The sequence below is a fragment of the Bradyrhizobium sp. AUGA SZCCT0176 genome (genome assembly GCF_018130145.1).
Taxonomy (GTDB): Bacteria; Pseudomonadota; Alphaproteobacteria; order Rhizobiales; family Xanthobacteraceae; genus Bradyrhizobium.
In genome coordinates this window covers 1-92,078 of record NZ_JAFCMB010000021.1, presented here as the reverse complement: position 1 = coordinate 92,078, position 92,078 = coordinate 1, and the positions used below count along the sequence as shown (strand labels likewise).

Sequence of the window (92,078 nt, the reverse complement as noted above, 5' to 3'; positions counted from 1 at the left end):
TGGCTTTACGGCTTATGCCGTGCTCTCCCCGGAGACGAGTTCTTGGTTGACTCCGTCGCTGCCGTTCCCGCTTGCGCTTCTCCAACAGCTTGACGCCAGCAACGGGCGCCAGGACCACACGGTTTTGCCGTACGCTTAGTCCGCGCCGTCGTCGAGGCGTAAACCAGCGTCCACCGCAACCCGTCCAACGTCCGTGACGACGGCCGACGCCCTTCTGAGTAGGACGGGATGGGCGAATATATGCTCCTGATTTGTGTTCTGGTAAACAGAAATATTTTTTATTTCAGGACTTGACACGATTTCCGTAAACCAGAAGCGATTTGCCCGTCGGGCTGATATGTCGCACTTAACCGTCATTGCGAGCCACCGGGTCGCAATGACGCGGAGAGGACGACATCCAAATTAAGCTGTCATTCCGCGGCTCGCCAAGCGAGAGCCCGGAATGACGGGCGGAGAGAGTCGTGATAAGAGTGACAGGCCAATTCGCACGGGAGCAGGTTGTGAAAGCATTTGGTCTGGCTGTCACGCTGGGCGTCATGGCGACGCTGTCGCCGGCGCGCGCGCTTGAGGTGAGCGGCACTTCCGGCTTTCTCGGGGAATGGGAAGTGACTGCCACCGTCACGGAAACGGCATCCGGCCGCATCAGGGACTACCGTGGCCCGCTCGTACTGAAGCATATCGGCCTGTGCACGCAGGACGGCCCGGTGGAGAAAAAGGGCGAAATGCGCCTGCAGATCTCGGCCTCGTCCCAGTTGAACGCGACATTGTCGATGCCGGGCACCGAATGCACGGCCAGCGGACCCTTGTCCGATGGCTACAACGGCACCATGACCTGCTCCGATAAGGAGGTCATTCCGCTCCGGCTGCGCGTGAAATAGCCGCTCCTAAAGCGTGATGAGATTAGGTCGAGTAGCTGCGGCGAAGGGGGCTGCGCTCCCTCTCCCGCTTGCGGGGGAGGCGTAGGCGGCCTGCGGCCGCCGTCCTTGGTTTAAGAACGCCGATGCGCAGCATCGGCTATGGGTGGGGGTCTATCCACACGATGCACTCTCCCAGAGGATAGACCCCTACCCGCCGCGCTTCGCGCGTCGACCTAAGAGCGAGCTTCGCTCGTCTCGACCCCCGCAGGCGGGAGAGGTGAAACGAGTTCGTGGCCAGACCGATTCAACCTAAACTCATCCCGCTCCTAGCCGCCGGTTATGCCGGCGACACGCAGGCCCGCGACGAACCGGTCGATGAAGCCCTGATCATTGCAGAAGAAGAGCTCCTGCCGCGCGGTATCCGTTTTGTAACCCGGCTTGCGTTGCAGCAGTTCGGTGGCCACCGCTTCGGCCTGAGCCTTTTCGCCGAGACGGCCGAGCGAGGCTGCCAGTGTCGCAAACGCCCGATACGGGACATTGGGTTGCCGGGTTGCCCTGCGGGCAAACTCGACGGCGATGTCGTACTCACCGAGCGAGAAATGCGCCCAGGAGCGCACGTGGTGGAAACTCCAAAGATGGCTGTCGCGCGGACTGAGCATGGTCGCTCGATCGAGCAGCGTTTCCGCTTCGATCTCCCGCCCGTACCAGAGTAAATTGAATCCTTGCGCAAAATACCCTTGCGCAAAGCTTGGATTGAGTTCCAGCGACAGGTCGATCGCCGCCAGCGCTTCGTCATTCTGACGGGTCAGGCACAGCGCACGGCCGAGGGCGCAGTGACAAAAACAATCGAGGTCGTCGAGCGCCACGGAGACACGCGCCTGGCGCAACGCCGTCTCCAGCCGAGCCGGACGATCCCTGGGCTCGTCATACAGCGAGCGCTGAACATTGACGTAGGCGAGCGCGCCATGGCCGCGGGCAAAATCCGGATCGGCTTCGATCGCGCGCCTAAAATAGGCCTCCGCCTGGTCAAACCCCGGTGTGGTAAATCGCCATAGATTCCATAGGCCGCGCTGGTAGCAATCCCAGGCATCCAGGCTTTCCGGCGCCTTGCGGGCAGCCAGTTGCTGCTCCACCTTCGACAGCTCCGGTTCGATCGTGGCCGCGATCTGCCGTGCCATCTCCTCCTGGATATCGAAAATATTCTCAAGCTGAAGATCGTATTTGTCGGACCAAAGCTGTTTTCCGTCCGCAGCCCGGGCCAGTTCCGCCGTGATCCTGACCGCGTCGCGACTCTTGCGAACGCTGCCGGACATCACATAACTCACGCCGAGCTGGGCACCGACCTCACGCGCATCGACCACGCGCCCCCCGAATCCGACCGTGGAGTGGCGCGAGATCACGGAAAGCCAGCGATTGCGCGCCAAGAGGCGGATGATGTCTTCGGTCAGGCCGTAGCTGAAATAGTCGTTCTCCGGGTCATTCGACATGTTCTCAAACGGCAGCACCGCGATCGACGATCGCGCGATGGCTTCCGCCTTCACGACTTCCGAGACGACATCGTCGAGATGAGACACGTCGGTGGCAATCGAGACCCGCGCGGGAGCGACACCCGCCGCAGCGCTATCGTCAGGCGCAAGCCGAACCGCATCGGCATCCGATGCTGCGACCGCCTGAACATCGCCGACGAACCGGAAGCCGCGCCGGTGCAACGTCCTGATAAAAAGCTGATCCGTTCCGTTGTCGCCAAGCACGCGTCTGGCGCCATTGATGCGGCTGGAGAACGCGGCTTCCGAGATCGCCCGGCCATTCCAGACCGTGTCGATCAACTCATCCTTGCTGACGACCCGGTCATGGTTGCGCACGAGATGAACAATGACATCGAAGACCTGAGGCTCGATGTGGACGGATACGCCCTCGCGGCGCAGCTCGTGTTGGCCAAGGTCGATCTCGAAATTGGAAAATCGGTATCTCATTACCACCTCGGCGGAGGCCACGCCACAATCCCCGGCGTTACAGATCGAAATCAACCTCTGGCGGAGGAAAAACCAACGTCTCCTGAAGGAGTCCGCCAAGCGTGAGGGCGCATCTCAATTTACAGACGGGTCAAGGATCATACAACCGGAGACGTCACATGATCGGCTCGTCTGATTTCCACGCTTACGGATATTCCGCCAGACGGCCCGTTGCCGCACGGCAACGTGGCCAGCATCATGCAGTGCGGGCGCTTGCGCCGTTCCAGTCCACGACGGTGCCAACCCTGCTGAGGAAGATCGTCGTCCTGGCCGCGCGCCTGAGGCGATTCCTCAATGGCCAGGTGGCGGCCGCGATCGCCCACCATGAGCGAGAGGCCGCGTCAATCGCGCAGCGAAAGCTCGATCAGCGCCGGCTGGACAAGACGCGCATCTACTGCGGCCCGATCGACCAGGTCCTGGCAGCAGCGAGGCAGCGCAAGCGCGCCGCCTGAACCGGCTTGAACGAAGAGATTTCCGAGCAACTGCATATTTCAAAGGAGACTGAAGATGTCGATTACGATGCAAACGGGTACGCCTGCCGCAATCCCTTCCTTTGCGATGCGAGTGCTCGCCCTCTGTTACGGCGGCCTCGCCTATCTGATTTTCCTCGGCACTTTCCTGTACGCGGTCGGCTTCGTCTCGCAACTGGTCGTACCCAAGACCATCAACACCGGCCCGGCCGCTTCGCTGCCGACGGCCTTGCTGATCAACCTGGTCCTGATGTCGATCTTCGCCGTGCAGCACAGCGGGATGGCGCGGCAGGGCTTCAAGAGACTGTTCGCGCGCTTCGCCTCACCGGCGATCGAGCGCTCTACCTACGTCCTGCTCGCCAGCCTCAGCCTGATCCTGCTGTTCTGGCAATGGCAGCCGATGCCGGCGGTGGTCTGGAACATCGAAGGGCCGGTCTTCGCCGGCGTCGTGACCGCGATTGGCTTTATGGGCTGGCTTATCGTGCTCTACAGCACCTTCCTGATCAGCCATTTCGAGCTGTTCGGATTGACGCAGGTGGTGGCGCATTTCGCCGGACGCCTGACCGCGCCCATCGCGTTCAGGACGCCGGGGCTGTATCGCCTGATCCGGCATCCGATCTATCTCGGCTTTATCATCGCCTTCTGGTCAACGCCTGTCATGACGCTGGGGCATTTGCTGTTCGCGTCCGTGACGACCGCCTACATCTTCGTCGGCATCTGGCTGGAAGAGCGCGACCTGGTCGCATTCTTCGGCGACGAATATCGAAAGTATCGCGAACGGGTCGCCATGTTGCTGCCCGGTCTGTTCTGAGCGAGACGAGCGAACGCGCCATGCATCAGTCGGAACGGCCTGCCGATGACCCGGCGGGCCGTTCGCGTTGTCAGAGAGAAACGACGATGCTCAAAGCGTCTCTTGCTTGTGGCCGCATTGCTTGCAGGCGAATTTGACGCGGGTGGCGCCCTTTTCGGCCTGCAGACGGTTTGGCGCGCCACATTTGCCGCAAGTTGTCTCGATCCGCGTATTGCCCTGCTTGATGGTCAGGTTTCTCTTTTCCATGGTCTCGCGGATCAGGCGCTCGGCCTCCTCGCGCATCGCTTGCTTGTCCATCAGCCGCACCTGTCATGAAGAACGCTTGCCGCGTAAGATGTCAGGCACCTAACACATTTTGATGTCGGCCGTCACGCCGCTTCCGGTGTCAATGCGAGGATGCGCCGCACCAGCGCGAGCGCGGTTTCGGTGGCGGGATCGGCGGAAATGACGGGAACGGCCAGCACCAGCAGATCGACCGGTTGATGCGACAAAATAATCACATGCGTGGCATTGCCGGCCTTCATCAACGACATCAACCGTTCGACCGCGGGATCCGTCGCGGCAAGGCCCCATGGCGCTTCGGGACGGCGCAACACCCGGCGCGTCGACAGCGCCTTCCGCAACAATGGCGGATCGTAGGAGGCAAGATCGCTTTCGCGGTAGCGCCGGGCACTTTCGAACATCGGATGGCGTGCCAGTTCCGCGATCAATTCGTCGCGGGTACGGGCCGCGGACGCCGCGACGGAATTCAAAACACCCGGCACCTGGGCTTCGAACAGCGCGCACAGCGTGTCGGTCATCAGGCCGATGGTCAGCACGCCCGCAATCGCGATCGCGCAGAAGCGCATGATTTGCGCGGCATCGACATCCGGCGACACGCAGGCGGCAGCGGCGCCGAGGGTAGCGGAACTCACCAGCCGCAGCGCCGTCATCAGGATACCCTGCCGCCGCGTTTCACTGCCGCCACCTGCGATCAGCACGGCGGTGACGACCAATAGCGCACCGAGCGCGCCAAGCCGGACCGGCATATAAGGCGCCAGCGCCTGGTAATCCGTGACGATGAAGGGGATCAGGATCAGTGTGCCGGCCGCAAGGCGGCCAATGCTGCGGTTTTCGGAAGCCAGCAGCGAACTGCGATCCCGCATCGCCAATAGCCACGCACAAATGGCAAATCCCGCGAGCTGGAATAACGCCAGCACGATCGCATAAGGCGTGGTGTAGCTCTCCAACCCGAACGCGCCGCCGAGGCCAATCACGACCGCGCCCGCCAATGCCGCGATCTTGGCCGCGCGCGGCGCATGACGCCGCAAAATACCTTCGGTGACAATGAGCGCGCCGAGCGGCAGCAGCGCTGCCGGAATCAGCGACAGCCGATCGAGCAAGGCGCTGCCGGACCACCACGCCACGCCGCGCGCGAAGAACAACAGCGCGACGACGCCAAGCAGCAAGAGCAGGCGCTGGGTCAATGGGCTCTTGGGATCGCGCCGGTACAGCGCGAACATCGCGACGCAAAGCCCGAGCGCGCCGCAGAGATTGACGATGGAATCGGCGATCACGCCTGATGACATCGGGCTCATCGGCTGCTCCCTGACCGGGGGCGCAAGGTGCCGAATGCGCGCGTATCGTCCAGCCAATGCAAAAGCGGAAGCACCAGCCGCTGCAGCGCCAGCACGGCGGAGGCGGCCAGCAGCGCCGGCATCGAGCCGGCCGGCACCTCGCGCTGCAGATAACGCCGCGCGCCGGCGAGATCGACGCGGCCGAGCTGCAGCAAATCGTCGCCCCTGGCGTAGTCGAGTTCGCGCAGGCAGAACGCGTTGTATTGCTCGTCGCGATGTTTTGGCGCGACGTCCCAGGTTTTCTTGAGCGCGTCCGATCCACCGGTATAGGCGTCGGTGATCACGAAACGCGTCTCGTCGAACCCGGCCTCATCACCGACGCCGAACACCGCGCGATGCTCGCGCATGATGCCGCGCGCCAGTTGCAGATGGGCGAAGCTCTGCCGCGCATTGGCATCAGCCGAGGGAAACACATCCGAAAACGTGTCGCAGACCATTCCGAACACGGAAGGCACCTGCGTCACGTTCGAGATCCATTTGGGACGAAAACCGTCGCGGGCGAACAGCACCAGCGTGGTCAGGCCGTAGAGCACCCAGGACAGCCCCTGCCCCTGCACGTCAGGGTCGACCATCACGAGGCCGAGATGGGTGACCTCCTGCGGCTCGCCGTCGAGCTCTACGGACATCACCGACAGCGCGTTGAAGGCGATCGGGCGGCCGGTGGCTTCTTCACGGATCAGCGTGACGATGGCGCGCGACAGGCGTTCGCGCTCGCCGGAGAAGATCCCGTAGGTGAGGCTGCCGGCCGGCAGGGTCTTGCCGGCGATGGTGCGCAGATCCGCAACGAACTGGTCGAGATCTTGCTGCGACAGCGACAGGCCCGGGCTTTCGACGATCCGCGTCTGCAGGCCGGTATGGGTGCGCAAGGTGAGATCGATGGTTTCCTGCGAGAACGCCTTCAGCCAGAACGCCGCGTAGCCGGGCAGACGCCCGGCTGCAGCGCGGACCTGCCCGAAACCATGACGGATCGCCGAATTGCCGCTCCAGAAAGACGCCATGCCACCTGTCCGCACCCGATCCGGATTTGTGCGCCGGGCCCGTTAAGGAGCCATGAGTGCGGCACGTTGCGGTGGCGAGAGGGTAAACGATGTGTTGGCGGCGTCAAACAATCCGCAAGGAAGACATCAAGGAAGACATCAAGGCAGACATCGTGCCAGGCAGACAAACGGCGGATGCCGAAGCACCCGCCGTCTGCCCTCGCCAGCCACGGCGCTCACGTTACGTGGACCGATTACGTGGATTTGGAAACTTCCATCAGCAGCCGCTCGGCCTTGGCGTCTTCCAGACGGTTCACCATCCGGTCGCTTTCGTGCATGTCGCGCACGGTCTTCGTCAAGGTGACGCAGCACTGCACGAGCATCAGGATGCCCATCGTGAGATAGCCCTTGATCCAGAGATCGACGGGCAGGAAGTAGACGCCGACGGCGACCATGAAGGCCGAGGCCGCGAACGAGACATAGGTGAAGGTGACCCACGCGTTGCTGTGGTGTTGGACATTCTGGTTCATGGCGCCATCCTGCTGATGCGGCTGAAACGAAGGACCGGTCCCGGCCCGGTGACGTGAATCCCGTTGCGGAACCTCCGCCACCGACTCCTGCGCCCGCGCCAGTTAAGGAGATATGATCAAAGCACCCTCAGGTTGCGCAAGGGTAAACGAACATTGAGCGGCCACGTCAAATAATTCACGACCGGGAACCGCTGACGTCGCCGGGCCGGGTTTTCGAGGCGTTATAGTCGTGCGCAAGCAACGAACACAGGCCCATGCAAAATGCGCCGCCGAGGCCGAACTGCACCGACATGTCCTGCGGCAGCGATCCAAGCAAGGCGCGCGGCAGCACCATGGCCGCCGTCGCGCCGACCAGCGCCGTCAGGGGCGCCCTCAGCAGAAGCGGAATCGCGCGGGCCAGCTGTCCGTCAAGGATGCCCACGATCGCCGAAACCGGAAAGGTGACAAGAAACAACAGCACCGCGAAGAAGAGGACAAAGCTTTCAAAGGGCATTCCAACCGCGACCCAGGTCGTGAGAACGACCGATAACGGACCCAGCAGCAGGAACACCAGCGTTCGATTCATTGAAATCAGTTCCTCATAACGGACGGCTGCGGCCATAATCATGCGACAGCAGCGAGCACACGGCCATATTGAGTGCGCCGACAACCCCAATTGCTATCGAAGAATCCAGCGGCATCGGCCCAAGCAAGACAGCCGGCGGGCCAATGGCGAGCAGCGCGCCCGACAGCGCCGCCAGGGGCGCCCGCCAGGCGATCGGCAAAATGCCGGACAGCCTGCCGTCAATGATCCCGGTGACGACGGAGGCAAGCAGGCCGAAGACAAACACCACTCCCATGATGACGGAAAGCAGGTAACCTAATCCGCCGCGCACGGCCTCGTATGCCAACAGCTCGAAAACGCCGAGCAGCGGACCCAGCAACCCGAACACGAGCGTGCGTCGCAGCCAGGGCAGATCGGTAAAGAGCGATCCGCGGTCGGCATCATTTTCGGGAGGGTTTTCAGTAGACACGTGCATTGCCCTTAATCCTGTTTTCGCCTTGTAACATGACTTCGCCGATTGGCGCGTGGTGGACGCTTGACGCGACCGTTGATGAAGCGGCGCGTCCCGCAGAAGCGGACGGCGGATGCCGGCTTTCAAGTGTTCGTACGGCCATATTCGTGCGACAGCACTGAGCACACGCCCATGCAGAATGCGCCGCCGATCGCAAGCGCCATCGACATCTCCTGCGGCAGCGGTCCGAGCAAAGCGGCCGGCAGGCCAATGGCCGATATCGCGCCGACGGTCGCGATCAGGGGCGCCCGCAAGAAGATCGACAAGGTGCGGGACAGGATGCCGTCGACGAGCCCGGTGATTGCCGAGACCAGCAGCCCGACGACAAACACCTGCTTGGCGATGAGCACGAGCCAGGCGTTAAGTCCCCCGCTCGCAACGTCGGGTGACAAGGCGACGAGAACTCCGAGGATCGGGCCCAGCAACAGGAACACCAGCGCCCGTCGCAGCGAGGGCGGACCCCATGCCGGTACGCCGCCAAATTCATCATCGAGAGGATTTTCGGAAGACATATGCATCGTCCTCACCTTTCTCTTGCCAGGTAAATTGGAGTTCGCGCGGGATGGCGCATTAACGCGATCGTTGATTGGCCGGCGTGCTCCCGGAGAAACGGACGGCGGATGCCGAAGCAGCCGCCGCCCGCCTTCGCCAGCACGCGCCACAGGTTTACGCGGCCTTCGAAACTTCCATCAGCAGGCGCTCGGCTTTCGCATCTTCGATGCGGTTCACCAGCTTGCCGCTTTCGTGCATGTCACGGACGGTTTTGGTCAGGGTGACGCAGCACTGGACCATCATGATGATGCCCATCGTGAGATAGCCCTTCATCCAGAGATCGATCGGCAGATAGAACAGGCCGACGGCGACCATGAAGACGGAGGCGGCGAACGAAACATAGGTGAAGGTAACCCAGGCATTGCTGTGGGGTTGGACATTCTGGTTCATGATAGTCTCCTGTGTGTGGACGTTTGAGGTTGGGTATCAATCGAAGGCTCGGTTCACAAAGTAAGTTCAGGTCGTTTGCGTGCGCTTGGCGTTCAGCCGCGCGAGCACGTCGTCGGCGGTGGTTTTCAGTCGCGGGCCGAAGCCCTGTTCGGCGAGCTTCTCCGCGGTCGCCAGCGGGCCCGAGGCGGCGTCGAGTTCGATCAGGGCTTCGTCGGCGGCCTGGGCTTCCATCTGCCTTTCGCGCAGACGCTTCAGTGTCCGCTCGGCTTCGGGCAGCGTGGATTCGTAAGGGCGCGTCGCCTCCACCCCGCCGCGGCGCATGGCGCGAACCGCTTCCGAAGCACGGGCGATGCGGCGGCCACGATCGAGCTCGGTGATCCGGGACTCCGCACCGGCGACCTGGCGCTTCATCCGCGTGATTTCAGACGCGAACAGCGTGCGCGCGGTCATCGCGGCGTCGCGGTCGGCTTCGAGATTGGCGATGGCCTGCGCGGCCTCGCGGGCGAGATCTTCCCGGCCGGCATCGAGCGCCGCGGTGGTGCGCACTTCGAGATCGGCGATCCGGGCGTTGGTGGCGTCGAGCCGGCGGCCCTCCTGCTGATCGCCGGCGATCGCCAGTGCCAGCGTCCGCTTGGAACGTTCCACGGCCGCGGCCGCGTCGCGCATCTGCTGGTCGAGGATCAGAAGCGCCGAGCGGTCTTCCAGTTCTTCTCCCGCGGCAGCCACGCTGCCCCGGAAAAGCGTCAAAACAGTTTTGAACATTTGCAGCTCCCTGTGTTATGAGCGTTGCTCATGAACCTGTTGTAACACATCTTGAGCATTGCTCAAGAACTATTTTGAGCATTGCTCAAGAAAACGGTAGAAAATGTCTAAAGCATTGGAAAGACGGGCTAAATTACGCGAAGATTTGATCCTGGCGGCGGAACGGAGCATTTCCACGGGCGGTTTGGGGGCGCTGAAGACGCGGGAACTGGCGCGGGAAATCGGCTGCGCCAATGGCGCGGTCTATAATCTGGTCGACGATATGGACGAACTCGTCCTGCTGGTGGGATCGCGCACGCTGCGACGGCTCGATGCCGCGCTGAGCGAAGCCGAAAGCGCGGGTCCCCCCTCGCCGACCGAGACGCTGGTGCGCATTGCGGTCGCCTATTGCGATTTCGCCGCCGAAAATCTCCAACTCTGGCGCGCGCTGTTCGAACACCGCATGACGCCGGGCAAGCCTATTCCGGAGTGGGCGGTCAGCGAGCAGATGGATCTGTTTCGCCACATCTTCCAGCCGCTCGCTGCATTGCTGGCGTCACGATCGCCAGGCGAACTCGGCGTCACGGCGCGCAGTCTTTTCTCCGCCGTGCACGGCATGGTGCTGCTCGGCCTCGAACAGAAGCTGATCGCGGTGCCGGTCGAGGCGCTGCGCGCGGAGATCGCGGTTATCGTGCGGGCGATGGTGAAGGGGCTGACCTAGTCCGCGTGCTCATCAATCAGGGCGCTTGGATGAACCTCGCTCGTCCCGCGCGCTGTTTGGCGGCCTAGACGGCGCAATGGCGGATCAGCTGGCCTCCATCAAACAGGCCTTTCGCGATCCGGTCGCGCGGGCACCAGATGGAGAGTCCGTACTCGTGCTCCGATTTTGTCTGGAGCAGCGCATCGGCGGCGATGCTGATGACGCAATCCTGCCCGCGCAAATCTTCCCAGTTGTTTTCAAACGCCGGCTCGATGCCGAACAGCCGATGGCCGCGCCAGCCGGTCTCACGCATGTCGACGAAGGGGCGGTAGCACGATGGCAGTTCGGCATAGCCTGCGCCGTGGTCGATGCGCGGGTATTGCAGGCGGATCGCGTCCCAGACTGCCTCGGCCCTGCCCGCGAGCATGTGCTTCGACATGTGCGGCTGCATCTCGTCGTGCAGATCGAGGCGCAGGCGCATAATGGCGGTCAATGAATCCTTGTCGATGGCCTCGTCCTTGGACTTTGAGAGCGCAAGGTCGCGCCAGGCTTCGAGCGCTGCGATCACGCTCGGCGCCTTACGCTCGAGGACACCGTAATGCGCAACCTTGTTGCGGATGACCTCCTTGAGATCCTGTTCGCGGGCCTGGTCCTGAGGCAAGCGTTCCCGCCAGGCGAAGAACTGCAACCCGTCGTTCAGATCGAATGTGAGACTACGGATGACGCTCTCGGCTTCGAGCGCGGCGATGCCCCAATTGACGATCCAGTCGAGCGGCGACTTGAAGCGATCCGGTAATGACGCCGGCCGGTCGTCGCCGGTGTCGAGAAAGGCGGTCGGGGTGACGGGCCGGCGGAGAAACGTTCGCCCTTCGCCAAAAAAGCCGTGCTTGCTGACCGGCGCGAGGTCTTCGGGCGGCGGAAGGATCTTTGCCTGGGACATCTGGGCAGCGCTGAGGATCCGGCAGGCCCAGGATTTTCCGATGAAGACCAGCAGGGCACCTTCCGCCGGCAAGCCCGGCGGCCGCAATCCGGTCTGCGGTTCAGGCTTCAACGACGCGAGGTCAATCTGGGCAATGAAGTGGAGCGGCGTTCCGTCCCTGTCTTTCGCCCATTCGAAGTTGCCCGGCGCTTTCGGCGCGCCGCCGATCCACGACGTGGCGTCGCCAGAACGGTCGAAGGGCGAGTGGAACAGCAGGGCCCAGGCCGGCAGCTGTTTTGCGCGGTCCGCGTCGCCTCCGCGCTCAAACAGTTCGGCAAGCCAAGCATCATCATCATCCATTGGCTTAAGACCTCGATTGAAAGCGAAATGGTTTGGAAGCGGCGGCTGTCGTCCAGCTTGCTTCAATGCGTCTATGGCTGCGCGTTAATGCGTCCATGTCCTAGTTGTGCAACGATGCCGGCCGCGCCAGCTGCGGCGCCCATACCCGGCCGAGCGAAGCCAGCGCGTGGAACAAGCCGCACACGAACCAGCCCAGCGTCAGCGCGAGGAAGGACAGCGGCCTGAACATCGCGAGGATGTCAGCCAGCGACAAATAATGTCCCGCGATCGCGCTGTTGTAGATCTGCGCTGAAATTGCCAGCAGAAGCGCGCCGATCAGGACAAAGAAAGTGATGCGCTGCGATCTGGTGAGCCAGCGCATGACGAGGAAATACAGCGGCGACACGAACGCCCCTGCCATCAAGCCACCGACTATCCAGAAATCCGTCATCTCAGCCCCCTGAGTTCTCGCAACCGGAGATACACAGGAGGCGTTGAAGGGCGGTGCGGAGGTAGAGTCGGATTTTAGTAAAATTTTATCGATGAGGCAGGATCGTTGGCCAGCAAGGCATTAGCGTGCAGGCGCTTAACAAGGAACGCCGTCATGCCCGGCCTTGTGCCGGGCATCCACGTCTTTGCAGCGTTGCAGCAAGAAAGACGTGGATGGCCGGGTCAAGCCCGGCCATGACGGAGAACGGGGGCCTCACACCGTCAACACCGTCGACCCCGTGGTCTTGCGCGCGGCGAGATCGGCATGGGCCTTGGCCGCGTCTTTCAGCGGATAGGTCTGGTGCACCTCGATCTTGACCGCGCCTGATTTCACGACTTCGAACAATTCGTTTGCCATCGCCACGAGATTCTCGCGCTTGGCGGCGTAGGTGAACAGCGTCGGGCGGGTGACGTAGAGCGATCCCTTCGCAGCCAGCAGGCCGAGGTTGAGCGGCTCGACGGCGCCGGAGGACGCGCCGAACAGCGCGGCGACGCCGAGCGGCGCGAGGCAATCGAGCGATTTCAGGAACGTGTCCTTGCCGACGGAATCATAGACCACGGGCACCTTGGCGCCGCCGGTGATTTCGTCGACGCGTTTTACGAAATCCTCCTTGGTGTAAATAATCGTGTGGGCGCAACCATGGGCTTGCGCGAGCTTCGCCTTCTCCTCGCTGCCCACGGTGCCGATCACGGTGGCGCCGAGATGTTTGGCCCACTGGCCGAGGATCAGGCCGACGCCGCCGGCCGCGGCATGCAGCAGAATGGTGTCGCCGGATTTGACGCGATAGGTCTGGCGGATCAAGTATTGCGTGGTCAGGCCCTTCAGCATCATCGCGGCCGCGGTCTTGTCATCGATCCCATCGGGCAGCTTCAGCAGGCGATCGGCCGGGATCAGCCGCGCTTCGGAATAGGCGCCAAGCGGCGAGGCGCCGTAGGCGACGCGGTCACCGGGCTTCAGATCGGTGACACCGCTGCCGACTTCCTCGACCACGCCGGCGCCCTCGCTGCCCAGCCCGCTCGGCAGTTGCACGGGATAGACCCCCGAGCGGTTGTAGATGTCGACGAAGTTCAAACCGACCGCGGTGTGGCGGATGCGCGCCTCGCCCGGCCCGGGCTTGCCGACCTGGACTTCTTCCCAAGTCAGAACTTCGGGACCGCCGGTCTTGTGAAAACGGATGGCGTGCGTCATGGGATGCTTCTTCCTTCGGGTGGGATGAAAAGAGAAAAATGTTGCGGCGGTTCAAGTCTCGATGATGACGTAGCTGTCCTCGACATGGACCGCAAAGGTCTCGGCCACATAGGGGCCCTTCTCGAGGTCTTCAAGACCTTTGGCAAGTTCTTGAGTAAGCTCTTCGCCGCGTTCGATCGCAACCGGATAAGAACGGATCTTGACGCGCTTCGGATCGAAATAGGATTGCCCGTTGCGCATGTCGAATTCCCAGCCGTGCCAGGCGCAACGCAGCAGCTCGCCGACGCGCGAGCGCTGATAGACACCGGGCTCCGGCGAGGTCAATCGCGCCACGCACGCCGCCTTCTCCAGCGGCGCACCAGCGTGCGGACAACGATTGAGCAACGCAAAGAATTCGCCATTGACGTGGAACACGACGATGTCGCGGCCCTCGACGCCAAAGACCTTGTTGCCGCCGGGCGGGATGTCTGAGGTGCGGGCGACGATGTGCCGGGCCATGCTTGGTTAAACTATCATAGCTTGTAGACCGAGCGCGCGTTGCTGCTGAAAATCTTCTGGCGCTCGATCTCTGACAGCGGCGTCCTGAACGCGAAGCGCGGATCGTCGAAGTCCCAATGCGGGTAATCCGACGAGAACAGCAGGCGATCGACACCGACCCATTCGATCAGCGAGCGCAAATGTTTTGCCTCATCCGGCTCGTCGATCGGCTGCGTCGTGAACCAGAAATGCTCCTTCACATATTCCGACGGCTTGCGCTTCAGATGCGGCACCTCGCTGCGGAAGGTCTCAAAATGCCGGTCCATCCGCCACATGGCAGGCGGGATCCAGCCGAAGCCGCCCTCGATGAACACGATCTTCAGGTTCGGGAAACGTTCAGGGATTCCTTCGAGCACGAGGCTGCAGAGCATCGACGCCATGGTATGCGCGTTGCTCTGGTGTTCTTCAGCATAATAAGACGGCCAGCCGCCGCCGGTCGGCGCGTGCCCGCCATAGCCGCCGACGTGAATGCCGAGTGGCAGGCCGAGTTCCTGCGCGCGCTCGTAGATCGGCCAGTAGCGGCGGCGGCCCAAGGGTTCATTGGCACGCGGGCAGACGTTGATCTGCACATAGCGGCCGGTCTTGGCGCAGCGTTCGATCTCGGCGATCGCGAGCGCCGTGTCGTCCTGGCCGGCGAGGATCGAGGCTTTCAACCGCGGATCGCGATCGGACCAGAAGGCGAGCTGCCAGTCGTTGATGGCGCGCTGGATCGCGGCGCCGAATTCGAGATTCTGCTGCGAGAAGATGAAGAGGTCGAGCACCTGCAAAATGCCGTACTCGACATCGAGGGGATCGAGGTGCTGCTTCTGCATGAAGGAGAGATCGGAACCCGGAGGCCCGCCGGTCGGCGGCCACGCATCACGCCGCGCGATCAGCGGCGAAGAGCGCGGATAGGGCGTGGTGCCGATATAGGGCGTGCGCAAATGGCTGCCATATTCCCTGAAATGCTGTTGCCAGCGCTTCGTCATGAACTGGTCGAGGTCGCTATGGGCATGGATGCTCGGATGCACGTCGCAGTCGATGATGCGCAGCCGGCTCTTGGCGGCGGCTTCCTGTTCCAGAATCGGGCGGTCGATGACGTCGCTCATGCGATCCTCCTCATAAGGTAGTTCAAGCCGCAAGCTTCAGCCGCGGAAAGGTTTCCAGCGGATTGTCGGCGCACATGCGCGAAACGATACTGGCCGGCAGATGCGGCGGCATCGCGTCATTGCCATCGAACTGCCAGTGCGGATAGTCGGACGCAAACAGGAACATCTTGTCGGAACCGATCTGCTCGATGATATCTGCGACGCCAGCCGCATCCGGCGGGCCATCGAACGGCTGCATCGTGACGCGAAAATGGTCGCGGATGATCGAGGCCGGCTCGCGTTCGACCCAGGGCACCTCGACGCGCACGCCGCGCCAGGTCTTGTTGGCGCGCCACATGAAGGCCGGCAGCCAGCTGACGCCTGATTCCATCAGCACCACCTTCAAGCCCGGGAATTTGCCGAACACGCCCTCATAGACCAGACTCAGTATCTGGGCCTGAAACGCCTGCGCCTCCATCAAATAAAATTCGTAGCGGTAGGACGGCCAGCCGATCGAACTCGGCGCGCCCCGGTACTGGCTGCCGGCATGGATCGCGATCGGCAGCTTGTGTTTCTCGGCGGCCTGATACACCGGCCAGAAGTGACGCTTGCCGAGCAGCTGATCGCCCTGCGCCAGCACCAGCACGGAGACAAAGCGCTGATCACCCGCAAGCCGCTCGATTTCCTCGACCGCGAGATCCGGCGCCTGCATCGGCACCACGATCGAGGCGCGCAGCCGCTTGTCCTTCGAGAGCCATTCGGCCGCGATCCAGTCGTTGATCGCCTTGCAGAACGCGGCCGCCATATATGGATCGAATACCGCTTGCGCACCGTACAACACATTGCAGATCGCGTGGCTGGCGCCGAGCTGGTCGAACGCACCGCGCTGCACCATCGCGAGGTCGCTGCCGGGCTTGCCCGTCGCAGGGCGCCAGTCGGCGCGGCCGGACAACGGCATGCTCGGCGGATAGGAATTGAGATCGAGGCCGTCGATGGCGCGGCTGACGACCTGCTCTTTCCAGTGATCGTCGAGATAGGGCAGCAGCGTGGTGCGGGTTCCGCCCACCGCGGGATGGATGTCGCAGTCGATCCGCGTGGCCGCCATGGCGTTTCCTTGAGTGTCTTTATTGGCAACGAGTGCGTCGCCCCGCAAATGTGCCGCCGATGTGCTGGCTGCGCAAGGGTCGAACGTGGAAACCGACCGGGTGGCAGACCTTGGATGGACGCATACCGAGCGATATTCGCGGCCTTGCGGCACGGCAGCAAAGCGCAAATACTCGTCTCAAGCGGGCCGGGAAAGATTCCGGCTGAACCCGCAAGAAACAGAGACCGGGGGAGAAACGTTATGACGCATACGGAGCGGAAGGCCGCCAGTAGCGAGAACAGCATGCAGATCGACCGGCGCAGATTCCTGGCAACGACGGGTCTTGCTGCCTTCGGAGTCACCCTCGGGATTTCCGGCAGCGGCGCCGACATTTCCGCCGCCTATGCACAAGGCGCCGCGCCCGCGGCCGCCGCGCCGAAAGGGCCGCAATATCTGAAATTCCCCGGCAAGAATGAAAAGCTCGTCCTGCTCGGCGACAAGCCGCTGGTGGCGGAGACGCCGGAGAGCCTGCTCGACGACGACACCACGCCGATCGAGAAGTTCTTCATCCGCAACAACGGACAGCTGCCCGAAGAGACGAAGAATCCCGACGCCTGGAAAATTACCATCGACGGCGAGGTCAACAACAAGATCGAGATCACGCTCGGCGAGTTGAAATCGAAATACAAGACGGTGACGCGGCGCATCGTGCTGGAGTGCGGCGGCAACGGTCGCGGGGCATTCTCGCCACCGGCGCGCGGCAACCAGTGGAGCAATGGCGGGGTCGGCTGTGCCGAATGGACCGGCGTGCCGCTTGCCGATGTGCTCAAGAGCGCGGGGCTCAAACCCAGCGCCAAATACACCGCGCACTATGCCGCCGATTTGCATCTGTCGGGCGACGCAACCAAGCCTACGATCTCGCGCGGCGTGCGGATCGAAAAGGCGATGGATCCCAACACGCTGATCGTGTGGGCTATGAACGGCCAGCCGCTGCCGAACATTCATGGCGGGCCGGTGCGCCTGATCGTGCCGGGATGGCCGGGCTCGGCGTCGCAGAAATGGCTGACCAAGATCACCATCCGCGACAAGGAGCATGACGGCCCGGGGATGACCGAGTTTTCGTATCGCACCCCGATCAAGCCGATGATCCCGGGCGACAAGGGCGATCCGTCAAACTTCCGGATCCTGGAGTCGATGCCGGTTCGCTCGATCATTACCAGCCCGGCGAATGGCGCCAAGTTCGCGGCCGGAACGAAGGAGCTGAAGCTGCGAGGCGCGTCGTGGGCCGGCGACCTCACGGTGAAGCAGATCGACGTCTCGACCGACTTCGGTGCGAGCTGGCAGCGCGCGAGGCTGGAAAAGCCGAAGAACAAATATGACTGGCAGCGCTGGACCGCGAGCGTGAAGCTGGCTTCCGACGGCTATTTTGAAATCTGGACGCGCGCGACCGATTCAAAGGGAGCGATGCAGCCGCACCAGGCCGGTTTCTGGAATCCGCAGGGCTATGGCGGCAACGCCATGCACCGGATCGCGGTGCTGGTGGGCTGATGCTGCGAGCTTTGGGAATGGCTGTCGCCGTACTGCTGTGGATGACGCCGGCGATCGCCCAGACCGCCTTCACGCCGCGTGACGAGAGCCCGGAGGAATTTGCCGCCGGGCCCGGCCGCGACGAGACGTTCTATGCCTGCACCGCCTGCCATGGTTTCAAACTCATCGCCCAGCAGGGTTTGACGCGCGCGCAGTGGGACGATTCGATCAACCTGATGATCAGGCGCCACAACATGCCCGCACTCGACGACAAGGATCGCGCCGTGGTGCTGGGCTATCTCGAAGCTGCCTATCCGCCGCGAACCCCCGCAGCGCGCGGCGGCTGGCAGAACCCGTTTGCCAAGTAACCTGTTTGCTGCCAAGCGAACACGAGCCAGTCAGATCCGGTACAGCCGGCTCGCGGTGTCATGCAGGATGGCGGCCTGTTCGGCATCACTGAGATGCGCGATGGCGCTGCGGAAGGTGCGGTACAGCGTGCCGTAATCGGTCCAGAGCTTTTCGATCGGAAAATTGCTGCCGTAGAAACAACGGTCCGCGCCGAACATCGCGACCGTTTCCTTGACGATCGGACCGATCACGTCGGCGCGGCAGGCGTGAACGAAGGTGCCGAGCCCGGAGAGCTTGACGTTGACATTCGGGCATTGCGCCAACGCGGCCATGCCGTCGCGCCAAAGCTGCCAGCCCGACGCCGACATGTCTTCCAGCATGCCGGCATGTTCGAGCACGAACACGATGTCCGGGAACGACCGCGCCAGCTTCGCGCCGTCCGCCATCTGGGAAGCGAAGATCTGCAGTTCGAACAGCAGACCGTGATCGGCCAGCATCGCGAGACCACGCCGCCAGTCCGCATCGTTCATCACGTCCGCGCGCGGCGCGAAGCGGTATTGCGCGTTCTCATGCCAATGCAATTGCTGCCTGATGCCCCGTGTCGCCGGCAATGCCGCCAGACGCTTGAGCAAACTGCCGGCGTCGGGATCGGCGAGATCCGCATGGGCGACATTGGCGTGCGGCCAGCCCGTCGTATCCGCAATCGACTGAACCCACCGCGCCTCGTCGTAGCTCCGCCCCGCCGGCCAATTGGTCTGGATATAGATCGATTTGACGATATCGCAGTCCATGATGTCGCTGCGGTATTCGTAGATCGAGTAGTCGCGGCAGATCGGCTGGTAGGGTCCAAAAATGCGCGGCACAGGCGGCCCGGACAGCCAGGGCAGATCATTCAGGCGCCAGACATGATGGTGCGCGTCGACGGTTGGAACGGATTTCATTGCAGAATCTAACTTACGGCTTCATCTACCTACGGCTTCGTGGCGGGATCGGCTTCGCCGAAAATATCGGCGGCGATGCGCGTCGGCTCGATCGCGGCGGGCACGCCGCAATACATCGCCACCAGCAGCAGGACGTCCTGCACCTGCGCCGGCGTGCAGCCGTTCGCCAGCGCCCCCTTGGCATGGACGCGGAACTCGGCGGGCTTGTTGCTCGCCGCCATCATGCCGAGCATCACCAGGCTGCGGACGTCGTCGGAGAGCGCCGGCCGCTCCCAGACGTCGCCATAGACATAGGCATTGATGATGTCCTGCAGCGGCGCGCCGAACTCGCCTGCTGCAGACATGCGCTCGGCGACATCGGCCTCGCCGAACAGCTTTTTGCGCCGGCGCAGGCCCCGGGCGTACAGTTCACTGGTGTCCAATTCGAACTCCCCACGCGGCGTTGCCAATCTGACCTAGATTATACGGTCATTTCGCGAACGGCTAAATCCGCCAAAATAGCCATTTCAGGCCACGATCTCTTGCACCATATCTATTTGTCCGTATAAATCCAGACCAGAAATCCGTAAAGAGACTTCGCCGATGATGGCTGGAGGAAACAGGATGAAGCTGCGATTTCGCATTCTCGCCGGTCTGGTCCTGCTCGGACTGTCGGGACCGCAGGCCAACGCCGCCGACGAATATCCGATGAGGCAGATCAAGATCATCGTGCCGTTTCCCGCCGGCGCCGGACCCGACCAGGTCGCGCGCCTGATCGGCCAGCGCCTGCAGGAGGATCTTGGGCAGACGGTCGTGATCGAGAACCGCAGCGGCGCGCTCGGCAGTCTCGGCGCGCAGGAAGTCGCGCGCAGCGCGCCTGACGGTTACACCCTGCTGATGGGAACCAACACCACCCAGGCCAGCAACGTCGCGATGTTCAAAACCCTGCCCTACGATCCGGCAAAAGATTTTGCACCTGTCATCCGCACCATCACGACAGCGATGGTGCTGCTGGTGAAGCCGGACTTCCCGGCCAGGGATCTCAAGCAATTCATGGAATACGCCAGGAGCCGTCCGAACCTGACCGCCGGCTATGGCTCCGGCGCCTCGCAGATATCGAACGCGCAACTGCAGAGCCGGGGCGGCATGACGATCCTCTCGGCGTCGTATCGCGGCGTGCCGCTGGCGGTCACCGACGTGATCTCGGGCGTGATCGATCTGGCCTTTGCGGATTTCTCGGTCGCGATCCCGCAAATGCAGGGCGGCACGCTGCGCGGCATCGGCGTGACGTCGCCGAAGCGCAACGAACTGACGCCGGACCTGCCTCCGCTCGCCGATGCCATGCCGGGCTTCGAGGCGACGATCTGGTACGGGCTGCTGGCGCCTGCGAAGACGCCGGAACCGGTCGTCAACCGGCTCTACACCGCAACCCAGAAAATCCTGTCGACGCCGGCGGTGCGCGAAAGGCTTGCGAGCCTCGGCATGGTCGTTGCCCCGATGCCGCCGGCGGAATTTGGCGCCTTCATCGCTAGCGAAATCACGCGATGGACGGCGGATGCCAAGGCCGCCGGCATCGAAGCCAAATAGGCGTGGATGATGACAACGGACGCGCCGGTCGGGATCGTTGGCCTCGGCCTGATGGGCATCGCGCTGTCGGCGCGGCTGATCGACGCAAAGATCCCGCTGGTCGGGTTCGATATCGACCCGGTCAGATGCGGGATGTTCAAGGCCAGTGGCGGCATGGTCGCGAATTCGGTGCGTGAACTCGCCGGGCGTTGCCGAACAATCATCGTCGCCGTCTATAGCGGCGAACAGGTCGAGGCATTGTTCGATGAAATCGACGATGGCGCCGGCGCCGCGCGGCCGGTCGTGATCTGCACCACGACCTGCGGTCCTGGCGAGATCGTCCGTATTGCCGGGTGCGCATCAGGCGCCGGGCTGCTGCTGGTGGAGGCGCCGATATCCGGCACCAGCACCGAGGTGCTCGACGGCACCGCCACGGCGCTGCTGGCCGGCGACGACGGCGTCATCGACCACGCCGGCGGACTCCTAAATATTCTCTGCCCGCGCAGCCTCCGCGTCGGCGTGATCGGCGACGCCAGCCGGGCCAAGCTCGCGATCAATCTCATCCTGCAGAACAACCGCGCCGCCCTGGCCGAGGGAATCGCCTTCGCCGAGCGCATGGGGCTGGACGGATACGCCTTCCTGGCGGCGGCGCGGCAATCGGCCGCCTATTCCCGTGTGATGGACTCCAAGGGAGAGAAGATGTTGACGCGGGACTATCGGCCGCAGTCACATATTGCCCAGACATTGAAGGATGCCGAATTGATCATCGAGGAAGCCGGGCGATGCGGCATGCATCTGCCGCTCACCACCATCCAGGCCGAACTTCTGCGCGCCACGATCGCGCTTGAGGGCCCGGAGCGCGACAGCGCCGCGGTCATCGAGGCGATCCGGCGGCCATCAGCCCTAGCTGGGGTTTTGCGATGATCCGTGCCGCCATTGCCGGTCTCGGCCGCTGGGGCCGCAATCTGGTCGAAGCCGCCAGCGGCCATCCGCGGCTGAAAATTGTCCGCGCCGTCGAGCCTGACATCAAGGCGGCGCAGCAATTTTGCAGCCAACACGATCTCGAATTGACCGCCGATCTCGATCCGGTCCTGGCCGATGACACGATCGGCGCGGTCCTGCTGGCGACGCCGCATTCGCTGCATCCGGCGCAGGTGATCGCCTGCGCGGGGGCGAGAAAGCAGGTTTTTTGCGAGAAGCCGCTGGCGCTGACGCGCGCGGATGCGGCGCGGATGTTCGGCGCCTGCCGCGAGGCCGGGGTCATGCTGGCCGTCGGCCATAACCGGCGCTTCTGGCCATCGATCCGCGCCCTGCACGAAACGCTGGCAAGCGGCCAGCTCGGGACCATCCTTCACGTCGAGGGCCACAACAGCAACGAAAACTCGCAGAAAATCACCAGCGGATGGCGGCTATCGCCGGAGGAATCGCCCGGCGGCGGCTTCACCGGCGCGGGCCTGCATGTGCTCGACGCCTTCGTCAGCATGCTGGGGCCGGTGGAACGGGTCTATGCCCGGCTGCGTCAGCGCGAGACCGGCCCGCCGCCGCTCGATACGGCGGTCGTGGCGCTGGATTTTGTCAATGGCGTCACCGGCACCCTTGCCACCGTGCGGGCAACGCCGTTCTACTGGCGCATACACCTGTTCGGAACGGACGGCTCCGCCGAGGTGCTGGATGAAACGACCATGATCCTGCGAAAGAGCGGCGCTGCGCCGCAACGGCTCACCTATCCAGCTACCGACGTGCTGCGCGCCGAGCTCGACGCCTTTGCCAGCGCGATCGAGAACAAGGGTGCATTCCCGGTGCGGGAAGCGGAGGTGCTGGCGACCTTGTCGGCGTTCGAGGCGGCGCTGCAATCGATGAAATCCGGCCTGCCCGTGCAATGTCAAAGCCTTCAAGAAAATGCCGGTCAACATGGCCGCTAAAAAAGAACCGCGCAAATCGGCGCGCTACCGCGACATCGCCGCCGAGCTGCAGAAGGAAATCCGGCTCGGCTCGACGCCGGTCGGCGAATTGCTGCCGACCGAGACCGAATTGATGGCGCGCTTTGGCGCCAGCCGCCAGACCGTGCGCGAGGCGCTGCGGATCGTCACCGAACAGGGCCTGATCGTGCGGCGGGCCGGGCTCGGCTCGGTGGTGATCGCGGCCGAGCCGCCGGTGCTGTTCACGCACAGCGTCAAATCACTCAATGAATGGCTGCGATATTCCAACGAGACCTATCGCCAGGTGGTGGGCTCCAGCGATGTTGTCGCCGACCGCAACCTCGCCGCCCTGCTGAAATGCGAACCCGGCAAGCACTGGTTCCTGATCGAGGCGATCCGCCGCTCCGATGAATTTGCGGATCCGCTGGGCTGGGTCGAAATCTATGTGCTGCGGAAATTCGCCGGCGTGGTGAAGCGGCGCGATCATGGCCGCAGCCCGGTGCATGAGCAGATCGCAAAGATGTTCGGCGAGACCATCGAATACGCGCAACTGGAAGTGTTCGCGCGCGGCATGCCGGCGAAACTGGCAAAGGCGCTCGGGGTCAAGCCCGGTTCACCCGCGCTGACGATGGTGCGCCGTTACTATGGCCTGCGCGAGGAACTGTTCGAGGTCACCGTCACCACGCATCCGGAGGGACGCTACACCTACACCATGGACATGCAGCGCTCGCTGCGGCCGAAGGTGTAGGTTGCTCTCCTCCCTCTCCCCGTTCTTTACGGGGAGAGGGTTGGGGTGAGGGGCTCTCTCCGCCACCTGTGGTCTATCGATAGACCTGTACCCCTCACCCGCCGCGCTATGCGCCATAGCCGAGGCTTCGCCTCGGCGTTCTCTAAGGACGGCCGCCGGAGGCGGCCTATGCTCTCCCCGCAAGCGGGGCGAGGTGAAGACAGCGGCGCCGAAACTTGCTTAAGTTTCCAAAATTGGATCATGGGGAGATCGCGTGGCGGGCAACGAACAAGAAACGTATCAATGCGACGTGCTGGTAGTCGGCTCAGGCTGCGCCGGCCTGTCGGCGGCGGTCACTGCGGGGCATCAGGGGCTCAAGGTGCTGGTCGTCGAGAAGGAGCCGCGCTTTGGCGGCACCACCGCGCGGTCCGGCGGCTGGCTGTGGATTCCCGGCACCTCGCTGGCGCGCAACTGGGGCATCGTCGAGAGTCCAGATCAGGCGCGGACCTATCTGCGGCATGAGGCCGGAAATTCCTACGATGCCGCCCGCGTCGATGCGTTTCTGACCTCCGGTCCCGAGGCGGTGGATTTCTTCACCAGCAAGACCGCGGTGCGTTTCGACATGCCGTTGACCTTTCCGGATTATCACGCCGAGGCCCCCGGCGGCACGCAGGGCGGCCGCTCGATGGTGACGCGGCCGTTCAATGGAAGTGAACTCGGCGAGCACCTCAAGGATATCGGCGCGCCCCTGCCCGAACTCACCGTGTTCGGCATGATGCTGGGCTCCGGCAAGGAGATCGTCCATTTCATGCGCGCGACCAAGTCGCTGACCTCGGCGCTGTTTGTCGCCAAGCGGCTGTCGAAGCATCTGGTCGACGTGATCCGCCATGGCCGCGGCATGAACCTCACCAACGGCAATGCGCTGGCCGGACGCCTCGCCAAATCGGCGTTCGACCTGAAGATCCCGTTATGGCTATCGTCACCCGTGCGCGAACTGATCAGCGACAGCGGCGCGGTGCGTGGCGCCATCGTCGAGCGCGACGGGCGCACGATTCGCATTAATGCAAAGCGCGGCGTCATCCTCGCCTGCGGCGGCTTTCCGCATGATGTGGCGAGGCGCAAGGCGATGTTCCCGCACGCGCCTACCGGCAACGAACATTACTCACCGGGCCCGACCGGCAACACCGGCGACGGCTTGCGGCTGGCGGAATCTGCGGGCGGCCGCGCCGAGGATTCGCTGCCCAATGCCGCAGCCTGGGTGCCGGTTTCGATCACCACGCGCAAGGACGGCAGCAAGGGCGTGATGCCGCATTTCATCGACCGCGCCAAACCCGGCGTGATCGCGGTGACGCGCGAGGGCGTGCGCTTTGCCAATGAAGGCAATTCCTACCACGACTTCGTGCAGGACATGATGAAAGTCGCAAAACCTGGCGAAGAGATCGCGGCGTTCCTGCTGTGCGATCATCGCGCCTTGCGCAAATACGGCCTCGGCTGCGTGCCGCCGTTTCCGATGCCGCTCGGCCATCACTTGCGCACCGGCTATCTCAAGCGCGGCGCGACGCTCGCCGAACTCGCGGCGCAGGCCGGCATCGACGCCAGGGGGCTCGAGGCGACGGTCGCGCAGTTCAACAAGAGCGCCGCCGACGGACAGGACCCGGCATTCGGAAAAGGCTCGCGCGCCTACAACCGCCACCAGGGCGATGCGCTGCACGGCCCCAACCCCTGCATCGCGCCGATCAAGGACGGGCCGTTCTATGCGATCAAGATGGTGATCGGCGATCTCGGCACCTATGCCGGCATCCGGACCGACGCCAACGCGCAGGCGCTCGATGCGCAGGGACAACCGATCGCGGGCCTCTACGCTGTCGGCAACGACATGGCGAGCATCATGGGCGGCAATTATCCCGGCGCCGGCATCACGCTGGGGCCGGCGCTGACGTTCGGGTATATCGCGGGACGGCACATCGCGGGACAAGCGGCATGACGGATTCTCGGTTGCCGATTTTGCACCATTTCGAGGCCTCGCCCTTTTCCGAGAAGATTCGCGTGATCTTCGGCTTCAAGCGGATCGCCTGGCAGTCGGTGCTGATCCCGCGCATCATGCCGAAGCCGGACCTTGTGCCGCTGACGGGCGGCTATCGCCGCACGCCGGTCATGCAGATCGGCGCCGATATTTTCTGCGACACCCGGATCATCCAGCGCGAGATCGAGCGGCGCTTTCCGGAACCGACGCTCTTTCCGGGCAATGGCGGCGTGCCCGACATGACGGGCTTGTGGACCGACCGGATCTTCTTTGGCAGCGTCGTGTTCCTGGTGTTCGGTTCGCTCGGCGACAAGGTCCCGCAGGATTTCATCGACGACCGGACCAAATTGCGCGGCCAGCCGTTCGACGTGAAGGCGATGGCGGCAGCATTGCCGCATCATCGCGACCAGTTTCGCAGCCAGGCGGCGCTGATCGAGGCGCAGCTCGCGCATGGCGGGAAGTTCCTGCTCGGCGAATTCAGCGTCGCCGATGCCGGCTGCTACATGAACATCTGGTACGTTCGCTCGAACCTGCCTGAACTCGCCGACGAACTGCTGGCCGAATTTCCGCGGCTGCGCGACTGGGAGCAGCAGGTCCGCATTCTCGGCCACGGCACCCGCGCCGAACTCTCGGGACAGGACGCACTCACCATTGCGTCGAAAGCCACACCCGAGGCCCGCGCGCCGGAGGCGACGCGCGATTGCGAACGCTGGAGGATCGGCGACGTCGTGAAGGTTTCGGCCGATGAGCCGGTCAAGACGCCGATCGAGGGGGAAATCGTCTCGCTCTCCGTACACCACATCGCCATCCGCAGGCGCGATCCTGATCTCGGCGAGGTCGTCGTTCACTTTCCGCGGCTTGGGTATGTCGTATCGGATGCGTGATTGACCAAACCAACGCTTCGCTTTCAAATAGCCGCATGGCGGAGCAAACGACGGTAACCGACCGGGCACAAATTCCACGCTTCACCGCGAAAGGCGTGTGGCGTGGCTGCGTTGAAATCGCACCTATCGCCGTGTTCATCATCCCGTTCGGAATCGCGTTTGGCGTCGCCGCTTCCGCGAAGGGCATCGCGCCGGAAGTCAGCATCCTAATGAGCATCGCGATCTATGCGGGCGCCTCGCAATTCGCGCTGCTTGATCTGTGGTACGCGCCGTTGCCGCTGGCGACCCTCGCGCTCACGGTGCTCGCCGTCAACGCGCGGCACATTCTCCTCGGCGCGGCGCTCGCGCCGTGGCTGCTGCAGATCCCGATCAAGGGGCGGCTGGCGGCGCTGATCGGACTCAGCGACGGCAGCTTTGCGTACGCCATGTCCGCCCGCGAGCGGGGAGAAGTCGACGCCGGCATTCTGTTCGGCAGCGGCATCGCGATGTGGCTGATATGGATCGCAAGCACCGCGGTCGGCGCCCTTGCGGGTTCATTTCTCGGCGATCTGACGCGCTTCGGCTTCGATGCGGTCATGGTGACGTATTTCGCGGCCGTCGTCGTCGGCCAATGGAAGGGGGCCAAGGACCTGTATCCGTGGCTTGCGGCGGCGGCCGTTGCCGTGATCGGGACGTATGTTCTGCCGCCGGGCTGGCACATCATCGCGGGCGCCCTGGCCGGCGGGATCGTCGGAACCTGGCGCCATGGTTGATACGGTTGCGGCGGTGGCCGCCGTCCTGCTGCTGACATTGGTCACGATGGCGACGCGGGTCGGCGGCGTCTGGATGATGTCTTACGTCAAAATCACGCCGCGCATCGAGGCCTTCCTCAAATACATGGCGGTATCGGTGCTGATTTCGATCGTGGTTCCGACAACGCTGGCAGCGGCGCCGCGGATCTGGATGGCCGTCGCGGCGGCCGCACTCGTGGCCGCCGTCACCCACAGCGCGCTGAGCGCCATGCTGGTGGGCGCGGCAGTGGCGGCGGTGGTGAAGAATTTGGGGATGTGAGGGATGGGTGGTGGAGGGCGGAGATCGTGGCGCCAGCCCGCCTTCGCCCTTTGGGCTTCGGCGAGGCAGCCTTCGCTCGCTTCGCTACGATAGGGTACGTTCCGGCTTGCCTAGCCGTAGCTCGCGAAGCGAGCGAAGGCTGGTGGGCGCGACAGGGATCGAACCTGTGACCCCTACCATGTCAAGGTAGTGCTCTCCCGCTGAGCTACGCGCCCTAGATTGGGATGACCATCCCGCTCCAGCTTTGATCGTATTGGGTGCGGTCCGTATATCGGCTCCAAAGCGCCCCCGCAAGGACGCTTCTGGGTAATTTCCGGTGTGATTTCGAGCTAAATAGTCCGAATCAGGCCGCCAGCATCTTGTTCACTTCGCTGACCAATTCGCGAAGATGGACCGGTTTGGACAGCACCTTGGCGTTTTTCGGGGCTTCCGAATCGGAATTCAGCGCAACGGCCGCGAAGCCGGTGATGAACATGATCTTGATATCAGGGTCGAGTTCCGAGGCGCGGCGCGCCAGTTCGATGCCGTCCATTTCGGGCATCACGATATCGGTCAGCAGCATCTCGAACGGCTCCTCGCGCAGCCGCTGATAGGCGGACAGGCCGTTATCATGGGGCGAGACCTGAAATCCGGCGTTTTCCAGCGCCTTGACCAGGAAGCGGCGCATGTCGTTGTCGTCTTCGGCGAGGAGGATTTTGTGCATGGCGCTGTCGTCGAATCCGGCTTGGAGGGTCAGTCCGCACACTAAGCCCGACAGACGGTAAAGATCGGGTGAAAGGCAGCAGTGTGCAGCTCACGGAGAGCGGCGTTATTTCTGTACCGGAACGCGCCAGAGATCAATCAAGGCAGGCGTTTTCCGCATTTGAGATGTGTTCCAGCACCATTGCGGCTTTTTTCACTTGGCAGAATGATTGTGATTACCGACAATGCGTTCTCATAAAATCTCTGGTTTTCCGGCAGAATCGGTTGCTCTATCGATTGTCTTGATCGACTGCTTGGGAAGCACGGATCCAAGGGACGGCGCCCGACGATGACCCAGTTTGATGGCGAACTGTCGCCTCCGTTCGAGATCGTGGAGCCGGCCAGCTGGCGGGCGCCGATCATCTTCAATTCCCCGCATTCCGGCTCGGTCTATCCGCTGGAATTCCTCAACGCCTCCCGGATCGATCTGGCAGCATTGCGCCGCTCCGAGGATTCGTTCATGGACGAACTGATCGTCGATTTGAGCGATCGCGGCTTTCCGACGGTGCGGGTCAATTTTCCGCGCTCCTATGTCGACGTGAACCGCGAGCCCTATGAGCTCGATCCGCGCATGTTCACCGGCCGGCTGCCGAGCTTTGCCAATACCCGCTCGATGCGGGTCGCCGGCGGCCTCGGCACCATCCCGCGCGTGGTCGGCGACGGGCAGGAGATTTACCGCGAGCGGCTCAATGTCGATGAGGCGCTGGGCCGGATCGAGGCGCTCTACAAGCCCTACCACCGCGCATTGCGGCGGCTGATCAACAAGGCGCATCAGGCGTTCGGCACCGTGATCCTGGTGGATTGCCACTCGATGCCGTCGATCGGCGTGTCGCGCGACGAGCCGCGGCGGCCCGATATCGTGATCGGCGACCGCTACGGCACCAGCTGCGCCGCACTGCTGCCCGACGTCGTCGAGGACGTCATGAGCGGGCTCGGCTATTCGATCGGCCGCAACAAGCCTTATGCCGGCGGATTCATCACCGAGCATTACGGCAACCCGGCAAGCGGATTGCACACCGTGCAGCTCGAACTCAACCGCGCGATCTATATGGATGAACGCCGCCGCGAGCGCTCACCGCGCTTTGCGCAGGTGGCGGCCGATTTCTCTGTTCTGGCCGACGCACTGGCCACCGTGCCGCTCGGCGACCTCGGGCCGTTCCAGGCCGCGGCGGAGTAATCCATCTCTCCGTCATTCCGGGGCGCGAAGCGAACCCGGAATCTCGAGATTCCGGGTTCACGCTTCGCACGCCCTCAGATGCGCAACTGCGCATCGGGGAATGACGGCAAGAAAAAAGGGCCGCTTGAATGAACAAGCGGCCCAAGTCTAGGGAGGAAACGCCCAAGGAGGGCAGCGATAGGGCGAGGCCCTACCGCACCGCAACAATATGCGGCCGCGCTGCACAAAACGCAAGTCCTTTCGAAACTTTCCCAGCGTAATCCCGGCGAGGCTGGCCGTTATGCAACAGGTCAGTTAAATACTATTTTTCTTTTTATATTCAATTACTTACGGAGAAACTTCCGTGGGAACCCGGTGTTACGGAGCGGCCACAATTCACAAATCTCGATGTTGTGAATAGCCGTGTCACCAAAAATGCATGCCTAAACGAAGCCGATTCGAAACCCCAAAGGGGGCCCTGAGTCGGATGAGATGGGAATAACATTCCGTTAATCGTGCGCCCATCGCAGGATTGAGCTAGGCAAGAACGCGAACGCTTGAACACCCCTCCGCCCTTTCAAGGAACTGCCGTGACGGTCATCGATTTCACAGCCTTTATCGGCCGCCTTGCAACCGCCTCCGGCGAAACCATTCTGCCGTTCTTTCGGACCTCGCTTTCGATCGACAACAAGAGCGCCAAGGATTTCGATCCCGTCACCGAGGCCGACCGCGCCGCCGAGGCTGTCATGCGCCGGCTGATCAAGGGCAACTTTCCCCAGCACGGCATCGTCGGCGAGGAATTCGGCAACGAGCAGGAAAACGCCGAATATGTCTGGGTGCTCGATCCCATCGACGGCACCAAATCCTTCATCGCGGGTTTTCCGATCTGGGGCACGCTGATCGCCCTGATGCACCGCGGCACGCCGGTGTTCGGGATGATGCACCAGCCATATATCGGCGAGCGTTTTTCCGGCGACAGCGGCTCGGCGCATTATTCCGGCCCCTCCGGCGAACGGAAGCTGTCCGTGCGGCGCTGCGCCTCGCTGGCGGACGCGACTTCCTACACGACAAGCCCACTATTGATGAACGCCGCCGACCGGGCCGCCTTCGGCCGGGTCGAAGAGGCGGTGAAGCTGACGCGCTATGGCGGCGATTGCTATTCCTACTGCATGCTGGCGGCCGGTCATCTCGACCTCGTGGTCGAGACCGAGCTGAAGCCCTATGACATCGCGGCCCTGATCCCGATCATCACCGGCGCCGGCGGCATCGTTACCACCTGGGATGGCAAGCCCGCCCAAAGCGGCGGCCGCATCATCGCCGCCGGCGACGCCCGCGTGCATGAAGCGGCGATGAAACTACTCAACAGCTAGCGCATTCTTTAAAAGACGATCTTCGGGCAAACGCCTGGTGTTGACCCCGGGAAAACCGGTTCCACCCCGCATCAAGTGCGGGGCAGGTTCTTTCCTCGGGACAAACCGTTTGCCCGGCGATCATGCTCCCGGCCACGGAAGGCATCGCATGGACGCACTGCTGATCGTGGACATGCAGGTCGGGCTGCGGAGCGGCGATCCCAAGCACGATCTGCCAGGGGTCATCGACCGCATCAACCGGCTCGCCGCCAGCGTGCGCGCGCAGTCCGGCATGGTCATCTTCATTCAGCACTGCGGCGACAGCGGCGACGATTTCGAACCGCAATCGCCGGGCTGGGCGCTGCTTCCCGAACTTGTCAGGGATCCCGCCGATGTCGTCGTTCAGAAGAGCATGAACGACCCCTTCGCCGGCGCCGAGCTGCAGGCCCGCCTCGGCAGGATTGCGCCGGACCGCGTGCTGGTGACCGGCTGGGCCACCGATCTGTGCGTCGATGCCACCGTCCGATCCGCCGTCTCGAACCAGCACAACGTCGTCGTGGTGACCGATGCCCACACCTTGAGCAACCGCCCTCACCTCGATGCGGTCAGCGTCATGCGGCATCATCATTGGGTCTGGAGCAATCTCATTTCCCAAAAGCCCGTCCGCCTCGCGGCCACCGACGAACTCGTGCCTTGACCGCAGCGATGACGTAACCCGCCGGACAAAAAGTCTGCTATAAGCCGCAACGCGACAGACGCTTTAGACATCTGCGCAGGGAGGCTTGCATGAGGATTTGGGGGGCGCTGGCGGCCGGATTGTCGCTGCTGCTATGGCCGGCCGCGGGCACGGCACAGGATTTTCCGACCAAACCAATCAAACTGATCGTGCCGTTCCCACCTGGCGGGCCGAACGACATCATCGCCCGCGTGGTCGGCCAGCGCATGTCGGAACTGGTCAAGCAGCCGATCGTGATTGAAAATCGCAGCGGACAGGCCGGGGTGCTGGGCACCGACGCGGTCGCGAAAGCCGCACCCGACGGCTACACCATCGGCATCACCAGCGCGAGCTCGCTCGTCATCAACCCGTCGCTGGAAAAAATGCCCTACGACGTGCGGAAGGACCTCGCACCGGTCACGCTTGTGGTGACCGTGCCGGAAATGCTGGTCGTGGCCAGCAACGTTCCCGCCAACAACATGGCCGAACTCATTGCCCTCGCCAAGGCGCAGCCCGGCAAGCTCAATTTTGCCTCCGCCGGCGTCGGCGGCCTGCCGCATCTGGCCGGCGAGCTGTTCAAGCTGACCGCAAAACTCGACATCGTGCATGTGCCCTATCGCGGCGCGGCGCCGGCCATCAACGACCTGCTCGGCCAGCAGGTGCAGATGACGTTCCTCGACCTGCCGGTGATCCTGCCGCATATCAAGGCGGGCTCCCTGAAGCCAATTGCACTGGGCTCCCCCACGCGCGCGCCGACCGCGCCCGATGTGCCGACGACGGCGGAAGTCGGCATGCCCGATCTGTTGATCGAAAACTGGTACGGCATGATCGCGCCAGGAGGCACGCCCGAGAAGATCGTCACTGAGCTGAACCGCATCGCCAACGAGGCGATGGCCGATCCCAGCGTCAAGGCAAAACTGGCCGATCAGGGCCTCACGGTTGCCGGCGACACGCCGGAGCATTTCCGCGGCTTCATCGACTCAGAAATCAAGAAGTGGTCGAAGGTAATCAAGGACGCGGGCCTCGAGACGGCGAAGTAATTCTCTCCAGGCGCAATTCTCTTCAAGAACGGCGCTGTGCTCACGCCTTGCGGCCCCTTTCGCTTCCGCGCGGGAGGGCCAAAATGACGCCGCAACGAAATCCTCGTGGTGCCTCCGCCAACACGGGGCGTAGCGGCTAGTATCGCGCGCGGATCAGACAGCTGCTCACCTGCCGGTCGCAGTAGAGCATGCATTTGTTCTGATGCCCTCGCCAGTCACCGCCCCCACCGGTGGGGTTGGCACATCTGCCAACGCAATTTGCGGCTCGATCCTCACATCGCGAGGCTGTCAGTGCTTCTGCCTGTGCATTGAGGAGCATTCCGGTGCCTATGAGCGTGATCGCAAAGAAAAGGTGCCGTGTCATGGTCTGACCTCCTGAGAAAGGCATGAGACGCTGGCTAGCCTACTCCTTTCGAGAATGTCGTCCATTGGTCATGGCGTCATTCCCGCTGCAATGCGGAATTGGCGTCGCGCTTGCAGCGTGCGACAGCAACGCGGACAATGCCGGTGCTTTTGCGGTATGGTTCAGCATTGAGGCCTCCAACCCGAATGTCGAGGACGTGCCATGGTGTCGCAAACGATCGGCGGGCGGGACTCCAAGGCGCGCCGGGCATCGGAGCCGATCGAATCCACGCCCGAATCCACACCGTTGGTGCGCACGTTCCACCAGATCCTGCTCTGGCCGCTTCAACTGCTGCCGCTGAAGGAAGGCTCGCAAATCCATCATCACTGGGAGCTCCTCGAGAAGGGGGCCGGCGGGGTCTGGAAGGAAGTGGATGATGAATTCTGCGCCGATCCCGACGCCTTCCAGGAACGGCACTATCGCGAATTCGTGACATTCCTGCCCTATGTGCAGCGTCTTCTCTACGGCGAAGGCGCAAAACGCCGCTCCATGGCCGCCTACGGTGAATCCCCGATAAAGGCTTATCGCCGGACCGACGTGGCAGCGGTGCGGATCCTTTTCCCCGACCGGGTCACACCTGTTGTCTTCGATGTCCGGCATGTCGATCTTTACTTCTTCTATGACGTCGACCTTGTCATTCTCGCCGTCGAAGTGTCCGGCTCCGACCTGCCGCTCGACGTGGTGCAGGACACCCTGCACCGGTTCGGCCGCGCCTATCCTGCGGGCTGGACCGCAGAGGGAGACGGCATCAACTGCCCCCGCAAGGTGGAATGGCTGGCGGCAGACGGGCGCGTGCTCGCGGTGTCGGACTACGAGGACAGAAAGCAGTATCTGGCATCGGTGTGTCGCGAGCGGGCGCCGCCGCTCGCGGCGCACTGGCAATATCTGCTCAACCCGATGGCGGCCCATCACTCCGATCAGGCGGGAGCGCTGCGGTTCCGCCACCTCGAATATTATCGCATGCCTTTGATGGCTTATCTCGCCGTCGAACATCCGGAGCAGCTGACGCGGGCGGACTTCGCCCGGCTTGCCTACGCGAACGCGCCCGGCGACCGGCACGCGCTGCCCTATTCCGAGAAATATCTGGCGAGCTTCGAAGAAAACCATTGCTACGACAGGTACTATGACGAAACGCAATCCGACGCCCGGCTGCGCACGCGCGTGATGTGTTGCGATCACGCGTTCCTGATCGTCGGCGACGCCGCGAGACCCGTATTCATGGATGCGGAGCGCGGCGTTCTTGGCCAGTTCCGTCATCAGTTCTTTCTGCTGGCGCTGATCGCGCACATGCACAAGGGCGCCTTGCTGATGATGTCCGACCGCCTGGTGCACGCTGTCACGCGCCTCAATATCGAGCAGCAGGAAACCGTGCGACGATTCCGCGCCGAGATCAGGGGCCTGCTCGAAATATTCCATCGCTTCACCCACCGCTACTGGTTTCACGATGTATCGGAGCACGTGCAGACGCGCGAGGTGTTCCATGCCCTCGTCAAACATCTCGGCACCGATCGCCTGTACATCGAGATTCGGGAAGAGTTGAAGGACATGGGCGCCTATCTCGACAGCGATCTGCTGCGTCGCCAGTCGAACATCTTCCTCAGGCTGACCGTCGTGACCATGATCGGCCTGATCGGCACCACCACGACAGGCTTCCTCGGCATGAGCAGCCTGATCGCCGCAACCGACCATCATCTCGCGGCAAAGGCAATTTACGTAGCCGTAACGGCAGCCGCTTTCGCCGCGCTCACGCTCTATACGCTGGCAAAGTCGCAACGCATTGCGGGTTTCCTCGATGCGCTGACCAACGAACGATTGCCGCTGCGAACGAAGGCCGAAGCACTGCTGGATATCTGGCGCAGGAAGTGATGACGGTTGCCAGGTTCGCTACGCCAGGTTGGGCGCCGCAGATCAATTGCCACCGACTTGGGCGGGCCACGAACTCGTATCAGAGCCATCGAGCGCGTTTGAAACGCACATAAAGCACCGCGCAAAGCAGGGCGATAACGCCGACGACGACAAAGTAGCCGTATTGCGTCTTCAACTCGGGCATGTTTTCGAAATTCATGCCGTAGATCCCGGCGATCGCGGTGGGCACGGCCAAGATCGCGGCCCACGCGGCCAACTGCCGCGTAATCGCGCTCTGACGCTGCTGCTCCAATAGATTGCTCACTTCGAAAACCGAAGTCAGCACGTCTCGCAACGAGTTCACCATCGCTTCGACGCGCCGCACGTGGTCCAGGACGTCCTGGAAATAGGGACGGGCGTTGGCATCGAGGCACGGTGTCTCAAGGTGTACGAGCCGGCCGCAGACCTCCATCATGGGGCCGATAATTCGCTGAAAGCGGATCAGTTCCTGGCGCAGCCCAAAGAGCCGTTTGACGTCTGCGCGACTGAGGAAGCTGTCGAGCGCGCTCTGCTCCTCTTGAGAACGTGTTCCTCGATCGTCTCGATCACCGGCAGGTATCCATCAACGATAAAGTCGAGGATGGCGTGCAAGACATAATCCGGACCATGGTCCAGCAAGCTGGGAGCCGCTTCGAGTTGGGCGCGCAGTTCGCTGTGCGCCCGAGCCGAGCCATGCCGAACTGTAATGATAAAATTCCTTCCGACAAAAATCGCTGTTTCGCCATGGGCGATGTGATCTTGCTCAAGATGAGCCGTGCGCGTCATGACAAACAGCTGGTCGCCGTAGACGTCAACTTTCGGCAGTTGGTTTGCCTTGAACGCATCCTCGATCGCGAGCGGATGAAGCCCGTAGTTCTTCTCGAGTTGCTCAAGCTCTCGTTTCGAAGGCTCGAATAGCCCGATCCAGACAAACTCGGACTTGCCCTTGCAATCGATGGGCTCATCCAGCGAAACGGCTTTGACATTCTTGCCATGACGGTACAGGTGGGCTGCCACAACGCTCACAACAAGCTTCCTCCGAACATGATGAGCGGGTGCACACCCTACCACATAAATTGCCCGGACAATTCTTGTGGCAGCATTGCAGCGCCTGCATCACGCCCTCGGATTTTGCTTGCGGGCCGAGCGTTAATTTATGAGTACAGCCCATCAATAATCCAGCCGCCCGAACAATTCGCCGAACGGGATCATGATGTGGGTCCGGTACGCCTCGCGTTGTTGCAGCGTGCGGTACCAGCGCTCGACCTGCGGCAATGGCGGGCGGTCGATTTCCAGTTCGAAGTAACGATAGAGCGACGTCCCGGCCGTGATGTCCGCGAGCGACAAGGTCTCGCCGAGCAGGAAGCTGCGTCCCTCCAGCAACCGGTCGAGTTTTTCGAAATCCCTGGCGCATCGCGCCAGCGCCGCGGTGATCGCCGGCCAGTTCCGCTTTGCTTCCGGCGTCCGGTAAAATCCCCAGAACACCCCGGTGAGGAAATCCGGCTGCAGCGCGGTTTGTGACCAGTCCATCCAGCCGTCGACGGCGGCGCGGACGACGGGATCATCTGACCAGAATCGACCAGCGCCGTGGCGCGCGGCCAGATACCGGAGAATCGCATGCGATTCCCACACCACAGCTTCACCGTCCTTAATCACGGGAATGCGGCCGTGCGGGTTCATCGCGAGAAAAGCCGGCGCATCGAGTCCGCCGGCCGAGCCGCCGGCGTCGATGTGCTCATGGGCAAGATCGAGTTCGCCGATCAGCCACATGACTTTCTGGACGTTGAACGAACTTCGGCGTCCCCAGACCTTGAGCATTTTCTTTCTCCAAATTACTTCGGCGCCATCTTGCGCAGATGTTCTACCAGTTGCTGCGCCGGCTTCGGCAGCGACTTGAAACTGCGGGCGCAGATCGCAAGCCTGCGGTTGGCCCAGGGATCCCTGATCCTGACGACATTGATCTTCATCGACCGCGCGCAGCGCTTGGCCGCCACTTCAGGCATCACGGCGACGCCGATGCCGGCAGCGACCATCTGCCCGATCGCATCGAAATTGTTGAGCCGGGCGCGGAACCGCAAGCGCGCGCCGAGCCGCGCGGCGTGGCCGGTGACATGCGCGTGCAGCGCGCTCGAGGTGATCAGGCCGACGAAATCCCGCTCCACCACCTCGCGAAAATCGACCTGCCGCCGGTTCGACAGTTCGTCCTGGCGCGCGGTGACCAGCACCAGGCGGTCTTCGCTGTAGGGGATCCGCTCGATGCCGTCGGGCAGCGCATGTTCGGCGGCGAGCCCGAGATCGGCAGCGCCGCTGGCGATGGCCCGCGCGATGTCGGCGCTTTCGCGCTCCTCGACGTCGATCGAGATATGCGGATGCTGGCTCAGGAACGCGGCCAGCGCCTTCGGCAGATATTCGGACAGGCCTGAGGTGTTGGCGAGGAAGCGGACGGTGGCCTTGACGCCGCGCGAGAAGGCGGCGAGATCGCCGCGCAGCGCGTCCACATTGTGCATGACGATGCGGGCGTGATCGAGCAGGCTTTCGCCGGCCGGCGTCAGTTCGACGCCGCGGCGGCCTCGCTGCAGCAGTGAAACGCCAAGCGCGGCTTCCAGCCCCTTGATGCGCGCGCTGGCCGAGGCCAGCGCCAGATGCACGCGGTTCGCGCCATTGGTGATGCTGCGCGTCTCGGCCACGGCGATGAAGAGTTGTAGATCGACCAGATCGAAGCGCATCACGAATCCCGATATCTGCCTTCGGCCTGGCCGAATGCTGTCTCCGTAATCTCCAGATTGTGCCGGATAGCGCGATCGGTCAATGTGGCCGCATGATCGATTCCATGCTCATTCTCATTGCGGCCGCGTTCCTGCTCGCCGGTTTCATCAAGGGCGTCATCGGGCTCGGCCTGCCGACGGTGTCGATGGGGCTGCTCGCGCTGACGATGGCCCCCGGACAGGCGATCGCGATCGTGATCGTTCCGGCGATCGTCACCAATATCTGGCAGACCTTCGGCGGCCCTTACTTGCGCGACATCATGCGGCGGCTGTGGCCGCTGATGGTCGGCACCGTGATCGGCATCTGGCTCAACGGCGGGCTCCTGACCGGACCCTATGCGGCCTATGGCACCGTCATCCTTGGCGTGCTGCTGGTGATCTATGCCATCGTGGGCCTGTGCAAATTCAGCTTCAAGGTCGCGCACCGCGACGAGAAGTGGATCGGCGGCATCGTCGGCCTTGTCACCGGCGTGATCTCGGCCGCGACCGGCGTTCAGGTCATCCCGTCAATGCCGTTCATGCAGGCGATCGGCATGCAGAAGGACGAACTGGTGCAGGCGCTCGGCGTGTTCTTCACGGTCGCTACCGTGGCGCTCGCCTTCAACATCACCGCGGCGGGCCTGTTGACGGCCGCAACCGCGCTGCCGGGCGCGGTGGCGATGGCGGGGTCCTTTGCCGGCATGTTCATCGGCCAGGCGGTGCGCACGCGGATGCATCCGGACGTGTTCCGCCGCTGGTTCCTGATCGCGATGATTTTCCTCGGGCTCTATCTCGCCGTCGGCGGGTTTCTGAAAATTCACGGCTAGAACCCGGTTCTGGCTGGATCAGAACCAGATTCCAGGTCTTTTGCTTTGACGCGTTTTCCTGACGCGAACTGGCTTGAAAGACGCCTCACCCAAATGGGGTAGATCAGCGGGTCTGCAGCATCGCCACGCGAAACCCGAGATAGACGAACATCCCGCCGAGCACGCGGTTGATCCAGGCGATCACGCGCTCGGAGTGCCGGATGCGGGCGGCGGCCTTCGACGCGAACGCCGCAACACCGAGGCACCACAGCGTGCCGTTGAAGATGAAGATCAGGCCGAGGGCCAGGAAGGCCGCCGTCTTGTGCGGCGAATCAGCGGCCACGAATTGCGGCAGGAACGCCAGGAAGAACAGCGCCACCTTGGGATTGAGCGCGTTGGTCAAGGCCCCCTGCCAGAACACCCGGCGTAGCGGGGTGGCATCGTTCTGCACGGCTATGTCGGCGACCGGACTCTGGCGCGACAGCAGCATCTGGATGCCGGTGAACACCAGGTAGGCCGCGCCAACCAGCTTCAGGACGGTGAATGCGGCCGCCGACGTCAGCAACAGCGCCGACAGCCCAATCGCGGCGCCGAACACGTGAACCAGGCAGCCGCAGCTGATGCCGAGCGCGGCCGCCGCCCCGCCGCGCCACCCCAACTGGATGCTGCGGCCGATGATGTAGGCGGTATCAGGCCCCGGCGTGACGTTGAGCAGCACCCCCGAGAGGATGAACAACCAGAGTTCGTTTATGCCGAGCAGCTCGCCCATGATTTTGACCAGTTCCCTCGTGACAATCCATTGGTCCAGCGCATGCCAATCACAATTGGATTGCGTTACTATCACTTCTGGATCGGCCTTCCGCCAGATACAGCGTATTTAATAATCATTGGAATCGCTTGGCCAACCACATAGTGGTATGCAAGTGCGGGAGTTTTGGGGATACATGGAAAGACGGCTAGCCGCCATCGTTTGCGCTGATGTCGCCGGCTATTCCCGCATGATGGGAGCCGACGAGGCGGGTACGCACGCCACTTTCAAGGCTCACCGGACCGCGATCTACCCGATCATCCTCAATCATGGCGGCCGTCTGGTGAAGAACACCGGCGATGGCTTCCTGCTGGAGTTTCCCAGCATCGTCGGCGCCATCGAGGCCGCGGTCGCGATGCAGATGATGATGGCCGAACGAAACCATCATTTGCCCACCGACCGCGTGATGCAATTCCGTATGGGCATCCATATGGGTGACGTGATGGCCGACGAGGACGAGGTGTTCGGCGACGACGTGAACATCGCCGTCCGGCTCGAATCGGTGGCCGCCCCGGGTGGCGTGGCGGTCTCGGGTAAGGCCTATGGCGAGGCCGGCAAGCGTCTCAGCGTTCCCCTGGTCGATGCCGGTCCGCATCGCTTCAAGAACATCGAGGAGCCGGTCAGCGTCTGGACCTGGGAGCCTGAAGGCGCGGACCACCGCAGCCGCGAGGCGAGGGATCCTGCGAACCTGCCTGCGCAATACCGGACCGCGATCGTCGGCGTGCTGCCGTTTGCCAATTTGAGCGAGAGCGCCGACGAGTATTTCTCCGACGGCCTCACCGAGGACCTGATCCACGCATTGTCGCTGCAATCGTTCTACCGGGTCCTGAGCCGCAATTCGACGTTCTCCTTCAAGGGCAAGAACCTGAGCACCCGCCTGATCGCCCGCGAGATCGACGCGAGTTACCTGATCCAGGGCTCGGTGCGCCGCGCCGCGAGCAAGATCCGCGTCACCGCCGAGCTGATCGCGCCCGAGAACGGCGAGCAATTATGGACCGGCCGCTACGACCGTGACATGGGCGACCTGTTCGCGATGCAGGACGAGATCACCACCAGCCTGTCGGCGGCGATCGCGGCCGAGATCTACCGGGCCGAGGCTTCCGCCCCTCCCCGGCCGTCGTCGAACGACCTGACCGCATGGGACCGCTTCCTCAAAGGGCTTTCCTATTATTACCTGCAGACCAAAGCCGATTTCGAAACCTCGATCGGCCTGTTCAGGGAGGCGATCGCGCTCGATCCGACGCTGTCGATCGCCCGCGCCTATCTCGCCACGATCATGATCCAGAGCGTGCAATTCGGATGGATCAAGAGCACACGCGTATTATGGACCACCGCAATGGATCTCGCGGAAAGCAGCGTCCGGCTTGATCCGCGCTCTTCCTTCGCGTTTCAGATTCTTGCCTTTCTGCACGCCGTGGAAGGACATTACGAGGCGGCCATGGACGCCGCAAACCGGGCGGTCGGGCTGAACCCGTATGACATGGGCGCCCGCGGCGTTCTTGGCATGTGTTACTTCGCCTCCGGCGAACATCGGCAGGCCATCGAACTGTTTTCAATGGCGGCGCAACGCGGCAACTCCGACCCAAGATATCAATGGGCCGCCTTGAACGCGTTCAGTCATTACCTCGTCGGGCAATATGATGCGTCGCTGTCCTGGGCACGCGAGGCGCTGTATATCAATCCCAATCATCTTCAGGCGCTCGCGATCCGGGCGGCAGCACTCGCCCAACTCGGGCGCGCCGACGAAGCGGCCAACGCCGCTGAAGTCCTGCTGCACAACTATCCAAGCTTTACCGTCGAACGGCATTTGAGCAATTTCCGTTGGAAACGACCTGACGACATCGCCCATTACCGTGACGGCCTGCTGAAGGCCGGCGTTCCCTCCACCAGATTGACGCTCGTCGAGTCCGCGCCGAAGCTTGCCGCCGATTCCTGAAGAGGCCGCGTACCTTTGCGCCAAATTGTCATCCCGGCCGGCCACGTCTTCGGCCTCTGGTTGACACGGCTTCGAATCCGGCGAAAATCGTTTGCACCCTGAAGTAGTACACGACCGGCGGATTCCCCTTTCGAATCCATTCCCCTTCAGACTGACGCCTATTGTCTTTTTCATATTCGCTGCCTTTTCAGGATTGGATCCATGCCAGACCAAGCACCGGCCACGCAGATCGCCGTCTCTCCGAATAATCCCTGCCCGTTCCTGCGCGCGCTGGTCGCGAACGGCTATGTCGACGGCCACATCGTGCCCCTCGGCACGCTGACCGACGACATCGGGCTGGCGAGCGGCAAAACGGGAATGGGCTTGATCCGGGCGAAGGTGCTCACCTACGGAATTGCGATGATAGCAAACGGCCACCCCTTGAGGAGCGTGACATCAGGCGCAATTCTCGATGAATTGCGCAACGGCCCGCTCGACAAGCATGGCGCCGGCTCTCGCATCCTCGAAGTGGATGGACAGGTCAATCTGGAGCAGATCGAACGCTTCGCGAGCTTCGGCCAGGAATACCGTAATCCCGATGGCGGCACCGAGCCCGGGCTGAACGCCAAGCAGATCGAGACCTTCATGGCGGACAATCTGAAGCGCGACGGCGATAAGGCGCGCTGGACCTATCCGATCATGATGAAGGGCGAATGGCCGGTCCTGCTCGACATTCTCGGCAAGGGCGACGGCGAGGCGCGCTACCTCAGCGTCGCCGACGTCCGCACGTTGTTCGTCGAGCGGAAGCTGCCCAGGCGCATCACCGACCGGCTGCCGGCGCCAGCCGGCCAGGCCGTGCAGTCATAGAATTGATCACATCGTCGTCAGTTGCCAGGATGCTGGCCCCTCGCATGCCATGCGGCAAGCACTTCCCTTTCTTCATCGACGGTTAAGCCGACGACTGTGCCGTTGGTGGTGCGCAGCCAGCCAAGCGTGTCACGCGCGGTCTCTGCTAGAGGCCGCAAGGTGAGGCCGGCATGACGCGCCGGCGTCGTGTCGCGCGTAGCAAAGCCGGCAAAGTCCGGCAAAGGGAGCCACAAAGGGAGTGATCGAGGGCCCGCCCAACGTCTGACGCCGTGCTGCTCCAGGAAGGCACGATTTACCCATGTAAACGTACAGGATGAACCCAGTGCCGCCGCGCACTCAGCCAACAGTTCGCCGCGGGTGCGCGTTGGCCCAATTCCGTCATAGATACCAATCAGGCGGGCTTGCGCGGCATGAACGATCCATTGGGCAAGGTCGCGCACGTCGATGAACTGAACGGTATCCTCCGGTGTCCCGGGCGCAAGCACTTCGCCTCCGCGGGCAAGCCGCGCTGGCCAATAAGTGAACCGACCCGTCGGATCCTCCGGCCCGACAATAAGACCCGCCCGACAAATGAAGGCGCTTTCGCCTACGGCCTGCTCGCATGCGACTTTCGCAGCACCATAGATTTCTTCACTACTATACTCGACCTCCGGGGCGGTGGGTGCCCGCAGTGGGGCCGTGTCCGCATGCTGCCCGGGAGTGCGATTGTCCGCATAAACGCTTACTGTCGAGACGAAGGTCCAGTGCCCGGTCTGCTGCTTGAGGGCGGCGACCGCGCGGCGCACCTGGCCCGGGTGACGTGATACATCCACGACAGCATCGAACTCCTGGCGGGCAAGCGGCTCAAGACCATCTGAAACGTCGCGGTCGACGGCAACAAATTTCGCGCCGGGCGCAATCGGACCCGCAAGCCCCCGTGCGGCGCACGTCACGTCATGTCCGGCAGCGCAAGCATGAGCCGCAATCGCGCGCCCAAGAAACTGGCTCCCGCCCAGAATCAACAGACGCATGACTGCCTCCCCTATCGCCAACGCGATCACATTCCTCCGGCGCGACTTAACGGAGACGTAATCGGGACTTGGGCCTACCACACCTGGTAGTTGGGACCGCACTTTCAACCGAGCCGATTTGGTCATCCTCGATGCCATCGCTATCGAGAACCTTTCAAACTCGCATCTATTCGGATTTGATCACTTGAACAGCGGCGTGCCCGGTACGAAGGCGTCGAACGCGGCCCAGAATTGCGAGCGGTAGCGGTCCTGCTCCTGCAGGATCTCGTGCTTGGACCCGGCGATCACCAAATGCGAGCCGGCGCGCAAATGATAGGCGAATTCCTCGATTGCCGCGGTCGAGACGATGGTGTCGCTGCTGGCGGCCAGCATCAGGATCGGCTGGCGGATTTCGGAAGGGTAGTTCGACGCGCGAAAACCGTGCATCGCGCGAAACGCCGTGTCGGCCCAGGCCACCGTCGGCGAGCCGATGCCCAGCGTCGGGTCTTCTTCCAGGATCGCGGCGTTGCGGGCAAAGCGCACGGGATCGCTGGTGAAGGGATTGTTGATGAAGGACTCGGTGCCGGTCAGCGCGTCGCTGCCTCCAGGCACGTAACGGCCGCCCTGACCTGCGAGCCGCAGCACCCGCAACATTGTGCGCGCCGCAAACGAGGTCCGGCTTCCCGGCAGATCGATCATCGGCGCCGACAGCACCATGCGGTCGAACCAGCGTTTTCCCGCATGCGCGACCCGCAGCATCACGGCACCACCCATCGAATGCGCCAGCGCGAAATAGGGTGGCGGGCAATCGGGCAGCACCACCTGCTGCACGAAGGTTTCGACGTCGATTTCGAAATCGGAGAAATCGCGGACATAACCCTTGCGTGGATCGCGCAAGCGCCGCGAGGAATGACCCTGGCCGCGCCAGTCGATCATCGCCACCGCGAACCCGCGATCGCGCAGGTCGCGCACCGTCTCGAAATACTTCTCGATCTGCTCGCTGCGGCCGGTGAAGACGCAGACGGTGCCCTTGCGGCCCGCCGGCGGCGCCCAGCGCGCAAAGCGCAGTTCGGCGCCGTCGGGCGTCTTGATGGTGCCGCTGACGACATCCTCCGGAATCGGATTGGCAGGGATCGAGACGAGCGTCATGGACAGGGAACCGGCTAGGTGAAACGGGCTGGAAATCAAGGCGGGGTATCAAAAAAGGGACCTGGTTTGGCCCCTCTTGAACGATGTTCAGCCTCTCCCATATCACTTCTGTGCAGGCCGCTACCAGTGTTTCGGAACCGAATACCCCTGTGTTTCGGAGTCGAAATCTGAGGCTGCACATGGACGAAAGCCCGGCCCGATGGCGGGCGGGTTAACTGCAACAGTCGCTCAATGGAGGACTACCCTATGCGTACCTACGATCTCGCCCCGTTTTATCGTTCCACCGTCGGCTTCGACCGCTTCTTCTCCCTGCTCGACCAGGCAGCGTCAGACGGCAGCCCCGGTTATCCCCCCTACAACATCGAGCGCACCGGTGAGAACGCCTACCGCATCAGCGTTGCGGTCTCCGGCTTCTCGCAAGGCGAGCTTTCGATCGTCGCCAAGGAAAACACGCTGACGATCAAGGGCGAGAAATCCGCCAACGAGAACGGCCAGGACAAATCCGAAGTGCTGTACCGCGGCATCGCGGCGCGCGCCTTCGAGCGTGCCTTCCAGCTTGCCGATTTCGTGCAGGTCAAGAACGCCTCGCTCGAGCACGGTTTGCTCCACGTCGATCTCGTCCGCGAGATTCCCGAGGCCAAGAAGCCGCGCAGCATTCCGATCAGCAACGGCTCCCAGACCCCGCGGGTCGTCGACAGCTCGGCGGTCGCGGCTTAACGCGATCAGGCTTTCAGCAGATATTGGCTGAACGCGAAAACGCCCCGGGAAACCGGGGCGTTTTTTGTGCGCGATGTTCGTGATTTCACACTGCCGTGAGCACCGTAACGTCACGCCCCGCGCATCGAAACTCCAATCATGGGCAGCGCATCACGCTGAAAAAATCACGGAGCAGGTTCGATGAAGATGGTTCAACTGGTAACGGCGCTCGCGGTCACGGCATTTGCGGGATCGCTTGGCACACTCCCGGCGCAGGCCGAGGCGGCGGCGCCGGTGGCGCGCAATGTCGTGCTGGTGCACGGGGCGTGGGCGGACGGCTCGAGCTGGTCGGAAGTCATCCCCTATCTGCAGGCCGCGGGGCTGAAGGTCACTGCCGTACAGAATCCGCTGACGTCGCTTGCCGATTCCGTCGCCGCGACCCGCCGCGCGCTGGCGCTGCAGGACGGACCGACCGTGCTGGTCGCGCATTCCTGGGGCGGCACCGTGATCAGCGAGACCGGAACGGATCCAAAAGTATCGGCGCTGGTCTATGTCGCCGCGCGCGGCCCCGATGCGGGCGAGGATTTTGTCGCGCTCTCCGGAAAATTCCCGGCCGGGCCGGTGCGCGCCGGGATCCGGGAACATGACGGCTTCACCAAATTGTCGGAGGATTCGTTCCTGAAATATTTCGCCAACGGCGTGGCGCCGAAAAAGGCCGAGGTGCTCTACGCGGTGCAGGAGCCGACCGCCGTTTCCCTGTTTGCGGGACGCACCACCGTGGCCGCCTGGCACTCCAAGCCGTCATGGTATGCGGTCTCCAAGCAGGACCAGACCATCAATCCCGACCTCGAGCGGTTTCTGGCCAAGCGCATGAACGCGACCACGGTCGAACTGGACGCGGGTCACCTGTCGCTGGTGTCGCATCCGAAGGAGATCGCCGACCTGATCCTCGCGGCGGCGGGTCATAAGGAATAGGTGCCGGGGCTGTTGTTGCTCCCCCGACTCCTTGGTCATTCCGGGATGCGCCTCTTGGCGCAGGCCCGGAATCCATACTCCCGATCGTGGTTATGGATTCCGGGCTCGAGGCTTCGCCTCGCCCCGGAATGACAGCTTCTTTACTCCAGCCCCTGCACGTTGGGCATCTCCTGGGTCGGAGCGATCTGCGGTACCGGCTTGGCCTGGACCACACCTGTCGTCACGGCCGCGGCCGGCGTTGTTTGCGCTTCGGCCGATTTAGGCTGAGCTGCCGCCGATTGCTGCACCGGTTCCGCCGCGGCTGCGGGTTTGGCCGCAGGCTCGGCGGCGGCCGGCCTGGCCGCCACGGCTTTGGCTGCCGGTTCGGCGGTAGCCTGCTTGGCGGCGGCGAGCGGGCTCGGCTTCGGCACCGGCACAGTGTGGCTCGCGACCTGCGGCGCCGGCTTCGGCGGCCGCGGCGCGCCCCTGGCATGGGTCGGCGGCAGCGATCCGGGCGGGCCGTAATTCATGGTCAGATCGTCGTTGAAATTATCGCCCATCCGGTGCGCCGGTATGAAGCGGATGATCCGGCCGGTGCGGGCGTCGATGATCAGGCGGCCGTCGTCGCCGCCGCGGTCGATCACCGAAATCGTGTAAACGAAGCCGCGTTGCTGCGGGATGCCGAGCGGCGAAAATCCGCTCTCGCGCACCACCGTGTAGACCTCGGTCGGCGGCAGCAGCATCGGCCCCTGCCCGTAGCCGTAGCGCGGCCCGGGATAGGCCGGCGGCGGCGCATAACGGCGCGGCGCATAATAGGGGTCGCCAATGTCGGATACCGAATAATAGGACGAGCGTCCGGCCTCGTAAGGCGCCGGTACCTGCGCCTGGGCGGCCGTTGTGGCGAGAACCGTCCCCGCCGCAAAAACCCATCCTGTGAAGAACTTCATCATCCATTGCTCCTGTTAGCCCCTGCCTGGAGCGTGTTCGCTCTCTTGCCCGGCCGTCCCGGAACCGAACTTCATTGTGAAATTCGGCGGTCCTTGGGCCGGATCGCGGCGCGTTTGCCCCAAATCCGGGGCAGTATGTTTCGGCAAGCCGGAACAGTGTGTTTCGACGGCTACAGGCACGGATCAGTCATGCAGGCAGGGACTTTCACGCGCTTGTGTGATAGAGAAAAATTTGGCATGGTCGGGAGTTAGGACAGCATCACTGTCTCAATTGTGGGCATTCCCGGCACGGGGATTGCAACGAAAGCTGGCGGCTTCGAGCTCCAGGCAAGTACAGGCAAGGCCGTTCCTCAGGGACGTTGAACGCCCAAGCCTGAATTTAGGAAATTTCGGCTCGCGGCGGACGAGCGGTGGCCCGGTGGGTGCCGCAAGCGCCCAAGGTGCGCCGGTGACAGTTAAGGCCCTTGACCTGATTGAGAGGACTAAGATGAGCGGGTCGGAATTCGAGCGCGAAAACATCGTGACAGAAACGCTGTCGGCGACCGCTATCTCGAAACCGGACGACGCGTATCATACCGAGCCTCAGCGCGAGTGGAGCTGGCGTCCGCCGGCTGAAGGGCTCTACGATCCGAGCCTCGAAAAGGATTCCTGCGGCGTCGGCTTCATCGCCAACATCAAGGGCCGGAAGTCGCATCAGATCGTCGACGACGCGATCAACATTCTCTGCAACCTCGAGCATCGCGGCGCTGTCGGCGCCGACCCGCGCGCCGGCGACGGCGCCGGCATCCTGGTGCAGATCCCGCACGCGTTCTTCACGCGCAAGGCGGCCGAGATCGGGTTCAAGCTGCCGAAGCCCGGCGAGTACGCCATCGGTGCGCTGTTCCTGCCGAAGGAGACCGCGTGGCGCAAAGTCATCCAGAGCATCATCGCCGACCAGATCAAGGACGAAGGCCTGAAGCTGCTCGGCTGGCGCGACGTGCCGACCGACAATTCCTCGCTCGGCGAAACCGTCAAGCCGACCGAGCCGTCCTGCATGCAGGTGTTCATCGGCCGCAACGGCGCGACCAAGACCGAGGATGATTTCGAGCGCCGGCTCTATATCCTGCGCAAGTCGATCTCGCAGGCGATCTATCAGCGCCGCGATCGCGGCCTTGCCGGCTATTACCCGGTCTCGATGTCGTGCCGGACCGTGATCTACAAGGGCATGTTCCTCGCCGACCAGCTCGGCAAGTATTATCCCGATCTGCACGAGCCGGATTTCGAGAGCGCGCTGGCGCTGGTGCATCAGCGCTTCTCGACCAACACCTTCCCGGCCTGGTCGCTGGCGCATCCCTACCGGATGATCGCCCATAACGGCGAAATCAACACGCTGCGCGGCAACGTCAACTGGATGGCGGCGCGGCAGGCCTCGGTGCATTCGGAACTGTACGGCAAGGACATCTCCAGGCTGTGGCCGATTTCTTATGAGGGCCAGTCCGACACCGCCTGTTTCGACAACGCGCTCGAATTCCTGGTGCAGGGCGGCTACTCGCTGCCGCACGCCGTGATGATGATGATTCCGGAAGCGTGGGCCGGCAATCCCCTGATGGATGAGACGCGCCGCGCCTTCTACGAATATCACGCCGCGATGATGGAGCCGTGGGACGGCCCGGCCGCGATCGCCTTCACCGACGGCCGCCAGATCGGCGCAACGCTGGACCGCAACGGCCTGCGGCCGGCGCGCTATCTTGTTACCAAGGACGATCGCATCGTGATGGCGTCCGAAATGGGCGTGCTCAAGATCCCCGAGGACCAGATCATCACCAAGTGGCGGCTGCAGCCCGGCAAGATGCTGCTGGTCGACCTCGAACAGGGCCGCCTCATTCCCGACGACGAGATCAAGGCTGATCTGGCCAAGAGCCATCCCTACAGCGACTGGCTGCATCGCACCCAGATCCAGCTCGAGGAATTGCCCGACGCCTCGAGCAAGGGCATGCGCTCCAACCTGCCGCTGCTCGACCGGCAGCAGGCGTTCGGCTATTCGCAGGAAGACGTCACCATCCTGATGACGCCGATGGCTTCGACCGGCGAAGAGGCCGCGGGCTCGATGGGCAACGACACGCCGATCTCGGCGCTGTCGGACCGGCCGAAGCCGCTGTTCACCTACTTCAAGCAGAACTTCGCGCAAGTCACCAACCCGCCGATCGATCCGATCCGCGAAGAACTGGTGATGAGCCTAGTCTCGATCATCGGGCCGCGGCCGAACCTGTTCGACCTGCAGGGCCTCGCTTCGACCAAGCGTCTCGAAGTGCGCCAGCCGATCCTGACCGACGCGGATCTGGAAAAGATCCGCTCGATTTCCAGCGTTGCCGACAGCCATTTCAAGTCGCGCACGCTCGACACGACGTTCCATGCCGGCTTCGGCGCGGCGGGCCTCGAACAGGTGCTCGACGAACTCTGCGCGCGCGCCGAAGGCGCGGTGCGCGAAGGCGTCAACATCATCATCCTGTCCGACCGCATGGCGGGCTCGGACCGGATTCCAATCCCCTCGCTGCTGGCCTGCGCCGCCGTGCATCATCATCTGATCCGCACCGGCCTGCGCACCTCGGTCGGCCTCGTGGTCGAATCCGGTGAACCGCGCGAAGTGCATCACTTTGCGTGCCTCGCCGGCTACGGCGCCGAAGCGATCAACCCGTATCTGGCGTTCGAGACCATCATCGCGATGAAGGACCGCCTGCCCGGCTCGCTCGACGATTACGAGATCGTCAAGCGCTACATCAAGTCGATCGGCAAGGGCCTGCTCAAGGTGATGTCCAAGATGGGCATCTCGACCTACCAGTCCTATTGCGGCGCGCAGATTTTCGACGCCGTCGGCCTGAAGGCAGAATTTATCGCCAAGTATTTCGCCGGCACCCACACCCGGGTCGAAGGCGTGGGTCTTGCCGAAATCGCCGAGGAGACCTGCCGCCGTCACAGCGATGCGTTCGGCGACGCGCAGGTCTACAAGACCGCGCTCGATGTCGGCGGCGAATATGCCTACCGCACCCGCGGCGAGGACCACGCCTGGACCGCTGAATCGGTCTCGATGCTGCAGCATGCCGCGCGCGGCAATTCACTGGAGCGCTACAAGGCGTTCGCCAAAATCCTCAACGAGCAATCCGAGCGGCTATTGACGCTGCGCGGCCTGTTCCGGATCAAGTCCGCCGAGGACGAGAAGCGCAAGCCGATCAAGCTCGACCAGGTCGAGCCCGCCAAGGACATCGTCAAGCGCTTCGCCACCGGCGCGATGAGCTTCGGCTCGATCTCGCGCGAGGCGCACACGACATTGGCGATCGCGATGAACCGGATCGGCGGCAAGTCCAACACCGGCGAAGGCGGCGAAGAGGCCGATCGCTTCAAGCCGATGCCGAACGGCGATTCGATGCGTTCTGCGATCAAGCAGGTCGCCTCCGGCCGGTTCGGCGTGACGACGGAGTACCTCGTCAACTCCGACATGATGCAGATCAAGATGGCGCAGGGCGCCAAGCCCGGCGAAGGCGGCCAATTGCCCGGCCACAAGGTCGACGCCGTGATCGCGCGCGTCCGGCATTCGACGCCGGGCGTCGGCCTGATCTCGCCGCCGCCGCACCACGACATCTATTCGATCGAGGATCTGGCGCAGCTGATCTACGACCTCAAGAACGTCAATCCGGACGGTCAGGTCTCGGTCAAGCTGGTCTCCGAAATCGGCGTCGGCACCGTGGCCGCGGGCGTCGCCAAGGCACGCGCCGACCATGTGACGATCGCAGGTTTTGAGGGCGGCACCGGCGCATCGCCGCTGACCTCGATCAAGCACGCAGGCTCTCCGTGGGAAATCGGCCTTGCCGAAACCCACCAGACGCTGGTGCGCGAGCGGCTGCGCAGCCGCATCGTGGTCCAGGTCGACGGCGGCTTCCGCACCGGACGTGACGTCGTGATCGGCGCGCTGCTCGGTGCCGACGAATTCGGCTTTGCCACCGCGCCCTTGATCGCGGCCGGTTGCATCATGATGCGCAAGTGTCATCTCAACACCTGCCCGGTCGGCGTCGCGACGCAGGATCCGGTGCTGCGCAAGCGCTTCACCGGCCAGCCCGAGCACGTCATCAACTACTTCTTCTTCGTCGCCGAGGAAGTCCGCGAGATCATGGCCCACCTCGGCTACCGCACCTTCAACGAGATGGTCGGCCAGACCCAGATGCTCGACCAGTCGACGCTGGTGGCGCACTGGAAGGCCAAGGGCCTCGACTTCTCAAAACTGTTCGTGCGCCAGAAGGAACAGCCCGGCCAGAAGATCTATCACGCCGAGAGGCAGGACCATCATCTGGAAGCCGTTCTCGACCGGCGCCTGATCGAAAAGGCGCAGGCCGCGATCGACCGCGGCGCGCCGGTGAAGATCGACGAGGAGATCAACAACACCGACCGCTCGGCCGGTGCGATGCTGTCGGGCACGCTGGCCAAGATCTACGGTCATGCCGGCCTGCCGCTCGACACTATCCAGGTCAGCCTCAAGGGCACCGCGGGCCAGGCGTTCGGCGCCTGGCTGACGCGCGGCGTCACCTTCGAGCTCGAAGGCGAAGGCAACGACTATGTTGGCAAGGGCCTGTCGGGCGGTCGCATCATCGTCAAGCCGCCGCGCAATTCCGGCATCGTGCCGGAAGAGTCCATCATCGTCGGCAACACCGTGATGTATGGCGCGATCGAGGGTGAATGCTATTTCCGCGGCATCGCCGGCGAGCGCTTCGCGGTGCGCAACTCCGGCGCGGTCGCGGTCGTCGAAGGCGCCGGCGACCATTGCTGCGAATACATGACCGGCGGCATCGTCGTGGTGCTGGGCAAGACCGGGCGCAACTTCGCGGCCGGCATGTCCGGCGGCATCGCCTATGTGCTGGACGAGGCCGGCGACTTCGCCAAGCTGTGCAACATGGCGATGGTCGAGCTTGAACCGGTGCTCTCGGAAGAAATGATCAACCAGAACACCTATCACCACACCGGCGATCTCGAAGCGCATGGCAGGGTCGACGTGTTCCAGAACCTGCTCGACTCCGACGTCGAGCGGCTGCACGTCCTGATCACGCGCCACGCCAAGCTGACCGGTTCGAAGCGGGCCGAAGAGATCCTCGCCGACTGGAAGACCTGGCTGCCGAAATTCCGTAAGGTGATGCCGGTGGAATACCGCCGCGCGCTGAAGGAATTGAAGGCGAACGCCGACGCCGAGCCGAAAATCGCGATCGGGGCGTAGACTGGGCGACGCCGTCGTCCCGAGGTGCCCGAGCAAAGCTCGGGCCTCGAAGGACGGCTGGGACGACAATTCATCCTTCGAGGCGCGCAAGAGCGCGCACCCTGGGGATGACGAGCACGATGAAGACGACGAAGCTTAAGTTGCAGGAACGTTGGGTTTAATGGGCAAGATCACAGGTTTTCTGGAAATCGACCGGCACGACCGCAAATATGCGCCCGTCGCCGACCGCTTGCAGCACTATCGCGAATTCGTCATTCCGCTGAGCGAGAAAGACGCCCGCGACCAGGCCGCGCGCTGCATGAATTGCGGCATTCCCTATTGCCACGGCACCGGCTCGGTTCAACCGGGTACGCCGGGCTGCCCGGTCAACAACCAGATCCCTGATTTCAACGACCTCGTCTATCAGGACAATTGGGAAGAAGCCTCGCGCAATCTGCACTCGACCAACAATTTCCCGGAGTTCACCGGCCGCATCTGCCCGGCGCCGTGCGAGGCCTCCTGCACGCTCAACATCGACGACAACCCGGTCACCATCAAGACCATCGAATGCGCGATCGTCGACCGCGCATGGGACAATGGCTGGCTGAAGCCGGAAATCGCCCCCAGCAAGACCGGCAAGAAGGTCGCGATCGTTGGTTCGGGGCCTGCGGGCCTTGCCGCCGCGCAGCAGCTCGCGCGCGCCGGCCATGACGTCCATGTCTACGAGAAATTCGCCAAGGCCGGCGGCCTGCTCCGCTACGGCATTCCCGATTTCAAGATGGAAAAGCACGTCATCGACCGCCGCGTGGCGCAGATGGAAGCCGAGGGCGTCACCTTCCACTACGGTGTCCATGTCGGCGGCACTTCGCAAGGAAATGGTCAAACCGCGATCGATCCGCGCGAGTTGCACCGGCAATACGACGCGGTGGCCCTGACCGGCGGCGCCGAAGCCGGCCGCGATCTGCCGATCCCGGGCCGCGACCTCGACGGCATCCACTTCGCGATGGATTTCCTGCCGCAACAAAACCGCCGCGTCTCGTCCGAGCCGCTCGGGGCGGCCGCGGACATCCTTGCCGGCGGCAAGCATGTGGTCGTGATCGGCGGTGGCGACACCGGTTCGGACTGTATCGGCACGTCGTTCCGGCAGGGCGCGAAGTCCGTGACCCAGCTCGAAATCATGCCGGCGCCGCCCGAGCACGAAGACAAGGGCCTGACCTGGCCGAACTGGCCGTTGAAAATGCGGACCTCGTCGAGCCAGGCCGAAGGCGCCCGCCGCGAATTCGCGGTGCTGACGCAGAAATTCTCAGGCCACGACGGCAAGGTGCAGAAGCTGCATTGCGTGCAGGTCAACGAAAAATTCCAGCCGATCGCCGGCACCGAATTCGAACTCGACGCGCAACTGGTGCTGCTGGCGATGGGTTTTGTGCATCCGGTCCATGACGGCATGCTGAAGACGCTCGGCGTCGACCTCGACCAGCGCGGCAACGTTCGCGCCAACCTGACCGACTACCAGACGTCAGTGCCGAACGTGTTCTCCGCCGGCGACATGCGCCGCGGCCAGTCGCTGGTGGTATGGGCGATCCGCGAGGGCCGCCTCTGCGCCCGCGCCATCGACCAGTATCTGATGGGATCGACCACGCTGCCGCGGTAAGCGGGGCGGTCGCAATTGAACGGCAAAACAAAAATGGTGCAGGGCGCCGGAGCGCACTGCACCATTCTTGTAGATATCAGTCCTGCGGAACGCTGGACTTACGGACAGATCCGCACGGGACCAGCCCAGTAGCAGGAAGGCGCGTAGTAGCCGCCGCCATAACCGTAGCCGCGACCATAGCCGCGTCCGCCACCGCGGTAATAACCGCCGCCGCGGCCAACACCACGACCGACGCCACGGCCGCGTCCGCCGCCGCGACCGCCGCCACCACGGCCTCCGCCGCCACGACCACCGCGCTGCGCGTACGCCGCCGTCGTCGATCCTCCAACCATCAGCGCCGTCACACCGACGATGCTGAAACAATAGATGCCAACGAGAATAATCGTAGCCAAAGTACGTGATAAAATGCTGCGAGAGGCAGTTTTGCCCTGGGCCATTGAAACTCCTTCTGTAAGGAGCGCCAGATTGGGGCCGCTTTGGTCCGCGGTCAAGCAATAGTGGGTGTGATACCCGTCACGTACCCGTTTAGGGGTGTGTCACAATTCCCTCACCTTACCTTCAGCACACAAGCGAGGCGATGAAGGTTCAGTGCTGCAGGCGCACGCCGAGCATGACGACGGTGGCGGCGGTGCTGTTGCCGGGGAGGTTTGAATCCAGCCAATCGCGGCGGACCGTGCCCTTGACCCAGAGATTGCGGTTCATCTTGTAGATGAGGTCGCCAGACACCGTGTAGATCTTGTCCTTGCGGTTGTCGCCCTGGTAGTCGAGCGTGCCCCAGGTGAACTTGCCGATCGCGGTCAGCCAGCGGCGGAAATCATGATCGACTTCAACGGTGTAGATGTGCGTCAGCACGCCGGATACGCCGGGCAGCGTGGTCTCGGTGATCGTGGTGTCGGAATAGAATTTGGCCGTGGTCAGCGGTGTCGCCGTCCAGGTCAATGAAGCCGAGGTCAAGAGGCCTTCGAGGCGGTTGAGGCGGCTGTCGACATAATCGCGCGCGGCGTAGCCGACCGCGATTTCGCCGGTCAGCAGCCGCGAGAATTCGAAGCTGGTGCCGCCCTTGACGTAGCCGCCGGTGGAATCGCGCGCGAAGCCGCTGCGGTCCAGCCTCAGATCGTGCACGCGGCTGTCGGCCTGCGCTTCCACGAACGGCTTCAAGCCCGGCATCAGATCGTAACTGACGCGGCCGACGCCGCCGAACTGGTTGAAGTTGCGGTCGTCGTTGCTGGTCGAGGTGCCGTCGGTGAGCTTGGAATAGGTATAGGCGGTGCGGTCGACGGTGGCGCCGCCGGAAACCTGCAGGCGGTTGAAATTCTGGTCGAAGCCGAAGGTGCCGCCGAACGTCGCATAGACCGGGTACCTTTGCAGGCCGGCCTGGATGTTCGGGCTGCCCGGATTGTCGGTGGCGAGACGCAGCCGCGCCTGCGCGAGCAGCCGCGTGTCGCGCGAGACGTCGAGACGGCCGTCGACATGACCGGTGAAATCCGGCCGATCGATCACGACCGGCGCCGGCGAAATCGTGCCGTCGGTCGGCGGCGGAAAGGTGTTGCCGTAGCCGGTGAAGGATCCGCGCAGATCCGCGACCACCGCGTGGCGTTCCCAGTCGGACATGACGAGCAGTTCCGGCGCGATCATATAGAACGGCGAGCCCTTCTCATCGACGGTGCGGCGCGGGTTGGTGTTATAGCCGCCCGAGAGTTCGACCGCCGATTTGATCAGGAAGCTGCCGGCGTAATCGCCGACCGCGCCGAACGGATCGTCATCGACCTTCAGGCGCTTGCGTGCGGGTTGCCCCACCACCGTGCCGGCCATCGCCGGCGGGATCGGGGCCTTGTTCGCGGTCTGCGACGGCGGAATCGAAAGCCGCAGCGGCGTGTTCGACAGCAGCGGCGGCCGGCTGCCCGGTCCCGGCGGCGGCTTCGGCCGGACCTGTCCCGGATAATATTTCGGCTTCTGAAGCTTGCGGTTGAGCGAGTCGTAACCGGAGCTCGAAGCGCCGCTGGCGGCGGGCAGGCCATAGCGCGGGATCGCCCCGATGCGCGACGGCGCGGGCTTCTCCTTGTCGCGAACCCGGGCGTCGTTGGCGTCGTCGCTGGTTTTATCGTTGGCCTCGGCATTGGTCCGGCGCAGCGGCGAATCCACCGGCATCAGCTGGCTGCTGCGGGTCGGGCTGAACAGGTCGGGCGTGACGGTCTGGGCCTGCGCAATGGTGCCGGTCAGGACGATCAGCGCAAGGCATGGCAATACCGCGCGGAAAGCTGTCGCGCGCCTGCTTCGGCCCCTTACTGGACCTGCCATCACGATGAAAATACTCCAACAACGTCAGACACTTATTCGACGCACTCCGAGCGCGCGGGGAAAACGTCGTTAATGGAGTTAAAACAATTATGGTTAATGACCCGTTGAGAGCCGGCGGCCCGCGTCGCATCGCCGGTTGGGCCATGCTAAGGAGGGGTCCGGGGGCTTTGCCCCTCCTCCCTGGACTTGAGACATGGCCAAGCCGAAACCGCTGATGGCAAAATCATCCGGCACCGATCATGCCAACGCCGCCATCGAGTCGGCCCTGCGCACGCTCGATGTTGAGGCCGGCGGCATCGCCGCCATCACGGCGGCGCTGCAGTCCGACCTCCGCGCGCCGTTCGCGGCGGCCGTCGATCGCATCGGCAACGCCAAGGGGCGGCTGATCGTGACCGGGCTCGGCAAGTCGGGCCATATCGGCCGCAAGATCGCGGCGACCTTTGCCTCCACCGGCACACCGGCATTCTTCGTCCATGCCGCGGAGGCCAGCCATGGCGATCTCGGCATGATCACCGCCGACGACGTCATCTTGGCGCTGTCATGGTCCGGCGAGCAGCCGGAGATGAAGAATCTCATCACCTACGCCACCCGGTTCAGCATTCCCCTGATCGCGATGACCGCGGACCGGGAATCGACGCTGAGCAAGGCCGCCGACGTCGCGCTGACCTTGCCGAAGGCGCGCGAGGCCTGCCCGCATAATCTGGCGCCGACCACCTCCTCGCTGATGATGCTGGCGCTCGGCGACGCGCTGGCGATCGCGCTGCTCGAAGGCCGCGGCTTCACCTCGGTCGATTTCAGCGTGCTGCATCCCGGCGGCAAGCTGGGCGCGCTGTTGAAATACACCCGCGACCTCATGCATTCAGGCGACGCCGTGCCGCTGAAGCCGCTCGGCACCAAAATGTCGGATGCGCTGGTCGAGATGTCGTCGAAGGGCTTTGGCTGCGTTGGTATCACTGATGCCCGCGGCCACATTGTCGGCATCGTCACCGACGGCGATCTGCGCCGCCACATGCGGCCCGATCTGATGACCGCCACCGTCGACGAGGTGATGACGAAGAATCCGAAGACCATCGGCCGCGACCTGCTCGCAGGCGAGGTGCTGGAGATCCTCAATTCCTCGAAGATCACCGCGCTGATCGTGACCGATGCCAGCAAGCCGGTCGGCATCGTGCATCTGCATGATTTGCTGCGCGCGGGCGTGGCTTGATCTGTCGTCCCGGCCTTGAGCCGGGACCCATACGCCGCGGCCTATCGGTGAGAGCGCTGGCGTCAGATACCTTCTTTAGCAATGAGCGCCGCGGAGTATGGGTCCCGGCCTTCGCCGGGACGACATCTCACTTCGGAAATCTCGCCGCCGTCTCCTCCAGCGGCAATGCCAGCGCATTGGCCAGATATGACACCGTGCGATAGAAGCCGCAGAGCTGGATGATCTCGACAATTTTCGCGTCGTCATAATGCGCCGACAGCGCCTTGAACTCGGCCTCATCAAGCGTCGCGCGCTCGTGCAGGGCATCGACGGTTGCGATCAGCACCTGTTCGGCTTCCGACCAGCAGACGGCCTTGGCATCGCCGAGCACGGTGGCGCGGATCTGTTCGGCGGTCAGGTGGGCGGCTTCCGCGAACGCCGCGATATGCACGCCCCATTCGTATTCGCAGCCGGTCCGCGCGCAGGTGCGGTCGATCACGATCTCGCGCTCTCGCAAGCTGAGCGGACCGCGATCCAGCAGGCTGCCGGCGCGAAATTTCTCCCAGGCGCGGGGCTGGCCGGCCATCACCCGGAACAGCACCAGCGGCGGCGCGCCGCGCATGATGCGGTCGAATTGTTGCTGAATCTCGGGTGGATAAGGCGGCTGCAACGGCGCGATGCGGGGCGCGGATTGTGGCATCGGCTCACTCCTTTGCTACAATAAATGTAGCACATCGCTACAATATCTGTAGCATCTTGCAAGAGGCTTTTCGATGTCGAAACAGACCCCTGCCAAGAAGAAACGTGCCGTCCGCGGCTCGCGGACCGGCCGGCCGATCATGGCGCTGCTCGATCTGCTGGGCCGCCGCTGGACCTTGCGCATCCTCTGGGAATTGCGCGAGGGACCGCTGACCTCGCGCGCGCTGCGCACCGCCTGCGACGAGGCCTCGCCGACTGTGATGCAGACCCGGCTCTCCGAACTGCGCGAGGCCGGCCTGATCGAACTGCTGCCGGGCGATGGCTATGGCCCGACCGGGCTCGGCCGGGACTTGAACGAAACCTTCCTTCCTCTCCACCGCTTTGCGGAGCGGTGGAGCAAGCAAACGACAGACTAGGCCACCGCCACCGTCAGGCTGGCGCCATCGGCTTGCACGACTTTGACACGGCTGCCGGCCGGCGCATCGGGGCCGGCGACGCGCCAGATCGTGTCGTCGATCCGCACCGTGCCTGTGCCGTCGACGATCGGTTTTTCCAGCGTGAACTCCCGGCCGATCATCGCTTCGGTCCGCCGGTTGAGGAACGGGTTGCTCTGGCTGCTGCTGCCGGCGCTCTTCGCAAAATGCCGCCACGCCGGCACCGCCGCGGCCGCGAACAACGCGAACATCAAAAGCTGCGTCTGCCACGATGGATTGATCGCAAACGACACCAGGCCGACCATCAGCGAGGAAAGCCCGAGCCAGAACAGGAAGACACCCGGCGCCAGCAATTCCAGCGCCATCAGGATGAAGCCGAAGATCAGCCAGTTCCAGGTGCCCAGGGTAGCAAATATGTCGGCCATGACACGACCTCTGTCCTTTTTAGTCGAACTCGACAACACAACGGCAGTCAGCTCCCTCTCCCGCACTTGCGGGGGAGGGTTGGGGTGGGGGCTCTCTCCTCGATATGACTCGCGGAGAGAGCCCCCACCCGCCTCGCTTTCGCTCGGCACCCCAAGAGCGAGCTTCGCTCGTCTCGACCCCCGCAAGCGGGAGAGGGAAGTCTCCCTACCGCTGCGGCGAGAACGGCGGCGGCGGCGGTGGCGGCGTGGCGGGACCGGTTGATGGCACCGAACCGCGCCGCGCGGCTGCTGCCGAGGTAGCGGCGTCACCGAAGGTCGCCTTGGCGATCTCGCCGATGCCGGCGAGCGAGCCCAGAATGCTGGTGGCCTCGATCGGCAGCATGAGGATCTTCTGGTTCGGCGATTCGGCCAGTTGCCCGAACGCCTTGATGTATTTATCGGCGATGAAGTAATTCAGCGCGGCAACGTCGCCCTTGGAGATGGCCTCGGACACCATCTGCGTCGCCTTGGCTTCAGCCTCCGCCGAACGTTCGCGCGCCTCGGCGTCGCGGAAGGCGGCTTCCTTGCGGCCTTCGGCCTGCAGGATCTGGCCCTGCTTGGCGCCCTCGGCACGCAGGATCTCTGACTGCCGCTGGCCTTCCGCCTGCAAAATGTCGGCGCGCTTGACGCGCTCGGCCTTCATCTGCCGGCCCATCGCTTCGACGAGGTCGGCCGGCGGCACGATGTCCTTGATCTCGATGCGGTTGACCTTCAGCCCCCACGGCGACACCGCGGCGTCGACCACGCGCAGCAGCCGCTCGTTGATCTCGTCGCGGTGCGACAGCACCTGGTCGAGGTCCATCGCGCCCATCACCGAGCGGATGTTGGTCATCGTCAGCACGATAATCGCCTGATCGAGATTGGATACTTCGTAGCTGGCCTTGGCGGCATCGAACACCTGATAGAACGCGACGCCGTCCACCGTCACGGTGGCGTTGTCCTTGGTGATCACCTCCTGCTCGGGAATGCTGATCACCTGCTCCATCATGTTCATCTTGCGGCCGACGCGGTCGAAATAGGGAACGATGATGTTCAACCCCGGCGACAGCGTGCGGGTGTATTTGCCGAACCGTTCGATGGTCCAGTCATAGCCTTGCGGCACCGTCTTGACGCCGGCGAACAGGGTCACAATGACCAGCAGCAAAAACGCAATCGCGAAAATGTCGAAACCAGTCATGAATTCCCTCCAAAACCGGCAAGACCGTTGCCGGACGCGGTCGTCCATATGTCTGCCGGATGCCACCGCCGGTTCAGCCCGGCTGTTCTCAAGTAAGGGTTACGTAGGGAGCCGTTTGACAGCCGCCAGATGTATGGCGTCTTGACGCGGGAATATCAAATCCAGCCCTGAAGCTCGCGCAACACCAGCTGGCGGATCACGTCCATGCCGGGCTCGGAGTCGTTGAGGCAGGGGATCGCCGCGAACTGCTCGCCGCCATTGTGTTTGAATATTTCGGCGTTTTCCTGCGCGATCTCTTCCAGCGTCTCCAGGCAATCGGCGGAGAAGCCGGGTGTCACCACGGCAATGCGCTTGACGCCATCTTTCGCGAGCTGCGCGATGGTCTTGTCGGTATAGGGCTGCAGCCATTCGTCGAAGCCGAAGCGCGATTGGAATGTAAGCTTGAGTTTGGACGCATCAAGGCCCATGCGCCGGCGCAGGGCGTCGGTTGTTGCGATGCACTGCGCCTGGTAGGGGTCACCCTTGTCGACATATTTTTGCGGCATGCCGTGAAACGACGCGACGATCAGTTCGGGCTGGAACGGCAAGGTCGCCAGATGCGCAGATATCGAGGCCGCCAACGCATCGATGTAATCGGGGTCGTCATAGTAAGGCGGCGTCACGCGCAATATCGGCTGCGCGCGCATGCCGGCCAGCACGCGGAAAACCTCGTCGCACACGGTGGCCGAGGTCGCCGCGGAATATTGCGGATAGAGCGGAACGACCAAGAGACGGTCGCAGCCTTGCGCGGTCAGGGCATCGATGCGCGAGCGGATCGACGGATTGCCGTAACGCATCGCCCAGTCGACCACGACGTGGTCATGGTCTGCGATCGCCTCCGCCAGCTTTTCGGCTTGCGCGCGCGTGATGGTCTTCAGCGGGGATTCGTTCTTCTCGACGTTCCAGATCTTCTGGTAGTCGCGCGCCTTGCGGCGGGGACGGATGCGCAAAATGATGCCGTTGAGGATCAGCTTCCAGCGCAGCCCCTGGTCCTCGATCACGCGCGGATCGGAGAGAAATTCCTTGAGATACACCCGCACGCCCCTGGCGTCGGCGCTATCGGGCGTGCCGAGATTGACCAGCAGCACGCCGACGCGCTCCGGCTTTGCTGCCGCCGCTGGCTTCGCATTTCCTATGGGAACGACCACGGTCATGATTTCCGTGGCTTCGCGCGTTGCACCATCCTTGTCAAGACAACCATCGGTTCGATACGCTCAGGTCTTGCCCCGGGCGGGAGGAACCATGACGGTCGCCGAATGGTGCGTTTTCGGAACGCTGCTGCTGTACTTGCTGACGATCGCCTCGGTCAAATGGATCGGGTTTCGCCGTTTCGACAATGCGAGGCCCCGCGCCCCCGATTTCTACGAGGATCCGATCCGCGCCCGCGCCCTCGGCGCCCATCAGAACGGCATCGAGGCCTTTCCGTTTTTCGCGGTCGCGGTGCTGCTGGCCGAGTTTCGCCTCGGGCCGCAACATTTGATCGACGAACTGGCGGTGCTGTTCCTGATCGTGCGGATCGCCTACGTCTTCACCTATCTGGGCAACCGCCCGACGCTGCGCTCGATCCTGTGGAGCATCGGCTTTGCGATCAACATCGCGATTTTCTTCCTGCCGGCGGTCAAGGGGTATTTGCCGGGGTAGCGTCATACGCAAATCTCTCGTCGTCCCGGCCTTGAGCCGGGACCCATAACCCCGGTCATCTGTTGTTGAAAAAAGCCATCGACCATCGTGCGCAACCATCTCTGCCGCGGCGTATGGGTCCCGGCTCAAGGCCGGGACGACGGCGGTGTTTGTAGCTGCACCGTCATCCAAACGCAGTTTTGCATTCTCGCGACGCATTGCGCCCGAGCTTTGCCAGAAATTTCCTTGCCCTCGAAATAAGAGGGCGCAGGGAAGACCGGGTGCGCGCTGCACCCGCGGTCTCGCGTGCGGTTTGCACAAAAAAATGTGCACGCGAGCATACAGGGCAGCGGAGAACACCCGGCCTTCCCTGCGCAATGGCTTTACGGCTTATGCCGTGATCTCCCCGGAGACGAGTTCTTGGTTGACTCCGTCGCCGCCGTTCCCGCTTGCGCTTCTCCGACAGCTTGACGCCAGCAACGGGCGCCAGGACCACACGGTTTTGCCGTACGCCCATCCACGCCGTCGTCTCAGCGTAAACAAGCGTCCACCGCAACCCGTCCAACGTCCGTGACGACGGCCGACGCCCTTCTGAGTAGGACGGGATGGCCAAACACATACTCCTGATTTTGCTTCTGGTAAACAGAAATATTTTTTATCTTGGGACTTGACACGATTTCTGGAAACCGGAAGTGATTTGCCCGTCGGGCCAAATTGCCGCAGTTGGCTGCCCGTCCGGGGGACAGGCAAGCTCACATTGAACCTTCAAGCGGCTGCACCACACCAAGGCTGCACAAGCGCGGCTCGCTCCAAGGCGGCGCGGGAGATTTCATGTGATGGATACTGTGATGGATAGTGCCGTACAATCCCGCCGGTTCAGCATTATCGGCAGCGTGACAGGCCTGTTGGCGCTGCTGGTCTCGGCGCTGACGCAATTGGTGCCGGGGATCTATCTTTCCGGGCTCGTCGGTCAGGCGACCTGGAACGAGATACTCTCAACGGGGGCGGCCGCGCTCGGCGTGATCGCCATCTCTTTCGCCGTCGTCGCGATCATCATGAAGGAAGGAAAGCTGCTGGCAGGTATCGCGGCCGTCCTCGGCTTCGTAGCCATCGCCGTCCAGATATGGTGGGTTCTGCTCATCCTGGCGATCGCGCTCATCATCCTCAATTCGCTCTAAGGCCTAAGCGCGCAGGATGGATGGAAGCGTAGGATGGGTAGAGCGCAGCGAAACCCATCACATCGGTCTGTGAACAGGCGGTGGGTTTCGCTTCGCTCTACCCACCCTACGTACTGATCAGCCCAGATGCCGTTCGCGCGTCGCAATCATCTCCCGGATCGACTGCGGGATCGGGACCGGACGATGGGATTTCTGATCGGTATAGACCCAGACGATCTCGCCGGTCACGAGTGCCTCATTGCCGCCCTTCAAGAAAATGGCGAGATCGAAGGTGAGGCTTGAATTGCCGACCCGCGCCACCCGCGCGCCAACGTCCAGTTCCCAATCGAACAGCACCGGCGCCTTGTATTCGATCAGCGATTTGACGACGTGGAAGTCGATGCCGGTCTTTCGGGAGTCGGCATACTGGTCGTAGCCGAGCGCGCGAAAATATTCGGTGATGGTGGTGTCGAAATAGGTCAGGTAGTGCGCGTTGAAGACAACGCCCTGCCCGTCGATCTCGGAATAGCGCACCCGAAACGGGTGGAAGAACCAGAACTGCTCGCGTGACATAGGATCATTTCCCGAAAAGCCGCCGTTCTTCCGCGGCGAGCTCGGAGCGGCAGGCTTTTTCCAATGCCGGCAAATCAGCTTGAACCAGCTTCCAGAGGACGGGTGCGGCGATACTCTCGTAGTCGTGGCGCAATACGTTGCCGATCCCCGCAACTTTCTGCCATGGGATCTCCGGATTGCGCGCCTTCAGGTCATCCGTAAGATGACGACTGGCTTCGGAAATGATCTCCACACCGCGCTCGACGAGCCATTGTCGCTGCCAATCGTTTTCGAATGCTTCGAGCGACACATTCGCCAATACGCCATTGACGCGCTCGATCGCCTCGATGATGTCCGTTAAGCGGGGGATGAGCGAACGTGCCACCACTAAAACACGCGGACGGCTGTTGCTTCTATCGCTTCCCGCAGCGCCTTGTGCAGGCTGTCGCGCGTCATGATATCTGTCTTCCGACCGAGAATGCTGGCGGCGTATTCCTTCACGTCCATCAGTTCGTACACGCCGAGCTTGCCCTTTTGATAGTCGAAAAAGAGGTCCACGTCGGAATCATGGTTAGCCTCGCCGCGCGCCGTCGAGCCGAACATGTAAAGATGTTCGACGCCAAGCCGCTTCAAATCGGCTTCGTGCCGCCGCAACCGGCTAATGGCTTCGTCGCGTTCCATAGCAGCATTGTAGCAAATCCGGGCAGCTGGTTCCACGTCTTTCGGTTTCGCGCCAGCATTGCTCCTGGCCGTTAACCTTCTAATCTCTTCTCTCCGCCCAACGCAGGAGCGCGAGCATGATCCGGCATGAGCCAATTACGCCGCGTAGCGCCGCCATTACTTCGGCGCCAGAATCGCAAGAATTGACCGTATCGCTGCGGAAATGGGCGCGATGATCGGGACAGAGAACATTGACTTCAGTTCGCGCGCGGCCTCGCCCAGCGGGCCGCCGCCGATAATGACGGCTTCTGCGCCGTCATCGTTAATGCAGTGACGCACGACATCGGCCAGCGCATCGCGCAGGCGAGCCTTGTCCTTGACCAGCTCCGTGGGGTCCGCGGACGTTATTCGAAGGCCGGTGTACTGCGCCGACAGCCCCAGCAAGGCGACGCGCCGATCAATGACAGCCTTCAACGCCGGCGTCGTCGTGGCGATCCCAAACCGCCGCCCGCCGGCTGATGCTTCGCGAAAGGCCGATTCAGCGATGCCGACCGCCGGCGTCCGGCATCGCTCCCGGACTTCCGCAAGGCCGGGATCGCCGAACGCCGCGACGATGAAACCATCGTACTTGCCATCGTTCGAGACGGCTAGCTCGACGACTTCATCGGTTGCGGCGGCAAGCGCATCGGGCTCGACAATCATCGGCGGTGCGCGTCGCGCCGTCGCGCCGGCAATTTCACACGCGCCGGCCGCAGCCGCTTGCGCGATGCCGACCATCATGGCGGTGGTCGCCGCCGAACTGTTCGGATTGATCAGCAGGATGCGGCGCATGCCCCTCTATCGATTCAAGCAAGTAGCCCGCATGAGCCAACGGGTCACAGGCACGTCACCCGCTCGGCGGCGAGATAACCGAACAAGAGGCCGAGGCCGAACAGCAGCACGAGGCCCGCCGCGCCGAATTCGATGCCGCGCATGATCAGCGCGCCGCCGCCTTCGCGGCCGGCGCTGAGGCGCTCGGCGAGGCCTCGCGCGGACACCGCGACGATGGCGATGGTTGCGACCGTGATCGCGGTGCCAAGGCCCATCACGAAGGTCGCGGCGATGCCGGCCCAGAACAGGCCCTGCGCCAGCGCGAACACCAGAACCAGGATTGCGCCCGAACAGGGCCGCAGGCCGACGGCGAAGATGGCGCCGAGGCCACGCTGCCAACCGCCGGGACCGGCGAGCTGGTCCGGCGTCGGGCCGTGGGAATGGCCGCAATGCTCGTCATGGACGTGGTCGTCTGCGTGAGAATGAGCGTCAGCATGAGCGTGCGCGTGGGCATGACCGTGCGCATGGGCGTCAGCGTGCGCGTGGGCATGGTGATGATGTTCATGGTGGTGATCGTGGTGATGGTGATCGTGGTGATGGTGATCGTGGCCATGATTGTGTTGATGGCTGGCCGCAGCCGTGGCGGTGGCCATCGCGGGCACCGGCTTTGCCTGCAGCGCGCGCATAAAACCGCCGCCCTTGGTCCAGACCAGCCGGGCGCCGAACGCCGCGATCAAAGCGTAGCTCGCGATCTCGATCACCTTCTCCGCCCCGCACATGGTTTTTGCGGTGGCGTTGAGCAGCCAGGCGCAGATGCCGACGATCAGCACGGCGACCAGCGCCTGCAGCATCGCTGAAGCGAACGACAGCACGATGCCGCGCCGCGCGGTCTCATGGTTGGCGACCAGATAGGATGAGATCACGGCCTTGCCGTGGCCGGGACCGGCGGCGTGGAATATCCCGTACGCAAACGAGATCGCCAGCAGGGTCCAGACCGCCGAGCCGTCGGACTTGGCGGCGCGAATGGTCGCCGACATCTCGCGGTAGAATTCCGATTGCTTGGCCAAGAGCCAGCCGACGATGCCGCCGACCTGCGGCTCCGGCGCCTTGGCCGGCCGCGGGCCGCCGAACGGGTTTTGCGCCAACAGGACGTGCAAGGCGCCGTCGACCGCGACAATGGCGGCGAGTACGACGATCCCGATCAGGAGCGCCTGGGCAACGCTTGTATGATGCCTCACGGGCAATCCACCAAAATCTTGTTGGCGTACATGGCGCCGTAGTTCGAATTGTCGCCGTTCATAAAGTTGTTTTCGTTGAGCCGCTGCGCATTGGCGGTGCCGTCATTGGGCCTCTGGAACTGCAGCTTGCAGTCGGCGGGCGCGCCGACCAGCCTGATCGGGTCCTTCTCCTCGAACTTGAAATCGATGAAGTAGGCGGGATCGAACACTTCCAGCGCGGCCTGTTTGGCCTTGAACGGCGTCTTGGCGGGCAGCATGAAATGCAGCGTCAGCGCGTCGTTCTTGAATTCGAGATAGTAGTCTATCGGCTCCAGGAACCTCTCCTTCTTGCCGTCGGCCCTGGCGAAGGTGAAGTAGCCGAATTCCTTCAGCGACTCGATATTGGTCTGCGCCAGCGGCGCCAGTTCCTCGCGGCTGTAGACGCCCTTGGTCTTGGTCTCGATGCCCTGCAGCGCATAGGTCGAGAACATGTCGTCGAAGGTCCAGGCGTGGCGCACGCCTGAGATCGAGCCGTCAGGCGCGTAGACCACCTCGCTCTTGGCGGTGATCCAGACATGCGGATGTGCCTGGGCTGGGGCAACGCCGAGCAGCGACGCGACGATCAAGCCCAACATTCCGAACAGCACGCGCAAGACGTCGTCCCTGCGAACGCAGGGACCCATACGCCGTGTCGTCTCTTTTTGGCAGTGTGGCAAAGGCGTTCCTTCACAACGGACATCAGTGGTTATGGGTCCCTGCGTCCGCAGGGACGACGAGGAACTCACGCCGCCTCCGGCGTTTCGAGCAGGCCCCGGCGGCGCAGCAGCGCGTCGGGCTCCGGCTCCCGGCCCCGGAACGCGACATAGGCATCCTCGGGGTCGCGCGAGCCGCCGGACGAGTAGATGTCGTCGTGCAGGCGTTTTGCGGTGGCGGGGTCGAAGATGTCGCCGGCCTCCTCGAAGGCGCCGAACGCGTCGGCGTCCATCACCTCCGACCACATGTAGCTGTAATAACCCGACGCATAATGGTCGCCGGAGAAGATATGGCCGAATTGCGTGGGCCGGTGCCGCAGCGCGATCTCGGCGGGCATGCCGATTTTCTCCAGCTCCGCCTTCTCGAACGCGCCGACGTCGCGGCTGGCTGATGCCGGCTGGGTGTGGAATTCGAGGTCGATCAGCGCCGAGGAGACGAACTCCACGGTGGCAAAGCCCTGGTTGAATTTGCGCGCGGCCAGGAAGCGGGTGAGCAGTTCGTCCGGCAGCGGCTCGCCGGTCTGGTAGTGTTTTGCGAACTGCCGCAGCACCTGCGGCTGCTCCTGCCAGTGCTCGTAGAGCTGCGAGGGCAGCTCGACGAAGTCGGTGAACACGGATGTGCCGGACAGCGAAGGATAGTTCACGTTGGACAGCATGCCGTGCAGGCCGTGGCCGAACTCGTGGAACAGCGTCCGCGCGTCGTCCGGCGACAGCAGCGACGGCTCGCCGTCGGCGCCCTTGGCGAAATTGCAGACATTGATCACCAGCGGGGCGATCTCGCCGTCGAGCTTCTGCTGGTCGCGCAGCGAGGTCATCCAGGCGCCGGAGCGCTTTGACGGCCGGGCGAAGTAGTCGCCATAGAACAGCGCCTTGTGCTTGCCGTCGGCGCCCTTGACCTCCCAGACCCGGACGTCCGGGTGCCAGACCGGGATATCCTTGCGTTCCGAGAAGGTGACGCCGAACAGGCGGGTGGCGCAGTCGAAGGCGGCGTCAATCATGTGGTCGAGCACCAGATACGGCTTGATCGCGGCGTCGTCGAAATTGGCGCGGACCTGGCGCAGCTTTTCGGCGTAGTAGCGCCAGTCCCACGGCGCCAGCGCGAAATTGCCGCCCTCTTCCGCAATCATGGCCTGCAGCGCGTCGCGGTCGGCGAGCGCCCGGGCCCGCGCCGGCTTCCAGACCCGCTCCAGCAGGCTGCGCACCGCCTCGGGCGTCTTGGCCATGGAATCTTCCAGGCGGTAGGCGGCATAGGTCGGGAAGCCCATGATCCTGGCGGCCTCCTCGCGCAGCCCGAGGATCTCCACCACGGTGGCGTTGTTGTCGTTGGCGTTGCCATTGTCGCCGCGGGCGGTGAAGGCACGGAACACCTTCTCGCGCAGGTCACGCCGATCGGAGCTCTTCAGGAACGGCTCCACGGAAGAGCGCGACAGCGTCACGATCGCCTTGCCGGGCATCCCGCGCGCCTCGGCGGCGGCCTTGGCGGCGGCGACGAAGGCTTCGGGTAGCCCGCCGCGGTCGTCCTCGCCAAGCTCCATGAACCAGTCCTGCTCATCGCCGAGCAAGTGGTGGCTGAACGAGGTGCCAAGCTCGGCCAGCCGCTCGTTGATCTCGGCCCGGCGCGCCTTGGCGGCTTCGTCGAGGCCGGCGCCGGCGCGGTGGAAGTTGGTGTAGGTGCGTTCCAGCAGCCGGATCTCCTCGCTGCTCAGGCCGAGCGTGGCGCGGTTGTGGTGGAGCATGGCGATGCGGCCGAACAGCACCGCGTTCATCATGATCGGATTCCAGTGCCGCGCCATCCGCGGCGACACTTCCTTGTCGATCTCCAGGATCGCCGGATTGGAGTGCGCCGACACCAGGTCGTAGAACACGGCGGAGACCTTGGAGAGCAGCTTGCCGGAGCGCTCCAGTGCCGTGATGGTGTTGGCGAAGTCCGGCGCCGCGGGATCGTGGGTGATGGCGGCGACCTCGGCGGCGTGATCGGCAAAGGCCTGCTCGAAAGCCGGCAGGAAGTGCTCAGGGAGAATTTCGGCAAAGGGCGGCGTCTCGAACGGCGTCTGCCACGGCCGGAGCAGCGGATTTGCCGGGGCTTCCGGAGGGGCTGCATTTTGCTGGGTTTCCGACATCACAAGTCCCGTTTCTGCGCTGAAGCCGCTTCGGGCTCCAGCCTTGTTTTTGACGCGTTTTCCTCACGCGAACCGGTATCGGCTTTGCTCGAAAACGCTCTGAATGATGCGTCAATCTATATCACGCCATACGGCATTTTTGGGCCTTTTAAGCTTGATAGTGGGGGCCTTTTCGGAGAGATTGCGCCCACCCAACAGGACCCGTTTCCATGAGCATGCAGCCTTCTTCCGGTGCCAAGAGCGAGATCATCTGGCCGAGCGTCATCACCGTCATCTCGGCGGCGATCCTGATCGGCGCCGAGGTGTTCGGCGCGGCGTTCGCCGGCGGCTGGGCGCTCGCGATCCTGCTCGGACTCTCCGACACCGGCGCGCACATCCTGCAGGCGGTGATGTTCGGCATCGGCGTCGTGATCATGGTCGGCTTCATCCGCCAAGCTCAGCGCATCGAGCCGTTCTGGAAACGCAGCTGACGCGCGAGCTCAAGAAATCACTGCGGCACAGCCGCTTTCGTGATCGCACTTCACGCGACAACACTCCGTAATTTCCCCGGGAAATCTTAACAGCCGTTCATGTTTGACCGCGCTGGCGCTTCTCTCGACGTCGCTCAGCGCGTGCCGCGAACCATTTTGTAAGTACGCGCGCGGAAATTTGTCCCCAGCCTAAAAAAAACGTTGCGTCGCAGATTCAAAAGCCTTATTTCCAGCCTTGCCCAATTTCGCACGTGCCTGTGGTCGTGTGTCAGTCGGTAGGTATCCGGACAAGAGGCCGGACAGCCGCCAAGGGATGAAGAACCGAGGGTCGCTCAGGTGAAAACCTGGGAGGCCAGCATCTCTCTCAAGAGATGCCGTTGAAGGTCTCTCCATCCTTTGCAACCGTGACTGGCAGCCGGAGGCGAACCGGCGCACCCCGCTCTCAACGGGGGACGCGACTTAAAGCAACGACGGATCGGGCTTTTTTGGTCTCTACCGGCATTCCAACGCCGGCGCGGGCTACTGAAAAGGCTTGTCCTTCATTGCCAGGTGTGCGGGCGGGAAATTCCCAACCAATCCACGGCAGCACAGTCTGATCTGAGTCTTTTGGCTTCGTTGCGCCTCCATCGCGCGATGTGGCCGGAGCGCTCTTATCCGACATCAATTTTTTGAACGGATCCCCGTCGCTGGGCCGTTTGGGAGAGTGCTATGACCGAACGTATTCAGGAATTCCTGCGCAACCGCCGCAGCGAGGGCCAGGACACCGAGCCGTGCCTCGTGGTCGACCTCGAAGTCGTGCGCGACAATTACCAGACCTTCGCGAAGGCGTTGCCGGACAGCCGCGTGTTCTACGCGGTGAAGGCAAACCCGTCGCCGGAAGTGCTGCAGCTTTTGGCCTCGATGGGCTCGTGCTTCGACACCGCAACCGTCGCCGAAATCGAAATGGCGCTGGCTGCCGGTGCGACGCCGGACCGCGTCTCCTATGGCAACACGATCAAGAAGGAGCGCGACATCGCGCGTGCCTTCGCGCTCGGCATTCGCCTGTTCGCGGTCGACTGCGCCGCCGAAGTCGAGAAGATCGCCCGCGCCGCGCCCGGCGCCAAGGTGTTCTGCCGCATCCTCTATGATTGCGCAGGCGCCGAGTGGCCGCTGTCGCGCAAGTTCGGCTGCGATCCGGAAATGGCGGTCGACGTGCTCGACCTCGCCAAGCGTCTGGGCCTGGAGCCGTGCGGCATCTCGTTCCATGTCGGCTCGCAGCAGCGCAAGGTGAAGGCGTGGGACCGCGCTTTGTCGATGGCCTCGTCGGTGTTCCGTGACTGCGCCGAGCGCGGGATCAACCTGTCCATGGTCAACATGGGCGGTGGATTCCCGACCAAGTACCTCAAGGACGTTCCTCCGGTCCTGCAATATGGCCGGTCGATCTTCCGCGCGCTGCGCAAGCATTTCGGCAACCAGATCCCGGAAACCATCATCGAGCCGGGACGCGGCATGGTCGGCAATGCCGGCATCATCGAGACCGAAGTCGTTCTGATTTCCAAGAAGAGCGACGAGGACGAGGTGCGCTGGGTGTATCTCGACATCGGCAAGTTCGGCGGTCTCGCCGAGACGATGGACGAGTCGATCCGTTACGCCATCCGCACGCCGCATGACGGCGCGGAAATGACGCCGTGCGTGCTCGCGGGCCCGACCTGCGACAGCGCCGACGTCTTGTACGAGAAGCTGCCGTATCCGCTCCCGGTTACGCTCGAGATCGGCGACAAGCTGCTGATCGAAGGCACCGGCGCCTATACGTCGACCTACTCGTCGGTGGCGTTCAACGGCATCCCGCCGCTGCGGACCTACCACATCTGAACTGGCCACTGAGGCCTGACTAACCGGGAGCCGGCGCGCCGGCTCCCACCCCCTATTATTGCGACTTTCGAGACAACGCTCCGCGGCGTGATTTGCCGTTGGAGTGAGGACTGACGTGCCATGACTGCTTTGCGGAAGACCACTATCGCCCTCACCCCGAATGCCGCTCCGTTCGCGATCCGTGCGGAACGGGCTTCGGACGTCGTTGCGCGTGAAGCGCTGCTGGATGCCTGCTTTGGCGCTAACCGCCATACGCGCACCTGCCAGCGCCTGCGTGACGAACGTGCGCCCGCCGAAGGCCTTGCCTTGTCGGCCGTGGCACGAGGGAAACTGGTGGGCACCGTGCGGTTGTGGCACGTCAGCGCCGGCGGCATCCCGGCGCTCATGCTCGGCCCGCTGGCGGTTGAGGAATCCTCCCGCCAATTCGGCGTCGGGGCCGCGCTGATGGACCACGCGCTCGCGGCGGCGACGGCGCGTGGCCATGGCGCGGTGATCCTGCTCGGCGACGCGCCCTATTACGTCAGGTTCGGCTTCTCGGCCGAAAAGACCGGCGAGCTGTCGCTGCCCGGCCCGTTCGAGCGCGACCGCCTGCTCGGCCTCGAGCTGCGCGACGGCAGCCTCGATGGCGCCTGGGGCATGATCTCGGCGTCGGGCGCGCCAATGCGCAAGGCAAAGGCATCTCGCGCGAAGAAGGCTCTGCAGACCGTGCCGCACGCGGCCTGAGCCGTCGCGTCAGAGGGGTTGCGCGGTCCGGCGAAAAGCCCTTAAACCGCGCCAAATCAGCTAATTTCGGATCAGGCCGCAAATCGAGGTTCCGATGCCCCGCCGTCTCATTTCCACCGGTTCGCCGTTCGAGAAGACCGCCGGCTACAGCCGCGCCGTGATCGACGGCGATTTCGCCTTTGTCGCCGGCACCACCGGCTATGACTACACCACCATGACGATGCCTGACGATGTCACGAGCCAGTCACGGAACTGCTTCAAGACCATCGAGGCCGCCTTGAAGGAAGGCGGCTTCGCGATGGCCGACATTGTCCGCGCGACCTACTACATCACCGACCTCAGGGATGCGGATGCCCATTTCGCGGTCTGCGGCGAAGTTCTCGGCGATATCCGCCCGGCCGCGACGCTTCTGGTGGTCGCGGGCCTCTACAGGCCCGAGATGAAGATCGAGATCGAAGTGACCGCCAAGCGCCGCAGCGCCTGATCCACCCCTCACCATCTGTCCGCCAGCACTTTCCGGAGAAACCATCCCATGAGCCCCGCCTCGCAGACCTACGCGAAGATCACCGGCCCCATCGTCATGGTCGGCTTCGGCTCCATCGGCAAAGGCACGTTGCCGATGATCGAGCGGCATCTCGATTACGACAAGTCGCGCATCACCGTGATCGATCCCAAGGACGAGGGCCGCAAGGCGCATTGCGAGAAGCACAATGTGAAATTCATCCAGCAGGGCGTGACCAGGGAAAATTATCGCGCCTTGCTTACCCCGCTGCTCACTGAAGGCGGCGGCCAGGGTTTCTGCGTCAATCTCTCGGTCGATACCGGCTCCACCGACATCATGGAGCTCTGCAACGAACTTGGCGCGCTTTATATCGACACGGTCAACGAGCCGTGGCTCGGCTTCTATTTCGATTCTTCGAAGGGCCCGGAAGCACGCTCCAACTACGCCCTTCGCGAAGCGACGCTGGCCGCCAAGAAGGCGCGCCCCGCGGGCTCGACGACGGCCGTCTCCTGCTGTGGCGCCAATCCCGGCATGGTCTCGTTTTTCGTCAAGCAGGCGCTGCTCAATGTCGCCGCTGATCTGAAGCTCAATGCCCCCAAGCCGAAGACCAAGGGCGAATGGGCTGATTTGATGCGACAGGCCGGGATCAAGGGCATCCACATCGCCGAACGCGACACCCAGCGCTCCAAGTCGCCGAAGGAGCCTGACGTCTTCGTCAACACCTGGTCGGTGGAAGGCTTCCTGTCGGAAGGCGTGCAGCCGTCCGAGCTCGGTTGGGGCACCCATGAAAAATGGATGCCCGAGAACGCACGTACCCACCAAGCGGGTTGCGGCGCCGCCATCTACCTGATGCAGCCCGGCGCCAACACGCGCGTGCGCACCTGGTGCCCGACCCGCGGCGCGCAGTATGGCTTCCTCGTCACCCACAACGAGTCGATCTCGATCTCCGATTACTTCACGGTGCGTGACGCATCGGGCACGGCGATCTATCGGCCGACCTGCCACTATGCCTATCATCCGGCTGACGATGCCGTGCTGTCGCTGCATGAAATGTTCGGCCGCGCCGCGAAGATGCAGGAAAAGCACCACATCCTCGATGAGAACGAAATCGTCGATGGCATCGACGAACTCGGCGTGCTGCTGTTCGGCCATGACAACAATGCCTACTGGTACGGCTCGCAGCTCTCCATCGAAGAGACCCGCAAACTCGCGCCCTATCAGAACGCCACCGGCCTGCAGGTGACCTCCGCCGTGCTCGGCGGCATGGTGTGGGCGCTGGAAAACCCGAACGAAGGCATCGTCGAAGCCGACGAGATGGATTTCGATCGTCTGCTGGAAATCCAGATGCCGTATCTCGGGCCGGTAAAGGGATACTACACCGACTGGACCCCGCTCTCGGACCGGCCGGGCCTGTTCCCGGAAGACATCGATACCTCCGATCCCTGGCAGTTCCGCAACATTCTGGTGCGATAGGTATGGTTCCACCCCTGATGCGACGCAGCGTCAGGGGCCTCCAGCCACCGTAACGCTCGCTTAATAAAATCGCGCCATCCTGAAAGGTACCTCTTTTCAGAGGGCCTTGAGCCGTCCTGTGTCTCTGCGCAGCGACGCCCCCGGTGGAGCGGTGGAAATGCGCGTCTTTATCGCAATCATGCTATCGGCGGTCGTTTTGGCCGGGTGCAAACCCGACAACAACAACGACATCACCGGCTCGATCGATAACTGCGCCCGCAAGCTCTACAGCTCCTACAATCCCAAGGACCTGAAGCAGTGCATTGCCGTGTGCATCTCCTGCCAGCGCGGCGTGATGACGACCTGCTCGACCTCCTGCACGCTCAAGGGCGCGCAATAGCGCGACTTCACTTCGCCATATAGTCGAACGCGACCGACCCTAGCCCGAGCGTCAGATCCGCCTTGAAGTGCAGCGCGGAAACCACTTCGCGCACCGGAAGGCGGGCAACGTCGCACAGCGCATGGGGAAACAGGCCAAGCGCGGCCGGACCGCTCCATGCTTCCTTCAGCGTGATGTCCTCGAGCTGGAAGCGGACCAGTTCGCAGATCCGCGGCGTGCCGTCGACATGCGGGATGATCTTGAGAATGAAGTTCGGCGCCTTCATGCCTTTCAGCACGGCGTCATGATCGACCGGACGGTGCTTGTAACCCATGGTGGCGGAGGCGCAGAGCACCGAGCCGTAATGCAGCGAGCCGACCAGCACATCGCTCTCGACTTCGATCTTCGGCTTCGCAAGCTTTTTGGGAAATCCCCAGATCTCTCGGCCGCCGGCGATCGGGCCTTCGTCGTCAAGGTACATGGCGTGGGTATAGGCGCCCTCCTCGCCGTTGAGACGGACCGGGATCACCTGGCCGGTTTCGGTGTAATCACCGAAGCCGGTCGAGTCGGGCATACGAATGAATTCGTATTTGACGATGGGTTCAACGACTTCGAGCGGCTCCGGCACCAGGGCGCGAAGCACGTCCGGATCGGTCCGGTAGGTGATGATGAAATATTCGCGGTTGAAGAACCGATAGGGCCCCGGCGGGAAGGACGGGTTGTTCAGCGGCATCGAATAGGCGGTTCGTCTGACATCGTCGATCTTCATGGCCTGCCCCATCTGTCGTCGGCGCGGTCGCGCGATGAGGGCGATTATGAGGGAGCTTGATGGCACAGGCGAGACCGTAAAACCGGCAGACGCAGTCAAATCGGCGTCAGAACTCTTCGTCATTCCGGGATGCGCCACGTGGCGCAGGCCCGGACACCATACTCCCGATCGTGGTTATGGATTCCGGGCTCGCGCTCCGCGCGCCCTCAGATGCGCAATCGCGCATCGGGGAATGACGAGAGGGTTACTTCTGCTTGATCGGTTCGGCTGTTTTCTCGGCCGGTGCGGGCGGCAGCGCGGGCTGGGCGCCGGACTTCTGCGCCTCGGCATCGGGACGCGCCGGTTCGGGCGGCACGTTGGACGGCCGGGTGCCGGTCGTCGTCTCCACAGGCACCGACGGCCTGGTTTCCGCACCCGGCGTCGATTGCAGCGGCTGGGTGGCCTGCGCCATTTGTTGCGGCGGGCGCGCGCGCAGCTCGGCCAGCGACAGACCTGATATCACGAGGCCCGTCGTGACCAGCGCGGCCGCAACGAGAAAATCAATCCGGTAGCTGCGCTTGTTCTGATCGGCAGACATATCGTTCACCGCATGGTTGTTCGCGATGACAACGGCCGGCGTAGCGCATTGTTCCCCAGCCCCGCAGCGTGCGGAACCGGGCAAGAGTCAAACTAATCCTTGGTGCTGACTTCCCAGGTGGCATGGCGAACGCCGAGCTGGCGCTGCAGATCGACCGCGACCGCGTTCAATTCGTTGGGATCGATCGCGGTGGAGACCAGCGTGGCGACGATCTCCAGCAGGTCATCGCCATGCTCGACCACATTGAGTTCAGCGACCGGATATTTTGCATTCTCCAGTCGCTCGACCAGATGGTCGCGCATGTCAGGCAACGCCTCCGCGCTGACCGCGAGCTTGAAGTAGTAAGTCGCCTCGGACGCGCGTTCGTCGATCGGAATGCGGTTGATCGCGTTGACCAGCGGACGCAGCAAGGTGTTGCCGGCGACCACGAACACGGTCAGCGCCGCCGCCTGGGCCACCATGTCGGCGCCGGCGCAAGCTCCGACCCCGGCCGATCCCCAGAGCGTCGCCGCGGTGTTGAGGCCGCGGACGTTCATGCCCTCTTTCATGATGACGCCGGCGCCGAGGAAGCCGATCCCCGAAACGACATAGGCGATCACATGCACCGCGCCTTCGGCAGCCTTCAGGTGCATCGCCAGATCGACGAAGGCGGCCGCGCCGACGGCGACCAGCACATTGGTGCGCAAGCCCGCGGTCCGCTGCCGGTATTGCCGCTCGGCGCCGATCAGGGTGCCCAAAACGAAAGCCGCGGTCAGGCTGACCAGGGTGTCGAGGAAATCGGCGATCTGGAAGGTCGTCAGGAAGCGCATGGCGGTTTTCTAGAGCCTTTTCCGTTCCGATGGAATCGGAACGGGGCTCTAGATTCTTGTTTTGACGCGTTTTCTTGACGCGAACCGGTATCCACTTCGCTGGAAAACGCTCTAGGGGAGAGAGGTGACGAATCTATCACAGCCTGAACGATCTGGCCTGTTCCGGCGACTAACGGTCGCCGGGTCAGGTGCGAGCGACGATCCGCTTCGCTGCGGGCAACGGCGCTTGATGCGATCCCGGATCGAACAGATTCGCCCAATTTATCGGGAATTGTCATGAAAAGAATGCTTTACGCCGCGATCGCGCTGCTCGGTATTCAGTGCTCGCCCGCGGCTGCGGACCAGAACTGCATGACCGGCTATTACCGCACCAAGCAGCCCGCCTGCGTCGACAGCGTGCTGTCGCAAATGCGAGCCGGCCCAAACGCCGATCCCAGCGCGGTCATCGGATTCCTGGCGCAGATCTTCAGCACGTCGCCCGCGGAAAAGCAGCGCATCCTTCAACTTGAAGCCTCTTCATACGTCAAATCGGTGAAGCTCGTGGCGCTCTACGGCGCCGGCCTCACGGAAGACGCGCAGAAATTTGCCGAGGAAAACCAGATCACAGCCACGCTGCAGAAAATCGAAAAGAACCAACCTGCCAAACTCGCCGTGGTGCGGCCGTCGTCGAATGCCGCCGACAACGACCTCTTGATCGGCGCCTATATGGCATCCGGTGACACCACCTTCATTGAAAGAATCCTCGCAAACTTCTCCAGCGCAGATGACGACATGGCGGGCATTGCCATGCGCATGGGATTCATGAAGAGCAAGTTCGGACCGAACATGACCGCGGAAGGCCGGGACAACGTGATGGCCAAGATGGCCTGCGACAAATACCAGTGCAAAACCGAGCCCGCCAAATTCTTTCGCGTGCTGACTTTGGCGAGCGGATTTTGGGCGTTGCAGTCGCTGGCATCAGCCGACGACGGCATCAAAAACACCTTCACCGGCTTTTTCGCGAACGATCCTCGCCTGAAAAACCTGTTCGCGGCCGAGCAAGCGGCGTTCGGGAATTATATGACGGCGCTCACCATGCTCGCCGTCTTCAAACCCGACCCGAAGGATCGCGACAAGACCGCTGAAAACATGAACAAGGCCGCTTCGGCCTTCGAAAACCTCGAACCGGCCGGCAAGACGTTTGACCACATCGAGGCTTACGTCAAAGCCGGGAGGAAAGTGAAGTAGGCCGGTTTGCTAACGCCGCGTGTTTCGCTTGACCTCTCCCGCTTGCGGGGTCGAGACGAGCGAAGCTCGCTCTTAGGTCGGCGCGCAAGCACCGGGTGGGGGCTCTCTCCACTCGGGCGGGGTAACTCGTGGCGACACCCCACCCCAACCCTCGCCCGCAAGCGGGAGAGGGAGCGCACCGTCAATCGCGGATGCACTTCGGTCCAGTCTCGCCACGCACCGGCGGATGATTTAGAGCTCCACCATGCCGGCGTCGCCGTCTTCGGTGCCGAAGGCGAGCAGCGATCCCTTGGGGCTCCAGGCCAGCGCCGAAACCGCGGCGTTGCCCCTCCGGCGCACCAGGATCTCCGCGCCGTCCTCGATCCGCACCATCAGCACGCAACCGTCGCTGTAGCCCGCGGCCAGGATATCATGCTTCGGATGACAGCTGACCGCCGAGACACGCGCCTGCAACGGCGCCAGCATCGCCGGCTCCTTGCCCATCGGCCCGTCCTTGCTGGCGAACGGCCACAGGATCACGGTGTCGGCGCCTGAAGTGGCCAGCGCCTTGCCACCGGCGCTCCACGACATCGAGCGGACGCGGCCGGGATAGCCGCTCATGCGCATATGCCGGTTGTCGGCGAGCCGCCAGCCATGCAGCGCCGGCTCGTGCATCCCGGTCACCAGAAACTTGCTGTCCGGGCTGAAGGTGACGGACAGATGCGAGCCGGCCCATTCCAGAAACTCAGGCTTCGCCGCCATGTTGGGAAAACACAGCGTCACGCCGTTGTAATGCGCGACCGCCAGCCGCAGGCCCTTGGGCGCGAACGCCAGGCCGCCGACGGTCGAGGGCATATCGAAGGACTTCTCCTCGCCCTTGGTGCGAACGTACGAGATCTTGCCGGCCGACCACGCCACCGCGCCATCGGGGTGCAGCGCGACGTTGTCGATCCAGCGTCGCTTGGCGTCGGTTGCGAGTACATCGACCTCGCCCTTGGCGTTGAGCGCGACGAGCTTGCCGTCGTCGCCGCCGGTAACGACGCGCGCGCCGTCGGACGCCGCGCACAGCACCGCACCGCCGTGAATATCGACAGGTGAAATCTCGCCGCCGGCGCCGACGATGGCAGCCTTCTCCTCGGCGCCGACGAAGACCGCGGTCTCGCCGAGAAAATGCACCGACGATATCGGCATGCCGACCGCAAGCGGCCGCACCTTGTCGGTGATCGAAGCGATGGAGGCGCCTTCGCCCGGATCAAACTGTTTCATCACGTGGTGATACAGCTCTCAAAACCGTCGCGAATCATCTGCTCCGGCAATTCGCGACCGATGAAGACAAGCCGGCTCTCGCGCCGTTCGTCATCCTTCCATCTGCGCTGATGGTCGCCCTCGAGCATCATGTGCACGCCCTGGAACACGTAGCGGTCGTCATCGTCGCTGAAGGCGAGGATGCCCTTCGAGCGCAGGATCTTCTGTCCTTCGGAGGCGACAAGGTTCTGCAGCCACGGCATGAACTTGGTCGCATCGAGCGGCTTGTCGGTGCGCAGCGACAGCGACTGCATCTCCTCGTCATGGTAATGCTTCAGCCCGCCATGGCTGTGGCTGTGATCATGATGATGGTCATGGCCGTGGTGATGATCGTGATCATGGTGATGATCATGACCATCGCCGGTATCGAGGAATTCCGGCTCGATCTCGAGAATGCGATCGAGATCGAACGCGCCGCGTTCCAGCACGTCCGCCAGCGCCACCTTGCAACGCTCGGTGCGGTGCAGTTTTGCGTAAGGGTTGATGCCGCGAATCCGCGCCTCGACTTCGGCGAGTTCGGCTTTGGAAACCAGGTCGGTCTTGTTGAGCACGATGACGTCGGCAAACGCGATCTGGTTCTTGGCTTCCGGCGCATCCTTCAAACGGTCGCTCAGCCATTTGGCGTCGGCCACGGTGACGACCGCGTCGAGCCGGGCGTTCTTCTGCACGTCCTCGTCGACAAAGAAGGTCTGCGCCACCGGCGCCGGATCGGCCAAGCCGGTGGTCTCGACGATGATGGCGTCGAATTTGCCCTTGCGTTTCATCAGGCCGTCGAGGATGCGCACGAGGTCGCCGCGCACGGTGCAGCAGACGCAGCCATTGTTCATCTCGAACACTTCTTCATCGGCGCCGATGATGAGGTCGTTGTCGATGCCGATCTCGCCGAATTCGTTGACGATGACGGCGTATTTCTTGCCGTGGTTTTCCGACAGGATGCGGTTGAGCAGCGTGGTTTTGCCGGCGCCGAGATAGCCCGTCAGCACGGTTACAGGAATTTTTTGGGCAGTCAGTTCAGACATGGCAGCTCCGGCAAATATCGCAGCCACGCTCCCGGCAGGGTGGCCCCTGCCTCTCAGTTCGCGAGCGCGCTGGTCAATGCCTTTATATTGTGCCTGACCATGTCAATGTAAGTGGGGGCATCGCCCTTTTCGTCCGTCAAACTGTCCGAATAGAGGGTCCCGCCGACCTTGGCACCGGTCTCGGCCGATATCCGGCGGATCAGGCGCGGATCGCTCACATTTTCCAGAAAAACCGCCGGGATTTTGGCCGCCCGGATCTGGGTGATAATACCGGCAATATCGCGGGCGCTGGGCTCGGATTCCGTGGACACGCCGACGGGCGCGATGAATTCGACGCCGTAGGCGGCGGCGAAGTAACCGAAGGCGCCGTGGGTCGAAATCACCTTGCGGCGGGCTTGCGGGATCTTTGCAACGGCTTCGCGCGCCTCGCGGTCGAGAGCGTCGAGTTTCGCCAGATAGGCCTCCGCATTGGCACGAAAACCCTGGGCTGAGGCAGAATCGGCGGCCGCCAGCGCGTCGCTTATATTGCCGACATAGATTTTGGCGTTGGCGACGGATTGCCAGGCGTGCGGGTCGGCATCCGAGCCGAGCTTGAGCGGCGCGATGCCGGCCGTCGCCGTCACGACGGTAACCTTGCTCCCGGCGGATTTCAGCAGCCGTGGCAGCCAGCCCTCGAAGCCAAGGCCATTGACGAAAATCAGCTTCGCATCGGCGATCTTTTTCGCATCCGCCGGCGTCGGCGAGTAGACATGCGCATCGCCGTCGGCACCGACCAGCGTCGTGACACTGACGCTGGTGCCACCGACATTGCGGACGAAATCGCCGAGGATGGAGAAGCTGGCGACGATTTTGAGGCGTTCCTGCGCGCTGGCCGGAACGACTGTGGCGATCAGCACCAGACAGATGAGGGAGAACAAACGCTGCATCGCTACGCCTCGAGATGCCGGCCGGGGAACAGCTGTCTCACCAGGCCGCTGACATTGCCGAACAGCACGGACACCACATAAATCCCCGCCGCGACGAGAATGACCGCAGGGCCTGACGGAATTTTGGTCTGGAACGACAGCACCAGCCCGGCATAGCCCGACACCATGGCGCTCGCGACCGCGATGCAGATCATGCCGGTGATGTCGCGTGACCAGAAGCGCGCGATGCCCGCGGGCAGGATCATTAGGCCGACGCCGAGCAAGGTGCCGAGCGCGTGAAAGCCGTTGACGAGGTTGATCACGACCAGCGCCAGGAACGCCAGATGCGCCGGGGCGCCTGCGCGGCTGACGGTGCGCAGGAACACCGGATCGACGCATTCAATCACCAGCGGGCGATAAATCACGGCCAACACCAGCAAAGTGATGGTGGCGTTGAAGGCGATCACCAGCAGGGTCTGGTCGTCCATCGCCAGGATGTTGCCGAACAGCACGTGCAGCAGGTCGATATTGGTGCCCTTGATGGACACGATGGTGACGCCGAGCGCCAGTGACACCAGATAGAACGTCGCCAGTGAGGCGTCTTCCTTCAGTTCGGTGGTGCGCGCGACCACGCCGGCCAGGATCGCGACCGTAAAACCTGCGATCAGGCCGCCGGTCGTCATCGCGAACAGGTTGAGGCCCGAGACCAAAAAGCCGATCGCGGCCCCGGGCAGGATCGCATGCGCCATGGCGTCGCCGACGAGGCTCATCCGCCGCAACATCAGGAACACGCCGATCGGCGCTGCGCCCAGCGACAGCGCGATCACGGCCGCCAGCGCGCGGCGCATGAACTCGAATTCGGTGAAAGGCGCGATCAGCGCATCATGGAGCATTGGAGCTAGGCCGCCCGCGACGGCGCATCTTCGGCGCAGGCCGCGGCCCGGTCGTCGAAGGCTTCGCACATCTTCATCGCCACCAAGAGGTTATCCGGCGTCAGCACCTGCGCGGTCGCGCCCCAGGCCACCGGCCCACGGGCCAGCAGCAGGGTTTCGGGGAAATGGTTGCGCACCATGTCGAGATCATGCAGCGCCGCCAGCACGGTACGGCCTTCGCCATGCCAGCGTTTGACCAGCGCGATCAGGTCCGCTGATGTTTTGGCGTCGATGGCGTTGAACGGCTCGTCCAGCACGATCAGGCGCGCGTCCTGCAGCAGCACGCGGGCGAACAGCATGCGCTGCATCTGGCCGCCGGACAGCGTGCCGATCGGGCGGTTCTCAAAACCGTTGAGACCGACGGCGGCAAGCCCCGCCAAAATCCGCTCGCGCTCTTTCCTGCCCATGCCGCCGAAGAAGCCGGTGGAGCGCCACAGTCCGGTGCCGACGAAATCGAACACCGAAATCGGAAAGCTGCGGTCGATGTCGGCGGTCTGCGGCAGATAGGCGATGTCCTTGCTGTCGAGCCCGCCCAGTGCGATCGAGCCCGACAGGGGTTTCAGGATGCCGGCGAGGCCGCGAAACAGCGTCGACTTGCCGGCGCCGTTCGGCCCGATCACCGCGACCAGCGCGCCCCCGGCGACCTCCAGGTTGAGGTGGTGCACGGCCGGATGCCGGTCGTAGCCGAGCGTGACGTTGCTGAATTTGACCTGAGCTTGCTGGATTTGGGTCTGCGCCGCCATGCTCACCTCATCGCCACCAGCACGACTACCCACAGACAGGCGCTGACCGCCAGCGCCGCGCCAAGCCGCGCCGCCACCGTCATCCGCAGGATCGACCACGGCGCCGGCTGCGCCGGATGCGGGGTCGACGGGTCGTGGTGATGGGGGTGACCATGGCTGTGGTGGTGGTGGTGGTGGTGCGCATGGTCGTGGGAATGGGAGTGAGACATGCAAAGATGTTATATTATAACATAACCTGAGTCCACCAAAGTGCCCTGCCCTCACGGCTTCCCGATCGCCATCGCCAAGGCCGCCGCCAGGAACGGGAACGGCACCGAGACCGCGGCCCGGAACCAGACGAAACGCGCCGGCATGAACGGGATTTCCCACAGGATCAGCCGCTGGAAGGCGAACAGCGCCCAGGCGACGACATAGGCGATCACCTGCGGCGAGCCGCCGCCGACCTTCAGCGCCACCGCGCCGATGGAAAAGCCGACCACCGGGCCTCCCGGCGTTAGCCCGCCCGCGATCACGGCCGTGAGCACGCCGAGCCAGCCGGAATCCGGGCCCAGCCAGCCGGTGATGATTTCGGGGGGAATGACGGCGGCGATGTAGCCGGAGCCGATCACGCCGAGCGCGATCCGCGGCACGATGTTGATGAAATCCATCGCGCCCTCGCGCGCCGCCGAAACCACCACGACGCGGCCGCGCCGGAACGCGATGATGCCAAGCACGAGCACGGAGCCCCAAAGGCTGATGTCGATGATGAGCGCGCTCATCGTCATGACGGCTCACCCTTCATGACGGCTCGCCTTTGGGATACATCCGCACATAGACGAAGCGCCCGAGCGCGCCCGCCAGGATCGGGATCGGCAGCGAGATCACGATCCGCCACAGCGTGAAATCGGTGCCGAGAATCGGTAGTTCCCAGGCGACCGCGCGGCCATAGCCGATCAGCGTCCAGCTCACCACCATCGCGATGGTGGCGCCGAAATCCGCGCCGACCGTGAGCAGCGCCGCCGCCACCGGATAGGCCGTGAACGGCCCGCCCGGCAGGATGGCGCCGAATGCCGTTCCGATCAGCAATCCCTTCAGGCCGGAGTTCGGCCCGAGCGATCGCGACACTTTCTCGTGCGGCAGGATTTCCGTAATGAACGCGCCGAGCAGGCAGCCGGCCAATACGCGCGGCAGGATCTCGCCGAACAGCCAGAGATCATGGGTGAGAATCTTGAGCACGCCGTCGATACCGTCGCGGCGATAGACCAGCGTGGCGCTGACCGCGACCAGCACGGCGATGAAGATCATCGACCAGCCGACCGGCTTGCGCTTGCGTCGCTGGCCCGCTTCGGCCTCCGCAAGTTCGTCGGCGGGCGCCGGTTCTTTCAATGGGGGTTCTGACAATGCAATGAATCGGCAGGTGAAAAGTCCAACCCTGCTTAGTCCCGGCCGGGGCCTCACGCAAACGGAACAACTGAAACATCCATGCGCCTCTCAGGCATGGCCATGCAAGGCTGTCACGCGCTTTTCAGGTCAGGTGGCGCACCAGCGCAAGGCCGGCAAACAGGCCGGCAATCGAGAGCACCACCGAGCCGATAATGTAAGCCGCCGCCAGGCCAAGCTCACCCCGCTCATAGAGCACGGCGGTATCGAGCGAGAACGCGGAAAACGTGGTGTAGCCTCCGAGTATGCCCGTCATCAGGAACAGCCGCCACGGCTGCGAGGCCTCGCCCTTGAGGGCGAGATAGCCCGCGATCAGCCCCATCACGGTCGACCCTGAGATGTTGATGATGAAGGTGCCCCAGGGAAATCCGGTGCCGATGCAGCGGGCGCAGGTGAGATTGATGAAATGGCGCAGCGTCGCGCCAAGGCCGCCACCGACGAAGACCAGCAAATAGCTCATCGCAGCATTTTCCACATCGCGAAATCACCCGGCAACAGCGCTTGTGCCGCAAGCCCGCGACGCCCGCAAGGATGGCATGGGAAGGCAAAAGATAAGGGCGGCAGTTTTGCACTGCCGCCCTGAAAATAGTTCGATGTCATTCCGGGGCGATGCAAAGCATCGAACCCGGAATCTCGAGATTCCCCGATGCGCAATTGCGCATCGGGGAATGACGGGCTCAATCAGGAAGCCTTGCCGAACAGCTGGTCGACATATTCCCAGTTCACGAGATTATCGACGAACGCCTTCAAATAGTCCGGGCGGCGGTTGCGATAGTCGATGTAGTAGGAGTGCTCCCAGACGTCGCAGCCGAGGATCGGGGTTGCGCCATGAACCAGCGGGCTCTCGCCGTTCGCGGTCTTGGAGATTTCGAGCTTGCCGTTCTTGACCGACAACCAGCACCAGCCGGAGCCGAACTGGCCGACGCCGGCGGCGGCGAAGTCGGTCTTGAACTTGTCGAGCCCGCCGAGATCCTCGGTGATCTTCTTTTCCAAACGGCCGGGCAGCTTGCTGCTGCCGCCATTCGGCTTCATCCAGTTCCAGAAATGCAGATGGTTGTAGTGCTGGCCGGCATTGTTGAACACGGCCGGGTTCTTGCCGAACGAGGCCTTGACGATCTCCTCGAGGGACTTGCCTTCGAATTCGGTCCCCTTGATCGCGTTGTTTCCGTTGGTCACGTAAGCCTGGTGATGCTTGTCGTGGTGGAATTCCAGCGTTTCCTTGGACATATAGGGGGCAAGGGCGTCATGGGCATAGGGAAGATCGGGTAGCGTGAAGGTCATGGGGTGATGTCCGAAAATGATGGGAGACGTGGTGTAACGGGAACCCTTATAGAAGGTTCCATCGCGCTTAAACACCGCAATTTGACAAAGCGGGCGGCTTCTTCGGTAACGATGCTCCGCGTCCAGCGTATGACGGGACATTCGGCTTTGCGGGGTGAAAAATGAGTATCGAGATCGATGTCCTGAACGGGGACGCTTCATGGCCGAGGGTCGAACCGCTGATGCATGCGGTCTGGCCGAAGCATGTGGTCGAGAAACTGTCCTGGGGCCACGTCAAATGGGCCCACGCCGATTTGCGCGTGCTGATCGAGGCGCCGCAGGATTCTACCAGCGAATCGTCAAAACCCGGCCTTGCCTGCCATGTCGGTGTCTATTTCCGTACCGCCACCTGGAACGGGCGCAAGGTCGATATCGGCGGTATCGGCGGGGTTGCGACCCGCGAGGATTGCCGGGGACGAGGGCTTGCCGGCCTCGCGCTCGGCGCCGCCGTCCAGACCATGCGCGACCACGAAGCGATCAAGTTTGCTCTTCTGTTCTGCGAGCCGCATAATTTCGCCTTCTACGAGGCCCGCGGGTGGCACAAATTCACTGGCGAGGTCTATGCCGAGCAGCCGGAGGGACGCATTCGTTTCGAGGCGATGGCGCCGTTCGTATTCGACTTCACCCGCGCCCCGCGCGACGGCGTCATCGACCTATGCGGCCTGCCGTGGTGACCCCTGCGCGGTGATGGGTGGCTTGCGCTTGCGCCTGCCGATAATATGTTGGCCATAATATATTGCCTTCTGGCCGACGAACCGGTGACGCATGACGATCGACGCCCCGCTTGATTTGCGCCCCGCGGCCGCACCAACCGCGCCGGTCAATAGCCTGTTGATCTCGCCGATCCTGCCGACGCTGCTGAAGCTCGCGCTCCCCAATGCGATCGCGATGGTCGGCACCGCGCTGGTGGCGGTCGCCGAGACCTCCTATATCGGCCGGCTCGGCACCGAGCCGCTGGCCGGGATCGCGCTGGTGTTTCCGTTCGTGATGCTGACGCAGATGATGTCGGCGGGCGCGATGGGCGGCGGTGTGTCCTCCGCCATCAGCCGCGCACTCGGCGCCGGCAACCGCGATCGCGCCGCGACGCTGGCGCTGCATGCGGCCATGATCGGCACCTGCGCCGGGCTGATCTTCACCGTGATGATGCTGGCGTTCGGACGGCAATTCTATTCGCTGCTTGGCGGACGCGGCGGCGTGCTCGAACAGGCCATGCAATATTCCCACGTGCTGTTCTCGGGCGCGATCTCGATCTGGCTGGTCAACACACTGGCCTCGGTGGTCCGCGGCACCGGCGATATGCGCACTCCCTCGGCCGTGCTGATCGTCGTCGCCGTCGTTCAGGTCGTGGTCGGCGGCGGCCTCGGTCTTGGATTATTCGGCCTGCCGAAGCTTGGCATGCCCGGGGTCGCCGCGGGTCAGCTCACCGCCTTCACGCTGGGCGCGATTTTCCTGGCGTGGTACCTCGCCAGCGGCCGGAGCCGGCTGAAGCTGAATTTCGCCGCCTTCAGGTTCGAGCGCGACATGTTCGTCGACATCCTCAAAGTCGGCGCGATCTCCTGCCTAGCGCCGCTGCAAACCGTCCTGACGATTTTGATCTTCACCAAAATCGTGGCGGGCCTCGGCACGGAGACGCTGGCCGGTTACGGCATGGGTTCGCGGCTGGAATTCCTGCTGGTCCCGATTGCATTTGCGTTCGGCATCGCCTCGGTGCCGATGGTCGGCATGGCTGTTGGCGCTGGCCTTGTGGCGCGGGCGCGCCGGGTGGCCTGGACCGCGGCCGCTGCGGCAGGCCTGACCGTCGGCCTTATCGGCCTCGTCGTCGCGATCAAGCCGACGCTCTGGATCTCGCTGTTTACCAGCGATCCCGGCGTGACTGCTGCCGCCTCTTCCTACTTTGCCTGGGCCGGCCCGGCCTTCGGCTTCTTCGGCACCGGCCTCGCCCTCTACTTCGCCTCGCAGGGCGCAGCCAAGGTCGGCGGCCCGGTCATGGCCGGCACCATCCGGCTGCTGCTGGTCGGCCTCGGCGGCTGGTGGCTGGCGTCATCGGGCGCACCGGCCTGGACCTTGTTCGCCCTCGTCGGCGCCGCGATGGTCGTATACGGCCTCTCTACAATGCTGTTCATTCGCTTCACGCGCTGGGGCAAATGAGCATCCAGCCCCGTTGTGTGGCGGCGAGAAGCTCAAGCCGCCATCGCCTTCAACGCGGTCGCCGCCGAGGCATAGCCGCCGCGTGCGCCATCGATGAAGTGAACGTGGTCGCTGCGCATCACCGACGGCGTGAAGCAGGTCATCATCGCCGCGTCCTGGCGGTGCAAGCCATAGCGCACGACACCGTTTGAGGCCGCCTTTGCCAGCCGTTGCGCCAGCGCCTGCTCGAGCTCCGGCGTGCAATCGAGGATCATCCGCAATCCATCGTCGTATTTGCGGAAGTCGGAATTCTCTACCACTTGCTGCATGTAGGTCTTCGGCACGAAATTGCCGACCTTGATGCCGAAGCGCAACACGACATAGGCCCACAGCGCGATGGCCAACGCGGAACCGCGCCGCCGCAACAACGACCCGCCGCGCGCGGCACGCGCCTCGTATTCGATACCCGCCGGGGGAAAGCGGATATCGGGGCCGCCTGAAGGCACGGGCCGCCCGGCATCAGGGCTGCGTTCGACGAGATCGATGATGTCTTCGATCGCTTTGCGGAATGCGCGCGGATCGGCGCCCTTTGCTGGCACCACCAGCACCGAAAGAATGAGACCGCGTGCGGACGGAATTTCCTCGAACCGGCACGACAGCCCGGACAAATCCGGCTGCTCGCCCGCCGGCGCCGCGGGGACCGCGAATTCGCCGCGCTTCATCGCCGCGTCCGCCCAGCCGAGACCGCCGCCGGAAAACATCGCGTATGATAGATTGGGTGACGGCCCGAAACGCGCCACTCTGATGTCGAGGCCCTGCGCGCGGATTGCTTTCACCGGCACCAGCGCCACCCGCATCGAAAGATCAAGGCCTTCGCTGACCCAGGTCGCTGTCGCCGCCAGCGCCTCGCGCGCGCGGCCGAGATCGGCGGGCGCCACGGCAAAGCTCGCGCCATCGCCGCCGAACACAAACGGAAACTCGCGTCCATCCAGCGCATTGGTCACGGCGGCGATGACAGCGGCGCCCGCCATGTTGACCGCCTTGTAGCGCTGGTTGGCGATCGCCTTGGTCGATTCCACGATGTCGGCGACACCGACGGTCCAATCATCCGGCAACGGCGAATACAGCGCCGGATCCATCAGGCTGGTGAAGCCGCGAAAGACCGGGATGCCGCCGTAGAAGATGTCGGTGCCGTCGGGCGTGGTCATTGCGATGCAAGTTACCCCGTTTTCCGAAGCTGTCTAACAGATACGGCCTAACCCATATTCGGGTTCGCCCCTGCTACAGTTTGACGCCCCGCAGCACCAACTGGTTGAGCCTGCTCGCAAATGCCGCCGGGTCCTCCGGCAACTCGCCATCGAGGATCTGGGCCTGCTCCAGCAGCAGGAACGACAGATCCGCGGCTGCGTCCTTGGCCCCGGCTATCGCCGCCACCAATGGATGGCGCAGATTGATCTCGAGGATCGGCTTGGTCACTGAGCCCTGGTTCTGCATTGCCAGCAACCGCTCGAGCTGGCGGTCGCGGCCGTCGCCGCCGGCCACCAGGCAGGATGCGCTCGACGTCAGCCGCTGCGAAGCCCGCACGTCGGAGACGCGTTCCCCGAGCGTGTCCCTGATGACGGCGATGGTCGCGGCCTCGTCCGTGGTGCTCTCTTCCTTTTTGTCGTCCGCCTTGTCGTCCAGCAGCGGGATCAGGGCGAAATCGATATCGCCCTGGCTCAACGATTTCAGCGGTTTGCCGCCGAAATCGAGCGGCGCCGAGGTCCAGAACGCATCGACCGGATCGGTCAGCAGCAATACCTCGATGCCGCGGGCTGTGGCGGATTCGAGTTTTGGGTTCGACTTCAGCCGCTCGATACTGTCGCCGGTGAGATAATAGATCTCGGTCTGGTTCGGTTTCAGGTTTTCGACGTACTGCTTGAGCGAACGCTTCTCGCCCGATGTCGTGGTGAAGCGCGACAGGCCCAGCAGCTTTTCGCGCCGCTCGAAATCTTCCCAGATGCCTTCCTTGATTACGGGCCCGAACGAATCCCAGATTTTCGCGAACGCCTCCGGCTCCTTGTCGCCGAGATTTTCCAGCTCGGTGACGACGCGGCTGGTGACGGCCTTGCGGATCTGCGCGAGCTGCGGATTGTTCTGCAGCATCTCGCGGGAAATATTGAGCGGCAGATCCTCGCTGTCGATCACGCCGCGGATGAAGCGCAGATAAGCCGGCAATAAATCAGCATCGTCGGCAATGAAGACGCGGCGGACATAGAGCTTCACCTTGCCCTTGCGCGCCTGGTCGAACAGGTCGAACGGTTTTGTCGACGGTGCGAACAGCAGCACCGCATAGGACTGGCGGCCCTCGGCGCGGTAATGCAAGGTCATCGCGGGCTCGTCGAACGCGCCGGCGATCGATTGATAGGCGCCCTTGTAATCGTCAGGCGTCAGTTCCGATTTCGGCCGCTGCCACAGCGCGCTGGCCGAATTGATCTGGCGCGGCTCGCCCTCCTCCGGCACCAGCTCAATCGGAAACTGGATGTTGTCGGAGTAGGCCCGGACGATGCGCTCGATCTCGTAGGTCTCGAGATATTTCTGCGCGTTCTCTTTCAGATGCAGCACGATCTCGGTGCCGCGCGTGATGCGCGCGGCATCCTCCTCGCCCGCGGGCGCGATTTCAAATCCGCTGCCGCCCGATGACGACCAGGTCCAGACCTGATCCGAACCGGCGCGGCGGCTGGTGACGACGATGCGCTCGGCGACCATGAAGGCGGCATAGAAGCCGACGCCGAACTGACCGATCAGGTTGGCGCCGTCCTTGGCCTCGGTCAGGCGCGACAGAAACGACTTGGTGCCGGAGCGCGCGATGGTGCCGAGATTGTCGATCAATTCCTGCCGGTCCATGCCGATGCCGCTGTCGACCACGGCAAGCGTGTTCGCCGTCTTGTTCGGCACGATGCGGATCGCGGGCGGCGCGCCATCGGTGATCAGCTCGGGTGCGGCGATCGCCTCATAGCGCAGCTTGTCGCAGGCGTCGGACGCGTTCGAAATCAGTTCGCGCAGGAAAATATCGGTTTCCGAATAAACCGAGTGCACCATCAGATGCAGGAGTTCGGCGACCTCGGCCTGGAACGGCTGGGATTCGGGGGCAGTCTTGGTGGTCATCAGGGGCTCACGAGATCAAGCGTGGTTGGGAAAGCCCTGATATAGCGATACTATCTGGAGTGGCAAGGTTCGAAGGCCGGCTGGTTCCTGCCCTCGGCCGGTCTAATCCGCAATCGCGGCCAGATAGCGCCGGACCGAAGCATCGAATGCGGCCTTTGCGCCCGCCTCGATGTTCTTACCCCACCACGCGCCATAGATGCGGTCGAAAGCCAACGGCGCGACCGCGCGCGCGACCCCTTGAACTGATTTCGCATTCAAGGGGATGTAGTTCGGGAAGCTGTACATGAAGCTCAGTGAACGGCGGTCCATCGCCACCATGGCAACATCACCGGTGAGCAGCGCGCCTCGCCCCTGCGCACCCGCTCGCCAATGCAGGATCGTGCCGCCGGCGAAATGACCGCCGGTGCGGATGAGAACGATGTCATCGGAAATCTGGCGGCTGTCGCCGGTCCACGGCACGATCGCGGCGTGCGGCCGCGTGACCCATTGGCGATCGTCGCCATGCAGATAGATCGGAACGCCGCCAAAGGCCTCGCTCCAGTCGGCGACCGCGCCGTAATAATGCGGGTGCGAAACCGCAATCGCCTTCAGGCCGCCGAGCGACCGGACATGGTCCACCGCCTCTGATGTGGCCAGGGGCACGCAATCCCACATCACGCAGCCGTCGGGCTCGGGAATGAGCAGCGCGCGCTGTCCGATCGCGAAGCCCGGATCGAGAGCGATCCCGGAAATACCGAGATCATCGCGCCAGACGAGCTTGTGGCGCTCCGCCAGTGCGTCGCGCGAAAGCCATTGCTGGCCCTTCCAGTTCACGTACTGCCGTTCGTCCTCGCAAATCGGGCACGCCGCCGGCGGCGCGACGCTGTCCGGAAACTGGGCACCGCATTGCTCGCAAGTCCACAAGGGCATCGCCGTCACTCCAATCCGGTAGAAACGCGACTCTCGCAAATGCGCGGTTTCGGATCAACAAGAGGGAGTTTAGCCTTCAAGTTCAATTGACTTGCTTCGACGCTGTTGGAGGGTAAGTTCCGGTACATGACCTGGTTTTGCCTTGGGTTCGCTTTTTTATTGCTGCTGTGATTATTGCACGAGGCGCGCACAACCGGCGCCTGGACGGGTTGGATGATCTCCACGCCCAGGGTTTTCTCAACAATTATTGACGGGATCAGATTATCTCGACCACTCAAAAATTATGCATGATTGTGGGCTGGCTGGCGCTGGCATTCATCGCCTTCGCGACGCTGTCGCCGATCCACGCCCGCCCCGTGCTTGCCGAAGGCCTGATTGAGCATTTCGCGGCCTTCGCCTTGCTGGGCCTTGCGCTTGCCCTCGCTTACCCCAACCGCGTGGTTTTTGTTGTCACGATCGTTGTCGGAGGCGCAGTGGCGTTGGAGATCTTGCAACTGCTGACGCCGGATCGCCACGGCCGTCTGCTTGATGCGGCCGTGAAAGTGGCGGGCGGCATCTGCGGGATTGGCGCCGGACGATTGGCAGTCATGCTGCTAAGGGGCAAAATCGGCCACGCCAAATAGCGCATTTCGATTCGTTTTTACGGCTATTTAAATAGGCGTTATTTCAAATAGCCACTATTTCAAATAGCCTTGCCCCGTCGATGTTTCTTGTGGGCGCCTGTTTGGATCCCAAAACAGGCGCCGGTTATTTCCAGCGACACGGGACGGTCATGCCGTTGGTCACTCCGCCGCGAGCTTCACTTCAGGGGCAGCAGCGAGGACGTCGGCGTCGACCTGGGCTTCGAACTTGGCAAAGTTCTTCTGGAACATGCCGACCAGCGCACGCGCGGTCTTGTCGAACTCGGCCTTGTCCTTCCAGGTATTGACGGGATTGAGGATGTCGCTGGGCACATCGGGCAGCGCGGTCGGGACTGCGAAACCGAAATATTTGTCGGTGCG

At 63.2% G+C, this 92,078-nt stretch carries 93 protein-coding genes, 1 tRNA gene and 4 pseudogenes; 40 read left to right on the top strand and 58 right to left on the bottom strand.

From position 1 onward, the window contains the following. Positions 1-500: 500 nt before the first annotated feature. Positions 501-878: a hypothetical protein gene (locus JQ600_RS31070; RefSeq protein ID WP_212390911.1), complete on the top strand. Its 378-nt coding sequence runs from the start codon at positions 501-503 to the stop codon at positions 876-878. Between the two features lie 305 nt (positions 879-1,183). On the opposite strand, the gene JQ600_RS31065 is transcribed toward JQ600_RS31070, so the two are convergent. Both JQ600_RS31065 and JQ600_RS37665 read right to left on the bottom strand, forming a co-directional pair. Next, positions 1,184-2,362: a hypothetical protein gene (locus tag JQ600_RS31065; RefSeq protein WP_249136175.1), complete on the bottom strand. Its 1,179-nt coding sequence runs from the start codon at positions 2,360-2,362 to the stop codon at positions 1,184-1,186. 240 nt (positions 2,363-2,602) lie between these two features. Next, positions 2,603-2,830, bottom strand: a pseudogene (locus tag JQ600_RS37665) (transcriptional regulator); the annotation flags it as partial. A 158-nt stretch (positions 2,831-2,988) separates the two neighbouring features. On the opposite strand from JQ600_RS37665, the gene JQ600_RS31060 reads away from it, so the two are divergent. Both JQ600_RS31060 and mddA read left to right on the top strand, forming a co-directional pair. Next, positions 2,989-3,321, top strand: a complete 333-nt coding sequence (locus JQ600_RS31060) for a hypothetical protein (protein WP_212390909.1) — start codon at positions 2,989-2,991, stop codon at positions 3,319-3,321. 55 nt (positions 3,322-3,376) lie between these two features. Then, positions 3,377-4,150, top strand: a complete 774-nt coding sequence (mddA, locus tag JQ600_RS31055; RefSeq protein ID WP_212390908.1) for a methanethiol S-methyltransferase — start codon at positions 3,377-3,379, stop codon at positions 4,148-4,150. Between the two features lie 90 nt (positions 4,151-4,240). Here the strand turns inward: mddA and JQ600_RS31050 are convergent, their stop codons facing one another. The 9 genes from JQ600_RS31050 to JQ600_RS31010 all read right to left on the bottom strand — a co-directional run bounded on the left by JQ600_RS31050 (position 4,241) and on the right by JQ600_RS31010 (position 10,032). Next, a complete protein-coding gene (locus JQ600_RS31050; protein ID WP_192740350.1) occupies positions 4,241-4,447 on the bottom strand; it encodes a hypothetical protein in 207 nt (68 codons plus the stop codon). 71 nt (positions 4,448-4,518) lie between these two features. Next, positions 4,519-5,718, bottom strand: a complete 1,200-nt coding sequence (locus tag JQ600_RS31045; RefSeq protein ID WP_212490256.1) for a hypothetical protein — start codon at positions 5,716-5,718, stop codon at positions 4,519-4,521. A 5-nt stretch (positions 5,719-5,723) separates the two neighbouring features. Further along, positions 5,724-6,764: a hypothetical protein gene (locus JQ600_RS31040; protein ID WP_212390907.1), complete on the bottom strand. Its 1,041-nt coding sequence runs from the start codon at positions 6,762-6,764 to the stop codon at positions 5,724-5,726. 233 nt (positions 6,765-6,997) lie between these two features. After that, on the bottom strand, positions 6,998-7,273 hold the full coding sequence (locus tag JQ600_RS31035; RefSeq protein WP_192740352.1) for a YiaA/YiaB family inner membrane protein: 276 nt from the start codon (positions 7,271-7,273) through the stop codon (positions 6,998-7,000). Positions 7,274-7,448: 175 nt separating this feature from the next. Then, positions 7,449-7,838, bottom strand: a complete 390-nt coding sequence (locus JQ600_RS31030; protein WP_212270122.1) for a hypothetical protein — start codon at positions 7,836-7,838, stop codon at positions 7,449-7,451. Between the two features lie 13 nt (positions 7,839-7,851). Then, positions 7,852-8,292: a hypothetical protein gene (locus JQ600_RS31025; protein WP_212390906.1), complete on the bottom strand. Its 441-nt coding sequence runs from the start codon at positions 8,290-8,292 to the stop codon at positions 7,852-7,854. A 119-nt stretch (positions 8,293-8,411) separates the two neighbouring features. Next, positions 8,412-8,840: a hypothetical protein gene (locus JQ600_RS31020; RefSeq protein ID WP_212390905.1), complete on the bottom strand. Its 429-nt coding sequence runs from the start codon at positions 8,838-8,840 to the stop codon at positions 8,412-8,414. Between the two features lie 154 nt (positions 8,841-8,994). Then, entirely contained in the window at positions 8,995-9,270 is a 276-nt protein-coding gene (locus tag JQ600_RS31015) for a YiaA/YiaB family inner membrane protein (RefSeq protein WP_192740356.1), read from the bottom strand. Positions 9,271-9,336: 66 nt separating this feature from the next. Further along, positions 9,337-10,032, bottom strand: a complete 696-nt coding sequence (locus JQ600_RS31010) for a PspA/IM30 family protein (RefSeq protein WP_211993859.1) — start codon at positions 10,030-10,032, stop codon at positions 9,337-9,339. A gap of 103 nt (positions 10,033-10,135) precedes the next feature. Here JQ600_RS31010 and JQ600_RS31005 point away from each other — a divergent pair, with 103 nt between their 5' ends. Beyond that, positions 10,136-10,732: a TetR/AcrR family transcriptional regulator gene (locus tag JQ600_RS31005; protein WP_212270126.1), complete on the top strand. Its 597-nt coding sequence runs from the start codon at positions 10,136-10,138 to the stop codon at positions 10,730-10,732. 64 nt (positions 10,733-10,796) lie between these two features. On the opposite strand, the gene JQ600_RS31000 is transcribed toward JQ600_RS31005, so the two are convergent. From JQ600_RS31000 to JQ600_RS30975, 6 genes are all read right to left on the bottom strand, one after another. Further along, on the bottom strand, positions 10,797-11,990 hold the full coding sequence (locus JQ600_RS31000) for a DUF1963 domain-containing protein (RefSeq protein ID WP_212270127.1): 1,194 nt from the start codon (positions 11,988-11,990) through the stop codon (positions 10,797-10,799). A 100-nt stretch (positions 11,991-12,090) separates the two neighbouring features. Beyond that, positions 12,091-12,420 carry a hypothetical protein gene (locus JQ600_RS30995; RefSeq protein WP_212490254.1) on the bottom strand — a complete coding sequence of 110 codons (330 nt, stop codon included), beginning with the start codon at positions 12,418-12,420 and terminating at the stop codon, positions 12,091-12,093. A 252-nt stretch (positions 12,421-12,672) separates the two neighbouring features. Continuing rightward, complete coding sequence (locus JQ600_RS30990) at positions 12,673-13,647, bottom strand: quinone oxidoreductase (protein WP_212270129.1); 975 nt, start codon at positions 13,645-13,647, stop codon at positions 12,673-12,675. A gap of 51 nt (positions 13,648-13,698) precedes the next feature. Then, positions 13,699-14,145: a Rieske (2Fe-2S) protein gene (locus JQ600_RS30985; RefSeq protein ID WP_212270130.1), complete on the bottom strand. Its 447-nt coding sequence runs from the start codon at positions 14,143-14,145 to the stop codon at positions 13,699-13,701. A 14-nt stretch (positions 14,146-14,159) separates the two neighbouring features. Next, a complete protein-coding gene (locus JQ600_RS30980; protein WP_212270131.1) occupies positions 14,160-15,272 on the bottom strand; it encodes an amidohydrolase family protein in 1,113 nt (370 codons plus the stop codon). Between the two features lie 22 nt (positions 15,273-15,294). After that, positions 15,295-16,356 carry an amidohydrolase family protein gene (locus JQ600_RS30975; RefSeq protein ID WP_212270132.1) on the bottom strand — a complete coding sequence of 354 codons (1,062 nt, stop codon included), beginning with the start codon at positions 16,354-16,356 and terminating at the stop codon, positions 15,295-15,297. 240 nt (positions 16,357-16,596) lie between these two features. Here JQ600_RS30975 and JQ600_RS30970 point away from each other — a divergent pair, with 240 nt between their 5' ends. Together JQ600_RS30970 and JQ600_RS30965 are read left to right on the top strand one after the other, a co-directional pair. Then, the gene (locus JQ600_RS30970) at positions 16,597-17,883 is read left to right on the top strand and encodes a sulfite oxidase (protein ID WP_212490253.1); all 1,287 of its coding nucleotides are present in this window, start codon (positions 16,597-16,599) and stop codon (positions 17,881-17,883) included. Between the two features lie 17 nt (positions 17,884-17,900). Then, positions 17,901-18,230, top strand: a complete 330-nt coding sequence (locus JQ600_RS30965) for a hypothetical protein (RefSeq protein WP_249136173.1) — start codon at positions 17,901-17,903, stop codon at positions 18,228-18,230. Positions 18,231-18,260: 30 nt separating this feature from the next. Here JQ600_RS30965 and JQ600_RS30960 read toward each other — a convergent pair whose 3' ends face one another. Together JQ600_RS30960 and JQ600_RS30955 are read right to left on the bottom strand one after the other, a co-directional pair. Further along, the gene (locus JQ600_RS30960) at positions 18,261-19,151 is read right to left on the bottom strand and encodes an amidohydrolase (RefSeq protein ID WP_212390900.1); all 891 of its coding nucleotides are present in this window, start codon (positions 19,149-19,151) and stop codon (positions 18,261-18,263) included. A gap of 29 nt (positions 19,152-19,180) precedes the next feature. Continuing rightward, positions 19,181-19,573 carry a carboxymuconolactone decarboxylase family protein gene (locus JQ600_RS30955; protein ID WP_212390899.1) on the bottom strand — a complete coding sequence of 131 codons (393 nt, stop codon included), beginning with the start codon at positions 19,571-19,573 and terminating at the stop codon, positions 19,181-19,183. A 181-nt stretch (positions 19,574-19,754) separates the two neighbouring features. On the opposite strand from JQ600_RS30955, the gene JQ600_RS30950 reads away from it, so the two are divergent. From JQ600_RS30950 to JQ600_RS30915, 8 genes are all read left to right on the top strand, one after another. Then, positions 19,755-20,717: a tripartite tricarboxylate transporter substrate binding protein gene (locus tag JQ600_RS30950; protein ID WP_212270137.1), complete on the top strand. Its 963-nt coding sequence runs from the start codon at positions 19,755-19,757 to the stop codon at positions 20,715-20,717. Between the two features lie 9 nt (positions 20,718-20,726). Continuing rightward, the gene (locus tag JQ600_RS30945; RefSeq protein ID WP_212390898.1) at positions 20,727-21,620 is read left to right on the top strand and encodes an NAD(P)-dependent oxidoreductase; all 894 of its coding nucleotides are present in this window, start codon (positions 20,727-20,729) and stop codon (positions 21,618-21,620) included. After that, a complete protein-coding gene (locus JQ600_RS30940) occupies positions 21,617-22,618 on the top strand; it encodes a Gfo/Idh/MocA family protein (protein ID WP_212390897.1) in 1,002 nt (333 codons plus the stop codon). The genes JQ600_RS30945 and JQ600_RS30940 overlap by 4 nt, the downstream gene beginning before the upstream one ends. Next, positions 22,608-23,363 carry a GntR family transcriptional regulator gene (locus tag JQ600_RS30935; RefSeq protein WP_212270140.1) on the top strand — a complete coding sequence of 252 codons (756 nt, stop codon included), beginning with the start codon at positions 22,608-22,610 and terminating at the stop codon, positions 23,361-23,363. The genes JQ600_RS30940 and JQ600_RS30935 overlap by 11 nt, the downstream gene beginning before the upstream one ends. A gap of 253 nt (positions 23,364-23,616) precedes the next feature. Next, complete coding sequence (locus tag JQ600_RS30930; RefSeq protein WP_212390896.1) at positions 23,617-25,326, top strand: FAD-dependent oxidoreductase; 1,710 nt, start codon at positions 23,617-23,619, stop codon at positions 25,324-25,326. Next, positions 25,323-26,249: a glutathione S-transferase family protein gene (locus JQ600_RS30925; protein ID WP_212390895.1), complete on the top strand. Its 927-nt coding sequence runs from the start codon at positions 25,323-25,325 to the stop codon at positions 26,247-26,249. Before JQ600_RS30930 ends, JQ600_RS30925 begins: the two co-directional genes overlap by 4 nt. Positions 26,250-26,284: 35 nt before the next feature. Next, entirely contained in the window at positions 26,285-27,001 is a 717-nt protein-coding gene (locus JQ600_RS30920; protein ID WP_212270143.1) for an AzlC family ABC transporter permease, read from the top strand. After that, a complete protein-coding gene (locus tag JQ600_RS30915) occupies positions 26,994-27,299 on the top strand; it encodes an AzlD domain-containing protein (RefSeq protein ID WP_212390894.1) in 306 nt (101 codons plus the stop codon). Before JQ600_RS30920 ends, JQ600_RS30915 begins: the two co-directional genes overlap by 8 nt. 140 nt (positions 27,300-27,439) lie before the next feature. On the opposite strand, the gene JQ600_RS30910 is transcribed toward JQ600_RS30915, so the two are convergent. Continuing rightward, positions 27,440-27,514: transfer RNA gene (locus JQ600_RS30910), tRNA-Val, on the bottom strand. A gap of 128 nt (positions 27,515-27,642) precedes the next feature. Beyond that, positions 27,643-28,002 (bottom strand): cell cycle two-component system response regulator CpdR, encoded by a 360-nt coding sequence (gene cpdR, locus JQ600_RS30905; protein ID WP_079542506.1) that lies wholly within the window; start codon positions 28,000-28,002, stop codon positions 27,643-27,645. Between the two features lie 327 nt (positions 28,003-28,329). Between cpdR and JQ600_RS30900 the strand changes: the two genes are divergently transcribed. The 5 genes from JQ600_RS30900 to JQ600_RS30880 all read left to right on the top strand — a co-directional run bounded on the left by JQ600_RS30900 (position 28,330) and on the right by JQ600_RS30880 (position 34,569). Continuing rightward, positions 28,330-29,217 (top strand): N-formylglutamate amidohydrolase, encoded by an 888-nt coding sequence (locus JQ600_RS30900; RefSeq protein ID WP_212269973.1) that lies wholly within the window; start codon positions 28,330-28,332, stop codon positions 29,215-29,217. Between the two features lie 569 nt (positions 29,218-29,786). After that, positions 29,787-30,566 carry a histidinol-phosphatase gene (gene hisN, locus JQ600_RS30895; protein ID WP_212269974.1) on the top strand — a complete coding sequence of 260 codons (780 nt, stop codon included), beginning with the start codon at positions 29,787-29,789 and terminating at the stop codon, positions 30,564-30,566. A gap of 148 nt (positions 30,567-30,714) precedes the next feature. Continuing rightward, complete coding sequence (locus JQ600_RS30890; RefSeq protein WP_212390893.1) at positions 30,715-31,242, top strand: isochorismatase family protein; 528 nt, start codon at positions 30,715-30,717, stop codon at positions 31,240-31,242. A gap of 89 nt (positions 31,243-31,331) precedes the next feature. Next, the gene (locus JQ600_RS30885; RefSeq protein WP_212390892.1) at positions 31,332-32,300 is read left to right on the top strand and encodes a tripartite tricarboxylate transporter substrate binding protein; all 969 of its coding nucleotides are present in this window, start codon (positions 31,332-31,334) and stop codon (positions 32,298-32,300) included. A 565-nt stretch (positions 32,301-32,865) separates the two neighbouring features. Then, the gene (locus tag JQ600_RS30880; RefSeq protein ID WP_212390891.1) at positions 32,866-34,569 is read left to right on the top strand and encodes a hypothetical protein; all 1,704 of its coding nucleotides are present in this window, start codon (positions 32,866-32,868) and stop codon (positions 34,567-34,569) included. Between the two features lie 79 nt (positions 34,570-34,648). Here the strand turns inward: JQ600_RS30880 and corA are convergent. The 3 genes and pseudogenes from corA to JQ600_RS30865 form a co-directional block, all read right to left on the bottom strand. Further along, positions 34,649-35,613: pseudogene (gene corA, locus JQ600_RS30875) on the bottom strand (magnesium/cobalt transporter CorA). Positions 35,614-35,757: 144 nt separating this feature from the next. After that, on the bottom strand, positions 35,758-36,405 hold the full coding sequence (locus JQ600_RS30870) for a glutathione S-transferase family protein (RefSeq protein WP_212490251.1): 648 nt from the start codon (positions 36,403-36,405) through the stop codon (positions 35,758-35,760). A gap of 14 nt (positions 36,406-36,419) precedes the next feature. Then, positions 36,420-37,313: a LysR substrate-binding domain-containing protein gene (locus JQ600_RS30865; RefSeq protein ID WP_212390888.1), complete on the bottom strand. Its 894-nt coding sequence runs from the start codon at positions 37,311-37,313 to the stop codon at positions 36,420-36,422. A 92-nt stretch (positions 37,314-37,405) separates the two neighbouring features. On the opposite strand from JQ600_RS30865, the gene JQ600_RS30860 reads away from it, so the two are divergent. Further along, entirely contained in the window at positions 37,406-38,158 is a 753-nt protein-coding gene (locus tag JQ600_RS30860; protein WP_212390887.1) for a sulfite exporter TauE/SafE family protein, read from the top strand. A 103-nt stretch (positions 38,159-38,261) separates the two neighbouring features. Here JQ600_RS30860 and JQ600_RS30855 read toward each other — a convergent pair whose 3' ends face one another. Next, entirely contained in the window at positions 38,262-38,897 is a 636-nt protein-coding gene (locus tag JQ600_RS30855) for a LysE family translocator (RefSeq protein ID WP_212390915.1), read from the bottom strand. 184 nt (positions 38,898-39,081) lie between these two features. Here JQ600_RS30855 and JQ600_RS30850 point away from each other — a divergent pair, with 184 nt between their 5' ends. Both JQ600_RS30850 and JQ600_RS30845 read left to right on the top strand, forming a co-directional pair. Next, positions 39,082-40,881 carry a tetratricopeptide repeat protein gene (locus JQ600_RS30850; protein ID WP_212390886.1) on the top strand — a complete coding sequence of 600 codons (1,800 nt, stop codon included), beginning with the start codon at positions 39,082-39,084 and terminating at the stop codon, positions 40,879-40,881. 201 nt (positions 40,882-41,082) lie between these two features. Next, positions 41,083-41,703 (top strand): annotated as a pseudogene (locus JQ600_RS30845) (cytochrome C); the annotation flags it as partial. Positions 41,704-41,744: 41 nt separating this feature from the next. Here the strand turns inward: JQ600_RS30845 and JQ600_RS30840 are convergent. Together JQ600_RS30840 and JQ600_RS30835 are read right to left on the bottom strand one after the other, a co-directional pair. After that, a complete protein-coding gene (locus JQ600_RS30840; RefSeq protein WP_212390884.1) occupies positions 41,745-42,737 on the bottom strand; it encodes an NAD-dependent epimerase/dehydratase family protein in 993 nt (330 codons plus the stop codon). Between the two features lie 180 nt (positions 42,738-42,917). Then, positions 42,918-43,865, bottom strand: a complete 948-nt coding sequence (locus JQ600_RS30835) for an alpha/beta fold hydrolase (protein ID WP_212390883.1) — start codon at positions 43,863-43,865, stop codon at positions 42,918-42,920. Between the two features lie 246 nt (positions 43,866-44,111). Between JQ600_RS30835 and JQ600_RS30830 the strand changes: the two genes are divergently transcribed. Continuing rightward, complete coding sequence (locus JQ600_RS30830) at positions 44,112-44,582, top strand: Hsp20 family protein (protein WP_212211474.1); 471 nt, start codon at positions 44,112-44,114, stop codon at positions 44,580-44,582. Positions 44,583-44,762: 180 nt separating this feature from the next. Next, entirely contained in the window at positions 44,763-45,536 is a 774-nt protein-coding gene (locus JQ600_RS30825; RefSeq protein WP_212390882.1) for an alpha/beta fold hydrolase, read from the top strand. 140 nt (positions 45,537-45,676) lie between these two features. Here the strand turns inward: JQ600_RS30825 and JQ600_RS30820 are convergent, their stop codons facing one another. Further along, complete coding sequence (locus JQ600_RS30820; RefSeq protein WP_312017271.1) at positions 45,677-46,465, bottom strand: hypothetical protein; 789 nt, start codon at positions 46,463-46,465, stop codon at positions 45,677-45,679. 484 nt (positions 46,466-46,949) lie between these two features. Between JQ600_RS30820 and gltB the strand changes: the two genes are divergently transcribed. Next, positions 46,950-51,698, top strand: a complete 4,749-nt coding sequence (gene gltB / locus JQ600_RS30815) for a glutamate synthase large subunit (RefSeq protein WP_212269988.1) — start codon at positions 46,950-46,952, stop codon at positions 51,696-51,698. 160 nt (positions 51,699-51,858) lie between these two features. Continuing rightward, positions 51,859-53,328, top strand: coding sequence for a glutamate synthase subunit beta (locus JQ600_RS30810; protein WP_212269989.1), 1,470 nt, complete (start codon positions 51,859-51,861; stop codon positions 53,326-53,328). Positions 53,329-53,426: 98 nt separating this feature from the next. On the opposite strand, the gene JQ600_RS30805 is transcribed toward JQ600_RS30810, so the two are convergent. Together JQ600_RS30805 and JQ600_RS30800 are read right to left on the bottom strand one after the other, a co-directional pair. Beyond that, entirely contained in the window at positions 53,427-53,765 is a 339-nt protein-coding gene (locus JQ600_RS30805) for a hypothetical protein (protein WP_212269990.1), read from the bottom strand. A 148-nt stretch (positions 53,766-53,913) separates the two neighbouring features. Further along, positions 53,914-55,626, bottom strand: coding sequence for an outer membrane beta-barrel protein (locus JQ600_RS30800; protein ID WP_212390914.1), 1,713 nt, complete (start codon positions 55,624-55,626; stop codon positions 53,914-53,916). A 193-nt stretch (positions 55,627-55,819) separates the two neighbouring features. On the opposite strand from JQ600_RS30800, the gene JQ600_RS30795 reads away from it, so the two are divergent. Then, on the top strand, positions 55,820-56,833 hold the full coding sequence (locus JQ600_RS30795; protein WP_212390879.1) for an SIS domain-containing protein: 1,014 nt from the start codon (positions 55,820-55,822) through the stop codon (positions 56,831-56,833). A gap of 127 nt (positions 56,834-56,960) precedes the next feature. Here JQ600_RS30795 and JQ600_RS30790 read toward each other — a convergent pair whose 3' ends face one another. Further along, entirely contained in the window at positions 56,961-57,512 is a 552-nt protein-coding gene (locus JQ600_RS30790; protein ID WP_212490250.1) for a carboxymuconolactone decarboxylase family protein, read from the bottom strand. Positions 57,513-57,585: 73 nt separating this feature from the next. On the opposite strand from JQ600_RS30790, the gene JQ600_RS30785 reads away from it, so the two are divergent. After that, complete coding sequence (locus tag JQ600_RS30785) at positions 57,586-57,927, top strand: helix-turn-helix domain-containing protein (RefSeq protein ID WP_212390877.1); 342 nt, start codon at positions 57,586-57,588, stop codon at positions 57,925-57,927. Here JQ600_RS30785 and JQ600_RS30780 read toward each other — a convergent pair. The 3 genes from JQ600_RS30780 to hemH form a co-directional block, all read right to left on the bottom strand. Beyond that, positions 57,924-58,370 carry an NfeD family protein gene (locus tag JQ600_RS30780; protein ID WP_212269995.1) on the bottom strand — a complete coding sequence of 149 codons (447 nt, stop codon included), beginning with the start codon at positions 58,368-58,370 and terminating at the stop codon, positions 57,924-57,926. The two genes, JQ600_RS30785 and JQ600_RS30780, sit on opposite strands and share 4 nt — an antisense overlap. Before the next feature lie 205 nt (positions 58,371-58,575). Next, the gene (locus tag JQ600_RS30775) at positions 58,576-59,586 is read right to left on the bottom strand and encodes an SPFH domain-containing protein (RefSeq protein WP_212269996.1); all 1,011 of its coding nucleotides are present in this window, start codon (positions 59,584-59,586) and stop codon (positions 58,576-58,578) included. A gap of 155 nt (positions 59,587-59,741) precedes the next feature. Next, positions 59,742-60,779, bottom strand: a complete 1,038-nt coding sequence (hemH, locus tag JQ600_RS30770) for a ferrochelatase (RefSeq protein WP_212390876.1) — start codon at positions 60,777-60,779, stop codon at positions 59,742-59,744. A gap of 88 nt (positions 60,780-60,867) precedes the next feature. Here hemH and JQ600_RS30765 point away from each other — a divergent pair, with 88 nt between their 5' ends. Together JQ600_RS30765 and JQ600_RS30760 are read left to right on the top strand one after the other, a co-directional pair. Beyond that, complete coding sequence (locus tag JQ600_RS30765) at positions 60,868-61,266, top strand: MAPEG family protein (RefSeq protein WP_212269998.1); 399 nt, start codon at positions 60,868-60,870, stop codon at positions 61,264-61,266. 827 nt (positions 61,267-62,093) lie between these two features. Then, positions 62,094-62,423 carry a hypothetical protein gene (locus JQ600_RS30760; RefSeq protein ID WP_212390875.1) on the top strand — a complete coding sequence of 110 codons (330 nt, stop codon included), beginning with the start codon at positions 62,094-62,096 and terminating at the stop codon, positions 62,421-62,423. Positions 62,424-62,540: 117 nt separating this feature from the next. Here the strand turns inward: JQ600_RS30760 and JQ600_RS30755 are convergent, their stop codons facing one another. The 7 genes from JQ600_RS30755 to JQ600_RS30725 all read right to left on the bottom strand — a co-directional run bounded on the left by JQ600_RS30755 (position 62,541) and on the right by JQ600_RS30725 (position 68,513). After that, positions 62,541-62,975 carry a thioesterase family protein gene (locus JQ600_RS30755; protein WP_212390874.1) on the bottom strand — a complete coding sequence of 145 codons (435 nt, stop codon included), beginning with the start codon at positions 62,973-62,975 and terminating at the stop codon, positions 62,541-62,543. A gap of 4 nt (positions 62,976-62,979) precedes the next feature. Next, positions 62,980-63,339 (bottom strand): HepT-like ribonuclease domain-containing protein, encoded by a 360-nt coding sequence (locus JQ600_RS30750; protein WP_312011082.1) that lies wholly within the window; start codon positions 63,337-63,339, stop codon positions 62,980-62,982. Between the two features lie 2 nt (positions 63,340-63,341). Further along, positions 63,342-63,635: a nucleotidyltransferase family protein gene (locus JQ600_RS30745; RefSeq protein WP_212270194.1), complete on the bottom strand. Its 294-nt coding sequence runs from the start codon at positions 63,633-63,635 to the stop codon at positions 63,342-63,344. 156 nt (positions 63,636-63,791) lie between these two features. Next, positions 63,792-64,445, bottom strand: coding sequence for an aspartate/glutamate racemase family protein (locus tag JQ600_RS30740; RefSeq protein ID WP_212390872.1), 654 nt, complete (start codon positions 64,443-64,445; stop codon positions 63,792-63,794). 44 nt (positions 64,446-64,489) lie between these two features. Beyond that, positions 64,490-65,668: a nickel/cobalt transporter gene (locus JQ600_RS30735; protein ID WP_249136171.1), complete on the bottom strand. Its 1,179-nt coding sequence runs from the start codon at positions 65,666-65,668 to the stop codon at positions 64,490-64,492. Then, positions 65,659-66,276, bottom strand: coding sequence for a DUF1007 family protein (locus JQ600_RS30730; RefSeq protein WP_212390913.1), 618 nt, complete (start codon positions 66,274-66,276; stop codon positions 65,659-65,661). Before JQ600_RS30730 ends, JQ600_RS30735 begins: the two co-directional genes overlap by 10 nt. Positions 66,277-66,422: 146 nt before the next feature. Beyond that, entirely contained in the window at positions 66,423-68,513 is a 2,091-nt protein-coding gene (locus tag JQ600_RS30725; RefSeq protein ID WP_212390870.1) for a M3 family metallopeptidase, read from the bottom strand. 209 nt (positions 68,514-68,722) lie between these two features. Between JQ600_RS30725 and JQ600_RS30720 the strand changes: the two genes are divergently transcribed. The 6 genes from JQ600_RS30720 (at position 68,723) to JQ600_RS30695 (ending at position 73,911) form a co-directional block, all read left to right on the top strand. Then, a complete protein-coding gene (locus JQ600_RS30720) occupies positions 68,723-68,983 on the top strand; it encodes a hypothetical protein (protein WP_192738178.1) in 261 nt (86 codons plus the stop codon). Positions 68,984-69,691: 708 nt separating this feature from the next. Continuing rightward, complete coding sequence (locus JQ600_RS30715) at positions 69,692-70,834, top strand: type III PLP-dependent enzyme (protein ID WP_192738179.1); 1,143 nt, start codon at positions 69,692-69,694, stop codon at positions 70,832-70,834. Positions 70,835-70,954: 120 nt separating this feature from the next. Further along, positions 70,955-71,557: a GNAT family N-acetyltransferase gene (locus JQ600_RS30710; protein WP_212390868.1), complete on the top strand. Its 603-nt coding sequence runs from the start codon at positions 70,955-70,957 to the stop codon at positions 71,555-71,557. Between the two features lie 94 nt (positions 71,558-71,651). Next, positions 71,652-72,041: a RidA family protein gene (locus JQ600_RS30705; RefSeq protein WP_212270189.1), complete on the top strand. Its 390-nt coding sequence runs from the start codon at positions 71,652-71,654 to the stop codon at positions 72,039-72,041. Between the two features lie 48 nt (positions 72,042-72,089). Next, positions 72,090-73,532, top strand: a complete 1,443-nt coding sequence (locus JQ600_RS30700; RefSeq protein WP_212390867.1) for a homospermidine synthase — start codon at positions 72,090-72,092, stop codon at positions 73,530-73,532. 157 nt (positions 73,533-73,689) lie between these two features. Then, the gene (locus JQ600_RS30695; protein ID WP_212036555.1) at positions 73,690-73,911 is read left to right on the top strand and encodes a hypothetical protein; all 222 of its coding nucleotides are present in this window, start codon (positions 73,690-73,692) and stop codon (positions 73,909-73,911) included. A gap of 7 nt (positions 73,912-73,918) precedes the next feature. Here the strand turns inward: JQ600_RS30695 and JQ600_RS30690 are convergent, their stop codons facing one another. The 3 genes from JQ600_RS30690 to JQ600_RS30680 form a co-directional block, all read right to left on the bottom strand. Further along, on the bottom strand, positions 73,919-74,659 hold the full coding sequence (locus tag JQ600_RS30690; protein WP_212390866.1) for an acetoacetate decarboxylase: 741 nt from the start codon (positions 74,657-74,659) through the stop codon (positions 73,919-73,921). Positions 74,660-74,903: 244 nt separating this feature from the next. After that, on the bottom strand, positions 74,904-75,236 hold the full coding sequence (locus JQ600_RS30685; protein ID WP_212390865.1) for a hypothetical protein: 333 nt from the start codon (positions 75,234-75,236) through the stop codon (positions 74,904-74,906). A gap of 92 nt (positions 75,237-75,328) precedes the next feature. Further along, positions 75,329-76,045 carry an MgtC/SapB family protein gene (locus JQ600_RS30680; protein ID WP_212390864.1) on the bottom strand — a complete coding sequence of 239 codons (717 nt, stop codon included), beginning with the start codon at positions 76,043-76,045 and terminating at the stop codon, positions 75,329-75,331. Positions 76,046-76,321: 276 nt separating this feature from the next. Here JQ600_RS30680 and JQ600_RS30675 point away from each other — a divergent pair, with 276 nt between their 5' ends. Then, on the top strand, positions 76,322-77,272 hold the full coding sequence (locus JQ600_RS30675) for a hypothetical protein (RefSeq protein ID WP_212390863.1): 951 nt from the start codon (positions 76,322-76,324) through the stop codon (positions 77,270-77,272). A 231-nt stretch (positions 77,273-77,503) separates the two neighbouring features. Here the strand turns inward: JQ600_RS30675 and JQ600_RS30670 are convergent, their stop codons facing one another. The 10 genes from JQ600_RS30670 to JQ600_RS30625 form a co-directional block, all read right to left on the bottom strand. Then, entirely contained in the window at positions 77,504-78,517 is a 1,014-nt protein-coding gene (locus tag JQ600_RS30670; RefSeq protein ID WP_212490255.1) for a WD40 repeat domain-containing protein, read from the bottom strand. Then, entirely contained in the window at positions 78,517-79,575 is a 1,059-nt protein-coding gene (locus JQ600_RS30665) for a GTP-binding protein (protein ID WP_212390861.1), read from the bottom strand. Before JQ600_RS30665 ends, JQ600_RS30670 begins: the two co-directional genes overlap by 1 nt. 53 nt (positions 79,576-79,628) lie before the next feature. Beyond that, positions 79,629-80,501, bottom strand: coding sequence for a metal ABC transporter substrate-binding protein (locus tag JQ600_RS30660; protein ID WP_212390860.1), 873 nt, complete (start codon positions 80,499-80,501; stop codon positions 79,629-79,631). A 2-nt stretch (positions 80,502-80,503) separates the two neighbouring features. Beyond that, positions 80,504-81,373, bottom strand: coding sequence for a metal ABC transporter permease (locus JQ600_RS30655; RefSeq protein ID WP_211994028.1), 870 nt, complete (start codon positions 81,371-81,373; stop codon positions 80,504-80,506). Between the two features lie 5 nt (positions 81,374-81,378). Then, entirely contained in the window at positions 81,379-82,155 is a 777-nt protein-coding gene (locus tag JQ600_RS30650; protein WP_212390859.1) for a metal ABC transporter ATP-binding protein, read from the bottom strand. A 2-nt stretch (positions 82,156-82,157) separates the two neighbouring features. After that, positions 82,158-82,364, bottom strand: coding sequence for a hypothetical protein (locus JQ600_RS30645; protein WP_212490248.1), 207 nt, complete (start codon positions 82,362-82,364; stop codon positions 82,158-82,160). 51 nt (positions 82,365-82,415) lie between these two features. Further along, the gene (locus JQ600_RS30640; RefSeq protein WP_211994268.1) at positions 82,416-82,913 is read right to left on the bottom strand and encodes a hypothetical protein; all 498 of its coding nucleotides are present in this window, start codon (positions 82,911-82,913) and stop codon (positions 82,416-82,418) included. A gap of 19 nt (positions 82,914-82,932) precedes the next feature. Further along, positions 82,933-83,535: a permease gene (locus tag JQ600_RS30635; protein ID WP_212390857.1), complete on the bottom strand. Its 603-nt coding sequence runs from the start codon at positions 83,533-83,535 to the stop codon at positions 82,933-82,935. 124 nt (positions 83,536-83,659) lie between these two features. Further along, entirely contained in the window at positions 83,660-84,034 is a 375-nt protein-coding gene (crcB, locus tag JQ600_RS30630; protein ID WP_212390856.1) for a fluoride efflux transporter CrcB, read from the bottom strand. 221 nt (positions 84,035-84,255) lie between these two features. After that, on the bottom strand, positions 84,256-84,855 hold the full coding sequence (locus JQ600_RS30625; RefSeq protein ID WP_212390855.1) for a superoxide dismutase: 600 nt from the start codon (positions 84,853-84,855) through the stop codon (positions 84,256-84,258). Between the two features lie 161 nt (positions 84,856-85,016). Here JQ600_RS30625 and JQ600_RS30620 point away from each other — a divergent pair, with 161 nt between their 5' ends. Both JQ600_RS30620 and JQ600_RS30615 read left to right on the top strand, forming a co-directional pair. Then, on the top strand, positions 85,017-85,568 hold the full coding sequence (locus JQ600_RS30620) for a GNAT family N-acetyltransferase (protein WP_212390854.1): 552 nt from the start codon (positions 85,017-85,019) through the stop codon (positions 85,566-85,568). A 91-nt stretch (positions 85,569-85,659) separates the two neighbouring features. Next, complete coding sequence (locus JQ600_RS30615; RefSeq protein ID WP_212390853.1) at positions 85,660-87,042, top strand: MATE family efflux transporter; 1,383 nt, start codon at positions 85,660-85,662, stop codon at positions 87,040-87,042. A 32-nt stretch (positions 87,043-87,074) separates the two neighbouring features. Here the strand turns inward: JQ600_RS30615 and JQ600_RS30610 are convergent, their stop codons facing one another. From JQ600_RS30610 to JQ600_RS30600, 3 genes are all read right to left on the bottom strand, one after another. Continuing rightward, a complete protein-coding gene (locus JQ600_RS30610; RefSeq protein ID WP_212390852.1) occupies positions 87,075-88,229 on the bottom strand; it encodes a DUF3095 domain-containing protein in 1,155 nt (384 codons plus the stop codon). A 73-nt stretch (positions 88,230-88,302) separates the two neighbouring features. Next, positions 88,303-90,171 (bottom strand): molecular chaperone HtpG, encoded by a 1,869-nt coding sequence (htpG, locus tag JQ600_RS30605; protein ID WP_212390912.1) that lies wholly within the window; start codon positions 90,169-90,171, stop codon positions 88,303-88,305. Positions 90,172-90,270: 99 nt separating this feature from the next. Continuing rightward, positions 90,271-91,077, bottom strand: coding sequence for an MBL fold metallo-hydrolase (locus JQ600_RS30600; RefSeq protein WP_212390851.1), 807 nt, complete (start codon positions 91,075-91,077; stop codon positions 90,271-90,273). Between the two features lie 287 nt (positions 91,078-91,364). Here JQ600_RS30600 and JQ600_RS30595 point away from each other — a divergent pair, with 287 nt between their 5' ends. Next, a complete protein-coding gene (locus tag JQ600_RS30595; protein ID WP_212390850.1) occupies positions 91,365-91,700 on the top strand; it encodes a VanZ family protein in 336 nt (111 codons plus the stop codon). A gap of 159 nt (positions 91,701-91,859) precedes the next feature. Here the strand turns inward: JQ600_RS30595 and JQ600_RS30590 are convergent. Then, a pseudogene (locus JQ600_RS30590) lies at positions 91,860-92,078 on the bottom strand (phosphoenolpyruvate carboxykinase (ATP)); the annotation flags it as partial.

What these genes read in the sequence shown, in the direction of transcription:
- JQ600_RS30995 (WP_212490254.1), bottom strand. Translation starts at nt 12,420, where the DNA reads ATGACGGATTTCTGGATAGTCGGTGGCTTGATGGCAGGGGCGTTCGTG.
- JQ600_RS30885 (WP_212390892.1), top strand. Translation starts at nt 31,332, where the DNA reads ATGAGGATTTGGGGGGCGCTGGCGGCCGGATTGTCGCTGCTGCTATGG.
- JQ600_RS30780 (WP_212269995.1), bottom strand. Translation starts at nt 58,370, where the DNA reads ATGGCCGACATATTTGCTACCCTGGGCACCTGGAACTGGCTGATCTTC.
- JQ600_RS30870 (WP_212490251.1), bottom strand. Translation starts at nt 36,405, where the DNA reads ATGCTCAAGGTCTGGGGACGCCGAAGTTCGTTCAACGTCCAGAAAGTC.
- JQ600_RS30960 (WP_212390900.1), bottom strand. Translation starts at nt 19,151, where the DNA reads ATGAAATCCGTTCCAACCGTCGACGCGCACCATCATGTCTGGCGCCTG.
- JQ600_RS30810 (WP_212269989.1), top strand. Translation starts at nt 51,859, where the DNA reads ATGGGCAAGATCACAGGTTTTCTGGAAATCGACCGGCACGACCGCAAA.
- JQ600_RS30915 (WP_212390894.1), top strand. Translation starts at nt 26,994, where the DNA reads ATGGTTGATACGGTTGCGGCGGTGGCCGCCGTCCTGCTGCTGACATTG.
- JQ600_RS30645 (WP_212490248.1), bottom strand. Translation starts at nt 82,364, where the DNA reads ATGTCTCACTCCCATTCCCACGACCATGCGCACCACCACCACCACCAC.
- hemH (WP_212390876.1), bottom strand. Translation starts at nt 60,779, where the DNA reads ATGACCGTGGTCGTTCCCATAGGAAATGCGAAGCCAGCGGCGGCAGCA.
- JQ600_RS30730 (WP_212390913.1), bottom strand. Translation starts at nt 66,276, where the DNA reads ATGTTGGGCTTGATCGTCGCGTCGCTGCTCGGCGTTGCCCCAGCCCAG.
- JQ600_RS30615 (WP_212390853.1), top strand. Translation starts at nt 85,660, where the DNA reads ATGACGATCGACGCCCCGCTTGATTTGCGCCCCGCGGCCGCACCAACC.
- JQ600_RS30755 (WP_212390874.1), bottom strand. Translation starts at nt 62,975, where the DNA reads ATGTCACGCGAGCAGTTCTGGTTCTTCCACCCGTTTCGGGTGCGCTAT.
- JQ600_RS30990 (WP_212270129.1), bottom strand. Translation starts at nt 13,647, where the DNA reads ATGACGCACGCCATCCGTTTTCACAAGACCGGCGGTCCCGAAGTTCTG.
- JQ600_RS30650 (WP_212390859.1), bottom strand. Translation starts at nt 82,155, where the DNA reads ATGGCGGCGCAGACCCAAATCCAGCAAGCTCAGGTCAAATTCAGCAAC.
- JQ600_RS31025 (WP_212390906.1), bottom strand. Translation starts at nt 8,292, where the DNA reads ATGCACGTGTCTACTGAAAACCCTCCCGAAAATGATGCCGACCGCGGA.
- JQ600_RS30820 (WP_312017271.1), bottom strand. Translation starts at nt 46,465, where the DNA reads ATGATGAAGTTCTTCACAGGATGGGTTTTTGCGGCGGGGACGGTTCTC.
- JQ600_RS30800 (WP_212390914.1), bottom strand. Translation starts at nt 55,626, where the DNA reads ATGGCAGGTCCAGTAAGGGGCCGAAGCAGGCGCGCGACAGCTTTCCGC.
- JQ600_RS30865 (WP_212390888.1), bottom strand. Translation starts at nt 37,313, where the DNA reads ATGCGCTTCGATCTGGTCGATCTACAACTCTTCATCGCCGTGGCCGAG.
- JQ600_RS30935 (WP_212270140.1), top strand. Translation starts at nt 22,608, where the DNA reads ATGGCCGCTAAAAAAGAACCGCGCAAATCGGCGCGCTACCGCGACATC.
- JQ600_RS30775 (WP_212269996.1), bottom strand. Translation starts at nt 59,586, where the DNA reads ATGACTGGTTTCGACATTTTCGCGATTGCGTTTTTGCTGCTGGTCATT.
- JQ600_RS30900 (WP_212269973.1), top strand. Translation starts at nt 28,330, where the DNA reads ATGACCCAGTTTGATGGCGAACTGTCGCCTCCGTTCGAGATCGTGGAG.
- JQ600_RS30725 (WP_212390870.1), bottom strand. Translation starts at nt 68,513, where the DNA reads ATGTCGGAAACCCAGCAAAATGCAGCCCCTCCGGAAGCCCCGGCAAAT.
- JQ600_RS30970 (WP_212490253.1), top strand. Translation starts at nt 16,597, where the DNA reads ATGACGCATACGGAGCGGAAGGCCGCCAGTAGCGAGAACAGCATGCAG.
- JQ600_RS31045 (WP_212490256.1), bottom strand. Translation starts at nt 5,718, where the DNA reads ATGTCATCAGGCGTGATCGCCGATTCCATCGTCAATCTCTGCGGCGCG.
- JQ600_RS31030 (WP_212270122.1), bottom strand. Translation starts at nt 7,838, where the DNA reads ATGAATCGAACGCTGGTGTTCCTGCTGCTGGGTCCGTTATCGGTCGTT.
- JQ600_RS30600 (WP_212390851.1), bottom strand. Translation starts at nt 91,077, where the DNA reads ATGCCCTTGTGGACTTGCGAGCAATGCGGTGCCCAGTTTCCGGACAGC.
- JQ600_RS31005 (WP_212270126.1), top strand. Translation starts at nt 10,136, where the DNA reads ATGTCTAAAGCATTGGAAAGACGGGCTAAATTACGCGAAGATTTGATC.
- JQ600_RS30690 (WP_212390866.1), bottom strand. Translation starts at nt 74,659, where the DNA reads ATGAAGATCGACGATGTCAGACGAACCGCCTATTCGATGCCGCTGAAC.
- JQ600_RS30975 (WP_212270132.1), bottom strand. Translation starts at nt 16,356, where the DNA reads ATGGCGGCCACGCGGATCGACTGCGACATCCATCCCGCGGTGGGCGGA.
- mddA (WP_212390908.1), top strand. Translation starts at nt 3,377, where the DNA reads ATGTCGATTACGATGCAAACGGGTACGCCTGCCGCAATCCCTTCCTTT.
- JQ600_RS30665 (WP_212390861.1), bottom strand. Translation starts at nt 79,575, where the DNA reads ATGTCTGAACTGACTGCCCAAAAAATTCCTGTAACCGTGCTGACGGGC.
- JQ600_RS30965 (WP_249136173.1), top strand. Translation starts at nt 17,901, where the DNA reads ATGGCTGTCGCCGTACTGCTGTGGATGACGCCGGCGATCGCCCAGACC.
- JQ600_RS30670 (WP_212490255.1), bottom strand. Translation starts at nt 78,517, where the DNA reads ATGAAACAGTTTGATCCGGGCGAAGGCGCCTCCATCGCTTCGATCACC.
- JQ600_RS30945 (WP_212390898.1), top strand. Translation starts at nt 20,727, where the DNA reads ATGACAACGGACGCGCCGGTCGGGATCGTTGGCCTCGGCCTGATGGGC.
- JQ600_RS30890 (WP_212390893.1), top strand. Translation starts at nt 30,715, where the DNA reads ATGGACGCACTGCTGATCGTGGACATGCAGGTCGGGCTGCGGAGCGGC.
- JQ600_RS31040 (WP_212390907.1), bottom strand. Translation starts at nt 6,764, where the DNA reads ATGGCGTCTTTCTGGAGCGGCAATTCGGCGATCCGTCATGGTTTCGGG.
- JQ600_RS31035 (WP_192740352.1), bottom strand. Translation starts at nt 7,273, where the DNA reads ATGAACCAGAATGTCCAACACCACAGCAACGCGTGGGTCACCTTCACC.
- JQ600_RS30685 (WP_212390865.1), bottom strand. Translation starts at nt 75,236, where the DNA reads ATGTCTGCCGATCAGAACAAGCGCAGCTACCGGATTGATTTTCTCGTT.
- JQ600_RS30655 (WP_211994028.1), bottom strand. Translation starts at nt 81,373, where the DNA reads ATGCTCCATGATGCGCTGATCGCGCCTTTCACCGAATTCGAGTTCATG.
- JQ600_RS31000 (WP_212270127.1), bottom strand. Translation starts at nt 11,990, where the DNA reads ATGGATGATGATGATGCTTGGCTTGCCGAACTGTTTGAGCGCGGAGGC.
- JQ600_RS31050 (WP_192740350.1), bottom strand. Translation starts at nt 4,447, where the DNA reads ATGGACAAGCAAGCGATGCGCGAGGAGGCCGAGCGCCTGATCCGCGAG.
- JQ600_RS30705 (WP_212270189.1), top strand. Translation starts at nt 71,652, where the DNA reads ATGCCCCGCCGTCTCATTTCCACCGGTTCGCCGTTCGAGAAGACCGCC.
- JQ600_RS30860 (WP_212390887.1), top strand. Translation starts at nt 37,406, where the DNA reads ATGATCGATTCCATGCTCATTCTCATTGCGGCCGCGTTCCTGCTCGCC.
- JQ600_RS30595 (WP_212390850.1), top strand. Translation starts at nt 91,365, where the DNA reads ATGATTGTGGGCTGGCTGGCGCTGGCATTCATCGCCTTCGCGACGCTG.
- JQ600_RS31060 (WP_212390909.1), top strand. Translation starts at nt 2,989, where the DNA reads ATGATCGGCTCGTCTGATTTCCACGCTTACGGATATTCCGCCAGACGG.
- JQ600_RS30985 (WP_212270130.1), bottom strand. Translation starts at nt 14,145, where the DNA reads ATGGCCCGGCACATCGTCGCCCGCACCTCAGACATCCCGCCCGGCGGC.
- JQ600_RS30830 (WP_212211474.1), top strand. Translation starts at nt 44,112, where the DNA reads ATGCGTACCTACGATCTCGCCCCGTTTTATCGTTCCACCGTCGGCTTC.
- JQ600_RS30760 (WP_212390875.1), top strand. Translation starts at nt 62,094, where the DNA reads ATGGATAGTGCCGTACAATCCCGCCGGTTCAGCATTATCGGCAGCGTG.
- JQ600_RS30745 (WP_212270194.1), bottom strand. Translation starts at nt 63,635, where the DNA reads ATGGAACGCGACGAAGCCATTAGCCGGTTGCGGCGGCACGAAGCCGAT.
- JQ600_RS30680 (WP_212390864.1), bottom strand. Translation starts at nt 76,045, where the DNA reads ATGCGCTTCCTGACGACCTTCCAGATCGCCGATTTCCTCGACACCCTG.
- JQ600_RS30625 (WP_212390855.1), bottom strand. Translation starts at nt 84,855, where the DNA reads ATGACCTTCACGCTACCCGATCTTCCCTATGCCCATGACGCCCTTGCC.
- JQ600_RS30700 (WP_212390867.1), top strand. Translation starts at nt 72,090, where the DNA reads ATGAGCCCCGCCTCGCAGACCTACGCGAAGATCACCGGCCCCATCGTC.
- JQ600_RS30610 (WP_212390852.1), bottom strand. Translation starts at nt 88,229, where the DNA reads ATGACCACGCCCGACGGCACCGACATCTTCTACGGCGGCATCCCGGTC.
- JQ600_RS30850 (WP_212390886.1), top strand. Translation starts at nt 39,082, where the DNA reads ATGGAAAGACGGCTAGCCGCCATCGTTTGCGCTGATGTCGCCGGCTAT.
- JQ600_RS30675 (WP_212390863.1), top strand. Translation starts at nt 76,322, where the DNA reads ATGAAAAGAATGCTTTACGCCGCGATCGCGCTGCTCGGTATTCAGTGC.
- JQ600_RS30805 (WP_212269990.1), bottom strand. Translation starts at nt 53,765, where the DNA reads ATGGCCCAGGGCAAAACTGCCTCTCGCAGCATTTTATCACGTACTTTG.
- JQ600_RS31020 (WP_212390905.1), bottom strand. Translation starts at nt 8,840, where the DNA reads ATGTCTTCCGAAAATCCTCTCGATGATGAATTTGGCGGCGTACCGGCA.
- JQ600_RS30790 (WP_212490250.1), bottom strand. Translation starts at nt 57,512, where the DNA reads ATGCCACAATCCGCGCCCCGCATCGCGCCGTTGCAGCCGCCTTATCCA.
- JQ600_RS30940 (WP_212390897.1), top strand. Translation starts at nt 21,617, where the DNA reads ATGATCCGTGCCGCCATTGCCGGTCTCGGCCGCTGGGGCCGCAATCTG.
- JQ600_RS30765 (WP_212269998.1), top strand. Translation starts at nt 60,868, where the DNA reads ATGACGGTCGCCGAATGGTGCGTTTTCGGAACGCTGCTGCTGTACTTG.
- JQ600_RS30620 (WP_212390854.1), top strand. Translation starts at nt 85,017, where the DNA reads ATGAGTATCGAGATCGATGTCCTGAACGGGGACGCTTCATGGCCGAGG.
- gltB (WP_212269988.1), top strand. Translation starts at nt 46,950, where the DNA reads ATGAGCGGGTCGGAATTCGAGCGCGAAAACATCGTGACAGAAACGCTG.
- JQ600_RS30715 (WP_192738179.1), top strand. Translation starts at nt 69,692, where the DNA reads ATGACCGAACGTATTCAGGAATTCCTGCGCAACCGCCGCAGCGAGGGC.
- JQ600_RS30840 (WP_212390884.1), bottom strand. Translation starts at nt 42,737, where the DNA reads ATGCGTCTGTTGATTCTGGGCGGGAGCCAGTTTCTTGGGCGCGCGATT.
- JQ600_RS30925 (WP_212390895.1), top strand. Translation starts at nt 25,323, where the DNA reads ATGACGGATTCTCGGTTGCCGATTTTGCACCATTTCGAGGCCTCGCCC.
- JQ600_RS30640 (WP_211994268.1), bottom strand. Translation starts at nt 82,913, where the DNA reads ATGAGCGCGCTCATCATCGACATCAGCCTTTGGGGCTCCGTGCTCGTG.
- JQ600_RS30825 (WP_212390882.1), top strand. Translation starts at nt 44,763, where the DNA reads ATGAAGATGGTTCAACTGGTAACGGCGCTCGCGGTCACGGCATTTGCG.
- JQ600_RS30950 (WP_212270137.1), top strand. Translation starts at nt 19,755, where the DNA reads ATGAAGCTGCGATTTCGCATTCTCGCCGGTCTGGTCCTGCTCGGACTG.
- JQ600_RS31015 (WP_192740356.1), bottom strand. Translation starts at nt 9,270, where the DNA reads ATGAACCAGAATGTCCAACCCCACAGCAATGCCTGGGTTACCTTCACC.
- JQ600_RS30660 (WP_212390860.1), bottom strand. Translation starts at nt 80,501, where the DNA reads ATGCAGCGTTTGTTCTCCCTCATCTGTCTGGTGCTGATCGCCACAGTC.
- JQ600_RS31010 (WP_211993859.1), bottom strand. Translation starts at nt 10,032, where the DNA reads ATGTTCAAAACTGTTTTGACGCTTTTCCGGGGCAGCGTGGCTGCCGCG.
- JQ600_RS30795 (WP_212390879.1), top strand. Translation starts at nt 55,820, where the DNA reads ATGGCCAAGCCGAAACCGCTGATGGCAAAATCATCCGGCACCGATCAT.
- JQ600_RS30785 (WP_212390877.1), top strand. Translation starts at nt 57,586, where the DNA reads ATGTCGAAACAGACCCCTGCCAAGAAGAAACGTGCCGTCCGCGGCTCG.
- JQ600_RS30880 (WP_212390891.1), top strand. Translation starts at nt 32,866, where the DNA reads ATGGTGTCGCAAACGATCGGCGGGCGGGACTCCAAGGCGCGCCGGGCA.
- JQ600_RS30720 (WP_192738178.1), top strand. Translation starts at nt 68,723, where the DNA reads ATGAGCATGCAGCCTTCTTCCGGTGCCAAGAGCGAGATCATCTGGCCG.
- JQ600_RS30695 (WP_212036555.1), top strand. Translation starts at nt 73,690, where the DNA reads ATGCGCGTCTTTATCGCAATCATGCTATCGGCGGTCGTTTTGGCCGGG.
- JQ600_RS30710 (WP_212390868.1), top strand. Translation starts at nt 70,955, where the DNA reads ATGACTGCTTTGCGGAAGACCACTATCGCCCTCACCCCGAATGCCGCT.
- crcB (WP_212390856.1), bottom strand. Translation starts at nt 84,034, where the DNA reads ATGAGCTATTTGCTGGTCTTCGTCGGTGGCGGCCTTGGCGCGACGCTG.
- JQ600_RS30920 (WP_212270143.1), top strand. Translation starts at nt 26,285, where the DNA reads ATGGCGGAGCAAACGACGGTAACCGACCGGGCACAAATTCCACGCTTC.
- JQ600_RS30740 (WP_212390872.1), bottom strand. Translation starts at nt 64,445, where the DNA reads ATGCGCCGCATCCTGCTGATCAATCCGAACAGTTCGGCGGCGACCACC.
- cpdR (WP_079542506.1), bottom strand. Translation starts at nt 28,002, where the DNA reads ATGCACAAAATCCTCCTCGCCGAAGACGACAACGACATGCGCCGCTTC.
- JQ600_RS30980 (WP_212270131.1), bottom strand. Translation starts at nt 15,272, where the DNA reads ATGAGCGACGTCATCGACCGCCCGATTCTGGAACAGGAAGCCGCCGCC.
- JQ600_RS30835 (WP_212390883.1), bottom strand. Translation starts at nt 43,865, where the DNA reads ATGACGCTCGTCTCGATCCCTGCCAATCCGATTCCGGAGGATGTCGTC.